Here is a 115,343-nt window from a genome sequence, read left to right as displayed (position 1 = left end):
TCCGAAGCTCCAGTGGAGTGTGGATGATGAGGAAGAAGAGTTTGAGGAAATGGCTACGCCGTACGATGATCTATGGAATTTAGATGGAAAGAAACCGAGAAAACAACTGAAAAAATCAAAAAAACCTTTCCCGCCGCGGCCCGAGAAAGATATTCTGCTTTTTATTGAAGAGCATTCAAGGGAACTTGAGCCGTGGCAGCGTGATATTTTGACGATGATGAGAGAAGAAATGCTTTATTTCTGGCCTCAGCTGGAAACGAAAATTATGAATGAAGGATGGGCTTCATACTGGCATCAAAGAATTATCCGGGAGCTTGATTTAACCTCTGATGAAGCGATAGAGTTCGCCAAGCTGAATGCCGGGGTTGTCCAGCCGTCAAAAACAGGAATCAATCCTTATTATTTGGGACTGAAGATTTTTGAAGATATTGAGGAACGGTATAACAATCCGACTGAGGAAATGAAGAAAATAGGCGTCAAGCCGAACTCAGGCCGGGAGAAAATGTTTGAGGTCAGAGAGATTGAATCAGATATCTCATTCATCCGCAATTATTTAACAAAAGATTTAGTGATGCGCGAGGATCTTTACCTGTTCCAAAAGCAGGGCAGAGACTACAAAATCGTCGATAAAGAGTGGGAGGCTGTCCGCGACCAGCTTGTGAGCATGCGGGTAAACGGAGGATTTCCGTATTTGACAGTAAACGAAGGCGATTATCTGAAAAATAACGAGCTCTTAATTAAGCATTGGTATGAGGGCATAGAACTGGATTTGAAATACTTGGAGAAAGTGCTTCCTTATTTATACCAGCTGTGGGGAAGAAGCGTGCATATCGAATCTGTGCTGGAGGATAAGCAAGTGATGTTTTCGTATGACGGAAAAGGGGTTCACCGCAGGTATTTATAAGAAAAAAGGATGCAGTCTTCTGCATCCTTTTTATTTACCTGTTTTCAAAATGTTAAATATGATTTTTGCCTGGTCGGTATTGTTGATCAGTCCGCTGAATTTCTCTTTTCCGGGGCCGTACGCGTATACCGGCACTTCTTCACCGGTGTGATCGGTACTGGTCCAGCCGCTGTTAGAGCGGGTGTTGAAAATCTTGATGATGGCTTTGTAGGCGCCTTTGCTTTTGTCAGCCTGTGAAGCGGCTTCAATACTTTTCATTTCTTCACGTGTGAAATCCAGATCTGTATAGCGGGCGAGCACATCTTTGACCGGTTTGCCTTCGCTGATTTTTTTGGCCATAAACTCAGGTGTTTTTTTCGCGGCCAAAATCGGCTCCGCATGCCAATTTTTTTCGCCGTTTGCACCGATGGTAAATCCGCCTGTCGTATGATCAGCAGCTGCAATTACAAGCGTATGTTTATCTTTTTTCGCAAATTCAATAGCGGCTTTATAGGCCTGTTCAAAATCCTTAACCTCGCTCATGGCTCCGACAGTATCATTGTCATGAGCGGCCCAGTCAATTTGGCTGCCTTCGACCATCAAGAAAAATCCTTTTTTATTTTGATTCAGCCGGTCAATTGCTGAAACAGTCATATCTTTCAGGGATGGGGTTTTGCTGTCGCGGTCGAGCGCTTTAGCAAGCCCTCCGTCTGCAAAAAGCCCGAGCACCTGCTGATCTTTATTTTTCTTCAGCGCTTGTTTTGTTGTCACATAGCTGTAGCCCGCTTGTTTAAATTCTTTCGTTACATTTCTGTCCTTGCGGGTAAAGTAGGATTTTCCGCCGCCAAGCAAAACGTCAATTTTTTGTTTGCCTTTTATTTTATCATCCATATAGCTGTTGGCGATTTGGTCCATGTTTTTCCGCGATTCATTGTGGGCGCCGTATGCTGCGGGTGTGGCGTGGTTAATTTCAGACGTTGCGACAAGCCCAGTCGATTTGCCTTGCTGTTTGGCTTCTTCGAGCACAGATTTTACTTTTTTTCCGTTTTTATCGACACCAATTGCATTGTTATATGTCTTAACGCCTGTCGCTAATGCTGTTCCGGCGGCTGCTGAATCTGTAATATTATAGTCAGGATCATCCGGGTGCGTCATCATCATGCCTGTCAGGTTCCGGTCAAATTCAGTTAACTTTGGGTTGTTCGGTGTTTCACCGTTATTTTTCATGGAACGGTAGGCATTTATGTATGATGTTCCCATGCCGTCCCCAATCATCACAATGACATTTCTGATCTCATCTTTGTTTTGTTTTTTGGCGCTTGCTTTTTCGGTCTGCTGCAGCTCTGCACCGGCGAATATACCGGCTGTAAGCACGGAAACAGCTGCGACTGGCAGCAATTTTGATTTCATTTTTTGAAACAGACTCATTTTTTTGCAGGCCTCCTTTAATTTGTTCTGCTTATTACGATATGGAATGTTTGTTAAGTGCGGCTGTTGATCCTGTAAACATTAAGTAAAGGATTGTGATGAATATAAATTGTCTGTGTCCGTTATCTTGCCTTTCTTTCATCAAAGCATTCATTTTTTCTGAAAAATCTTTACCTCATGGTTTATGCGTGATATGGTTGTTTAAATAAAAAAACTGCGGATGCCCGCAGTTTTTATCGAAACCTATAAGTTCCACATTCTTTCGCTATGTCATAAATCCTCAAAATCTTCTTCAATTATTTCCTAAATGTTGATAAACCGCCCAAAAAACATGACAAAAGCACTCGTTTTTTGTCACCTTTGAAATGAAAATGAAATATTTAATACCCTTAAAAACTTTTTTTGAAAACGAATAATTAAGAAATTTGTCACGTGAAGTCAAGACTATTTCTGTTGGGAATCCATCCTTATAATAGAAAACAAGATGATTAATTAAAAAAAAGAGATAATAATAGATATACATATTTAGGGAGGAAAACATGAAAAAGCAAATCATTACAGCTACAACAGCAGTAGTTTTAGGATCGACCTTATTTGCAGGAGCGGCATCTGCACAAAGCGTCAAAGTGAAAAAAGGCGACACGTTATGGGATCTTTCAAAAAAATACGGCACCACAATAAGTAAAATTAAATCAGAAAACAAGCTTCATTCTGATATTATTTACGCAGGACAGACTTTATCTATTAACGGTAAATCGGCAGCATCAGGTTCAAAAGCAGTTCATCTTCTTCTACATACAAAGTAGTGAGCGGCGACAGTCTTTGGAAAATTTCGAAAAAATACGGCATGACGATCAATGAACTGAAAAAACTGAACGGCTTAAAATCAGATCTTCTGCGTATCGGACAAGTTCTGAAAGTGAAGGGCTCAAGCAGTTCAAGCAGCTCCGGCTCATCAAGCGTGTCTACGTCTGCAACTTCTACATACAAAGTAGTAAGCGGCGACAGTCTATCTAAAATCGCGAAAAAATACGGCACAACGGTTAGCAAAATAAAGAGTCTCAACGGCTTAAAATCAGATTTAATCTATGTCGGACAAGTATTGAAGGTGAAAGGAACAAGTTCTAAACCTGTCACTTCCTCTAAGCCTTCATCTAGTTCAAGCAGCAAAGTATCATCTACATCACTTAACGTAAGCAAACTGGTTTCTGATGCAAAAGCGCTAACTGGAACGCCGTACAAATGGGGCGGAACAACAACTTCCGGTTTTGACTGCAGCGGATTCATTTGGTACGTATTAAACAAACAAACAAGTGTGGCAAGAACGAGCACTGCGGGATACTGGAGTTCCATGAAGAGCATTGCCAGCCCGTCTGTCGGTGATTTCGTATTCTTTACAACATATAAATCCGGCCCTTCTCACATGGGGATTTACATTGGAAACAACAGTTTCGTTCATGCAGGATCTGACGGCGTACAAATCAGCAGCCTGAACAACAGCTACTGGAAGCCTCGCTACCTCGGTGCGAAAAGATTCTAATTTTGCGAAGTAACCCGTTCATAGAACGGGTTTTTTTCATTAGACGGAGCATCTTCGCTTTGGTTACATTTAAAAATGAAAATGTGATAAAAAGTCCAAAAACTTTTTTTCCTTCTTATTTTCATAAAGGGCGATCGCATAAGCACCGGCATAGGGCAGCTGCACAGAATGGTAAGGGATTCTGATCATCTGTTTTTCCTCTAATTCGCGCTTTACTGTAGATAAGGGGAGGAATGAAACGCCAAGTCCTTCTTTTATAAACCGTTTCGTTATATGGGTTTGTGTGACTTTCATTGTTCTCACAAATGGAAATGTCACTCTGACTTGACGGAGTAAGTCGTCCCAGTAGTCAGGGTGATTGTGGGTCAAAAGCAGGTATTGCTCAAGCACCTCTTTGGCATCAATTTCTTCGTCTGATGTGAAACGCTGATCAGGAGGCGCAACGAGGACGACAGGGTCCTTATATAAACAGTGGCATGTTAAAGAAGAAGACTGGACTTTTAAACAGCTCAGTCCGATATCCGCCTCGCCGGCTTTAATCAGAGACGAGATTTCTGCCGATTCAAAAATTTTCACTGCAATTTCTGTCTCGGTATTCATTGAAGTGTATCGTTTCATAACAGATGGAAGCACGGTATCGGCGATAAGCGGCGAAACCGCGAGCTGTAAGGTTTGAGAGTAGCCTTGTCTCACTCTGTGGAGCTCTGCCATGCTGTTTTCATAGTCATCAAGCAGCCTCAGTGCGAATGGCAAATAAGCCCTGCCTTCATCGGTTAACTGAATCTGCCTGCCTTTTCGCTCGAACAGCTTGCAGCTGATTTCTTTTTCTAATTGCTTGATATGAACGGTTACAGTGGGCTGAGATAAAAAAAGCGTTTCTGCTGTTTTTCTGAAGTTTTCATATTTCGCTGCGGTCACAAAGGTGTGAAGCCATTTGAAATCCATTTCCATTCTCCCTCTGATTAAGATTTTTAATTAATTCCCTTTAAAATATTCAATATTTTTTAAATATTATATTTACTATAATAACAGAAAAGGATAGGGGGAATACAAATGGTACATTACGGATTAAAGGGAATTACATGTGTGGACACATCAATCAGCCATATTGACGGCGAAAAAGGCCGGCTTATCTACAGAGGGCATCATGCAAAAGACATCGCGCTGCATCACAGCTTTGAAGAAGCCGCTTACTTAATTTTATTTGGAAAACTGCCGGCATCAGATGAATTACAGACATTTGAAAAAAAGCTGATTGCGGAGCGAAACCTGCCTGACCGTATCGGGCGTTTGATTCAGTCGCTGCCAAACAACATGGACGACATGTCGGTACTGAGAACGGTTGTTTCAGCATTAGGGGAAAATACGTACACGTTTTATCCAAAGATAGAAGAAGCGATTCGGCTGATTGCCATCACGCCGTCCATTATCGCTTACAGAAAACGCTGGGTGCGCGGCGAGCAAGCCATTGAGCCATCTTCCCAGTACGGACATGTCGAAAACTATTATTATATGCTCACCGGTGAACAGCCTTCAGAAGCAAAAAAGAAAGCGCTTGAAACATATATGATTCTGGCCATGGAGCACGGCATGAACGCATCAACTTTCTCGGCACGGGTCACTTTGTCTACAGAGAGTGATTTGGTATCGGCCATTACCGCGGCGCTTGGCACGATGAAAGGCCCGCTTCATGGAGGGGCTCCATCTGCTGTGACGAAAATGCTTGAAGACATTGGAGAAAAAGCGAATGCTGCAGCGTATTTGACAGCAACGCTTGAAAAAGGAGAACGCCTGATGGGATTTGGACACCGCGTGTATAAGACGAAAGATCCGCGGGCAGAAGCTTTGAGACAGAAAGCTGAAGAGGTTGCAGGCGATGACCGTGATTTGGATCTGGCGCTGCATGTAGAGGCAGAAGCGATTCGTTTGCTGGACATCTACAAACCGGGCCGCAAGCTGTACACAAACGTTGAATTTTATGCAGCTGCTGTCATGAAGGCGATTGATTTTGATGATGAATTGTTTACACCGACGTTTTCCGCAAGCCGAATGGTAGGCTGGTGCGCACATGTGCTGGAACAAGCAGAAAACAACATGATTTTCCGCCCGTCAGCTAAATATACAGGGGCTATTCCTGAAGAAGTACTTTTATAAACATATTTTGCAGTTTATTCGCTTCTGTGATGTGGTAAACGATCAGTATTATCATGTCTAGGAGTGATCAATATGAACCCAAAGGACAGACAAACAGAAGGACAAGAACCGCAGCGGCAGGACCGGCAGCCGGGTATTGAGTCCGAAATGAATCCTCTTCCTTTATCAGAGGACCGTGATTATAAAGGAAGCGGAAAACTGAAAGGAAAAGTCGCGATCATTACAGGAGGCGACAGCGGAATCGGGAGAGCGGCAGCAATCGCGTACGCAAAAGAAGGGGCGGACGTCTCCATTCTTTATCTGGACGAACATTCTGACGCGGAGGAAACGCGAAAACAGATTGAACAGGAAAACGTCCGCTGCCTGCTGATTCCGGGTGACGTCGGAGATGAGAAGCATTGTGAACAGGCTGTACAGCAAACCGTAGACCATTTTGGGAAGCTGGATATTTTGGTTAACAACGCAGCTGAACAGCACCCGCAGGACAGTATTCTTGATATTTCAACAGAGCAGCTTGAAAAAACCTTCCGCACGAACATTTTTTCAATGTTTCATATGACAAAGAAAGCTTTGCCTCATTTGAAAGAAGGTAGCGCAATCATTAATACGACCTCGATTACCGCTTATGAAGGGGATACCGCATTAATTGATTATTCCAGTACAAAGGGGGCAATTGTCTCCTTTACACGATCAATGAGCAAATCTCTTGCGGATAAAGGCATCAGAGTGAATGCGGTGGCGCCCGGTCCGATTTGGACACCGCTGATTCCGGCGACATTCCCGGAAGAAAAAGTGAAACAGCATGGACTTGATACACCGATGGGCAGACCGGGACAGCCGGTTGAGCATGCGGGGGCATACGTCTTGCTCGCATCTGACGAATCTTCCTATATGACGGGACAGACGATTCATGTAAATGGCGGCCGTTTTATTTCAACATAATGTACAAAAAACCAGCGAATCTGCTGGTTTTTTTGTGCATGAAAATAGGTTACTGCAAAAATTTGTCGAATTTTTAAAAATTTAGTTTTCATTTTCGGATTTTTATATATAATATTGAGTAGGAGAAAGGAATGATTTTTCACCGGTACAAATATAGTAGAAAAAAAGAAAAACGGCCATTACCGCTCATGAATTCAGAAAATTCAAATAAAATATAAAGAAAACATCAGCTAGGAGTTGAAGGGGAATGAAAGGAAGCGTATTTAGGAAGAAAAGCATACAAGATTTAATCGCTGCAACGAATGGGGAAAAATCCTTACAAAGAGAATTAGGGGCATTTGACTTAACACTGCTTGGGATTGGGGCCATTATTGGTACTGGGATTTTTGTACTGACGGGAACAGGGGCAGTAACTGCCGGACCCGGACTGACCGTTTCATTTGTTGTCGCAGCGCTGGCTTGTTTATTCGCTGCATTGTCTTATGCTGAATTTGCTTCAAGTGTGCCTGTCTCAGGTTCCGTGTACACATTTACTTATGCTACAATGGGAGAACTTTTGGCCTTCATTATCGGGTGGGATTTAATTTTAGAGTATATGCTGGCGGTAAGTGCCGTTTCAGTCGGGTGGTCCGGGTATTTTCAATCATTTTTGTCCGGGCTGGGCATTCATCTTCCGGTTGCCTTAACGGCTGCTCCGGGGGCTGTAAAAGGAACATTTACCATTTTTAATCTGCCTGCGTTTGTCATCGTTCTTGCGATTACGTATTTGCTTTATTTAGGTATCAGAGAATCTAAAAGAGTCAACAACATAATGGTAATTTTAAAAGTGCTGGTCGTTCTCTTATTTATTGCGGTGGCAGCTGTTTACGTGAAGCCGGATAACTGGCAGCCGTTTATGCCAATGGGCTTTGGCGGCGTATTCAGCGCAGCGGCGCTCGTTTTCTTTGCTTTTATCGGATTTGACGCTGTATCCTCTGCTGCGGAAGAGACGAAAAACCCTGGGAAGGATCTGCCGAAAGGAATTATTTTCTCATTATTGGCTTGTACGATTTTATATGTGACTGTATCAGCCATCATGACAGGGGTTGTTCCGTTTGCCCAGTTTGCAGGCGTCGATCATCCGGTTTCTCTCGTTCTTCAAAGCGCGGGGCAAAACTGGGTGGCAGGCATTATCGATATCGGCGCGGTTTTGGGAATGACAACGGTTATGCTTGTGATGCTTTATGGACAGACACGCGTTATGTTTGCTATGTCTCGTGACGGTCTGGTTCCGGGCTCGCTTTCTAAGGTTCATCCGAAGCATAAAACACCTTATGTTGCGACTTGGTTTTTCGGCATTATGTCGGCGCTTCTCGGTTCACTTGTTCCGCTTGATGAGCTTGCCAAGCTGGTAAACATCGGTACGCTGTCAGCGTTTGTGCTGATTTCTGTGGCGGTTATCGTATTGAGAAAGAAACAGCCTGATCTCCCGAGAGCTTTTAAATGTCCGGGGGTTCCGGTTATCCCGGGCTTAGCAATTCTTTTCTGCCTGTTCTTAATTTTTAATCTTGGATGGGTGACGATTGTCCGCTTCCTTGTGTGGCTGTTAATTGGCTTGGCGATCTATTTCTTATATTCAAGAAAGCATTCAAAATTAAATCAATAACTCTCAAAGAAGAGAGCGGCTTACACTGGCCCGCTCTCTTTTCTATTCTCATCAAATGAATATATAGAAATAAGCATGAAAATAAGAGATAATATAGGCTGGAAAGGAAGTGACATCATTGTCTGAGCAAAAACCAGTCCAATGGGCTTCAAAAATCGGTTTCGTCATGGCTGCCGCTGGATCAGCCATCGGCTTAGGCGCGATTTGGAAGTTCCCTTATGTAGCGGGGACGAATGGAGGAGGCGCCTTTTTCCTTATTTTTGTGCTATTTACCATTCTCTTGGGCTATCCGCTTTTAGTGGGAGAATTTATCTTTGGAAGACGGAACCAAACGAATGCCATTGATGCATATAAAAAAGAAGCGCCGCGAACAGCTTGGTTTCTCACAGGATGGGTCGGCGTAGCGGCTTGTTTCTTAGTTTTATCGTTTTACAGTGTTATCGGAGGATGGATTTTACTATATATAGTGAAAACAGCATCAGGTTCACTGTCCGGACTCACCCAGGAACAGTACGGTGCACTTTTTGGTTCTGTTATTCAAAATCCCGTGCAGACGCTCGCGGCTCAGCTTATCTTTATGGTGCTGACTGTGCTGGTTGTCGCCAGAGGGGTTCAAAAAGGGATTGAACGGGTAAGCGCGGTGATGATGCCGATTTTGTTTATATTGTTTGTCCTGCTTGTTCTTCGGTCGCTCACGCTGGATCATGCGATTGAAGGCGTGAAATTTTTGCTTGTGCCTCATTTCGGCGATTTGACGCCGGAGTCTGTTTTATTTGCGCTGGGACAGGCTTTCTTTACGTTAACACTGGGGGTTTCGGTCATGGTGACTTACAGCTCCTATCTGCCGAAAACGCAAAATATCCCGCGTTCTGCAGCCTCCATTGTCGTCATGAATATCATTGTGACACTTTTGGCAGGCCTGGCTATTTTTCCCGCGGTATTCTCCTTCGGATTGGAGCCGAATGAAGGTCCGACTTTGCTGTTTACAGTGCTTCCGGCCGTTTTTGAACAGCTACCGTTCGGCATCCTGTTTTTCATCGGCTTTCTTGTCGCATTTTTATTTGCCGCACTGACCTCTGCCTTTTCAATGGTGGAAATGATTGTAGCCATTATCGGCAAAGGCGATGAAACAAAGAGGAAAAAACTGTCATGGACAAGCGGTTTTTTAATCTTCTTAGTCGGTATCCCATCTTGCTTATCTTATGGCATAATGAGCGATGTGCGCATATTTGATAAGACGTTTTTTGACGTTGTCGATTTTACTGTCAGCAATGTTCTGCTGCCATTAGGCGCCCTGTTAATTTCTATTTTCATTCCGCTGAAAATATCCAAACAGGAGCTGTGGGCAGAAATGAGACAAGGATCGCATCCCGGAAAAACATTCTTTTATATATGGTTTTATTTGCTCCGTTTCGTTGTGCCGCTGGCTATTATTATTGTGTTCTTAAATTTAATCGGCATTATATCCTTTTAGAAAAACAGGCTCCGCTGGGGGCCTGTTTTTTTGTTTTTTATGATTTCATCAGCGGCTCCCATGCGGTTTTCAGCTTTTTGATACCGAGCCGGATGTCCTCTTCAGAAAGCCCTCCATAACCGATTAAGACAGAAACAAACGGCGGCTGGCTTTTGCACGATGGAGATACCGGATAGACATTCACTCTGTTTTTGGCAGCGGCTTTTATCGCCTCATCCTCACTGGCTGAAAACATGAGCCGGAGCAGGATGTGAAGCCCCGAGTCTTTTCCGAGAACCTCCACACTGTCTCCCAGTTCAGTTCGTATCGCTTCCAGCAGAACAGCATGTTTTTTTCGATACAAGGATCTCATCCTGTTCAAGTGCTTTTGCCATTCGCCGTTTTCAATGAAATCTGCCAATGCCAATTGATTATGGGAAGAGACCGTCTGTTTCATCAAAAGCGCATTTTTTCTTACGGGTTCAATAAGTGCAGCAGGAAGAATCATATAGCTGATCCGCAAGGAAGGGAGCAATGATTTTGAAAAAGTGCCGAGATAAATGACCCTGCCATTCGGGTCAAGACCTTGCAGAGATGGAATGGGCTGCCCGCTGTAGCGGAATTCTCCATCATAATCATCCTCAATAATAAATGAGTTTGCCTCTTTTGCCCAAGATAACAGTTCCTGTCTTCGGGCGATCGTCATTATGCTCCCGAGCGGGAATTGATGCGAGGGAGTCGTATAGACAAGATGCGGGCTCTCGTGTGTAAGGCTAGCCGGCAGGACTCCTTCTTCATCAGTGCAAATGGGAATCGCGTTCATGTGATTGGCCTCAAACATTCGTCTTGAACGGTGAAATCCCGGTTCTTCAAAACCGATTTTTGTTCCCGGCTGTAGCGTAAGGCAAAGAATTTGCAGAAGGGCGGTAGTGCCTGCTCCGATAATAATCTGGCTGGGGTCACAATTGACACCCCGTGACAGTCTGACAAATCGGGCTATCATTTCTCTGAGTGCAGGTTCTCCTTGAGGATCGCCTGAGGTGTGAAATTGTTCAGAATACAGATCGAGACTTTTCACTATGCTTTTTCGCCAAGCGTTAAAGGGAAAGTGGACCGGATCGACATTTCCTTGGTGAAAGTTAATAACAGGTTCTATTTCTTTATGAGTGACCAATTGAGGAGGCGGTTGATATGATACTGGAGCAGCCGGAAACTCAGGTTCAATTTCTGCCGCAAACCAGCCGATTTTAGGCTGGCTTTTGACATATCCTTCAGCGGTTAATTGCTCGTAGGCGCGTTCTACCGTTGCTGTGCTGACACCGAGCAAGCCGGAGAGCCTTCGTTTTGACGGAAGCCTCATTCCCTTGGTGATTCTGGCATGTATCATTTCATGTTTGAAATAGGTGTAAAGCTGTTCATACAGCGGTGTTTTGCTTGTTTTGTCCAGAAACGGCGTGATATCCATTTTATCTCTCCTTTGCATCTGGCGTGGTCATTTTTTCAGGTTTTGGCTATTTGGTGAATGCCATAAATCGGATATCATCATTGTAACGAATGGAGAGGGGATTGATAAGATGCTTCATATCAAACAATTAACGAAGAGAGAAGAGTGGATGGAAGCTTATCCGGTGATGCACGAATTAAGAACAGAGCTGGATGAAGAGACGTATTTACATAGGCTGGAACGCTGTGTCCAAAAAGAGTCGTACATGCTGTTTGCCTTATATGAGGATAAAGCGATCAGGGCGCTGTGCGGCGCGCTGCCAAGGGTTTCGCTTCATAAAGGAGAGTACGTATGGATAGCGGATCTTGTCACAAGCGGGCTTTACAGATCTAAAGGGTACGGCAAACTTCTTTTGGATTATACGGCAAACTGGGCGAGAGATGCGGGCTATCCTCTTGTCAGTCTTTCATCAGGCCTTCAGCGCAAAGACGCCCACAGATTTTATACGGATAAAATGGGATTTACGATTGAAAGCTATTTATTCAGAAAACAACTGTAATAAAAAAAGACGCCGTTTCAGGCGTCTTTTCTGCTAAAAGCCAAACTGTAAGTTGGTATCCACAGATACGATCGTATACACACAGATAATCACAAAGAGATTAAGTACAACGCCGAGCAGACCGGGACCCGTGCGTCCTCTTTTGATGAAAAGCTCGATAACGCCAAACGGAACGGCGGCCATGGCAAACGGCAGCATTTGATAAGAATAAGAGGTCACATTGCTGATAATCGCCAAATTAAGCAAGAGCAAAGACAGAATTGCTGTCCCGACAGATATCCAGCCAAATACATTATGTTCTTTAAAAATTCTTACCAATTCCATAATTCCACCTCGCCGACATTTGCTGATTTTACTGATTTGTTTTTCAGCATGCGCTGGATTTCCTTGGTCGGTCCTGTAACGACTGAGCCGTATACATTAACACCATTTTTCTCTACATAATCCAAGCGGGAGTCCACTTTTAAATCTTTTCGTTTTGAGATGACCTGCGCCCATTTCTCGTGCTTCGATATGTAAGTTAAAGCATCGATAAATTGGTCGCCGTTTGACTTGCCTTTTGTATTAAGCGCAGTCAGGAACTTTGAATCTTTCCCTGGGTAGCCAAGCGGCTCTGCGTAAGGGGTATCCTTTGTATTGTTCTCTGTTTCAACCGCGTTCCACAAAAAGCTTACATCATAGCCGCTGAATTTTTTATACACTTCTTTTGTCGGATATGCCCGGTCATAAGAAAGGTAGACCTCGGAAACAGTCCCTTCAGGCAAAGTTTTTAATGTTTTTTCCGCTTTTGCGGTTGTTTGTTCAGATCCGCTTGATGGGTGTGTAAAGTAATGGCCGGCTTTATGGATTTCTAAGTCATAGTAGTTGACGACCGGCGCTTTCACTCTGTCATAAAACATTTCCACCCGTTCATTCCCCACGGCGGCTGTTTTCGTGCCAATCTGTTTTTGCAGCGGGAATTCTGTATTCATGCCAAACAGCTTCACCTGGCTCTTCAGTCCAGAAGTATCGACAAGAACATTTGGCATAGTCAGGGCTACAGTGACTGCGGCAGTTTCCATAAATTCATTGCCGGTGCTGTGTTTTCCTCCCATTCCGTAATAGAGGTAGCTTCCCAGCGTACATAGCGGCAAAATCATTAATGTCGAAATGACGGCAAGCGCGGAAATACGCAAATATGACTTCCGTTTGCCGTAGGCCAGAATGGCTTTTTGTTTTTCAGGACTGATGTCGACATCCCAATCATGATCGTCTGGCAGCTCACTATCAATCAGTTCCTGATACACTTCGAGCTTCTCAAGTTCCTCTTCAAACGCGGTCATTTCCTGATCGCTCATTTCACCGTTTTTATATTGATCAAAACGCTTTTTAAATTCTTCATTCATCATTAACACCTCTATTATAAAGTGCTTTCAGCCGCTGTCTGGCACGAAACAAAACACTTTTAAAATTCGCCTCTGAAATATTCATAATATGGGATGCTTCTTTGTAATTTAATTCTTTTAAATAATATAGTGTTAACGCCTCCCGATAGTTATCGGGGAGCTCGGACATATAACCAGTCAGCACTTCCTTTATCTCTACCTGATGGGCAGGGCTCTGAACAGCAGTCTGAAAGAGACTTCCAATCAAATCATCAGAAATGGTTACTTCTTTCTTATGCTTTCTGACGTAATCAATGAAGGCGTTCCGCGCCACTTGAAAAAGCCAGGGCTTTACTTTGCTGTGATCATAGGAGTGAATGTGTATGTATGCCCGCATAAAGGTTTCCTGCAGCAAGTCTTCGGCAAGATGCTTGTCTTTTGTCATGGAGAGCAGGAACCTGTAAACATCATTCATGTACATTTGGTAAATTTCATCGATCGTCACTGCCTTTTCTCCCCTCTATGTTATACACGCATAAGAAAGGTATAAAGTTGCACATTACATGCAAACGGCTTTTTAATACGTAATCAAACACCATTACTCTATAGTACCGAAAATTTGCCCTGAAAGATAGTGGTGAGAAATGTTTAACATTTTTTCCATCAGGGAAACCATAGTGAAAAAGTGAAGGAGTGGCACAATGGAATATACCAGTATCTCAGACACAGGAATAAAAGCCTCCCGAATTGGACTCGGCACATGGGCGATCGGCGGAACCATGTGGGGAGGCACTGATGAAAAAACATCGATCGAAACCATCCGCGCCGCTCTTGATAAGGGGATCACACTGATTGACACCGCGCCGGCATATGGCTTCGGACAGTCCGAAGAAATTGTCGGGAAGGCGATCAAGCAGCATGGGGCAAGAGATCAGGTTGTTCTTGCCACTAAAACGGCGCTGGATTGGAAAAACAATCAGCTGTTCCGCCATGCTAACAGAGCGAGAATCATTCAGGAGGTCGAGGATTCCCTGCAACGGCTTCAGACGGATTATATCGATCTATATCAGGTGCACTGGCCTGATCCGCTTGTCCCGATAGAGGAAACCGCAGAAGTGATGAAGGAATTATATGATGCCGGGAAAATCCGTGCAATCGGCGTGAGTAATTTTTCGGTTGAACAAATGGATACATTTCGGGCTGTTGCCCCGCTTCATACAATCCAGCCTCCTTACAATCTGTTTGAAAGGGAAATTGAAGAGAATGTGCTCCCGTATGCGAAAGACAAGCAGATGACAACACTATTGTACGGCAGTTTATGCAGAGGGCTGTTAACAGGAAAAATGACAGAAGATCAACCGTTCGAAGGAGACGATCTCCGAAATCACGATCCGAAATTCCAGAAGCCAAGATTTAGTGAGTATCTTTCTGCTGTCAATCAATTAGATGAGCTGGCGAAGACACGGTATGGAAAATCAGTGATTCATCTGGCCGTCAGATGGATTTTAGACCAGTCGGGAGCGGGAATCGCTCTTTGGGGGGCTAGAAAACCTGAGCAAATAGAAGCGGTATCCGAAATTACCGGCTGGACGCTGAGCAGTGAAGATAAAAAAGACATCAATACCATATTGGAACATACGATATCAAACCCGGTCGGACCGGAATTTATGGCGCCTCCGACAAGAGAGAGCATATAACAAAAAGCTGAGGATGATTCCTCAGCTTTTTGACGTTAAGAAAAGAGAAATCTTAAAAATTAGTACCAGGTAATAAAAAATGTTGTTATAATAAGTAACAGAAAGAATCATTGATTACGACAAAGGAAGTGCGATATGTATAAGTTTTGTGCAAATGCTTTAAAAGTTATTCTTTCTCTTCGCGGAGGAGTGAAGGTGTATAACAAAGAAAACCTTCCGGCCGATTCAGGTTTTGTCATCGCGTGTACACACTCTGGCTGGGTTGATGTGATCACACTCGGAGTCGGGATTCTTCCTTATCAAATACACTACATGGCGAAAAAAGAGCTTTTTCAAAATAAATGGATCGGTTCGTTTCTGCAGAAAATTCATGCCTTTCCGGTAGACCGGGAAAATCCCGGGCCAAGCAGCATTAAAACGCCGATTAAGCTGCTGAAAGAAGGAGAAATTGTCGGAATCTTCCCAAGCGGAACAAGAACCTCCGAGGATGTGCCTTTAAAAAGAGGCGCAGTGACAATTGCGCAAATGGGGAAAGCGCCCCTTGTTCCGGCCGCTTATAAAGGACCTTCAAGCGGAAAGGCGTTGTTCAAAAAAGGAAAAATGAAGCTTATTATCGGTAAACCTTTGCAGCAGGCCGATTTTGCCCATCTTCCGTCTAAGGAAAGGCTGGCGGCTATGACAGAGGCTTTGAATAACAGCATTAAAGAGCTTGAAAAGAAGCTGGAACAACTTTAATTCATCAGTCATTGCATTCATCCATTTCCCGATTGTTTATAATTTCCTGGTCCATTAGCTATACTAAATGAGGTATTGATCATTGGGAAAGGTTACGGATCATGAAAAAAATTATAATAGTCGGGGCTGGAATTTTGGGAGCATCAACAGCATATCAGCTAGCCAAAATGGGTGCAGAGGTTCTGGTTATAGATCGGAAAGATAAGGGTCAGGCCACCCATGCAGCGAAAGGCATTATCTGTCCATGGCTGTCTCCTCGCCGTGATCAGGCTTGGTACCGGCTGGCAAAGGACGGAGCGCGCTTTTATCCTCGGTTCATAGAAGAACTTAGAAAAGAAGGCGAGACGGACATTGGTTATGCTCAAGTCGGTGCTCTCAGTATTCATCACGATAAAGAAAAGATAGAAAAGATCGAAAAACGTGTGCGGGAGCGTAAACAAGCTGCCGCGGAAATGGGTGAGATTACCTCTCTTCATGAAAACCAAACCGCTAATTTGTTTCCTCTGCTGGCTGAACGGTACCATTCTGTTCATATAAGCGGAGCCGCCCGCGTGGATGGAGAAGTGCTGCGAGATACATTATTGAGATCTGCTCAAAGAAACGGCGCAGTCATTTTAAAAGGTGATGCTGCGCTTCGACATCATTCGAATCATGTCACAGGCGTAACTGTCGGTAATGAAATCTATTCTTCTGACGAGGTTATTGTTTGTGCCGGTGTTTGGGCAGACCAATTGTTAGCGCCTTTGGGAATTCGCTTCAAAGTAAGTGTGCAAAAAGCGCAAATTGTGTATGTGCAGGTGCCGAATGTAAATCATATCGACAGCTGGCCTGCAGTGATGCCGCCTTCCAAAGAATATCTTTTAGCTTATCATGACAATAGAATAGCGATCGGTGCGACACGTGAAGATGAGATAGGCGGACGTGATGTACGGATAACGGCTGGCGGGCTGCAGGAACTTCTGAGCAAAGGATTAGAAATGGCTCCCGGCTTAGCGAACAGCACCTTTCAAGAGGCAAGAGTCGGCTTACGCCCCTTTACACCAGGCGATGTGCCGGTGATCGGATCTCTTCCCGGCTGGAATGGGATCATAGTGGCAAACGGTCTTGGATCGTCTGGTTTAACAATGGGCCCCTATATGGGGGAGCAGTTGGCGAAGATGGCCCTCAAAATGGATTTGGATATCAATTTAGATGATTATGATATAAAAAAAGCAGCAGGAGTCCGGTGATCGCCTGCTGCTTTTTTGTGATGTTATACTTTTGATAATGATAGCTGATCCTCTGGCAGTGCTTTAAGAGAGCCGTCATTATTTAATACAGAACGCCATGTATAACGCGGTTCATAGCCAAGGACCTTTTTGGCTTTATCGATTGCCATCAGCGTTTCATATCCTTTTATATCTCTCTTTAAAGATACATCGGGGAAAAATCGTTTTACTAAGTCTTCACTCGGCTCTTTCATGATGGTATCGGGTGCAGTAATATGGAAGACGTCATTTCCGAGATTGTTTTTTTCGAGTGCTAGAAGGCAAGCATGTGCAGCATCCCTGACATCACAATACGCCCATGCATTTTTCTTTTGAATATCCTTTTGCTGCTCGTTCCAGTGCATGCCTGGGATTTTTTCGTACTCATCAGGCTCATATATATTCGCAAAGCGGAGAGTGACAATTTGTGTATTGATCAGCTTTGAATACATATCTGAGAGGATTTCGGTCAGCCGTTTTGCCATCGCATAAGATGACTTTACGATCGTTGGATGCTCCTCGTCTACGGGAAGGTAACTGAGCTCGTCCGGCACAAATGGATATCCCAGCACCGTTTCACTTGAAGCCCACACAAGCTTACGGATTTTAAAATCTTTACAGGCTTCCAGGATATTGAAATTAACAAGCATATTATTTTCAAATATCGCCTGTGATGTATTCCTGACATCTGTAGGGATATTCCCAAGGTGAATCACAGCGTCACTGCCCATAATTAGCTGACATACCTGACCGTAATCCCGTAAATCAGCTTGAATAAATTTTTTCGATGCGGATTCTTCTTTTAATACTCTGTCTGATGCTGTCACATCATGGCCGGCCTCTAATATTGTTCTGACAGCCCAGCGTCCGATTTTACCTGCTGCTCCAGTTACGACAACTTTCATGTTTTCGCTCCTTTTCGATAATCATGCAGAGATGTTCGTTTTTTCTCGCAGTTGCACCTTTTTAGAGTTCCCGCGGATGACCGATTTATTAGCAGCAGTTTTTCAGAAAAGAGGTATGATCACGTCAAAAACGAACCAGAATAAAAAAAGACACCTCAATAAAGGGTGTCTTTTTCGAATTATGCTTCTTTCGACTCGCCAACTTCTATCAGCTCTTCTGCTGCGAGCTTTTTCACTTCAATATAAGCGACGTGGTGGCCGTCAATTTCATTAATAATAAATTCACAGCCTTCTTCGATAATTGAATCGTTCTTTTCAACATCGTATTTCTGAGTAAGGAACCAGCCGCCGATCGTATCGACTTCTTCATTCTCTAAATGAATGCCGAGCAGGTCGTTCACTTGGTCGATCAAGACTTTACCGTCCAGCATGTAATGGCCTTCGCCGATTTTGCGGATTTCGCTGATTTCATCAATATCAAACTCATCGCGGATTTCGCCAACGATTTCTTCAATAATGTCCTCTACGGTCACCAGTCCGGCAGTTCCGCCGTATTCATCTGACAGGATTGCCATGTGGACTCTTTCTTTTTGCATTTTGACAAGCAAATCATGGATCGGCGCAGATTCAATCACATGAATGATCGGATTCACGAATTGAGAGATGGTGGAATCAACAGAAACCTCGCCGCTGATGCAGGCGGTCAGCACTTCTTTAATATTAATAACCCCGATAATATTATCTTTATCGCCCTCTTCTACAGGGTATCGGGTATATTTTTCAATTTGAATGATTTCCATCATGTCAGCGATCGTAATATCGTGCGGCAGGCTGACAATTTCGGTTCTAGGAATCATAATTTCTTTCGCGAGCCTGTCGTCAAATTCAAATATCTTATTCACGTATTTAAATTCTGATTGGTTGATTTCTCCGCTTTTATAGCTTTCGGATAAGATAATCCGCAATTCTTCTTCGGAGTGAGCCAGTTCATTTTCAGAAACGGTCTCCAAGCCGAAAGCTTTCGTCAATAATCGTGCTGAGTTGTTTAGCACCCAAATAAATGGGAACATAATGCGGTAGAACCAAATCAGCGGTTTGGCAAACAGCATGGACACTGCTTCAGCTTTCTGAATTGCGACCGTCTTAGGCGCCAATTCTCCCACAACGACGTGCAGAAAAGTAATGATGGCGTAGGCAAGGATGAATGAGATGACGTGAGACAGTGAACCTGGCATGTTCATCTGTACGAAAAGCGGGTGAAGAAGCCTTTCAATCGTCGATTCGCCTAAAACCCCTAATCCAATCGAAGTCAATGTAATTCCCAGCTGACACGCTGATAAATATTCATCAAGGTGCGTGGTCACTTTTTTTGCGGCAATGGCTGATTTATTTCCTTCCGCGATCAACTGATCAATCCGTGAGCCTCTGATCCTGATAATGGCAAACTCAGATGCTACGAAAAATGCCGTCAGCGCGATTAAAACGGCGACTAAAATCAAATTAACAATATCCAATTAGAACCTTCACTCTACAATGAGAATGAAGGTAACACCTCCTGTTAGTAAAATGGTTTTAACTTAACAGCAGCATAAATGATTGGAACACGGCGAGCTTTTCGGGTGTAAGTTTGCTTTTCAGCTTGTCACGATCCTCAGGCTCCAGCCGTTCAAACCGATGCAAGATTCCGGAGATGTTTTGATTCATATAATCAATTTCAGATGCCAGATTTCCAATTTCATCACGATCTATGGCTGAAGAGGGAAACTGGTTCTCCAGTCGATCTTTAATATCGGACAGGGCCAATCGCTGCTGCTTGCAATCTACAATAAATATGAGTTGTTTAAGTGCGTTTTCATCGTAATAACGATAATTTGAACAGGATCTGGCCGGCGTCAGCAGACCAAGATTCGTATAATAATCAACTGTTCGTTTCGTTACCCCGGCAAGTGCCGCTAGTTCACTGATACGATAAGTCTCAGCCCCATCTAAATCCCTCCCAACCATCACGTTATAGTTATGAGAATAGTTTAATATATGAAGGGTGCCTTACACAAGTTTATTGTTTTTTTGAGATGCCGGATATGGAAATTGTGGCATCCGAATTCTGTTTGAAGTAACATAGATAGATAGAATTTTCAATTTATATGTGCAGAAGGGACAGATGAGATTGGCTGGTTTATCGCGGCAAATTGAAGAGAACCTAAATAAAGGATCGTGGATTCGAAAGCTGTTCGATGAAGGAGCGAGACTGAAGAAAGAGTTCGGGAATGACCAGGTGTTTGATTTTTCAATCGGCAACCCGGTCGTTGAACCGCCTGAAGCCTTTACGAGAGCATTAATAGAAGAAGCTGAAAAAGGAAACCACGGATACATACAAAATCAGGGCCTTCCTGAAGCTAGAGAAAAAGTCGCGCAATTTCTGGCAGGCCGCTTTGCTGCCGAGTTTTCAGCTGAGCGCGTTGTCATGACAGTAGGTGCGGGCGGCGCATTGAATGTGGCATTAAAAAGTATATTAAATCCGGGAGAAGAGGTCATCATTCTCGCTCCTTATTTTGCAGAATATAAATTGTATATTGAGAACTATGGCGGGAAGGCTGTCAGCTGCCCGCTGACAGCCCGGTTCGAGATTGACATTGAAGCGGTCAGGCAGGCGATCACCCCGCAGACGAAAGGTCTCATCCTGAATACACCGCATAACCCGACGGGAACCGTACTCAGCCAGAAAAATATAGATGATCTAGGCGCTCTGTTAAAAGAGATCGAAGAGACAAACGGCCAAACCATCTATGTGCTGTTTGATGAACCGTACAGTCAGCTGATTTATGATGAAGAACTGGCAAATCCGTTTCAATCGTATCACCGTGTCATTTTGGCGAGCTCATTCAGTAAAGACCTCGGCATAGCAGGGGAGCGGCTCGGTTATATCGGCTTGGACAGCAGCATGCCGGATGCTGGCCTTTTGATAAACGCTTTTGTGTACTGCAATCGAACGCTTGGATTTGTAAATGCACCTGTCATGATGCAGCGGGCTGTGGCGAGAATGGATGATTTAAGAATAGACGCAAGCGCTTATAAAGAGCGCAGGGATCTCATGGTTGATATTTTAAAGGAAGCCGGTTTTGAATTTGAAATGCCAAAAGGCGGTTTCTTCGTTTTTCCGAAGTCGCCAATTGAAGATGAAGTCGCATTTTGTGTGCATGCAGCGCAAAAGTATAAATTGTTAATTGTACCGAGCAGCGGTTTTGGGATGAAAGGGCACTTCCGTTTATCCTTCAGTGTGCCGCTGGAGCAGATCAAAAAATCACGCGATATCTTTATTGCCTTATATAAAGATTTTTCATAGGCCATCTCAGACAAAAAGATAACAGCTATTTGAGGCTGTTATCTTTTTTTTGTCGTATGCCCCAAGCTTTGCCCCGTTTTTCAATTCCTGATTTTATCTCTCCCTTAGATAAACCGCCAAATTCAATCATAACAGCAGAGCCGGCAAAATATAACGCAAACTGGTTAAGCTAATTACTGGCCCTTGCCTGCGCTGCGTGACAGACGCATCTTTTAAGCATTCAAATGATCTAACGGTCACCAATTGTTCCATTTTAAGCGAGCTTTCCTATGCACGCCTCTGAATCAGTAAACGAGCTTCAGCTTGAAAAACAGATCAATGTCTGATATTTCAGTAAACAGCGTCTTGCCAATAGTTTTAGCATCTTTACAGGTGCAGAGCCAGAGGTTGAAAGGCTATATCGGATATTGAGTACCTGCTGGTCAGATAAATCAATAGTCTGTCCTATGATAAAAGTCTAAAAATTAAAAATCATTTTTGGAATGAGTTGTGTTACAATAAAATATACAATTTATAATCAAACTTTGACTTGGAGGTGGTATGATGGGGCCCTCTGCTTAGGCAACAATACACCGCGTACCTCAATGTTAAGGAAAAATGATTATATCAGGAGGTGACTCCTTATCCTTTAATGAGGGGATAAGGTTAAATGGACGATATTGACAGTCTGATTTTAATTGGTGTGCTCATTGCTTTAACTGCATTTTTCGTCGCAAGTGAGTTTGCGATTGTTAGAGTAAGGAGATCCAAAATTGATCAGCTTATAACAGAAGGAAACAAACGGGCGATACTCGCAAAGCGTGTCATTACAGATTTGGATGAATATTTATCTGCATCCCAGCTGGGCATTACAGTGACATCAATTGGACTCGGCGTGCTGGGGGAGCCGGCATTTGAACGGCTGCTGCACCCATTGTTTGAACAGCTCGGCCTGCCGGAATCGGTTTCTCATGCAGTCTCTTTTGCGGTCGCGTACGGCTTGATTACATTTCTGCATGTTGTTGTAGGTGAACTGGCCCCGAAAACGGTCGCGATTCAAAAGGCTGAACAGCTAACCTTGCTGATAGCGGGTCCGTTGCGACTATTCTATTTGCTTCTGTTTCCGTTTATTTGGATCCTGAATGGATCGGCGCGGCTTTTATGCGGCATGTTTGGTTTAAAGCCGGCGTCAGAACATGAGGGTTCTCATTCTGAAGAAGAACTCAGAATGCTGTTGTCTGAGAGTTTAAAAAACGGAGAGATTAATCCGTCTGAATATAAATATGTGAATAAGATTTTTGAATTTGATAACCGCATTGCCAAAGAAATTATGATACCGCGGAAGGAAATGGCCGCTGTATCAACAGATATGACAATGGCCGAGATGCTGGAGGTTATGCTGAAAGAAAAATATACCCGCTGGCCTGTCACAGATGGGGACAAAGACAGTGTAATCGGCTTGGTCAATACGAAGCATTTGTTTTCTGATTTGCTGTTTATGACAGAAGAGGAAAGAATGAAAATGACGATCCATCCGTATGTGCGGCCAGTGATCGAAGTCATTGAAACAATTCCGGTTCATGATCTGCTGATTAAAATGCAGCGTGAACGCATTCATATGGCGATTTTGTCGGATGAATACGGCGGAACCTCGGGACTTGTCACGACAGAGGACATTCTTGAAGAAATTGTGGGCGAGATCAGAGATGAATTTGATGAAGACGAACAGCCGTTGATCCAAAAGCTTGGCGACCGCCATTATGTTATGGATGGAAAGGTTCGCATGGATCAGGTGAACAGCCTTCTTGGCACATCGATTCAAGAAGACGTGGACACCATCGGCGGCCTGATATTGAAAGAAAACATTGATATTGAGGCTGGCGAATCCATTCGCATCGGATCATATACAATAAAGGTGCTGAAGATGGATGGCCGTCTGATTAAGCAAATAGATATAAAAGAAGAAATCAGCAAAACAACCGGGGTTACGGCCCACCATACGCTGCCGATGCCCGAGCCGGTCATGCTGAACAGTGCAACCTTGAGCGAGAAATAAGCTCAAGGTTTTTTTATGTCAGCAGCGTCCAGCCGCACCAAAACGCCAAGAGGGACCCGCAAAGCGTGAAGCCGATGTATAGGATGCCTTCCTTTACACGCTTGGCCAGCAAGAGCTGAACACTTTCAACGCTGAAAGTGGAAAAAGTGGTAAAGGCGCCAAAAAAGCCGGTGCCGATGATGAGTGCTGCAGATGAATTTGTCACGTGAAGCCCTGTAAAAAGACCAAGACCGAGGGCACCCAGTATATTAACGGTCAAAATGCCGACTGGAAAACGAAGGCTTTCGGTTTTAGATGTTATGACATTGCCGAGCCAAAAACGCAGCACAGCACCGAGTCCTCCCGCTGCGAAAATACCAGCTAGTGTCATCATTGCTTCCGCCCCCTTCCTATTTGAAATCGGGTTATTTGCCGTCCTGCCAAAACGCCAAAGAGGGCAAGCGCGATTCCGGATATGAATGAGGACGCCATATACAAAACAGCTAATGACGAATGGGATTGCAACAGCATGACCGTCTCTTTAGAAAATGTTGACATGGTTGTAAAGCCTCCGCAAAAACCGGTGCCTAAAAAAGCCGATAGCAAAGGCCGTTTCGCCCTAATCATAAAAAAGCCGGTCAGAACGCCTAGTAGAAGGCTACCTGCCGCGTTCTCCAGCCAAGTTGCAGCCGGAAATATGTCATTGTTTATGCCGATGTTTAATCCGTATCGGAGACAAGCGCCAAGGGCGCCTCCGATAAAAACTGCACTATATCTATTCATGTTTTCCATCCTTTAATACGTAGTCCGGGTAGTCTGTGACAATACCGTCCACGCCCATGGCCTGCAATTTGGCTGCTGTTTTCTGATGCCTTACTGTCCATGCAAACACTTTTAATCCGTTTTTATGGGCGGAAGCGATCATGAGACGATTGAGACGTGTGTATTTGATGTTGACATAATTTGCGAAAGACTTGCAGGCTTTCAGCTGATTTCTGGACAGCATGCCAAAATTCGGCCTTGTAATAACGGCTGTCGGAATCGATGGATAAAGCTCGCGGAACCTTTGGATGGAGCGGAATCCAAAGGATTGAACAATATTGTTAATAGAAAAAGAAAATTGTCCTAACAGCTGTCCCACTTCTTCTTCAATTCCGATTTGCGAAGGATGGCCCTTTAGTTCAATTAAAAGCCCGATTTTTTTATGGTAGCGCTTGAGCACGTCCTCCAGAGTTGGGATTTTTTCTCCTTGAAAAGCGGGGCCGTACCAGCTTCCTGCATCGAGTGCCTGCAGCTCCTTCAGCGAAAAATCCTTAACAAAGCCTGAACCGTTTGTTGTCCGGTCCACTCTGTCATCGTGTATAACGACAATCTGCCTGTCTTTTGTTAGCTGGACATCCAGCTCAATCATATCTGCATTCATTTCTGCCGCGAGATCAAATGCAGCAATTGTATTTTCGGGAGCGTAGCCGGATGCTCCGCGGTGGGCAATGGTGTACAAGCTTGTCAGCTCCTCATATGGGCATTTCTGTTATTGTATCAAATCCATATATGCACCGCGATACCAACTTGTGAATTTTTTTCTGTCATGTTTGAATAGTCCAAGCTGAAAACAACGTATAACTGAAACAAGAACACTCACCGTATCCGAGCATATTTCGGCAGAAAAATAGTGCTTTCGACATGTTCACAAAATATTCTGTTACTTTATAATAGCAAAAAAGGAGGCGAGATCATGGGAAAAGGGAGAATCAGAGTGGAGGAAAGAATTAAAGCCGAAACAGATGTTGAAATGCAAAAAGCAACTCTCCTTGATCAGACACAAACGAAAAAAAGTAAGTGACTGTCCCTATTGAATCTGGCTGAATGGTTAAAATGAGAAATTGCCCCGGCGCTCTGCCGGGGTTTTGTGTTTTATAAAGACATTTAGAGAAGCATTCTGCCGAATGTTTTAGTATAATAACATTCGATTGGGATAGAGGGGAGACTGCCATGCTAGATCATCTGCAGCAATATTTCACGCTAGATAAAATTATACAAACCGGCATCAGTTTGGCAATTTTGCTGTTGTTTCTTATACTAAGAAAACTGTTTACAAGATATTTCTTTAATTTGCTTTTTAATATAACAAACAAACCGAAAACCGAAATTTTTAAACAGGTGGTTGTGGCATTCGATAAGCCTGCCAGATGGTTTTTTGTTGCCTTAGGGCTGTTTTTAGCGATTCGCTATTCACCGTTTTTAGATGCACAGATGCCGCTGATCAGTAAAATATACCGCTCGCTGATTGTAGCGCTGTTGTGCTGGGGGCTTTGTAATTTGACCGCTACATCATCTTTTATTTTTCATAAAGTGAATCAGCGCTTCGAACTGGATATGGATGATATTCTGGCGCCGTTTTTGTCTAAGCTGCTCCGTTTTGTCATTATAGCGCTCAGTGTGAGCGTGATCGCACAAGAATTCAATTATGACGTCAATGGGTTTGTGGCGGGCCTTGGGCTTGGCGGATTGGCTTTTGCGCTAGCAGCGAAAGACACGATCAGCAACTTCTTTGGCGGAATCATCATTATCACTGAAAAGCCGTTTACGATCGGTGATTGGGTGGAAACGGCGACAGTAACCGGATCAGTGGAGGATATTACCTTCAGAAGCACAAGATTCAGAACAGCGCAGGGTGCGCTTGTAACGGTGCCGAATTCCACGCTGTCTATGGAAGCCATCACGAACTGGACGAGAATGACCAAGCGTCAGATTACATTTTCCATTCATGTATCCTACGCAACGCCGATTGAGAATTTGGAACGCTGCATTCGTTCACTCAGAAAGATGCTGCTTGAACATGAAGGCGTCGATAATGATACAATCATGGTCAATTTCGATACGTTTGCTGACAGCTATTACAATTTATTTTTCAACTTCTATACAAAAACAACGGTTTGGGCAGAGAACCTTCATGTCAGAGAGGATATCAACTACAAAATTATTGAAATCCTCGGCGCTGAAGGGGTTGAATTTGCTTATCCCGGACAAATGGTGTATGTCAACCAGAAGCACCAGCACGATCCGTTTCAAGTAAATCTCAATAAAGGGGAAAAGGAACGGGCTTAAAAAAGAAAGACTTCGTCTGTAAAGAGGCGAAGTCTTTTTCATGGTAAAATAAGAGAAAAATGACTGTAAGGCGGTGTTGAATTGGAAGCATTCAGAAACATGCTGAATGAAGCGCAGCGAATTGTCGTGCTGACCGGAGCGGGAATGAGCACAGAATCAGGCATTCCCGATTTTCGCTCAGCCGGCGGCATCTGGACTGAGGATGCCTCAAGGATGGAGGCGATGAGCCTTGATTATTTTTTAAGCTATCCGCGTCTGTTTTGGCCTAAGTTCAAAGAATTGTTTCAAATGAAAATGAGCGGGAGCTATGAACCGAATGAAGGGCATTTGCTTTTGGCAGAACTGGAGAAACAAGGGAAGCAGGTGGATATATTCACACAAAACATTGACGGCCTTCATAGAAAAGCCGGAAGCAGACATGTATACGAGTTGCATGGCTCTATCCAAACAGCGAGCTGTCTCTCATGCGGCGCCCGATATGATCTCCCTCATTTGCTGAAGCATGATGTGCCGGAGTGTACAGCGGTCGGAAATGACGGTGAGGTGTGCGGAACGGTATTAAAAACCGATGTCGTTCTGTTTGGCGATGCCGTTTTGCATTTTGACACGCTTTATGAAAAGCTGGATAAAGCCGACCTATTATTGGTGATCGGCACGTCTCTTGAGGTTGCTCCCGCCAGATTTGTGCCTGAGGATGCAAGCCGGATTCCAGGCATTAAAAAAGCCATGATTAACCTGGAGCCGACATACTGCGACAGTTTGTTTGATTTCGTCATCCATCAAAAAATCGGAGAGTTTGCCCGGAGCTTGGGCATAAAAAAGTGAGGCCGCAGATAAGCGCCTCACTTTTTTATTCATGAACCGGAACCATTGTATCCTTTAACACACCGAAGGAATAGCCCTTTTCTTTCAGTTTATGGATTAGCACCGGCAGTGCGTTTACTGTAGCAGGAAGATCGTGCATGAGAATCACATACGGCCGATTTGAGTGGCTGTGTTCCATATTGTCAAGCTGCTGCAGTACTTCTGCTACGTATTTTGAGTTGCGGTATTTCCAGTCCATGCTGTCAATCGTCCAATCCCAGTACACAAAACCGTCTTTTTCTAGATTGCGAATTTGTGAATCTGTAAGAGACGGCTTGCTGCCGTAGGGCGTTCTGACGAGATCAGTGCGATAGTCTGTAATGCTTTCCAGCGTGTCACGCGCCTGCTGCATTTCTTTTAGCGGTGATGTCGGCGTTTGATAAAACAATTTGTTATTATGCGTGACCCCGTGTAAACCGAGTGCATGCCCTTCATTTCCGGCCCTTTTAACCGCGTGTTTGAATTCGTTCATTCGCGGTGACAGCATAAAAAATGTCGCCTTTACATCAGCGCTTTTCAGTACGTCCAGCAAGCGGTTTGTAGAGGCTGACGGACCATCATCGAAGGTTAAATAAACCGTTTTGTCCCCCATATTCTGCTCGGTCTGCAAATGCTTTATCAGCAGGCCTGGGGAGTCGTCTTTCAGCTTCAGGCTTTCCTTCTCATCACGAAGCTGGCTGTTTGTTGTGACAGTGATCTCCTTTGCTTTCGAGGAGCTGTTGGAATAACCTAAAATTACCATAAGCAAAAGCAGCACACATAAAACTGCTAAACTTGCAAATTTAAAAGCAAGCGAAACTGCAGAAGGAGAAGCGTCTCCTCTCGTTTGTCGCATATCAATCTCTCCAGTGGCATAAAATCTCTACATACCGCTGTATTGGCAGCTCTGAAGGTGCCATTGTTTACAACCTATGTATTACGAATCAAGTATACAGGAATAAAACTGGAAAGAACATAGAAAAAATGTCGAAATGTCAGATTTTAAGGAAAAAATAATCTCCTTCCCAGCTATTGAGTTCTTGATCTTTCTGTTTTTCAGCTGGTTTGATATGGTAGAATGAGTGACAATGACAGCTTGATTAGACATCAGGATAAATACGAAAAAGGGAGGGCTTATATGAAGATTTTAGTCAATGGCCAACTGGTGGAGCGGAACGAGGCATCCGTTGATGTGGAAGATCGCGGTTATCAGTTTGGAGACGGAATCTATGAGGTTATCAGGGTGTATAAAGGGGTATTATTCGGCTTGCGCGAGCATGCGGAGCGTTTATTCAGAAGCGCGGGTGAGATCGGAATTTCACTGCCGTTCAGTTTAGAAGATTTAGAGTGGGACCTGCAAAAGCTTGTGCAGGAAAATGCGGTCAGCGACGGAGCGGTTTACATTCAAACCACAAGAGGGGTTGCTCCGCGAAAACACCAATATGAAGCGGGCCTTGAGCCGCAGACGACGGCCTATACATTTTCTGTTAAAAAGCCGGAACAGGAGCAGACATACGGCGTTTCAGCCATCACGGATGAGGATCTTCGCTGGCTGAGATGCGATATTAAAAGTCTGAATTTACTGTATAATGTGATGGCAAAGCAGAAAGCCTACGAAGCGGGAGCATTTGAAGGCATTTTAATAAGAGACGGAATTGTTACAGAAGGTACATCTTCTAATGTTTATGCTGTTTTAAACGGTACGGTGCGGACGCATCCGGCTAACCGAATGATTCTCAATGGGATTACACGAATGAAGATTTTGGATCTCATCGTAAAGAACGGCATAGAGCTTGATGAAAAGCCCGTTACTGAAGAAGAGCTGAGACAGGCGGAGGAAATCTTTATTTCTTCTACGACGGCAGAGATTGTTCCGGTTGTGACGCTTGATGGAAAATCAGTCGGAAGCGGAGTGCCCGGACCGGTGACAAAACAGCTGCAGGCGGCTTTTCAAGAAAGCATTCAACAGGCAGCCCGCGTATCATTTTAATGTTAAAAAAGAGCCCGCTTTGCAAGCGGCGCTCTTTTTATTTTTTTACAAATCCAACTAAAATCGAGATGATCGGCGATATATAGAGGAAGAACGTAAATGGGATATAGTCAATGACGGGAACACCAAGCGCGGTTGCCATAAAAGCCCCGCTGACTCCCCAAGGGATCAATGGATTAATCAATGTTCCGCCGTCCTCTAATGATCTTGATAAAAACTTCCGCTGAATGTTTTGTTTGTCATATAAGGATTTATATGACTGTCCCGGTATTAATATAGATAAATACTGTTCGCCTGTTGCAAGATTGACACCGATACTGGAGCAGACAGTTGCTGTAATGAGACTGCCTTTTGAACGGATTCCTTTCATCACACCCTCCAATAGTGCGGAGATCAGGCCGATTTTCTCCATTAAACCGCCGAGTGCAAAAGCGATCATAATAAGAGAAACTGAGCCCATCATGGATTGCAGTCCGCCTCTGTTGATGATTTTAGCGGCTGCCTCATTGTCAGTTTCGAACATGGTGCCATTTTGCAGGGCTGACATAAAAGCCTGAATGCTGCTGTCGGGAACGAAAATGGCAGTCAAAATTCCCGAGGAAATAATACCGGCAGTCAGAACGGGAATAACGGACACGCGCTTAATCGCCAGCAAAACAACTAAGAGCGGAGAAAGAAGCGCCCATGGTGTGACGTTTGCTGCATCTTTTATTCCGGCAATAACATGTGCAATATCATCTGTTGAAGCAGTGTCTGCTGAGACTGATAAACCAAGAAAGTAAAAAAGGACAACGGTGATCAGCAAGGCGGGAATAGTTGTGCCCATCATGTGGCGAATGTGTTCAAAGATAGATATTTCGCCTATACCCGCAGCGAAATTTGTTGTATCCGACATCGGTGACATTTTATCACCAAAGCAGGCTCCGCAAATGACTGCCCCCGCCGTCCATTCGAGCGGAACGCCCGCCGCGCTCGCCACGCCGATCAGTGCCACGCCAATTGTGCTTACAGTTGTCAGGCTTGAGCCGACTAGCGTGCTGATGATCATGCAGGAAAACAAAGCAGTCAACAGAAGATGGCTCGGTTCAATAAAGGACAAAGCATAAACTGTAACGGACGGTATGGCGCCGCTGTACATCCAAGCGCCGATTAAGATACCGATCAGTGCCAGAACAATGATCGGCTGCACACCGTTTTTAATCCCGTTAACAATTCCTTTTTCAAGGCTGTTCCAGGAAAAACCGTACCATAAACCGGCTGCTGAAAGCAGGACAACACATAGGAACAGCGGGATATGCGGTTCTGTATGAAGAAAAAATAAGCAGGAGATAATGACTCCTAACATGAATATAAATAAACCGACGGCTAACGGAAACGTCAGCTTTTTTTGAGAATCCAAAACAACACCCCATCATTTTCTTTAATGCTTTTGTGCTTTTGGGCACGAAAGCATTATATCAGAAAAAAACGAAAATCCGTGTTTTTTCACAATTATGAATATAAAAAAGCGAGCACGTGGCGTGCTCACTTTACGATCAGAACCGGTATATCTGATTTCGCCGAAAGCTTTTCACTTACACTTCCAAACAAAAGTTTCTTCAGTCTGTTTTGGTCTCTGCTTCCGGTTACAATCAGATCGGCTGAAACCCGGTTGGCATGCTCGATAATTGATTCAGCCGGGTCACCTTCCAATATATCGATATCTCCCTCTGTCTGCTGATCATTCAGCATCATTCTGGCTTCGGCGATGACTTCTTCCGTACGGTCTTCATAAATCATTGGCTCCGGTGGCGCAACATCTGATATCAGCGGGTCAGGAACACTTGTCATGCCTCCGCCAATATAGCTTGCCCCTGCTGCGGGCCTCGGCGGGTCGATGATGGTCTGGTTGTCTTTCATATCATGTGAATGGGCGACTGTAATGGCTGCATTTACCGTTTTCGCAAGATCAATGGCAGTCTGAAGCGCTTTCTTACTGTTTTCACTTCCGTCAAACGCAACAATAATACGGTCAGCATGAAACATCATTCTCACCCTTTCAAAAAACGTCGTACAATACAATACCCGACATCATATCTATTTAATCTTTTCTCTGTTCAAGTAATGATTGACAAAAAAAGGTTTTGTTTATATTATGAAAAAAGAGTGAAAAATCAGAATGAATGGAGGGTTTGCTATGCCAAGGAATGATATGTCTTACAGAACAGTTTCATATTGGCGCGGCAAACCCTTATTCTGTTTTTTTGATTTGGGTTAATCCGCGCGCCGAAAAGCGCTCTGTACATCATAATCGATAACAAAAGGCATGGAGCTGACGCTTCGTGCCTTTTTTATATACAAAATCTTAAGAAAGACAGGTGTATCGGATGTGAAGACAAATACAGAGGCAAGGATTGGTTATGACAACCTGAACGAAAAGAGCTGCAAGGAAAAAATAGAAGGCGGCTGACGAGATAAAGGAGATGGGGATGGATGTTTTCAGTATTGAAAAAGCTGGGCTGGTTTTTTAAAGCCTACTGGCTGCGCTATACCATTGCGATTGTGCTTTTATTATGTGTAAATGTACTTGAGATGTTTCCGCCTAAACTGTTGGGGAACGCCATTGATGATATGAAATCGGGGGAGTTTACCTCAGGCGGGCTGCTGTTTTATGTCAGCGTATTTTTAGGTTTGACGGCGGTGGTGTATATCATGTCTTATTTTTGGATGCACCAGCTGTTCGGCGGGGCGAATGTGATGGAAAAAATTCTCCGCTCAAAGCTGATGGGCCATTTGCTGAAAATGGCGCCGCCGTTTTATGAAAAATACAGAACAGGAGATTTAATGGCGCGGGGGACAAATGATCTCCAGGCTGTCAGTTTAACGACAGGTTTTGGCATTTTGACATTAGTCGATTCCACAATGTTTATGATGACGATCTTTTTGACGATGGGGTTTTTGATCAGCTGGAAGCTGACGCTTGCAGCCATAATACCGCTTCCCATTATGGCTGTTGCGATCAGCATATACGGAAGTAAAATTCATGAAAGGTTTACAGAGGCACAAAATTCTTTCGGAGCGCTGAATGACAGGGTGCTCGAATCGGTTTCGGGTGTGAGAGTGATTCGAGCTTATGTGCAGGAAACGAATGATGAACGCCGTTTTAATGAAATGACGGCCGATGTGTACCGGAAGAATATGAAGGTAGCCTTTATCGATTCTCTGTTTGAGCCGACTGTTAAGCTGCTTGTCGGCGCCAGCTATCTGATTGGGCTGGGGTATGGAGCGTTTCTTGTTTTCCGTAATGAGCTGACGCTTGGCGAGCTTGTTTCCTTTAATGTCTATTTGGGCATGATGATTTGGCCGATGTTTGCGATCGGCGAATTAATTAATGTGATGCAGCGCGGCAACGCGTCCTTAGATCGGGTAAATGAAACCCTTTCTTATGAACCGAACGTGAGAGATCCAAAGCGGCCGTCTGATTTAAAAGAGCCTGGAGATATCGTTTTCAGCCATGTCAGCTTTACATATCCAAGCTCAACAAATGTGAATATTCAAGATATTTCTTTTGCCGTGCGAAAAGGGCAGACTGTCGGGATTGCCGGTAAAACAGGGAGCGGTAAAACGACGATCATTAAGCAGCTTTTGCGCCAGTATCCAGCCGGTGAAGGGAGCATCACATGTTCAGGTGTGCCGATTGAGCAGATTCCTCTTGACCGGCTCCGCGGATGGATTGGATATGTGCCGCAGGATCATTTGCTGTTTTCGCGGTCTGTAAAAGAAAACATCTTGTACGGAAAGCTTGACGCAAGTGATGCTGAGGTAAAGAAGGCTGTTTCAGAAGCTCATTTTGATAAAGACTTGCAAATGCTTCCGGCCGGTCTGGAGACAATGGTGGGTGAAAAAGGCGTCGCACTCTCTGGAGGGCAAAAACAAAGAATTTCAATCGCGAGGGCACTGATAGCGAATCCGGAGATTTTAATCCTGGATGATTCTCTTTCCGCTGTAGATGCGAAAACGGAGGCGGCTATTATCAGCAATATCAGGAAAAACCGCCAAGAGAAAACGACATTTATTCTGACGCATCGTTTATCAGCTGTGGAGCATGCCGATCTCATCCTTGTGATGGACGGCGGCCTGATTTCTGAGAGAGGCACACATCAAGAGCTGATGGCCAATAACGGATGGTATCGGGAACAATACGAAAGGCAGCAGCTGTTCACTGCAGAAGAAGGGGGAGCAGGGGCATGAACACGGGAAAAACATTATGGAGATACGCACTCCTATATAAAAAATTGCTGATCACTGCCGTCCTGTTGCTTGCGATTGCAGTCGGGGCAGAGCTGACCGGACCGTTTATCGGCAAAAAAATGATTGACGACCACATCCTCGGCATTGAAAAAACATGGTATGAGGTCTCGAAAAAAGATAAAAATGCAGTTGAATTTGACGGCACCTCCTATGTCAGGGAGGACCGGATGCAGGGAGCGGCTGCTAAAGAGAAAGAAGCGCATATTTATCAAGTGGGAATGGCGTTTTATTTCATTGATCAGGCTGTCAGCTTTGACGGGAACAGAACGGTTTCTGACGGAAAGCTAACGATCACTGATGGGAACGAAAGCCGGACGTATCCTGCTGAAAAGCTGACAAAACAGGAGATTTTTCAGTTCTATAAGCCGGAAATGAAGGGGATGACGTTTCTTATTTTTCTGTATGCCGGTTTGCTTGTCTTCTCGGTATTTTTCCAATATGGGCAGCATTATTTATTGCAGATGAGTGCCAACCGCATTATTCAAAAGATGAGACAGGATGTGTTTTCACGCATTCAGAGACTGCCGATCCGCTATTTTGATAATCTTCCCGCGGGCAAAGTAGTCGCAAGAATTACAAATGATACCGAGGCAATCAGAGATTTATATGTGACAGTGCTGTCGACGTTTGTGACAAGCGGCATATATATGATCGGGATATTTACGGCGTTGTTCCTGCTGGATGTAAAGCTCGCGTTTTTATGCTTGGCGATTGTGCCGATCATCTGGCTGTGGTCGATTATCTACCGGAAATACGCTTCCTATTACAATCATCAAATCCGTTCGATCAATAGTGACATTAATGCAAAAATGAATGAGTCCATTCAAGGCATGCCGATCATCCAAGCTTTTCGCCATCAAAAAGAAACAATGAGAGAGTTTGAGGAATTAAATGAATCTCATTATTACTATCAGAACAGGATGCTGAATTTAAACTCCTTAATGTCACACAACCTTGTGAATGTGATCCGCAACCTTGCGTTTGTCTGTCTGATCTGGCATTTTGGCGGCGCAAGCCTAAACGCGGCAGGAATTGTTTCCATCGGTGTGCTGTACGCGTTTGTGGATTACTTAAACCGCTTATTCCAGCCGATTACAGGTATCGTCAATCAGTTTTCTAAACTGGAACTGGCGCGGGTGTCCGCCGGGCGTGTTTTTGAACTGCTTGAAGAAAAGGAAACGGAAGAAACGGGTGAACCGGCGAAGGAGCGCGCGCTGGGGCGGGTTGAATTTAGAGACGTATCATTTGCTTATCAAGAAGGAGAAAATGTTTTGAAACACATTTCCTTTACAGCACAAAAAGGCGAAACTGTAGCGCTTGTCGGCCATACCGGATCAGGCAAGAGCTCGATTTTGAATATCCTCTTCCGCTTTTATGATACGCAAAAAGGGGATGTGCTCATCGATGGGAGAAGCATTTACAGCATGTCAAGGCAGGAACTTAGATCTCATATGGGGATTGTGCTGCAGGACCCGTACTTATTTTCAGGAACAATCGGTTCTAATGTCAGTCTGGAGGATGAAAGAATTTCAGAAGAAGACATCATAGAAGCACTGCGGCAAGTCGGGGCTGAGTCGCTTCTTGAAAAGCTTCCGAAAGGCATCAGCGAACCTGTCATAGAAAAAGGCAGCACGCTATCCTCAGGAGAGCGGCAGCTCATTTCCTTTGCGAGAGCTCTGGCGTACGATCCCGCCATTTTGATTTTGGATGAAGCAACGGCGCATATTGATACGGAGACAGAGGCTTTGATCCAGAAGGCACTGGATGTAGTGAAACAAGGGCGCACGACATTTGTCATTGCCCATCGGCTTTCAACCATCAGAAACGCGGATCAAATTTTAGTGCTTGAAAAAGGAGAAATTGTTGAGAAAGGGAATCATGAGGAACTAATGGCGTTAAAAGGGCAATATTATCAAATGTATGAGCTGCAAAAAGGACAGAAGCACTCTATTGCATAGCTTTCAAAAACCCAAGACATTCAATGTTTTGGGTTTTTGTACGCATTAATAAGCCAGTCCTACCCGGCAGCCGATATAGTCTCCTGTAAGAAGCTCGTGATACAGAAAAGCCGCAGTGTCGCCGACAGTGATCTTTTTGCCTTCCGCCGGCAAGACGTTGCGCTCTGCACGGTATTCACCTGCTGCTTCTCCGTCGGGGAGATATGTGGGGCAGATCATGGTCCAGTCTAAGGACGAATCTCTAAGCATTTCATATACCTTTGCATGCTCCTTGGCAGCGCGGGTCAGCTTTCGTTTTGATTCATTTGTTTCAAATCGGTATTTTCCTGGTTCACATCGTGAATTAAGAATGCCCGCGGTGCCGATCGTGATGAGCCGTTTGATATGCTGTTCCTGCATAATGGCAAGAATATGTGTCATGGCAGCTGACATCGTATCGTCGCCATCTGTACCGAGACAGCTGATGACGATCTCAGCATCCTTCATGACTTCTTTCACATCTTCCCGGCAGCGGGCATTCCCGATAACGATTCGTTCTTTCGGCAGGCCAAGTTTATCATTCGATGACCTGATCAGAGCGTAAATATCAAGTTGTTCATTGGTGCCTGCCAATCTTAAAAAGGCTTGTCCGACACGGCCGGTTGCGCCAAATAAGGCAATTTTCATGAAAAAACCTCCTCGCCCCTCATTATAAAAGGAGGTACTCAGTTTGAACAGCGCGGGAAAGAATACCTGTACAAAAAGACAGAACGATGGGAAACATATTCATTAATCATGGATATACTTACGAACTGCACCAGCTCCCAATTCACAATAGCGATGAATGGCACCTTGATTCCCTCCCTTTTCTCCTAGGATATGTGGTGTAGGAAAAAAGGGTGACAAATATAAAGAAGGCGCGGAAACCACGCCTTCTGTCAGCCATTTATTGAATTGTTATTGTACGCGGCCGCCCATGTTCTGCTGAGCGAAAGATACTAAACGTTTTGTGATTTCTCCTCCGACAGAACCGTTAGCGCGGGAAGTCGTATCCGCTCCAAGGTTAACGCCGAATTCAGAAGCGATTTCAAGTTTCATTTGGTCGATAGCCTGAGCTGCGCCAGGTACTAGTAATTGATTTGAAGAGTTTTGGTTTGCCATGTGTAAAATCTCCTTTTTTATTTGATATGGTTGGGTTAACTGGAGTTGCACCAGTCTGTGGACCCGCCTCGGGTGTCACTGCCGTCTCGGCGTAACCCAATGCTTTGCCGGCTTGTTACTACGTATTATGTTAGATTAGACTGAAACTCATGCGGGGATTTTAGTGGTAAATCTTGAGAAGGCATAAAAAAAAGCTTAGCCGCTCAGGCTAAGCTAATCGTAAATATGAAAAAGCATCAATTCATGTATCTCGTTTTTGAGTGCCGGCTCATCAGCACGGGCGGGAAACAAATCTCCCCATTCAATCTCGCCGCTTTTATGATAGATGCCCTCGTAATGCATGCCTTTATAGTAAAACGAAATTGTCCATCCGGGCAGTTTTTGTTTTTGAAACAAAGGTTTCCAGCTGAAATGAGAAATCATCAGGGGCCACGCTCCTTGAAATTAATATCAATTGACATGGATACGGACGAATTACATTCATTGTATCATTGCTGCAAAACATCATTGAAGGGGCTTTATGATGAACTTGTCCTTGCGTTGAATAAACTTCAAGCCCGCTTTTACATAAAGCGGGCAAATTAGGATGGCCACAGCGATTCATGGGAGGTAATGGCCATCTTCGAAAGATATGAAGCATATTCAAAGCTTCTTCGTTTTGTCAAAGAATCGACAGATTGCAGACTCGGATGAGAAAAAATACTGCGGCCCGGACGTGAATTCGCTTCAAACATCCATACCTTACCATTTTGGTCAATGCCAAAATCAAACCCGATCTCGCCGATGAACCCTTCGATATGGTCATGGAGCACTTGGCTGGCGGTCAATGCCGCCGCAGAAAGCTTTTTAATGACATGTATTCGTTCCGCCGGATCATCGTATACTTCGGCCAGCGTTTTCACTTTTCCGCCATTGGATAGGTGTGTTGTAATGCTGTTTTCTCCTGAAATTTTTACTGCGATGGCGGTCACAGTCCATTTGCCTTTACTGTTTTTATTCGTATGAACGCGGAAATCGGCTGGTTTTCCCTGAAATTCAATCAAATTTACCCCTTGCTGAACGAGAAAGACAGCGGGATCATGCTGTTTTTGAAATACATCCAGAAATGCGGAAGCATCGGGATAGTCGATTGAAGAAAAAGATTTGGCATCATTTGTATGTTTCACAGTCAAACCGGATTCCGTTTTGGCGAGCTGATAAATCCCGGTGCCGAGTGCTCCGTCCGCCGGTTTTATATAAACCTTGCCAAATGAATCACTCAGCTCTTCAATCCGCTCAACAGTAGGATGAAGGATTGATTTCGGTAAGTAAGGAGCCGTTCTCGGGTCTTTTTCCAGCAATTGATGAACATCCCATTTGTTGAAAAATGTTTTATTGAACCATGGGATTTGATATTCATTGATCAGCCGGTTTTTTGTATTCTGCAAGACAATTGAGTTCTCGATTTTTCTGTTCGGCAAACGGTCATACACGACGTTCGGCAGCGGGACAATGTGTTTCTCCCAGCCATTTTCCCTGTATAGAAGCGCTTCAATCGTCCCTTCCTGCCAATTGATTTGGTGCGCGCCGAACACGAAGCAATAGCTTCCTGTTTGTTCATGCAAAGTGAGCAGTTTAGAAAAAAAGAGAGAACGGTCCTTAAAAGGTCGCTCAAGTGATGCGGTAAATCCCGCCGTGAAGATGCCGATTAACGGACCAATGTGCACCGAATGATCATGAATGAGAATATCAGCCCGGCTGCGATGCGGTATCAGCAGTTCGTGAAACAGATTTTCAGAGAGGAGCACTGTCTGTTCGAGATTTCGTCTGAAAGTAACATGGCATCTGACAACCTTCGTTCCGAATGAGGCAGACAAAAGGCCGTCTTGCTTCATTGCGGAGGGCAGAAACAGAGTGTTTTCACTGTTTTTGTCTATGCCGATTAAAAACCGTTTACGATTCACGCGGAAGGACTCCTTTCTGATTTTGCAGCGAAAATAGATATTTGCATCGCTTAAGAGGACAAGTATATAGATGTTCTTTTTTCTCAGGAGAAACATGAAGTATTGATTTTCTGCCTGGTTTAGAATTGATATCCAGGATCCAGATCCTCCCGTCCTTCGCAAGGCATATATCCAGACCGAGTTCAAATAATGGACCGTATCGCTCATCAAGATAATACGGAACCGATTGGGTAATCGAGAATACGTCATCCAGTAAGACTACCTGCTGTTTTTTCGGGATATTTTCAAACCATGTATCAAATGTAAGCGTATCCGATCCGCCTGATAAATTGGCCAGCAGCCCGTTTTTGTATCCGCGTCTCACTGCCTTTCCGACGGTATGCCATTCACCGTCCTCATTTTTTTGCATAAACAGCCGGATATCACAAGGGTATTGCTCCTTATCTTGGATATTTAAATAAGGCTGCATCAAATATTGGTGCTGAAGCACTTTTTTGCACCAAGTTTTAAATGAAGCTTGGTTGGAAAAGGATTTTGTCTGTTTATCCTTTCCGATATGGTAGGTGGCGGTTATGTTTTTCTTGCCAAGCTCCAGAAGTATCACACCTCTGCCGCCAGCACCGAACGCTGGCTTTAAAATACAGGCTTTTTCTTTCGATAAATACGAATGGATTTGTTCAAATCGGCTCACTTTCATGGTTTCCGGAATGTAAGGATTGATCACAGAATGCTCCTGCAAATCTTGAAACACAGTCCATTTATCAGGAAGACCCCGCCCGATAAATTCGGTTTTCGGATATTTTTTGAGCCATTCAACGATCGGCTTTGCTTTTTGTGATTGTGAATCCTTCCCATAAAAACAGCGGTCATAAATATAATCGGGAATCGCAAGTTCTGTTTCGTTCCAATTGCTGCTCGCTGGATGATATACCAGCGCTTTGACACGCAGGGTGTCGGGCAAAATGTCAAACGGTGTAAAGCGGATCAAACGTATGCCGAATTCGGGCGCTCTTGTGGCCAATTCTGCGGAATAATCCTGCTCGTGCTGGCGGGTTAAGGACATAAAACCGAGTGTTATCATGGTGAGACTCCCCCTTTTATTAAAAAGCTGCCGGCGGGTGTCAGCAGCTTTACGCTTCAAAAAACATCAGGAACACAGCTGTCGGTAGTCTACTTTACAGATTACGATTCAGCATCTTGCCCTATTCCTGTTAAACAAGCTGATTTTATGGCCATATGTTTTGTCTCCTTGTTTGCTAAGTGATCACGCCAACCTCTATAATACAAATAGGTCATTCTATTTATGAAAAAGTAAAAGCACAGATGGAGGCAGATGAGCAGGAATGGGTATTGCAGGAACCTTTATATTTATGATCGTGATCGGCGCAGTGATCGGCGCGGTGACCAATCATTTAGCAATTCAAATGCTATTTAGGCCGTATAAGGCATATTATTTGTTTGGAAAACGAGTCCCTTTTACTCCGGGATTGATTCCAAGAAGACGTGATGAGCTTGCGAAACAAATGGGGCTGATGGTGGTAAATCATTTATTAACGCCTGAGGGTATTAAAAAGCGGCTTGTTTCAGATTCAGCCAAAAAGCAGGCGCTTCAAGTCGGAGAACAGCTGATTCAAAACCTGTCGCTATCTGAAATGACAGTAAAAGAAGCGCTTGAAAAAGCCGGAGTAAAGCATCCGGGTGAAGCGGCAGACGCCTGGATCAGCCGCTGGACGGATGATAAATTGAATGAACTTTTCCGCCGATATGAGCATCAAACGTTAAAAGAAGCACTGCCATTGGAAGTGCAGGAAAAGCTTGAAGAGAAGATACCGATGATTTCAGGCTATATTTTGTCGCGAAGCATTCATTATTTTGAAAGTGAAGAAGGAAAAATCCGTCTCGGCAATATGATTGATGATTTCTTAAAAGAACGCGGTATGCTTGGAAGCATGGTGCAAATGTTTCTCGGCAATTCAAGCCTTGCTGATCGCGTGCTGCCGGAGCTTCTGAAGTTTTTGCGGAATGAGGAAACGAATAAGCTGCTTTCTGATCTTCTGAAAAACGAATGGGGCAAGCTGAAGGAGTATACATTTAATGAAGCGGACGAAAAATGGAACGCAAAAGTACTAATCTTTAGCCTGAAACAAAGAGTGCTGCAAGCATTTTCAACTGCTCCGTTTTTTGAAAATACGATTGGCTCGCTTACAGCCCGCTATGAAAATGATCTGAACCATCGTATCCTGCCGGCGCTTTTAGACAAATTGCTTGAGGGGATTTCAACCAATCTTGAAAGTGTATTAAAACGAATGCGCCTTGAGGAAATTGTAAAGGAGCAGGTGGATCAGTTCCCGGTACAGCGTCTTGAAGAAATGGTGCTGTCGATTTCGAAAAAAGAATTTAAAATGATAACCTATTTGGGCGGCCTTCTCGGCGGAATCATAGGTGCAATTCAAGCGTTGTTTGTCATCCTTTTTTAAGAAGAAACGGGTTTCGATTAATGAAAGGAGCTCCATAGTCTGTTATAGTGGAGTGGTATGTCAATCGGCAATAATGAAAGGAGCTATTTACAATGGCTGTTAATTTTTACGATGTAGCGTATGATCTGGAAAATGCATTGCGCGGGAGCGAAGAGTTTACCCGTTTAAAAAACCTGTACGATGAAGTAAACGCAGACGAGTCTGCGAAACGGATGTTCGAAAACTTCCGTGATGTGCAGCTGAGACTTCAGCAAAAACAAATGGCTGGAGAAGAAATTACAGAAGACGAAGTGCAGCAGGCTCAAAAAAACCGTTGCGCTTGTGCAGCAGCACGAAAAAATCTCTCAGCTGATGGAAGCGGAGCAGCGTATGAGTATGCTGATCGGCGAATTAAACAAAATCATCATGAAGCCTTTAGAAGAGCTTTACGGCAGTGTCGAAGGCTAATCATTCAAAATCCCTTCTGGATAAGAAGGGATTTTTTTATTCGTTCAGCAAACTAGAAAATCCAGCGATTTCTTTACCTCTCCATTGATGATCACTGATAATGTATGAATTCCGTTGTAATGTTTTCTTGTAGATAAATCCTTAAAGGTTTGTGTTTTGGTATATGATTTTGTTTCGTTTTTTCGTATATTCGTTTCTGTTATTTTAAATACCTTACGATGATGCTGGCCGCTGGCTTTTACGTAATCAATGGCGTACTCAATTCTTACTTTCTGATCCCTGTCTGAATGAATGTGAAAAGTAAACTTGAGGGTTTCGCCAATAGAAATACGGTTGGACTCGCACGTTAATTCTTGCAGTTGAATCGAGTCAGCATCGTGATAGCCAAAAAGCGATAAAGCCTGTTTATCGCCTTTTTTTAACAAGGTCCGGTAAGCGTGTTTGATGATCCAGTCTGTATGAGGGTGTGTTCCATACCATTGTTCTGCGACTTCTCTCAGCAAGTGAGGATGCGTTTTTGATATATCATTAAGGTTGTTGGCCACACTTTTTCTCACATACAAAGACTCGTCCTGCATCAGCTGCTCAAGGATCGGCAGCACGGGGGAGGGGTCCGATTTCAAAGCGGGTATCGATTTTCCCCATGGGAGGCGGGGCCTGCTTCCTTCACTCGCAAGTCTTCTTACGTGCTCATTTTCATGCTTAGACCATATCAGGAATTGTGCAATCATTTTTTCCTGATTTAAAAGCAAAAAAGGTCTCACAGCAAATTCTGAAGTGGAATATGCCGTAAAGTATTCTAATGCCTTTATTGAATCATCCCAATGCTCTAACCCATACTGCTCCACATAATCAGGAAATATGATTCCGCTGAGTCCCTTAAAATGAGGAGCTGCATCCCATAATACTGCAAGCGCTTCGCCATAATGTTTCGGCAGTGTTTCGTATAAAGCAACGGTAATGCGGCGCATGCGTTCTTTTAATGCGAGCCCAGGCCATTCTCCCGTCATTAAGAGTTCCTCGAATTTGTCTTTGTTGAATGCTGGATAGGTTTCTTTTACAGTATCTGTCAATCGAGAGATCAGTTCTTGATTATAAATTTCTTTTAATACAGTCATTGGACCACCGCTTTTTTCATTTAATGTTTATATTGTATACGAATGTACGTTCTTATTCAAGTAGTGAAATCCAATAATTAACATTAAACGCTACCTTAGTTACACAGATATTGGTTGCTTTTTTTAGTTAAAAAAACCCTTGTCATCTGCAGAGAAAACTGGGATAATAACATTGAAAGCGCCTACACTTACCTATTTCAAATGGATACGGTCGCATATCATGCCGTTATATAGAGGGGATAAGCAACAGAGAGTAAGTGTTCGGAGCGCATCATTGGTCAAATAAGGGGTTCCTGATACATGATTTTTCGTAAATCGAAATAACGATATTAGGGAGAATGGCTGCTTCGATCGTATCCTATTATGATTGCATATATAAAGTCTGCTGAGTCAGGCTTTTTTTGCTGTACAGAAAAGGTTGTTCTAAACACAGAGACAGGGTCATATCCTATACACAAGTACAGTCATCAAGGAGGGGGACATCTCTGTGTCTAAACAATTGCTTGCCTTAAACATAGATGGAGCGCTGCTTCGGTCGAACGGGAAAATTCATCAGGCAACGAAAGACGCGATTGAATATGTTAAGAAAAAAGGGATTTACGTCACACTTGTCACCAACCGCCATTTTCGCTCAGCTCAGAAAATAGCAAAATCGCTGAAGCTTGATGCAAAGCTGATCACCCACAGCGGCGCCTATATCGCTGAGAAAATAGACGCGCCCTTTTTTGAAAAAAGAATTTCTGACGATCATACTTTTAATATCGTTCAAGTGCTTGAGAGCTATCAATGCAACATCAGGCTTCTTCACGAGAAATATTCGATAGGAAACAAGAAAAAGGTCAATTCAAATTTGCTTGGGAAAGCGCTGATCCACCCGTCAGATCCCATCTTTTACCCGGTTCAGTTTGTTGAATCGTTAAGCGATCTTCTGATGGATGAACCGGTGAGTGCGCCCGTCATCGAAGTATATACAGAACACGATATTCAGCAAGACATTACAGAAACGATTACAAAAGCCTTCCCGGCGGTTGACGTGATTCGCGTCAACGATGAGAAGATGAACATTGTTCCAAAGGGAGTTTCGAAGGAAGCGGGCCTTGCACTTGTTGCTTCGGAACTGGGGCTGGGGATGGAGGATGTAGTCGCTATCGGCCATCAGCAAGACGATCTTCCGATGATTGAGCTTGCCGGACTTGGGGTTGCAATGGGGAACGCTGCACCGGAAATTAAGAGAAAAGCCGATTGGGTCACAAGGTCAAATGACGAGCAAGGCGTCGCATATATGATGAAGGAATATTTCCGTATGCAGCAGCGAAAAGGGTTCCTCGATAAGTTCCACATGAAACGCGTATAAAAAAAGCCGCTCGCGCCCAAACAGGTGCGGCGGCTTTTTTGCCGGATTGATTTTAGCTGTTTATTTCTGTACACTAAAGAAAGTTTTGAATCTGATAAATTAGGTGATGAAGTTGCAAATGAAAATAGAAGGCATACACGATGACCGCCTTCATCGGCCACTGCAAAATATCGCAAATTTGTTTTATGAGGAATGCGATCTTGTCTACGGCGGAGAGGAGCCGGCGGATTTTGTCATCTCTTTAGCGTGCACGCAAACGGATGAGCATGTGACGGTTTCAGGAGAAGTGAAAGGAACCGGAATTAAGGAACACCATACTAAATCTTTTTCTCCTGATATGAATGAAAAAGAAGCTTTCAAACAAGTAAAAAACACAATTTCTTATGTTTACTTAAATCTACTTCAAGCGCATACGGGCATGACGCAAAAGTGGGGAATCCTCACGGGAATCCGCCCGACGAAGCTGCTTCATAAAAAGCTGCAAAGCGGGATGCCGAAGGAACAGGCGCATGCAGAATTGAAAAAAGACTATTTAATTCATGATGAGAAAATCGAATTGATGCAGCAAATTGTCGACAGACAGCTGGCGGCAGTTCCTGATTTGTATCAAGTAAAGGACGAAGTCAGTATTTATATCGGCATTCCTTTCTGCCCGACCAAATGTGCGTATTGCACATTCCCTGCATACGCCATCCAAGGACAAGCAGGCAGAGTCGGCTCATTTTTATGGGGGCTGCATTACGAAATGCAGAAAATCGGCGAATGGCTGAAGGAGCATGACGTCAAGGTCACAACCATATATTTTGGCGGCGGGACGCCTACAAGCATTACAGTGGAAGAGATGGATCTTCTGTATGAAGAAATGGTCCGCTCCTTCCCGGATGTGAAAAACATTCGGGAAATTACTGTGGAAGCCGGCCGCCCCGACACGATTACTGAAGCAAAACTTGCCGTGTTGAACAAATATGATATTGACCGGATCAGCATTAACCCGCAATCCTATGAAAACGAAACGCTCAAGGCAATCGGCCGTCATCATACGGTGGAAGAGACCATTGAAAAATATCATCTGTCACGCCAGCACGGCATGAATAATATCAATATGGATTTAATTATCGGTTTGCCTGGCGAAAGCGTGAAGGAGTTCAGACACAGCCTTTCAGAAACCGAGAAATTGATGCCGGAATCGCTGACTGTTCACACCCTTTCCTTTAAGCGGGCGTCAGAAATGACAAGAAACAAACATAAATACAAAGTTGCCGGGAGAGAAGAAGTTTCTCAAATGATGGATGATGCGGTAGCTTGGACGAAAGAGCATGGATACGTGCCTTATTATTTATACCGCCAGAAAAATATTCTTGGAAATCTGGAAAACGTCGGGTACTCGATTCCGGGCCAGGAAAGCATCTACAACATTATGATTATGGAAGAGGTGCAGACGATTATCGGCATCGGCTGCGGTGCGGCAAGTAAATTTATTGATCCGGATACAGGGAACATCACACACTTTGCCAATCCGAAAGACCCGAAATCATACAATGACCGATTTGAGCACTACACGGACGAAAAGATCAAATATTTAGAGCGGATTTTTGAGAGAACGTCAAAGCAGCACTGATCACAGTGCTGCTTTTTTTTATCCCCGCTGTTTTTTCACAGGCTGAACGTCCGGCTTCCATTTAAACACCTTGTTCAGCTGGCGGTAAATCCATTTTGACTCTTTTGTTAATAATGGCCCCAAAATCGCCAGAATGAGGACATATAATGCGGCGAACGGCTTTAATGTAACTGACAGGCCGCCGGCTATGCCGAGGTTGGCAACGATAATCGAAAACTCTCCCCGTGATACGATCGTAAGACCGATATTGGATGAGGCTTTATGAGAAAGCCCTGCGCGGCGTCCAGCCACCATTCCGGCGATAAAGTTTCCGAATATGGTCAGGATCACAGCTCCCAATGCCAGCCAAACCGCTTCACCAAGTGAAAAAGGGTCTATGCTGAGGCCGAAGCTGAAAAAGAACATCGCGCCGAAAAAGTCGCGAAACGGAACGACAAGGTGCTCAATCCGATCGGAATGCTCTGTTTCTGAAAAGACCAAACCGAGCAGCAGCGCGCCGATGGCTTCTGCCACATGAATTGTCTCTGAAAATCCGGCGATGAAAAAGAGCGCTGCAAAAATGACGATAATAAACACTTCGTTTGAGCGTATGTCCAACAGCTTATTCAAAAGCGGCGGGAGCTTTCTGGCCGCGATAAAAAACAGCAGCATATAGCCAAATGCGATCAGAATGGACAAAAGCGCACCCCCGACTGATGTCGCGTCTCCAAGCACAAGGCCGGAAACAACAGAAAGATACACGGCAAGGAAAATATCCTCAAACATAATAATGCCGAGAATCAGCTCGGTTTCCGGGTTGGCCGTTCTTTTTAAATCGACCAGCACTTTTGCGACGATCGCGCTTGAAGAAATGGTGATGACGCCTGCCAGCACGAGGACTTCCAGAAAAGAAAACCCGGTGATAAAGCCATAAAGCAGGCCGAGGCTGAAGTTAATCAAAATATAAATTGATCCGCCAATTGCGATGGATTTTCCAGACTTGATCAGCTTTCCGACAGAGAATTCAAGTCCGAGATAGAAAAGGAGGAAAAGCACGCCCATCCGCCCGAAAAACTCAATGATTTCACTGCTTTCTATAAACGTGAGGTCAATGATCCCGACTTTAGGGGCATGAGGGCCAAGCAGCATCCCTAAAATAATGAGAAACGGGATAATTGAAAACTTAATTTTATTTGCGATGACACTGGCAATTGCCACAAGCACAAGCGCGGTTCCGACTTCAAACACAAGATGATCCATCCGCTGATCACACGCCCTCTCTAGAAAGAAAATCATGAGTCAGTTTCTTCAGATGCTTTCTTTCACCTGAGAGGACAAGGGTATCATCTTCTTCAATCACCGAGTCCGCACCCGGATTTAAAAACTTTTGCTGGTTATGTTTAATGATGGCGATGACAGTGACATCATAGTTTTGACGGACATCAAGTTCGCCGAGGGTGCGCCCGATTGACTTCGCGCCTTTTTCCACCTTAAACCATTCAATAATGAGGTCGCTAAACGCCATCTCGATGGATTCCAGCGCCTGCGGCTTATAGACCATGCCGCCCAAAATGGCGGCAATTTGCCTTGCTTCAGAATCATCCAATGAAATATTGGAAAGAAGCTCATCGGGATCCCGGTCATCAAACCGATAGATTTCCCTTCTTCCGTCATCATGAATGATAATCGTCATTTTTTCGCGGTTTCTTGTTTCAATTTCAAATTTTTTGCCGATTCCCGGCAAATCGTTTTCTTTTATATTCAATGAAAATCCCTCCGAATGTAGTGTTGGCATAAAAGATAGGGTACAAACAAAACGGTATACATTCATATTCGGAGGTAATTAGACTGGTATTTGACAGGGACGGCACAAACCCTTTCCAGCCTGTTGATGTGAGGATCATCAAGCGGCTTGACAGATAACGTTCTGATCGACTGCGCCAATGGATTGTACTCTTTAATAAACTCCGCCAGATGCAGACTGCCCGGTGAAGGCGTTTTGGCTGATTGTGATTCTTTCGGATATGAGGCCATTGGCACATAGCTGTCAGTGCTTGCATCAAACTGGGAGGGCAGGACCACGTCAGAAGGGGGAAAGCACACCATAAATAAGCTTAATAGAAAGCTGATTATTAATTTATCCAAGTTACCTTCCCCCTTTCTCATTCTATATCCCTTCCATTTCACTATATAAAACTTTATGTTCCCATTCAAATGATATGCATTTTTCAGTATCTATTGACCTTGAAAAATAAAAAAGGTTTCTTTAAGGACGGCGGGGAATGTATATGAGAAAGAAAAAAAGAAAGCGTATACATGGAGGTGTTTCATATGGATTATATTCAATATGAACTGAAGGGGCCTGTGGCAGAAATTGTGCTGAATCGCCCTGATGCTCATCACGCCTTGAATGAGCAAATGCTTTTCGAGCTGAAGGAGGCGTGTGAAAAGGTTTCTGAAAGCGAGGCGCTCATCGTCCTCCTGAGAGGTACCGGAAAAGGTTTTTCGGCAGGCGGCGATATACGGATGATGACCTCTGAGCATGATCCTGATCAATTTAGGCAGCTGATGGATACGATCGAAGCCATTACTTTAACGTTATACGAAATGAAAAAAGTGACAATTGCCGCTGTCCATGGTGCTGCCGCGGGGCTGGGCTTGAGTTTAGCATTATGTGCTGACATTGTGCTTGCGGAGAAAAATGCCGTTCTTGCAATGAACTTTATCGGCATCGGCCTTGTTCCTGATGGCGGGGGACATTATTTGCTGAAAAAAAGGATTGGGGAAGCGAAAGCGAAAAAGCTGATTTGGAGCGGGAAAAAGCTATCCGCTGAAGAAGCGGCTGGTATGGGTCTCTTGGATGGAACATTTAACGGAGATCCTATGGAAGGTGCAAGATCTTATGTTGAAACGCTTTTAGCCTCGCCCCTATTGGCAATGATTGAGACGAAAGCCATTTTTCAAAGCCTCCATATTGATGAATTGAAGAAGGTGCTGGCTCTTGAACGAAGAGCCCAGGAGAGAATGAGGAGGACCAAAGATCACCAGGAAGGAATCCGTGCATTTTTAGAGAAACGGGAGCCGAAGTTTCAAGCATAACAGATCAGCCGGGAAGCTGATCATCTCTGAAACAAAATCAGCTTTCCGGCTGCATTCACTAAACGATGGGTATGACTATGAAGCTCTTTTTCCTTTAACAGGGCTTCACCCTGCTGTTTTGCCGCATCTTCGTTTTCCGCCTCAAATCGCTCGTTTATCAGCGTTTCTCCAGAAGGATCAAAAGCCGTAAGAAAATACTCCGCCATCATATTTCGCCTCCAACTTCATCATTTATCGTTCTTTCTTCATTTATATTCTAAATAGCAAACCAAAATCCTTTATTATGTTTTAACCAAATATAGTATATAATGGGTCAGGGAAGGAGGAGATTCGGTGCTGACGATTGATCACGTAACGAAGACATTTGGAGGTTATAAAGCGGTTGACGGTTTGAATTTGGAAATTCCGGAACAGCAAATGTTTGGCCTCTTAGGCGCAAACGGAGCGGGAAAAACGACGACCTTTCGCATGATTCTCGGCTTATTAAGCATTACGGAGGGTACGATCAGCTGGAAAGGCCGTCCCGTCAACTACAGTATGAGCAACAAAATCGGATATTTGCCGGAAGAGCGCGGACTATATCCGAAAATGAAGGTAAAGGACCAGCTTGTCTATCTGGCAAGATTAAAAGGCATGGAGAAACGCGAAGCCGTAAAAGAGCTCGGAACATGGCTTGAACGCTTCAATATAACAGAATACGAGAATAAAAAAGTAGAAGAGCTTTCAAAAGGAAACCAGCAGAAAATCCAGTTTATTTCGTCGGTTTTACATAAGCCTGAGCTGCTGATTCTCGATGAGCCATTCAGCGGGCTGGACCCTGTCAATGTCGAGCTGTTGAAGGAGGCTGTTATCTCTTTGAAAAACAGCGGTGTCTCGATTTTATTTTCCAGCCATCGGATGGAGCATGTCGAGGAGTTGTGTGAGCACCTTTGTATTTTGCAAAAAGGGAAACCTGTTGTGCAAGGCAGACTGAAGGAAATTAAACGTTCATTCGGCAAAAAGAATGTGACCATTCATTCCGATGACGATCTGCATTTTTTACAGGGGCATGAAGGAATTACGCAATGGAAAGAAACGGCAGGCGGCGTAAAGCTGCAAATTGCCAATGAAGACATCTCTCAAGAGATCTTCGCCATGCTCCAAGGAAAAGGATTTATTCGAAAGTTTGAGCTTGAAGAGCCGTCACTCCATGATATTTTTATAGAAAAGGTGGGGGCCGTCTATGAATAAATTTTTGATCATGCTTTCTCATACATACAAAAATAAGATTATGGCAAAGTCTTTTATTATTTCTACTGTCATTACGGTTCTGCTTGTATTGGCTGTCACCAATTTAGAATCGATCATTTCCATGTTTCAAGGAGAAGATACAAAAGAGAAAATTGCTGTTATTGATGAAACAAACGAATTATATCCGATTTTCTCTAAGCAGCTGAAAGCAGTCGATACAGACAGCGATCTTGATGTAAAGCAGTCTAAGCAATCAGAGGAAAAGGTTATAAAGCAAGTCAAAGAGGAAACGCTTGATGGGATGCTCATTATCAAAAGAGATGAAAAAGGGACGATCTCAGGGACGTACAAAGCGTTAACGATTTCAGATGAAAGTACGTATCAAACACTGCAGCAGGCGTTAACACAAACAAAAACCGCTGTTGGAACAGAGGAGCTCGGCGTTTCGCAGGAAACCATCAGCAGCCTCTATGCGCCTGTCACTGTCGGGCAGGAGGCGCTGAAAGAGGGGGCAAAGTCTGAGGAAGAGCTGGGGCAGGCGATGGGGCTTGTTTACATTATGCTGTTTGTCATATATTTCTCCGTTATTATGTATGCCAGCATGATTGCGATGGAGGTTGCGACCGAAAAATCTTCGCGTGTCATGGAAATCCTCATCTCAAGCATGCCGCCGATCCAGCAAATGTTTGCAAAGCTGTTAGGCATCGGGCTCGTCGGAATAACACAGCTTGCTGTCATTATTTCTGCCGGATATCTATCGCTGAAGCTGAACAAAACGAGCGAAACGGCTTCATCTGTCGGCGGTTTTCTTAATCTGACCGACGTTCCCGTTTCTACCGTGATATATGCTGTTATTTTCTTTTTGCTCGGTTACTTTTTATATGCGACACTGGCCGCGTTTCTTGGCAGCGTCGTCAGCAGAATAGAGGACGTGCAGCAAACGATCACACCGATGACGCTGTTGGTGGTTGCCGGTTTTATGATTGCCATGTTCGGACTAAACGCTCCGGACGCAGGATTTATTACGGTCACATCGTTTATCCCGTTCTTTACGCCGATGATTATGTTCTTACGCGTCGGCATGCTTGATATTCCGTTTTGGCAGGCAGCAGCCGGCATCGGGATAACACTGCTCACCATTATCATACTTGCTGTCATCGGCGCCAGAATTTATAAAGGCGGCGTCTTGATTTACGGCAACTCAAGCGCGTTTAAAGCAATCAAACAAGCGCTGCGTTTGTCAAAAAGCTGATTGGAAAACAGCCTGGGGATGCTCAGGCTGTTTTTGATTGTATTCGTTTTGACAGAACGTGCATTCGTAAGAAATCGGTGCTAAAATAAGGGTACTTCATCCTGGAAAGGAGCAGAATGTTGACTGATCTAACCTTTATTCATGCGGCAGATCTTCATCTCGACAGCCCGTTTTACGGGATATCGCATCTGCCGGAACCCATTTTTGTCCGGATCAAAGAAAGCACGTTTTCAAGCGTGAGACATATCATAGACGCTGCAATCACAGAGAACGTTGATTTCGTTTTGCTGGCGGGGGATTTGTTTGATGAGGCCAATCGAAGTTTAAAGGCGCAGCTCTTTTTAAAAAAACAGTTCGATAGACTTAGAGAGTACGGGATTTCAGTCTATGTGATTTTTGGGAACCATGATCATCTCGGCGGAGAATGGACGCCGATTGAATGGCCGGAGAATGTTCACATGTTTACATCCCCAGTCCCTGAAGAAAAATCGTTTTATAAGGATGGCAGGCGCGCAGCAAGCATTTACGGTTTCAGCTATCAGACCAGAGCTGTGACGGAAAACCAAGCCGCCCGCTACCGGAGATCAACTGACGCGCCCTTTCATATCGGGATGCTCCACGGCACGTTATCAGGATCTGAAGGACACGATCCATATTGCCCGTTTACTCAGGATGATCTTGTGAAAAGCGGGATGGATTATTGGGCGCTTGGCCATATTCACAAACGCCAGGTTCTTTCTGCCGGGAAGCCGGCCGTGATATATCCGGGAAATCCTCAAGCGCGCCATATGAAGGAGACAGGAGATAAAGGCTTTTATCTTGTCCGTGTGGAGCGCGGAGATATTTCCTATGAATTTAAGAAAGCGCATGACGTTCTGTGGGAGAAAGCAGAAGTTGATGTGTCAGCGATAGAGAATATAACCGCGCTCTTTCAAATTGTCGAGGACACGTTTTCAAAGCTGCGGAAAAAAGGGACTCCTGCTTGTGTGAAGCTCGTATTACAGGGGACCGCGCCAGAATGGTTATCGGATGCGCCGAGAGGTTCACTGGACGAGCTCCTTGAAGCCTTTCAGGAGCAAGAGGTGGACGAGGAGAATTTTATATGGCCACTCTCATTGGAAGATGAGACGGAAAATGAAGCAGAGCTTAAGAGCCTTGATCCTTTTTTCGGCGGTTTATTGGAAGACATTGAACAGACTGATCTTGCAGGTGTGCTTGAAGGACTTGAGCGGCATCCTGTATATAGGAGACACGCAGACCGGTTTAGTCAAGAGGAGATAAAGGAAATAAAAGAGCAGGCACAGGTTTTATTGAAAAGACAGCTTAAGGTGCTTGAGTCATGAGGCGGTGAAAGTTATGCGAATCATATCAATACATATCTACCAATACGGAAAATTTTCAAATCGAACCTTTCACTTTTCCGCCTCGCCTGTCCAATTAATCTACGGATTAAATGAGGCAGGAAAAACGACGATGATGTCATTTATCGAAAGCATGCTGTTTGGTTTTCCGAAATCGAAAAAATATGAACCGAAATCAGGCGGTGTGTATGGCGGTGTTATTGAGGCTGAGCACCCTGAATACGGCGTGATGAAGATTGAACGGACGAAAGGAACCGCTGAGAAGGTAAGGGTGTACACAGAAACCGGAGAAGTAAAGCAGGAAGATTTTCTGAAGCAGCTGTTCCAGGGTACGGACAGGGCGCTGTACAAAGCCATTTATTCGTTTGACGTATTCGGATTGCAGGAAATTCACGCCTTTAATCGGGACAAGATTGGAGAATTCCTGCTGTTTTCCAGTCTGTTTGGCGCTGAAGCCGTATCAAAGCTTGATTCAAGACTGATGAAGGAAAGCGAAAGGCTCTTTAAACCAAACGGCCGAAACCCTCATTTGAATCAGGAGCTGGAAACGCTGAAGCAGCTGGCAGCAAAGCTGAAGCAGGCTGAAGCGGAGGAGGCGGGCTATCATCAGCTACTTGAGGAGAAAAGAACGCTCGAATCCCGTCTTGCTGCTGCTGAAACAGAGCTGAAAGAGACTGCGGAACATATTCGAAACATCGACAGAGCCATTGAACTGAAGCCGGTGCTAATCGAAAAAACTGTGCTGGAACAGGCGCTTGGACAATATCCGGAGCATGCGGGGCAATTCCCTGCTGACGGATTACATCGATTAGAAAAGTATGAATCCCATCTTCATCCGAAATCCGCACAGCTGGAGGCGCTTCGGGTAAAGCTTGCAGAGTTGGACAAACAGCTGCAAAAGCTTAACCCGAATGAGGATATATTGGCGAATGAAGCGCTTATTCTAGAGCTATCATCAGCATATCATATGTACCAATCCTACGGGGAACAGCTTGCCGCCATCCAGGCTCAGCTGCGCCAGTCCTCTTCACAGGCAGCGGCCGGGCTGGAGCAGCTGAATAAAACAGATGAAAATGAACTGCTGAATATGAACACGTCCTATGACTATGAATGGCAGCTCCAGCAGGCGGTGCGGCATTACGTGCAGGCAAGAGACAGAAAAAGACAGCTCGACGAAGCGTTTGAAGCGGCGCGGCGCGAGCTGGAAGACGCTGAAAGGGCAGTTCGTGACGTATCTTCCGCTATACTTGAAAACAGCCAAAGAAAAGAAAAAGAAGCCGCTCTTACAGCATATGATAAAGCACAGGGACAGCATCAAGAGCAGATGAAACTGAGGGAACAGCTGAAGTTCTTCGAAAGGCAGCAGGCGAAACACAAGAAGATCATGATTGCAGCAGGCATTCTCTTCATGGTTCTCTTTCTGCTGCTGGGGCAATGGATTCCAGCCATATGTGTCGGCGCTGCACTCATGCTGTATGCCTTTACAACTGGCAGAAAGCCGCTGTCTTCTGAAGAAGTAAGGGAGAGGAAAGAGCCAGAGACGGATATTTCTCCGCGAGAAGCCGAAGCGATTAGAGAAGCGTTATGGGAGGATGACCGCAATAAACAGCACCTCACATCGTTGCGGGCAGAGCTCCAGCAGAAAGAGGCAGCTTACGAAAGGATCATCCAGCAATTCGAACAATGGGAGGCCGATATGGCTCCCTCCTTCAGCCAAGCTGAGCAATTCATGAATGAACTCGGATTTAAGGAAGACCCTTCCTTCTTGCTGGATGCTTACAATGTAATGAAGGATGTAAAAAAAGAAGTGAAGAAAAAACATGAGCTAACGATCGAAACCGGGAGACTTCAAAAGCATCGGCGGACATTTGAGGAACGCGTCAGAATGCTGCATCCTGACAAAAACGATTCTCAAACCCCCGTGGCTGATGTCCTTCACGCACTGCGGAAAAATGCAGAACGCGAAAAAGAGATCGAGAAGCAAAAAAGAGAAATTGAAACAGATATCCAATATCACGAAGAGCAGGTGCTGGAGCTGGAGCAAGAGATACGGTATTTCCAAGCGCAGATCGAACAATTATTCACTGAGGCGGGTGCAAAAGACAGAAATGAGTTTTTCGCCATAGCCGACATCAGCAAGAAATTGAAGGATACTGACACAAAGCTGTATAACGTAAATGCGCAGCTTCAAGGTGTCAGCTCAGCAGAACTTCATCTGGCGGACTCCGGCACTCTTTCTGAATTGGAACAAAAACGACTGCAGGAACATGAAAAAAAGAACGGCTCGATGAGGAGCTGAAACAGCTGCGCGCTCAAATCGCAATGGTTTTGGTCAAACAGGAACAGCTAGAGGCTTCGGGATTGGTCTCGGATCTCAAATTGCAAACCGAAATGCAAAAAGAGCGTGTGAAAGAATCTGCAAAAAAATGGGCATCGATTCAAATGGTCAGACATGTGATCAGAAACAAAATGGAGCGGCATAAAAAAGTCGGCCTGCCGCGTCTTTTGGAGACGGCTGGAGAATTCTTCCGCCCGCTGACTGACGGCAGCTATCAATCGATTTATTTTTCCGAAACAGATGATTCCATCATGGTCATGAACAGCGCTGGAACGGTATTTCAGGCGGAAGAGCTGTCTCAGGGCACGTGTGAACAGCTGTATACAGCAATTCGTTTCGCTCTGGCCGTTACTCGTCAGGATGGGGCAATGCTGCCATTCCAGCTCGACGACAGCTTTGTACATTTCGATCAGAAACGTCTGAACCGTGTGCTGGAAATGCTTGCTGTTTTATCAGGAGGAGAACGGCAGATTTTCTATTTTACATGCCATGAACATGTAAAAAATGCGTTTCAAAGTGATCAAATCATCCATTTAGTATCATAAATGAGGTTATATAGCTGAAAATCGGTATGTGATATACTGATATTATGTAAGATACGGAGGGAGCTTTAATAGTATGGCTAAAGGGATTATGCTACATGAGGTTGGCGAACAGGTTGACCAATATCTATTGATAAAATCCTTAACAAAAGGGATTGCAAGCAATGGAAAACCGTTTTTAACTCTGATGCTTCAAGACCAGTCAGGTGATATTGAAGCCAAGCTGTGGGATGCCAAGCAAAGTGATGAAGTAACCTATGCGCCGCAGACGATCGTTAAGGTTGTGGGGGATGTCCACCATTACCGCGGACGCACCCAGCTGAAGCTGAGAAATATCAGACCGGTGAGCGAGAATGAAAACGTCAATATTGATGATTTTTTGGAAACTGCGCCGATTCCGAAAAATGAAATGCTGGATACCATCACTCAATATATATTTGAAATGAAAAATCCAAATATCCAGCGGATAACAAGATATTTGGTCAAAAAGCACGAAGCAGAATTTATGGATTACCCGGCGGCTACGAAAAATCATCACGAGTTTGTCTCAGGTTTAGCGTATCACGTCGTCTCTATGCTGAATCTGGCAAAAGCAATTGCTGATTTATATCCGTCTCTTGACCGTGATCTTCTTTATGCAGGAGTTATCCTTCACGATCTCGGAAAAGTGAAAGAGCTGTCCGGGCCCGTTTCCACTTCCTATACAGTAGAAGGCAATCTGCTTGGCCATATTTCCATTATGGTCACAGAGCTGTCCAAAGCGGCTGAGGAGCTTCAAATCGATTCTGAAGAGGTGTTGATTCTTCAGCACTTGATTCTGAGCCATCACGGCAAAGCAGAGTGGGGCAGCCCAAAACCGCCGATGGTAAAAGAAGCGGAAATTTTGCACTATATTGATAATCTGGATGCGAAAATGAATATGATGGACAGAGCGCTGGAGCGCGTGAAGCCGGGTGAGTACACTGAACGTGTATTCGCACTTGAAAACCGTTCCTTTTATAAACCGACTTTTCATCAATAATCAAAAAGGACTGATGCTGACATGTTCAGCTCAGTCCTTTTTTACATGCTTTTCCCGCTCATAACCTGTCTCATTCCTGCATAAGGTTAAAAATAAAGAATCTATGCAAAAGGGGGAGAAGCCCGTGTTGTTTTTTCCATGGTGGGTATATCTTTGTATTGTGGGTATCATTTTCAGTGCATATAAGCTGGTTTCAGCAGCCAAAGAGGAAGATAAGTTAGACCAGTCTTTTATTGAAAAAGAAGGTCAGGTTTATATTGAAAGGATGGAAAAAGAAAAAGAACGCCGCACGTCCCAGCAGCGTGAGGAAGAAAACCAAAATCATTCCATCGCATAAAAAAAGCTGCGCAGCTCAGTGAGCCTGCACAGCTTTTTTTATTATTTAGAACTGTTTGAAGAACCGCTAGTAGAAGCAGAAGTTTTAAATGTATCCTTCAAATCTTTATCTTTCACATCGATGTCAGCTTTTTTCATTACTTTTTGAACGGCTGCCTGCACAGCTGTGTTGTCATTAAGTTTTTGGTCGAGAACATCAGATTTCAGCTCTTTTTTCATATCTTCATATTTTCCGCGTTCTTCAGTCTTTTTGATGATATGGTAGCCAAATTGTGTTTTCACAGGGTCGCTGACTTCGTTTGTTTTCAACTTGAATGCAGCTTTTCTGAATGTGGAATCCAGTTGTTCGTTATCTTTTGAAATCCAGCCAAGTTCGCCACCGTTTTTAGCTGAGCCTGTGTCTGTAGAGTATTCCTTCGCAAGGGCATCAAATTTCTCACCTTTTTTCAGCTTTTTCTCTACTTCCTCAGCTGTCTTTTTGTCAGCGACAAGGATGTGGCTTGCGCGAATTTGGCCTTTTAAGTTTTCCCAGTATTCTTTAATTTCGTCATCTGTAACCTTGATGTTATCTTTAGCTGCTTTTTGTGTAAGCAATTCATATTTAACTTGTTCTTTGAGGTAATCTTTTCCATATTGATCTTCTAACGCAGTATATTGATCGCCGAGCTGTGTTTTGTATTCTTTCATCTTGTTGTCAATTTCTTTATCTGATACTTTGTATTTCTTGTCCAAAACTTTTTCTTGCACCAGCTGAGTGAGGACGCTCGCTCCAGCTTGTTTTTTCATGTTTGTGTAAAGTTCGCCTTTTGTCACATCGCCTGCGTCTGTTTTTGCGATGACTTCTTTGTCGCCGCTGCTGCAAGCACTGAGAGCGAGGATGCTTGTAGCAGTGATAGCTGCTATTGCGATTTTCTTCATTGTTTTCAAACACTCCTAATCATTCCAAATTGAATTGCCTATGCGTATCATAACATATTGTGGCTTTCTGTAAAAAGATTTTAAATAAAGGGCATTCGTCTAGTCAAACTTTCGCTGATGACATACAAATATATTGATCAAGAAAAGGAGGTATGTAACATGAGCGGAGGATATTCAAACGGTTTCGCTTTGCTTGTTGTACTGTTCATTTTGCTTATCATTGTAGGTGCAGCTTACATCTACTAAGCAGCAAAAGGGATCGCTTGTTGAATAAGCGATCCTTTGCTTTCACAAGCGCCTAATCGTTTCATCAATTAACTGCATAAGATGTAATTGGAAAATAAAGCTTTTTACAGGAGGTGCTTTTTAAGATGGGTGAAGTATTTGCAGGCGGTTTCGCTTTATTGGTCGTCTTATTTATCTTGTTGATTATCATCGGCGCTTCTTGGCTTTACTAATCAATGCAAAAAAGCATAGCTGCCGGTTCTAGCGAGACCGGCAGCTATGCTTTCTTTACTTCCTTCATATTTAAACAGTAAAGGATATCTCCACAAATGAAGAGATCAGTAAAATTAATATACATACATTGATAAATCGAAATACCTTATCCTGGCGCTCTTCAGGAATCTCTCTGACAAGGCATAATGTATTGGTGAGCCTGTTTATAAAGTAAACAATAAACAAGGCAGTCACGATAAAATAGAATAAAATGATGGGAGATTCCCCCTCTCTCTGAACTGCTCCCATATTACATTACCAAATATTTATCAAAAAAGATAGAATGTAAACTGAAAAATCGGCACAGCGCCAAGCGTCAGCTACTTTTCGACCAAAATATCAAAGCCGTCTGCTTCCTGATCGATAAAGCATGCTTTCGGTGCTTGCATCAGCTTCAGAGCCAGCAAAAAGTCCGGCAGACAGTAGCCTGCATGAATGCCTGAAATCATGCAGAAGTAATGGGCGTGATTCGGAAACGCCAGCGCGGCGTAAAATAATACAGGTGTTATCAGCATAAAAGGGCTTAACAGTGAAATCAGCATCGTCGTTTTCGGTATTCGTTTCCACGTTCGCATACGCCATATATAAATCTTTTTTTCTATTTTTCTTTTTTTGCAGATGATCGGCAGGACATGGATGACTTTATGTACAAATAAAATAACGACGAGCAAAACGCCGAACAGCGGTACATATTCATCGCTCAAGCTTGTTTTAGGCCGCAACAGCTCAAATGCTAAGAAGTTAGATATAAAAACCATAATCATGAAACACACAGCAATCAATATTATGCGAACGGCACCATAATCTTTCATCAGATTTATGGTTTTCCAGCAATTCATCAAAGTCATCCTTCCGTACATCTTGAATAGAATCTCAAAATAATTTACTCCTCCCAAGAAAAAAATCAATGCTTTTTTAAGAAAAAATATCTTTCAATAGGTATTTTTTTGAAAGGGGCAAACAATCTATGAAATATGGGGTTAGAACTTTCTTCTCAGTGAATTATCAGCTAAAATAAGATTAAAGATAGAAAGAAGTGGTGTGGATGGATTCGATGGATCATCGCATTGAGCGATTGGAATATTACATACAATTATTAGTGAAAACAGTGGATATGGACAGGTACCCTTTCTATGCGCTGCTGATTGATAAAGGGCTGAGCAGAGAAGAAGGGGAAGAGGTTGTGCGCATATGCGGTGAATTGTCGGAGGAGCTGGCAGCACAAAAAGCGCAAGGATTTGTAACCTTTGATAAGCTCCTTGCGCTTTTTGCCGGACAGCTGAACGAAAAATTAGATGTTCATGAAACGATTTTTGCCCTGTATGAGCAGGGGCTTTATAAAGAACTGATGGAAGTTTTTATAGACATTATCAGACACTTTGATTAACTGTTTACAGGTTCAAGTTCTTCGGCTGATTCATCCGCAGCAGTGTCCGTTGCTTTTTTCTTCAGTTTTCCGTTTACGCTTTCAAAGTCGTTGTCGATATTTGTGAGTGATGTTTCAAAGATTTCCATAAAATCATCGCCGTATATATGGCGGATCATACACATCATTTCTGCCACTTCAGGGAACTTTCCGAATAAATGATACAGAGGCTGTGACCCTTTAAAAACCGCGTTGCGCGTCGGATCAAATTCTTCAAGCAAGCTCCAGAATACCTCAGTTCCTTCCTCAGTCAGCTGAACATATGTGTTTCGTTTATCGTTCAGCCGTTTTGAAAACCTTAAATACCCGCGTTCTTCAAGCTTTTTTGAAAAGTTAAGTGCCGTTGAAACGTGCATGACTCCGAACTTTGCAATTTCAGAAATGGAAGCTCCATTCAGCTGATAAGCAATCCATAAAATATGGTGCTCATTAATATTCAGGTCATACGGTTTGAGCCATTGCTGCCAATCCTTCTCAATCGATTTCCAAAGAGCTTTGCTAAGCTGAGCCATTTTCTGGGTGAAGACCAGAGCCTCTTTCACATCATAAGGCGGTTCCACTTGATTCATTACGTCACCTGCTTCTCTTTATCTTTTTCTCTATTATGCCAATAAAATAAAGATTAATAAAGATGAAAATGTAAGAATTTTTTAATAAATTCTTGAGCCATTGCTAGGAAAGGCTTTTGCGAATAAAAAAAGTGCAGGTCATGTTTTGACCCGCACTTTTTTCCTTTGAATAGGATATTAGTTTTGTAAGGTTTTCTCCAGCTGTTTGATTTTTTCTTCAATATCGGCGATTTCTTTTTGAAGATCCTGCTGATGAGGTTTGATCTCTTCCTGCCATTTTTTAATTGAGGTTTGCAGTTCACCGCTCACGTCTTTAATGACATCTGCACTTTCTTTTGCCGCTTTCACTAGCTGGTCCTTTAAAGTTAAGCCGTCTGATTTTAAGCGCTTGATCGTTTCTTCAAAAGAATCGCAATTGGTTTTGATTTTTTCACGCAGCTGTTTACCTGAAGAAGGTGCTGATAGAAGAACTGCAGCACCTCCGATGATGCCGCCCACGAATAGTCCTGTTAATAGAGAACGTCCGTCCGCCATTAAAATCACCCCGTTTTTTTCTTGAAATATGATACGTGCAACTTTTTCAATTTTGTTCGAAGAATGAACTTCTATACATAGCTTGCTTTATTTTAGCATATTTTTTAAGTGAAAAGGAGGGAGAAGGTTGTCTGTCTTTATGATTGTGTTATCCTGCATCACCCTTGCCTTTGCAACAGGCGCCATTTACTATATCAGACTTCTCAGCCAGGCTGCTTCTTATCCGCCTAAGAAAGTCATCCGGCAGAAAGCGCTTGTTTGTTCAACCGGAACCGCCTTTACACTATGTCTTATCTTTTTCACAAAACTCCTCGCTTAAAACATGCTGACATGCTGCGGGCTCTTTTTTTAAAAAAACCTCTCCCGGAAGCGGAAGAGGTTTTGTGTCACATTTATTTTGCAGCTTCCATAAAACTTGAGCGTCTTAAAATGGTTTGCACAATCGGATACATCATGATCATGGCAATTGTATTCAATACAGCTGCCGGAAGAACGACTGCGGCGAATAATGCGGCGAAACCGCCAGGCAAACCGACGATAAATAAAGCTGACGTTAAAAATACAGTTCCTGATAAGATGGTGCCGATGAATGTCAGCACTGCGGCTGAAGCTGTTTTCTGGCTCTTTCTGACCAGAAGGAACAGGAAGAAAAACAGAAACGCTGATACAGGTTTGTCAATGATATTCGGAATCTGTCCGGCCGGAAACGCGGTTGTAAGAGCTGAAATGATTCCGGTCACAATCCCGATAACGAGTACATTTTGCACCCGCGGGAACAGAAGGATGCCCATAAACATCATGATCAGCATCATATCTGGTTTCATCCCGCCTAAAAAGGGCGGAATAATGGAATGGAGCGCTGCGCCGATTGCGGCAAACAGAGCCATAATGACTAACTCTTTTGTTTTCATAACTATGCTCTCCTCTGCTAAGCTTTTTGCCCTCCAATAATATGCTCATCATTTATTGCGAAGGCTTAAAGAATTTGTTATGCAAACAGTATACCAAACGAATGGTTTGCACAGCCAGACTTTTTACTCATTTTCCTGCTGGAATTTCTTCATGAACGCAGCTAATTTTTCACAGTCTTCCAGTGACACCGCATTATAAATGGAAGCACGGCAGCCTCCTACTGAACGATGTCCGCCAAGGCCTACCATTTTTCTTTCTTTTGCCTCCTGAATGAACTTTTTCGTTAATTCGTCATCACGGAGCGTAAAGGTAACGTTCATGCGTGAACGGCTGTCCTTTCTGGCATGGCCTTTATAGAAGCCATTGCTTTCGTCAATGCAGCTGTAAAGAACCTGTGCTTTTTGTTCGTTGCGCTGTTCAGCCGCTTCAACTCCGCCGTTTTTCTTCAGCCATTCAAGGACGAGGCTCAGCATATAAATGGCAAATGTAGGCGGAGTGTTGTAAAGAGAATCCGCTTTGACATGTGTTGAATATTTAAGGATTTTCGGAACGTTGTCATTTTCATTTTGCAGCCATGATTTTTTCATTACGACAACGGTAACACCTGAAGGGCCAAGGTTTTTTTGGGCACCGCCGTAAATGACGTCAAATTTGGATACATCGATTTTTCGGCTTAAAATATCGCTGGACATGTCAGCGACGAGCGGAATTGGAGAATTCGGGAATTCCTGCCACTGTGTGCCGAAAATCGTATTGTTAGATGTAATATGTAAATATGCGCCGTCTTTTACATCTGTAAGGTCAACCTCGGGAATGTAGCTGTAATTGTCTGATTCGCTTGTCGCCGTCACAGATGTGTTTCCGAACAGTTTCGCTTCAGCGAGCGCTTTTTCAGACCAAGCGCCTGTCATCACAAAATGAGCGGTTTTTTCAGGTGTTAAAAAGTTCATCGGAAGCATTGAGAATTGAAGGCTTGCCCCGCCTTGAAGAAACAGAATGTCATAGTCTTCCGGGATGCCCATCAGTTCAATCAGCAAGCTTTTCGCTTTTTGATGCACCGCTTCATATTCTTTACTGCGGTGGGAAAGCTCCATAACGGACATGCCGGATTCATTAAAATCAATAAACTCTTTCTGTGCTGTTTGCAGAACTTCTAATGGCAGCGCTGCAGGACCTGCGTTAAAATTCGTTGTACGTTCCATCATGATCTCTCCCTGTTTTCCACGTTAATGTAATAAATAATACAATTATCCTATCACAAAAATTCAGTTTTTTTGATAAAAAATTAGAATTATCAAAAGAAAATGACGAATATTTGCGAATTGTTCACAAATAAAAAAACCTCATCTTTATGATGAGGCCAAGCGTTTGGCAATGGATGAAGAAATGTCTTGGAGATCTTCCGGTTTGTAATCATCCGCATGTGTTTTCCACGCTGCTCCGAATCCGTCTCCTTTTCCGTAGCGCGGGATAATATGCATATGGTAATGGAAAACAGATTGTCCTGCTTTTTCGCCGTTGTTGTTTAACGTATTTAAGCCGATCGGTTCAAATTCATCCCTTATGGCGCGGGCAATTTTCGGAACGGCGTGAAAATATTGTTTCGCTAATTCGTCTGTAAATTCGTAAACATTTTCAATATGGGTTTTCGGGATAACGAGGGTGTGGCCTTTCGTCACTTGGCTGATATCGAGAAATGCCAGCACATGTTCATCTTCATAAACCTTTGCTGACGGGATTTCGCCGGCGATAATTTTACAAAAGATACAATTCTCTGCACTATGCATGAGGGTTCCTCCTTATGAAATTGTTTTTTTATGTATAAACTCATCGTACCACAGAAATGAAGAAAATAGAAAACAGGATGAACGGCGGAGCGTTCACCCTGAATGCAGAGGAATCAGCTTTATAAAGAAAATGTGATATGCCTTTGGTAAGCACCTCATTTGTCAATAAAATGAAGACTTGTTTAATGCTTAACGATTCCTGCGATAAACACCTCATTTGATAGTCAGCTTCAGAAATGAAGATTCATCAATTCAGTGAATGCAAAAAGGTTTGAGCATAGGACATGTTTATTTTCTGTCCAACTGTGCCTAAGACGTCTTTGACAAACACCTCATTTTTCAGTTGATATGCTTTTTCCTCTACAACGATTATATTGTCCAGAAACCTGTCTCTTTATGACAGCAAATTCATCATTTGTTAAAAGGGAATTGTTTCAAATCAGGCTTTGTTTTTGGTACTATGAAGAAAAACAATATAAGGGGAGAAACTATGTCTCTGCTATCGGTAAAAGACTTAACCGGCGGTTATACGAGAAATCCGGTTTTGAAAAACGTGTCATTCACCCTTGAACCGAACCAAATTGTCGGTTTAATCGGTTTAAATGGTGCAGGTAAAAGTACAACAATCAGACATATCATCGGGCTGATGGACCCGCATAAAGGATCTATTGAGTTAAACGGGAAAACCTTTGCTGAGGATCGGGAAGGCTATCGGTCCCAATTCACTTATATTCCTGAGACACCCGTTTTATATGAAGAACTGACGCTGATGGAACACCTTGAATTGACGGCGATGGCATACGGCCTATCAAAAGAAACGATGGAAAAAAGATTGCCGCCGCTGTTAAAGGAATTCCGAATGGAAAAGAGGCTGAAGTGGTTCCCGGCGCATTTTTCTAAAGGGATGAAGCAGAAGGTTATGATCATGTGTGCGTTTTTAGCAGAGCCTGCGCTCTACATCATTGATGAGCCGTTTCTGGGACTTGATCCGCTGGCAATCAATGCTTTGCTTGAGCGGATGAATGAAGCGAAGAAAAGCGGGGCGAGCGTGCTGATGTCAACGCACATCCTGGCAACGGCGGAGCGCTATTGTGATTCGTTTATCATTTTACATAACGGCGAAGTGCGGGCGCGCGGCACGCTGTCCGAGCTCAGAGAGCAGTTTGGAATGAAGGACGCGGCGCTGGATGATTTATATCTAGAGCTCACAAAGGAAGACGCTGGCCATGAATAACATGCTGGATATTTGGCAGTCACGGCTGCAGGAGCATATTAAAGAAACAAGAATGTACATGAAATATATGCTCAACGATCACCTCGTTATCGTTTTGATCTTTTTTATCGCAGGTGCGGCGAGCTGGTACAGCAAATGGATACGGGACATTCCCGCTCACTTTCCGTCCTTTTGGGTGATGGCCGTTCTGTTTTCACTCGTTCTGACTGGATCTTATGTGCGGACGCTTTTAAAGGAGGCTGACCTTGTCTTCTTATTGCCGCTTGAGGCTAAGATGGAGCCGTATTTGAGACAGGCGTTTGTTTACAGCTATGTGTCCCAGCTGTTTCCGCTGATTGCATTGAGCCTCGTAGCGATGCCGCTTTATTTCGCTGTCACGCCGGGAGCATCGCTCGTGTCGTACGCGGCGGTATTTGTACAGCTTCTGCTGCTGAAAGCGTGGAATCAGGCCTTGGAATGGCGTATGACGTTTCAAAATGACAGAAGCATGAAACAGATGGATCTTGTCATTCGTTTTGCCGCTAATACACTCGTTCTGTATTTTGTTTTTCAGTCGGTTTATGTGTATGCGCTTGTGATCTATATCATTATGGCGGCTCTTTATCTTTATGTGTCTTCCGCTGCAAAAGGAAAAACATTTAAATGGGAAAGCCATATTGAATACGAATTGAGACGCAAGCAGCGTTTTTACCGGATTGCCAACCTGTTTACAGATGTGCCGCATTTAAAGAAACAAGCGAAACGGAGAGCGTATCTCGACTTTTTGCTGCGGTTTGTGCCGTTTGAACAGCGTAAAACGTTTGCTTATATGTTTGCCCGCGCGTTTTTGCGTTCAAGTGATTATCTAGGCATTCAAGTCAGATTAACCGTTATTTTCGCGCTGATTATGATGTATGCGTCTGCAAGCCCGATGATCGCAGGGATTTTGACTGTGTTTACCGTCTTTATCACAGGCATTCAGCTTCTGCCGCTGTTTGGCCACTTTGACCATCTGGCGCTTCAAGAGCTATATCCTGTCAAAAAGGAAGCGAAGCTGAAAAGCTATTTCTCTCTATTAAAAACTGCGCTTAGCGTGCAGGCTCTGCTCATGGCAGCGGCCTCTGCGTATGCTGCGGGCGCTGCAGGTTTTCTGTACGCGCTGATCGGCTCTGCCGTCTTGATCTTTGTCATTCTGCCGTCTTACATGACCGCCAGATTAAAAAAACATGGAAAGCTGTGATCTGAAAAAAGGGGTAGGTCAAATGAGCGAGAATCTGCTGATGCAGGAAGCTCTTCAATGGAAAATGCATTTATTGCGAAAGGATTCCATGTTTGAACGCTTCTCAAAGCGTGTGCAAACAAAGGTGAATGAACGGATACCTGAAAAAATTCATGCAGCGGTAACTGAAAGCGTGAAAAAAATGGTGGAAGCCACGATGGCAGGATCTAATATCATCACTTATAAGAAGGATACAAGCACGCTTTCACTCAATGAAAAAAACGAGCTTGCGAAAAAAACGATTGCTTCTTATCAGAAAGTGGCGGCTGCTGAAGGAGTCGGCACAGGGGCGGGCGGCATTTTTTTAGGTATTGCCGATTTCCCGCTGCTGCTTTCCATTAAGATGAAATGTTTATTCACTTTGTCCTCGATATACGGTTTTGATGTGAAGAATGCAGATGAAAGAATGTTTTTGCTTCTTGTATTTCAGCTTGCTTTTTCAAGTGATGACTGCCGCAAAGCGCTTTTTTCTGTCATTGAAAACTGGGAGACGGAGAAAAAGGATATTGACTGGAGAGTGTTTCAGCAGGAGTATCGCGATTATATTGATGTCGTCAAGCTTTTTCAGCTTTTACCAGGGGTAGGGGCCGCAGTCGGCGGAATTGCCAATTATAAACTGCTTGCTCAGCTTGGAGATACAGCAAGACACGTTTTTCATCTGAGAATATTAAAGGAAACAGCCGGAGAGTAAAACTCCGGCTGTTTTTTTAAGATAAATGGTAAGTAATTGCAGCGCCCGCAAGCACTTTGGCAGCAGTCAGCATCGCTTTTTCATTGATATCAAATTTCGGGTGGTGGTGGGAAAAGATATCTTCAGGCTGTTCAGGAGCGGCGCCGGTAAAGAAAAAGGTTCCTTTGACATGCTGTAAGTAATAAGAAAAATCTTCGCCGCCCATTTGCGGTTCACCCTGAAGAACCTGTTGAACGCCGTCTGTGGTTTTTGCGACGTTTACCAGATGGTCGGTCTCCGCAGGGTGATTGACTACCGCCGGGTAGCCGCGTTCATAGTTGTAGTCATAGGAAGCGCCGTGCATACTGCACACACCTTTTACAACAGCTTCGATTTCTTTTTCCAGAATGTCGCGGACATTTTCATTAAACGAACGAGCTGTGCCGATGAGAGTTGCATGGTCTGCAATCACATTAAACGGGTTATCAGCCATGAAAGAGCCTGTCGATATGACAGCGGAGTGAATCGGATTGACTTTGCGGCTGACAATATGCTGCAGCGAGGAAACGATTTGCGAGCCGATCAGGACGGCGTCTTTTGTATCATGGGGGTGAGCGCCATGGCCGCCCTTTCCGTGAATGCTGATTGTAAATCTGTCAGCTGCGGCCATTACGGCGCCGGAGCGGCAGAGAATGGTTCCGATCGGCTCAGTCGCCCAAAGATGGGTGCCGAATATGACGTCTGCGTTTTCAAGACAGCCGTCCTCAATCATCGGTTTTGCGCCCCCTGGCGCGTACTCCTCAGCGTGCTGATGGATCATAATAAACGTTCCTTTCAGATCATGCCTGTTCTGATAAAGCACCTTTCCGACGGCAAGCAGAGCCGCTGTATGGCCGTCATGGCCGCATGCATGCATGACACCGGGCACTTTGGAGGCGTAAGGAACATCTTTTTCATCCTGGATGGGAAGGGCGTCAAAATCGGCCCGCAATGCGACAGCAGGACCGGGTTCGCTGCCTTCAATATAAGCCAGAACCCCATTGCCGCCGACTTTGGTGCGGATCGGGACTCCTAACGATTCGTAATAGGAAGCAATAAAAGCAGCAGTTTTTTCTTCCTGATTGGACAGTTCAGGGTACATATGGAAATGGCGCCTGATTTCCACCATTTCATCGAAACAGCTGTCGAGCTGTTTGTTTATCTCTTTTTGCAGCGTCTTTATGGACAAAGCCCCTTCCCCCTTTTCTAAGCTTTTCCATGATTGTATAGAAAAAGTCTGAATATTTCAACTGGTCGGGTTTCAAAGCATGATCATCGCTGCAATGGTTGTCACCGAAAGTCCGATCACAACGGGGAGGAAGTTCTTTCTGGCAAGCTCAAATGGATCGACCTTGCAAATGGCTGCAGCGGGAATGAGCGCCCATGGAATAAGCGTACCGCCGCCCACCCAGATGGCTGATATTTGCCCGAGTGCGGTCAGGACGGCTGGATCAGCATGGAGAGCGGATGAAAAGAGCTTGGCGATGGAGCCGGCGAGGGAAATGCCTGAAAAACCTGAACCGTCGAGTCCGGTTACGGCTCCAGCGGCAGTCAAGGCTGCGGCGGCAAGCTCCTTAGACATAGGCATGGCGTGGGATAAGGCGATGCCGAGATCATTGACAATGCCGTGTGAATGTTTAGGGAGTTCGGTACCCAAGATGCTCTCATAGCCGGAATCACCAAGATAAAAGAAAGCGGCAATTGGAATGACGGGACCGAAAACCTTAAAGCCGAATTGAAACCCCTCGATAAAATATCCAGTAATTTTTTCAAGCCCTTTCTGTTTATACACAAGGAAATGGACGATCAGCAGGATGCAAATGGCCGATCCGCCAATTAACGCGGTTGCATCATTTCCTTGAAGGTTGAATATGACCATACACGCGATATCAGCTGCAAATACAAGAGGAATCAAAAGAGCCAGCAATGACCGAAGACGTTTCGGCAAATACATTGAAGTGTCTTGTTCTTCTGACATCGGGGAAAAAGAAGCGGGCCGCAATTGTTTTTTGCGTTCACGCTGAATCATAAAGAAAGCGGCAGTTGTTGTGGTCACGCCCATAATCAGAACGAGCGGAATGCTAGCTGAGATGACATCACCGACAGGGATGCCTGCTGCATCAGCTGTCAGTTTTGGCGCTGCCTGAATGACAAAGTCTCCTGAAAGGGCAAAGCCGTGCCCGAATAAATTCATTGCCATGGCGGCAGCGATAGGCGGCAGGCCGGCACGGGAGGCTGCCGGAAGCAGAACGGCGCCGATTAAAGCGACACCCGGCGAAGGCCAGAAGAATAGAGAAATGGCAAACATCAGTCCGCCAATCAGCCAGTATGCAATTACAGGACCTTTAACAAGACGGACAAAGGGATAAATCATAGCTTCATTTATCCCTGTTTTCGTTAACACATCACTCATAGACACGATAAAACAGATGATGAAAATCGTAGGAAGCAGCTCAGATGCCGCATAGATGAAACTGTGGAATAAACTGCTGACCGAAGCTGAAAGCGAATGGCTGGCCCATAACGAAATGATGAAAATCCCAAATAACGAAATAAAGGTTGTATCTTTTCGCAGCAGCATAAAAAGAATGATCGCTCCAATAAAAAACACATAAAGAACATGAACAGACATAATCCCGATTTCCATCATTGATCACTCCTTCCGCTTCCTACAGATTATTCATAGGCGGGCGGAAGGTGCCGGGACAGATAGCATCTGACCGCAGATATTACTTCAGATAGACATGAATATGTGTTAACTGCTCGATCAACTCGTGCTTCAATACTTTTTTAGCCTGCTGCTATGCTGCGGGTACAGCAAGCCAGTTTTTTCGGTAGGCGATTATGCTTTCCGAAGGTTCTAAATATGAACCGTCCTCACGCGTCATTTCAAAATCGTCGTATCCGAATTGGAGGCCGCAGCACGAACAGATTTCATAGGAGTGATTCCCTTGGTCATCATATGCCGGTCTGTTAGCCCTTTAAACCCGCAGACTGGGCAAATATACTTCATCTAGCTTCTTGCCATAAGAAAAGCTGCCGGACATTCCGGCAGCTATTCGACAGCAACATATGTGGTGACATACGAAGGCCGGGAGAAAATGGACGTTGTGTCAACTCCGGCAGACGTGCCGCGTTTTTTGTGGGCTTCTTTGTATGAGCCTGACTGCTGCCAGTCTTGGAAGGCTCTTTCTGTTTCCCACAAGGTGAGAATGACGTACGTGTCGCTGTCAAGCGGACGCAGGACACGAATGGCTTCAAAACCGGGCTCGTTTTCGACTTTTCCCGCTCTGTTTTTAAATCTGTTTTCAAACAGCGGCCGTCCTTCCTGTGTGACGGCTATATTGTTCAATACTGCGAAACCGGGATGCTTCATGTCCCCGACTTGGTCAATGACTTCATAGGAATGGGGAGCCTGAAAAACTGTTTCTCCGTTTGTTTCATGAATTAAAATCGCATTTTCCTGTCCCTGCATCAAAAGCATATTTTCCGAGGAATGTTTTTGCACGATGTTTTTCAAAAAATCGGCTGTCCCATATGTAATATAAACCTTCATATCAGCCACCTCCTGCTTGCTAGTATATCAAAACAATGGTATAAGTTTCTATTGGCGACTGCTTCAAACATAAATCCAAACAATTTTTCCCATACTACCTTTAGAAAGGCGAGGTGAGTTCATGTTTAAGATAAAGAAAAAGAAACTTTTCATTCCCATCATTATTTTAGTGTTAACTGCTTTTCTCGCTTTAATAGGATATATTTCAATCATTTTTCTCGGTCATTATGTCATAGATGAAAAGAAGCTGATCCTTCACGCATCTTCAAAAATTGTTGACCAAAACGGGGATGAGGTCGCAAGTCTGTATACAGAAAATCGTGAACCGGTCTCTATCAATGAAATTCCGAAAGAGGTCAGAGAAGCGTTTATCTCAGTGGAAGATAAGAGATTTTATGAACACCACGGGATCGATGTGAAATCTGTCGGAAGAGCGGTGTACCGCGATATATTAGCAGGAGGAAAAGTAGAAGGCGCGAGCGCGATCACCCAGCAGCTTGCCAAAAATATTTTTCTGACACATGACAAAACGTTTTTAAGAAAAACGAAAGAAGTGATCATAGCGATCAACCTTGAACGGGATTACAGCAAGGACAAGCTGCTGGAAATGTATCTGAACCAGCTATACTTCGGACACGGGGTTTATGGCATTCAAGCTGCATCCCACTATTATTTTAATAAGGAAGTTAAAGATTTAACCGTGTCAGAAGGCGCGGTCTTGGCTGCTATTCCGAAGGCGCCTTCTACGTATTCTCCTGTTTTGCATCCTGATAAAAGCAAGGAGCGGCGTGATACGATTCTCGGCATGATGAATGACCAAGGCTATATCAGTGCGAAAGAGGCTGTCAGCGCGCAGGGGAGGACGCTCGGGCTGAACGTGAAAAAACAGTCGGAAACACCTTGGTTTGACAGCTATATTGACCTTGTGATCCAAGAAGCGGAGGACAAGTATTCCATTTCCGGAGAGCAGCTGCTTCAAGGCGGGTACACGATTAAGGTGCCGCTTGATTCAAAACTGCAAAAAACGGCTTATCAAGTCATGAAGGAAGGCAGCTATTATCCCGGAACAGATCAAGATGCTGAAGGAAGCGCAGTCTTTATCAACAATAAAACGGGCGGTGTGGAAGCGGCGATCGGCGGAAGAGATTACACGGCTAAAGGATATAATCGTGTGACAGCTGGGCGCCAGCCGGGGTCAACGTTTAAGCCGCTGGCCGTATACGGACCGGCGATGCAGGAAAAGAAATTTAAGCCGTACTCTCTGTTAAAGGATGAATTACAATCCTACGGAGATTACACACCGAAAAACTATGACGGCCGATATGAAGGGGAAGTCACGATGTCTGATGCCATCACTTACAGCAAAAACGCGCCGGCAGTGTGGACGCTGAATGAGATCGGTGTGGAAACGGGGAAATCTTATTTGAAGGCAAACGGCATTGATATACCGGATGAAGGGCTTGCTCTGGCTCTCGGCGGTTTGGAAAAAGGCGTATCACCCCTCCAGCTTGCCGGCGCTTTTCATACGTTTGCCGCTAATGGAACATACACCGAGCCGTACTTTATTTCAAACATAACAGATGAAGACGGGGAAACAATAGCCGATCATAAAGAAGAAGGGAAACGAGTATTCAGCAAACAGACGTCTTGGAACATGACGAGAATGCTTCAGCAGGTGGTTAAGAACGGAACAGCAACGTCCGGCACCTATCACGGCGATCTTGCCGGTAAAACCGGTTCTACTTCATATACAGGCGTTTCCGGCGCAACAAAGGATGCCTGGTTTGCAGGCTATACGCCGAACATAACGGGAGCTGTCTGGATGGGCTATGACAAAACAGATCAGAACCATTACTTAAAAGGCGGAAGCGCATATCCGACCAGAATGTTTAAGGATATTTTGACACAGGCTGGCGAAACGGGTTCTGCGTTTGCGAAGCCTAAAAAAGTAAAAGAACTTGAAAGCCCTATTGAGCTTGAGCCTGTCAAAACGCTGACGGCTGACTATACATTTAGGGCAGCGGGACTGTTTACGATTGAATTAAAATGGGGTGCACAAGAGGATGATCGGGCAGTGTACAGAATTTATGTAAATAAGGACGGCAAGGAAACGCTTCTTGATTCTGTTGAAGGAAAGGGAAGCTATGAGATCCCATACGCTAATTTGTTTTCGGGCGCTTCCTATAAAGTGGTGCCTTATAATACACAGACAAAAAAAGAAGGAGAAGGAACCGATTACGTTCAGCCGAAACTGTTTTCCTCTTAATGGAATTCGGCGATTTTTTGAACTTTGAGCCGCATTTCTATACCATTTGCCCAAAACGAGGTATAGTGTAATGGTCAAGGAACACGAACGTATGGTTGCAGTATGAAAGGTGGAAATCAGATGAGGAAACGAGAAACGTTTAACGAGACGTTTTTAAAAGCTGCGCGGGGAGAAAAAGCGGATCACACGCCTGTTTGGTACATGAGACAAGCCGGGCGCTCACAGCCGGAATACCGTAAGCTGAAGGAAAAATACGGATTGTTCGAAATTACACATCAGCCCGAATTGTGTGCGTACGTCACAAGACTTCCGGTCGAGCAATACGGAGTCGATGCTGCAATCCTTTATAAAGATATTATGACGCCGCTTCCGTCGATCGGTGTGGATGTTGAAATTAAAAATGGAATCGGGCCGGTGATTGATCAGCCGATTCGTTCACTGCAGGACATTGAAAAGCTCGGCAAGCTTGAGCCGGAACAGGACGTGCCGTACGTGCTCGAAACGATCAAACTGCTTGTCAATGAACAGCTTGACGTCCCGCTAATCGGTTTCTCTGGTGCGCCTTTTACGCTTGCCAGCTATATGATCGAAGGCGGGCCTTCGAAAAACTACAATAAAACAAAAGCCTTTATGTACAGCATGCCGGATGCCTGGAACCTGCTGATGACAAAGCTTGCCGACATGATTATCGTGTACGCGAAAGCGCAAATGAAGGCGGGCGCAAAAGCCATTCAAATCTTTGATTCATGGGTTGGCGCGCTGAATCAAGCGGATTACAGAACGTACATCAAACCGGTGATGAACCGGATTTTTTCTGAGCTGGCAACGGAAAATGTGCCGCTTATCATGTTTGGTGTAGGTGCCAGCCATTTAGCAACGGATTGGCATGACCTGCCTCTCGATGTTGTGGGGCTCGATTGGAGACTTGGCATTGATGAAGCCAGATCAAAAGGCATCACCAAAACGGTGCAAGGCAACCTGGACCCGTCCATTTTGCTTGCTCCGTGGGAAGTGATCGAGAAGAGAACAAAAGAGATTCTCGATCAAGGCTTAAAATCGGACGGCTTCATTTTTAACCTCGGACACGGCGTATTTCCTGATGTCAGTCCGGAAGTGCTGAAAAAGCTGACTGCATTTGTACATGAATATTCTCAATCAAAGAAAATAGGCCAATATTCCTGAGCATATTTTTTGGTATCAGGATCAAAGCCTGTCAAAATTGTTTTGTGAGAGATCATCTAAAGAGGGTGTAAACAGTGGGTAAAAAGAAAATGGGGCTTCTCATTATGGCGTACGGCACGCCTTACAAAGAAGAAGATATAGAGCGTTATTATACACATATCAGAAGAGGCAGAAAGCCTGAGCCTGAAATGCTTCAGGATCTGAAAGACAGATATGAAGCAATCGGGGGCATTTCGCCGCTTGCCAAAATCACAGAGGAACAGGCTTATAAGCTTGAACAGCACCTAAACGAGATTCAGGATGAGATTACGTTTAAAGCGTATATCGGGCTGAAGCATATCGAGCCGTTTATTGAAGAAGCTGTGGCAGAGATGCATAAGGACGGCATTACAGAGGCGGTCAGCCTTGTATTGGCACCGCACTTCTCCACATTCAGCGTGCAGTCTTACAACAAACGTGCGAAAGAAGAGGCTGAAAAACTCGGAGGCTTAACAATTACGTCTGTCGAAAGCTGGTACGATGAACCGAAGTTTGTGAAATATTGGGTTGACCAAGTGAAGGACACGTACGCGTCAATGCCGAAGGAAGAAAGAGAAAACGCGATGCTCATCGTTTCCGCGCACAGCCTTCCGGAAAAAATTAAAGAGTACGGAGATCCGTACCCGGATCAGCTTCATGAATCCGCGAAGCTGATCGCTGAAGGCGCAGGCGTATCTGAATACGCTGTCGGCTGGCAAAGTGAAGGAAATACGCCTGATCCGTGGCTCGGACCTGACGTGCAAGATCTGACACGTGATTTATTTGAACAAAAAGGCTATCAAGCATTTGTATATGTGCCTGTCGGATTTGTCGCGGACCATCTAGAAGTGCTTTATGACAATGACTATGAATGCAAAGTGGTGACTGACGATATCGGCGCCAGCTATTACCGGCCGGAAATGCCAAACGCTAAGCCGGCATTTATTGATGCTTTAGCAACAGTCGTTTTGAAAAAATTAGGACGTTAAAGAAGGCGATGAACATGAGTGACGGCAAAAAACATGTAGTCATCATCGGCGGCGGCATTACCGGTTTAGCCGCCGCCTTCTACATGGAAAAAGAAATCAGAGACAAAGATTTGCCGCTTGAGCTGACGCTTATTGAGGCAAGTCCGAGAGTAGGCGGAAAAATCCAGACAGTCAAGAAGGACGGCTATATCATCGAAAGAGGGCCTGATTCATTCCTAGAACGGAAAAAAAGCGCTCCGCAGCTTGTCAAAGACTTAGGTCTTGACCATCTGCTTGTGAACAATGCGACCGGACAATCTTACGTGCTTGTCAACCGCACTTTGCATCCGATGCCGAAGGGGGCTGTAATGGGAATACCGACAAAAATCGCGCCGTTCGTGTCAACGGGGCTGTTTTCTCTGTCAGGGAAGGCGAGAGCTGCAATGGATTTCATCCTGCCCGCAAGTAAATCAAAAGAGGATCAGTCACTGGGAGAATTTTTCCGCAGACGTGTCGGGGATGAAGTTGTCGAGAATTTAATCGAGCCGCTTTTATCAGGCATCTATGCAGGTGATATCGACAAACTCAGCCTGATGTCAACATTCCCGCAATTCTATCAGACGGAACAAAAGCACAGAAGCCTGATCCTGGGAATGAAAAAAACAAGACCTCAAGGCTCCGGCCAGCAGCTGACAGCCAAAAAACAAGGGCAGTTTCAGACGTTGACAACAGGCCTGCAGACGCTTGTCGAAGAGATCGAAAATCAACTAAAGCTGACAAAGGTATACAAAGGCACAAAGGTTACCAAAATTAGCCGAGAGGGCACGGGCTACTCGCTTGACCTTGATAACGGCGTATCACTTGATGCCGAATCAGTGATTGTAACAGCACCGCATAAAGCTGCCGCGGGAATGCTTTCAGATTTACCGGCTGTTGCAAATCTGAAAAACATGCATTCCACATCTGTGGCGAATGTCGCCTTGGGTTTCCCGGAAGGCGCCGTCCAAATGGAACATGAGGGCACGGGCTTTGTCATCTCAAGAAACAGTGATTTCGCGATCACAGCTTGTACGTGGACGAACAAAAAATGGCCGCACGCAGCGCCGGAAGGCAAAACACTGCTTCGGGCATATGTCGGAAAAGCCGGAGACGAATCCATCGTCGACCTCTCAGATAACGACATTATCAACATTGTACTGGAAGACCTAAAGAAAGTAATGAAAATCAACGGTGAGCCGGAAATGACATGTGTTACGCGCTGGCATGAAAGCATGCCGCAGTACCATGTCGGCCATAAACGCCGTATCAATGAGCTCCGTGAAGCGCTGTCTTCTTCATATCCTGGTGTGTACATGACTGGCGCATCCTTCGAGGGTGTTGGAATCCCGGACTGTATCGATCAAGGAAAAGCAGCTGTGTCAGACGCGCTGAAATATTTATTCGACTAAAAAACCTCCGTACCCGGTACGGAGGTTTTTTGTGTCAAGATGATGGCAATATTGTGTAAAAAATGTTTGAATTGTTCAGCATGGTATGATACATTTGCATATGTACTTAATGACTAAAATGTTCAAACGGTCAGTTTCGAGGTGAATACAATGTCAATAGATCGAAAAAAGCTCATTTTGGAGGCGGCTACAAAGTCTTTCACGCAGTTCGGGTATAAAGCGACGACAATGGATCTTGTCGCAAAACTTGCGAACGTGGGGAAGGGAACCATTTATACTTTTTTCAAAAACAAAGAAGAGCTGTTTGACGAGATTTTCACTACTTTATTAAAGGAAATGAAGCAAAAAGCGGATGAAGCGATGGAGCCGAACCTTCCGTTCCATGAAAATGTGCACAGAGCGCTGTTTGCCATTCTAGAGTTCAGGAAAACACATCAGCTGACGATTAAAATTTTCCAAGAGAATGCCGAGATTGGTACAATGGCTGTTCAGGAAGTGATCCAGAAAATGGAGCGAGCCATACTGTCTTATATCAAAAGTAAGATTGAAGACGGGATCAAAAGCGGCGCAATCAAGCCGTGCGACCCTGAGCTGACAGCCTTTGTGATGCTGAAGCTTTATATCGCGCTCATTTTTGACTGGGAAAAACAACACCCCCCGCTTGATAAAGAGACAATTGCGGGACTGCTTGAATTGTATGTTGTCAAAGGATTGTCAGCCAACTAGATAATCCTTTCTCTTTGCAAGAAAATGACCATCTTTCATGATGAGTCAGTTTTAGAATGGAGGCATCAGGATGAACACAATACGAAGTCAGTGGAAAGACATCGTAACAAGTAAAAAATTATTGATTCCCATTATCGCCATTTTGTTTGTCCCGCTTATTTACAGCGGCGTATTCTTAAAGGCTTATTGGGACCCGTACGGCACAGTTGACCAGCTGCCTGTCGTTGTCGTCAACCAGGATAAAGGAACGACATATGAGGGAGAAAAGCTTCAAATCGGTGATGATCTGGTAAAAGAATTAAAGGATAATAAAAACTTTGACTGGCATTTTTCCAATGATCTCGACCAATCGTTAAAGGACTTATTAAATCAAAAATACTATTTAGTAGTCGAGATTCCAGAAGACTTTTCTAAAAACGCCAGCACTGTAATGGATAAAAATCCAAAAAAACTGGATTTGAAATACCATACAAATGCAGGTTCCAACTATGTAGGGGCAACGATCGGCGAAAAAGCGATTGATAAACTGAAAGCCTCTGTTTCTAAAGAAGTGACCAAGCAATATACGAAAGTGATTTTTGATAACTTTAAAGATATCGCAAAAGGTTTGAGCGACGCGAGCAGCGGCGCGAAAAAAATTGATGACGGCACAAAGGATGCGAAAAACGGAAGCGCCCAGCTGAAAGAAAATCTGGCGAAGCTGAAGGAAAGCACCGCTACCATCAGTGACAAAACAGCGCAGCTTGCAGATGGAGCGGCTCAGGTGACGAGCGGCATCCAATCACTTGACAGCTCGCTTGGAAAATTCCAGGACAGCAGCAACCAGATTTATGATAAATCTGGTCAGCTTGCAGCAGGATCAGGCAAGATAACGGGCAAGCTGAATGAACTGAATGCCGGCCTTCAAAAGGTGCAGCAGGGCTTGCCTAATCTGACAAACGGGCTGGATCAGCTCAACAGTAAAGCGCAAGAAGAGTCGGAAAAAGCAGCAAAAGCGGAAAAACTCATAAATGCGCTCGATTTAACACAGCTTGAAACAGCTGTGAACAACCTGGAAAAGTCAGAAACTGCGATTAAGGAATTTAAAAAACAGCTGTCTGACTTTGAAAACAGCTTAAAAAACCGTGATCAGGCATTCAAAAATCTCATCAATTCGAGTGATTTCTTAACAGCAGAGCAAAAAAGCCAGCTGATCAGCTCTGTTGAAAAGCAGCTTCCGAAAGTTGATGCGCCTGATTTTGATGAAATTTTAAGTGGGCTTCCTGCAGCTGATCAGCTGCCTGACATCGCAACGATAAAAAGCTCATTGGAAGATGTGAAAGCGGAGGTTGCCCAGGTGAAGGCATTGCCGGAAGCTACCTCTAAGCTTTATAACGGCGCAAAAGCCACTCAAGACGCGATTGACAAATTAACTGCTGGATCTGAGAAAATATACAATGCGTCACAGCAGGTGACAGATGGCCAAACTAAACTGACAGCCGGCATCGGTGAATATAATAAGCAGTTCGCAAAGGCAAAATCGGGCTCAGAGCAATTGGTGACAGGAAGCAGCCAAGTATCCGGCGGATTGTTTAAGCTGTTAGACGGGTCTAAACAGGTCCAAAGCGGATCATCAAAACTTGCAGACGGATCTGCATCACTTGATACAGGTTTAGGCAAGCTACTGGACGGCACAGGACAGCTGTCTAATAAGCTGAATGACGCGGCTGATCAAACAGGAGATATCAGCGCTGATGATAAAACATACGGTATGTTTGCGGATCCGGTCAAAACTAATGACGACGCGATTCATTCCGTCCCTAACTACGGAACAGGGCTGACGCCTTATATCCTATCAATGGGCTTGTATGTCGGCGGCATTATGCTGACGGTCGTATTCCCGCTGAAGGAAGCATCAGGCCGTCCGAGAAACGGATTTGAGTGGTTCTTCAGTAAATTTAATGTCATGATGCTGGTGGGAATCATTCAATCACTTATTGTGGCGACAGTTCTTCTTCTGGGAATCGGGCTCGAGGTGGAGAGCACATGGAGATTTTACGTGTTTACGATCATTACGAGTCTCGCTTTCCTTGCAATGATTCAATTTTTGGCCACGACGATGGGCAATCCGGGCCGTTTTATTGCAGTCATTATTTTAGTGCTGCAGCTCGGGGCCAGCGGAGGAACCTTCCCGTTAGAATTGCTTCCGAATTTCTATCAGGTGATCCATGGCGCGCTGCCGATGACCTACAGCATAAACGGGTTCAGAGCGGTGATTTCAAACGGAGATTTCGGCTACATGTGGCAGATGGCCGGTGTCTTAATCGGCATTGCTCTAGTCATGATCGCGCTGAGCATTACCTACTTTACGATCTTAAGCCGGAAGGAAGACACTTCAGAAGAACAGCCGGCTTCCTAATGAAAAAGACCTTGTTTCTCAGGAAACAAGGTCTTTTTTGATTTAACATCCCCATTTGATCAGAAGTCCGGTATACGTTAATCCTCCGCCGAAGCCGAAAAGCACCAGGGTTTGGTCTTTTTTCAGCTTCCCGGCTTTCACTGCCAGATCAAGGGCCAAAACAATAGAGACTGAGGATGTATTTCCGTAGTATTCCACACTGGTGAGTGTTTGTTCAATCGGAAACGGTGTTTTTTCACAAATCGATTCGATCATGCGCAAGTTGGCGCTGTGGGGAACAAACCAATCAAGATCATCACGGCTGAGCCCTGCTTTGTGTAAAAGATGTTCAAATTCACGGGGAATGGTTCTTGCGGCCCACTTATACACTTCGCGTCCGTTTTGAACCATTTTCCCGGAATCCGCAAGCGGCATGCCGTTGAGTTCGTTCCGCAGTCCTGCCCGGTACAAAATATCCGCGCCTTTTCCATATGTTCCTTGGACGGAGGCGAGGAATCCCGGTGCCTCTTCAGTTCGTTCAATCAATAGTGCGCCCGCAGCATCGCCGAACAGAACGCATGTCGTTCGATCTGTATAATCAGTCACTTTTGACAATGTTTCTCCGGCGATGACGAGAATTTTTTGATGAAGCCCGGATGTAATCAATCCGTTTGCCAAATGGAGACCGTATGTCAGTCCTGCGCATGTCGCATTGATATCTAACGCGCCGGTGTTCTCCCAGCCGAAATATTCCTGCACCCGGCAAGCCGTACTCGGAAAGGCATAATCTGCTGTTGTTGTGGCGACGAGAATCATATCCACATCTTCAAGTGTTCCTTCGTAACGGCTCTTGAGATCTTTGACTGCTTCAATGCATAGGTCTGAAGTGAACTGCTGCTCATCGGCAATCCGCCGTTCTCTCATTCCTGTGCGCTGAACAATCCATTCATCAGACGTATCTACGATTTTTTCCAGATCCGCATTGGTTAAACGCCGGCTCGGCGCATAGGTGCCGATTGCTGTAATGTTTGCTTTTGACATAATAACACAACTCCTTTTATTATCAGATTATAACACTAGATATTAGTATCTGGTACTAAAAAGAGGATTTTTGATAAAAAAAGAGAAACTGTCAGTAGAAAACCAGAAAAGGAGGAAAAAAATGGTCAGTCAAGGAGCGATAGCCTCTATGATTATTTCCGGGGTTATTGCGTTTTTGTTGCCGATCGGACTGATGATATGGTTTAGGCGAAAGTATCATGCTCCGATTAAGGTGTTTTTTATTGGCGCTCTTACGTTTTTTGTCTTTGCTCAGCTGTTGGAGGGCGGCGTTCATGTTTATGTTCTGCAAATGAATGAAACGACGAAAGAAGTGATGAAGCATCCAGTCTGGTATGCCATTTACGGATGCTTGATGGCAGGGATTTTTGAGGAGTGCGGAAGGTATATCATGATGCGTTTCTTTATGAAGCGCCGTCTTTCTTGGGCGGACGGTCTGGCCTTCGGAGCGGGCCACGGCGGTCTGGAGGCGATATTAATAACCGGCTTGTCCAGCATTACGCTTATCGTGTACGCTTTTGCGATCAATAGCGGCACTTTTGAACAGCTTTTGATGAATCATGATGTGAAGCAGGCACTTATGCCGATTCAGGCGCAGCTGCTGAATACACCTTCGTATGAATGGCTGCTCGGCGGAATTGAAAGAATCAGCGCCCTCTCTGTTCAAATCGGTCTGTCCCTGCTTGTGCTGTATGCGGTTAAAAGCCGCCGGCCGCTGTTTTTGCTGTATTCGATTCTCTTACACGGGCTGTTTAATGTACCGGCGGTTTTATACCAAAAAGGAGTGATAGAACATGCGGCGGCTGTTGAACTCATCGTTGCTGGGATAGCCGCGGCATCAGTGGTTTGGATTGTAAAGGCAAAAAGGCTGTTTCAATAAAAAATCCAAGCAGCAGTAACAGCCTGCTTGGAAAAATATGAATGAAATATTCGTGTAGGCATGGGTATCAGAATATTTCTGATTCAGTCCTTAGCAATGACAGCAAGAGTGGCAGCGTTTTTTGCAAGAGCAATGTCTTTTCTTTTTCTTCTTTTTCTCGCAAGGGTCATGGCATTCTTTCTCTTTCTTGCAATGGTCGTGGAAATCCTTATCGAACCACTCGTCAAAGAACCAAAAATCATCAAACCAAAAATTACAATGATGTTTCCGTTCATGTGAATGACGACAGCACATAGATATCCCTCCTCTTCCCATGCTCTCTACAGCATATGCTAGATTGATAGGAAAAGATTGGACGGGTCTATCAGGAAAAGAGTATATTTTAAATAGAAAATAAAAGGAGGAATGTCCTATGACGTCCGTTCGTAAAACGATGGAGCTGATTAAAGAACTCGTTTCTATTCCAAGTCCGACAGGGAATACATATGAGGTGATCAAATACGTTGAAAACCTTTTAAAAGAATGGAAGGTCGAAACGGTTCTGAACCATAAGGGCGGTTTGATCGCCACGCTTCCAGGCCGCGATACATCCCGTCATCGAATGCTGACAGCGCACGTTGACACCTTGGGCGCGATGGTGAAAGAAATTAAAGCTGACGGCCGGCTGAAAATCGATTTGATCGGCGGTTTCCGCTACAATTCGATCGAAGGGGAGTATTGCCAAATTGAAACGGCTTCGGGGAAAACGTATACGGGCACCATTTTAATGCATCAAACGTCTGTGCACGTGTACAAAGACGCGGGAAAAGCGGAGCGCAATCAAGAGAATATGGAAATCCGCCTGGATGAGCCTGTGCACAGCCGTAAGGATACGGAAGAGCTTGGCATTGGCGTCGGGGATTTTGTTTCGTTTGATCCCCGTGTTGAGATCACATCCAGCGGATTCATTAAATCACGTCATTTAGATGACAAAGCAAGTGTGGCCTTGTTGCTTCGCTTAATCCATCAAATTCAAACAGAAGAAATTGAACTGCCGTATACGATTCATTTTCTGATTTCTAATAATGAAGAAATCGGATACGGCGGGAACTCTAATATTCCTGCTGAAACTGTTGAATACTTGGCGGTGGATATGGGGGCTATCGGTGACGGCCAGTCGACAGACGAATATTCGGTTTCGATTTGTGTGAAGGATTCGAGCGGTCCGTATCATTATCAGCTTAGAAAGCATTTGGTCGATTTAGCTGAAAAGCACCATATTGACTATAAGCTTGATATTTACCCGTATTACGGGTCGGACGCCTCAGCAGCGATCAAATCCGGGCATGATATTGTGCACGGCCTAATCGGGCCGGGAATTGACGCTTCGCACGCTTTTGAACGCACGCATAAGTCTTCTCTCCGCCATACAGCGAAGCTCCTGTATTATTATGTGCAATCACCGATGGTATAAGAGGGAGAAAATAAATGAAAATCTATGAACTGAAAAGCACTTTCGGCTGGGAAGGCGATGAAGGTCTTGGAGAACAGCTGATCCAGCAAATCCTTGCTGGAGAAAAAACGGCCACCTGCGCGCCGAAATCATTATATTCAAAAGATGAACTGAGTGATGTATATCAAACAGCGGGACAGCTTGTAACCGTTTATGATAAACATGATCATCCGAGATGCAATATAAAAGTGACAGATGTATTTGAAACGACCTTTGGAGCGCCTGATACGAGGTTAGTCAAAGGAGAGGGCAACGGAGACCGAATTGATGAATTTCAAGAGGACCATCGGAGAGCGTGGGCGGAGCTGATCAAAAATGGCGAAATGGAACTGAATGAGGACACTGTTTTGATTACAGAGCTGTTTGAGCTTGTCCAAGATTAAAAAAAGCCTGCGGGGCGTTGAGAACCCCGCAGGCTTTTTGATTAACCGGAAATGGTTGCGTTTTGATCTGCTTTAGATTGGGTCATGACAGCTTCTGCTTTTGCAGGATTAAACATGCCTTCCCATTTAGACATGACAACGGCAGCAAGTGCGTTACCAGTCAGGTTTACAACTGTACGTGCCATGTCCATAATGCGGTCTACCCCAGCAATAAAGGCAAGTCCTTCTGCCGGAACACCAATCGTGCTCAGCGTCGCAAGCAAGACAACAAATGAAGTTCCCGGAACGGCAGCCATTCCTTTAGACGTCACCATTAACACAAGTACTAGCGTTATTTGTTGCCAAATCGACAAATCGATGTGGTACACCTGTGCCAGAAACAGCGCTGCAATAGATTGATAGAGAACGGAGCCGTCTAAGTTAAACGTATATCCAATCGGGATAACGAAAGATACAATACCTTTCGGACAGCCGATTTTCTCCATTTTTTCCATGATGCGCGGAAGAACGGTTTCAGAGCTAGACGTACTGAACGCCAATAAAATTTCGTCCTTCATGTAAGCCAGGAATTTGAAGATGCTGATACCGGCAATTTTTCCGACAATCCCAAAAATGACGATTAAGAAGAAAGCAAGTGCAACATATACCAATCCGACAAGCTTTCCGAGAGATAGAAGAGAACCGAGTCCGAATTTAGAGACAGTAACTCCGATTAGAGCAAAAACCCCGAATGGCGCTACTTTCATCACAAGGTTTACCACATGGAACATCGAATGGGAAACGCCTTCAAAAAAGGCTAATACTGGCTTGCCTCTTTCACCGATCGCAGAAATTCCCAATGCAAATAGTACGGTAAAGAAGATGATGGCAAGAAGATCCCCTTCGACCAAGGATTGGAAGAAGTTTGTCGGCACAATGTGCAGGAATGTCTCTGCCACTGATTTATTGCTTTGTTCTTTTTCTGTTTCAACATATTGACTGATGTCTGTTTTTTGAGCTTCGTGTATATTAACTCCTGTACCCGGGTGGAAGATGTTTGCAAGGGCTAGTCCGAGAATGATGGCAAAGGTCGTAATAATCTCAAAGTACAGAATTGTTCTGAAGCCTAATTTACCAACTTGCTTTCCATTTCCGGCTCCGGCTACACCGATGATTAAACTGGAGACAACAATAGGAATCACTATCATTTTGATTAAGCGTAAAAAGAGATCCCCGATTGGCTGCAGATAAGTAGGCAGTGCTGGGTTGCCGTACCAAATAACGCCAGCAATAACACCTAGAATAAGTCCAACGAATATTTGCGTGGCTAATCCAAACCTAATTCTTTTCATAGATTACCTCCCAAAAAACAAAGTATCAACATATATCATGAATAGACATATATTTAATCTCACTATTAGATCAAATTATAATAGATAAGAAATAGGTTCGTCTATAGTAAATTATATTTTGAAAATATGGAATATTCAATAATATAAAATGAATCACCAGAATTATCTAAAAACAGGTGAGCTTTGACCCAACCTGACTATTATTTCAATATAAAGAGAAGTTAGAAGAATGAAGAAAATCTCACACTGTATGCGTGAGATTTTCGCCTCTTTACATATCGCTTACTTTTATACAGTCATTGCAAATATTACCATAACACTCATGCTGCTCATCAATCTTTTTTCCGCATTCCGCACACTTTTTCGAAGGCAGGTTTCTAAAAAATTCAGTTATTTTCCCTAGCATAACCAATCCCTCTTTCCCCTTTGTAATGTCTTCATTGTAATATAACAGAAAGTAAAATTCAACATCTGTTTTGATACAATGTTTAAAACATGCTTTTTTTTAGAAAAATGGGTATATTGAAGGAGGATCAATTTTCTTTGAAAAGAAGGAGGACATTATGAAAGTTACAGTTATCGGATGCTACGGCGGTTTTCCGGCCGCAAATGAAGCGACGTCGGGATACTTGTTTCAATCGGGGGATTTTTCATTGTTAGTGGACTGCGGAAGTGCCGTGATATCTAAGCTGTTTGGATATGTCCCGGCGGAAAAGCTGGACGCGGTGGTTCTGTCTCATTATCACCATGACCATATTGCCGACATCGGGCCGCTGCAATTTGCGAAGCAAGTCGGATCATTCCTCGGCAAAGGAGAGCACTCGCTTCCAATTTACGGACATGATGCTGATATAGAACAGTTTCAAAAGCTTACATATAAAACGCATACGAAAGGGATTGCCTATCAGCCTGATCAGCAGCTGACTGTCGGTCCGTTTACGATTTCCTTTTTAAAAACGGTTCACCCGGTGACTTGTTATGCGATGCGGATTACTGACGGCAGCCATACTGTTGTGTATACTGCTGATTCCAGCTATCAGGATTCATTTATTCCGTTTTCGAAAAACGCTGATTTATTGATCTCTGAATGTAATTTTTATGCTGATCAAGACGGGACAAGCGCAGGCCATATGAACAGCTTGGAAGCAGGGCGAATTGCAGAAGAAGCGGGAGCGGGCGAGCTGCTGCTGACCCATTTGCCTCATTTCGGCGTGCATGACAATCTTCGCAAAGAAGCCAAGACCGTTTTTAACGGGAAAGTGAACATTGCGAAATCTGGTTTTGTGTGGGAAGGATAAAGGAGGAGCGCCATGTTATTTATTGACAATCAAAATATCAATGATCCGCGGATCAATCTTGCTATCGAGGAGTATTGCCTTAAATATTTAGACCCTGAACAGCCGTATTTGCTTTTTTACGTGAATCAGCCGTCTATCATCATCGGAAAAAACCAAAATACAATAGAAGAAATCAATACAAAGTATGTAGAGGAAAACGGAATTATTGTCGTCCGCCGTTTATCAGGCGGCGGGGCTGTGTATCATGATTTAGGGAATTTAAATTTCAGCTTTATCACGAAAGATGACGGTGACAGCTTTCATAACTTCAAAAAATTCACTGAGCCGGTGATTCAAGCGCTACATCAGCTCGGAGTTGAAGCGGAATTAAGCGGCCGGAATGATATTGTGGTAAATGGCCGCAAAATATCAGGTAACGCCCAATTTGCCACAAGAGGCCGCATCTTCAGCCACGGCACCCTCATGTTTGATTCAGCCATTGATCATGTTGTGTCCGCTTTAAAAGTCAAAAAGGATAAAATTGAATCAAAGGGCATCAAATCAATCAGAAGCCGTGTGGCAAACATCAGTGAGTTTCTTGATGATAAAATGACAACCGAAGATTTCCGCAGTCATTTGCTCAAACATATTTTCAATACAAATCACATTCAAGATGTGCCGGAGTATAAGCTGACTGAAAAAGATTGGGAAGTCATTCGCAAAATCTCGGAAGAACGCTATCAAAATTGGGACTGGAACTACGGCCGCTCACCTAAATTTAACCTGAACCACTCAAAGCGTTATCCGGTCGGGTCCATTGATCTGCGTTTGGAAGTAAAAAAAGGGAAAATTGAAGACTGCAAAATTTTCGGCGATTTCTTCGGTGTGGGCGATGTATCGGAAATCGAGAACCTGCTGATTGGAAAACAATATGAGCGCAGTGTGATCGCTGATGCGCTGGCTGATGTGAATCTGAAGCATTATTTTGGGAACATTACGAAAGAAGATTTTCTTGATCTGATTTATTAATGTGAAACACATTGTTTGAAAGGAAATTTGTGTTTTGAAATAATGGAGGCAGGAGGGATTCACATGAAAGTGTTTTTAATCGGAGCGAACGGACAAATCGGACAAAGACTTGTTTCTTTATTCAAAGAGAATGCTGATCATTCCGTCAGGGCGATGGTCAGAAAAGAAGAACAGAAAGCATCTTTGGAAGCGGCCGGCGCGGAAGCTGTGCTAGCAAATCTAGAAGGAAGCCCGGAAGAAATCGCAGCCGCGGCAAAAGGCTGTGACGCGATTATTTTTACAGCGGGCTCCGGGGGCAGCACAGGCTATGATAAAACGCTGCTGGTGGATCTTGACGGAGCGGCAAAAGCAATAGAGGCTGCGGAAATCGCAGGAATCAAACGTTTTATTATGGTCAGCGCACTGCAGGCCCACCGCCGGGAAAATTGGAATAAGGCACTTAAACCTTATTACGTGGCCAAGCATTATGCTGATAAAATTCTGGAATCCAGCGGCTTAGCCTATACGATTATACGTCCGGGAGGCCTTCGCAATGAACCGGGAACTGGAACGGTTTCCGCAGCCGCAGATCTAGAGCGGGGTGATATATCACGTGATGACGTTGCGGCAGCAGTCATTGCCTCTTTAGATGAAACCAACACGGAAAATCGGGCTTTTGATCTCACTGAAGGAGATACACCGATTGCCGAAGCTTTGAAGAATCTATAACAGTACTGACACTCGGGGCTTTTTGCTCTTGAGTGTTTTTTTGTGTTTCTCTATAATGAAAAGGAAAGCTTATCTTCAATAATGAATGACTACTCATTCACTTTAAGGGGTGGGAGAATGAATCTGGTTTCAAAATTAGAAGAGACAGCATCTGAGAAGCCGGACAGCATCGCATGCAGGTTTAGGGATCAAGTGATTACTTACAAGGATCTGAATGACTATATTCAGCGTTTTGCGGACGGCCTTCAGGAAGCGGGTATGGAAAAAGGGGATCACCTTGCTTTGCTGCTTGGCAATTCGCCTGATTTTGTCATCGCATTTTTCGGCGCATTAAAGGCCGGTATTGTGGTGGTGCCGATCAATCCGACGTACACGCCGACAGAAATCGGCTATATGCTGACAAACGGCGATGTCAAAGCAATCGTAGGAGTAGATCAGCTTTTGCCGATTTATGAAAGCATGCACGAATCTTTGCCAAAGGTCGAACTCGTCATGTTATGCCGGACGGGAGAAACTGAGCCGGAAGCTTCAGATCCCGAGGTCAGAATGAAAATGACAACGTTTACAAAAATGTTGCATCCGACACCCGGTGCTGCACGCCATCCAGAGCTTGTGCCTGATGATACTGCGGTCATTTTATATACGTCAGGAACAACGGGAAAACCGAAAGGCGCGATGCTGACCCACCAGAATTTGTTCAGCAATGCAAACGATGTCGCCGGGTATTTGGGAATGGATGAGAAAGACAATGTGGTTTGCGCTCTTCCGATGTTTCATGTTTTTTGCTTAACTGTCTGCATGAATGCTCCGCTGATGAGCGGCGCATGTGTGCTGATTGAACCGCAGTTCAGTCCCGCCTCTGTTTTTAAGCTTGTAAAGCAGCGGCAGGCAACCATTTTTGCAGGTGTGCCTACGATGTATAACTATTTATTCCAGCATGAAGAAGGCAAGGCAGATGATTTTTCTTCTATTCGCCTGTGCATCTCGGGTGGTGCGGCCATGCCGGTCGCGCTGCTTACGGCATTTGAAGAGAAATTCGGCGTTACCATTTTGGAGGGCTACGGGCTTTCGGAAGCATCGCCTGTCACATGCTTTAACCCGTTTGACAGAGGGAGAAAACCAGGTTCCATCGGGACAAGTATTTTGCATGTCGAAAACAAGGTCGTTGATCCGCTCGGACGTGAGGTCCCTGATCACCAGGTGGGCGAATTGATCGTAAAAGGGCCCAATGTGATGAAGGGCTATTATAATATGCCGATGGAAACGAAGCACGCTTTAAAGGACGGGTGGCTTTATACGGGGGACCTGGCAAGGCGGGATGAGGACGGTTATTTTTACATTGTTGACCGGAAAAAAGACATGATTATTGTAGGCGGCTACAATGTGTATCCGCGTGAAGTGGAAGAGGTGCTGTACAGCCACCCGGACGTAAAGGAGGCTGTTGTCATCGGCGTGCCTGATGCTGAAAGCGGCGAAGCGGTAAAGGGATATGTCGTACCGAAACGGTCTGGTGTCACAGAAGAAGGAATGATGGCGCATTGCGAAAAACATCTGGCAAAATACAAACGGCCTGCCGCGATCATCTTTCTTGATGAGATTCCGAAAAATGCGACAGGCAAAATGCTCAGACGGGCGCTGAAAGATATGCTGCCTCATTAATGTAAAAAAGCGAAGCCAGTGAGCTTCGCTTTTTTCATTGTTAATCCTTTGCTTCTTTTTTAATGATCGTTTGCAGCGCTTTGGTATCGTTTCGCGTTAATTTGTAATACGTGCCGTCTTTCAAAAAAATGGCCTGCTGGCTGTCGTCAATCCATAATCTGAATGAGTCAAATCTGTCTTTATGAAATTTAATCGTGCCTTCGTAATCAGGAGCTGATGTTTTTTCCATTTTCAGCTGTTTTCCCTGATTCATAATGTCCAGCATATCTTTGACGTACTGTCTTTTTTCGATTTCAATCTTTTCCCGCCCGTCTGAAGACAGGGTGATCAATTCCGCATCAACCGATTGATATACATCGCCTGACCGGCTGTAAAGGTAGAAAAATGCAATAAACACAAGACCGATAACCACGATGGCTGCTACTATTTTTTTCATCTGCATCACTCCAAACATTTGCTAGTTTCTCCAGCAAAGGGCGATTCCATGCGAAAAAGTCCGAACTCACAGCTTGGTTCTAAGAAATTGAATTTATGATTACAATAGAAGTAATGGGTCTAGATGTGAGGAGTGAGGCGAATATGCGCAAGTGGATTGCGGGTGCAGGGCTTGCATATGTGCTGTATGGGCTTTTTTTCTATTGGTATTTCTTTATGTCCGGCGATTCCGCTGTGCCGGAGGCCGTGAAAGGAACACAGGCTGACCCGGCTTCTTTCATGAAGCCGTCTCAATTGGCTGTCGCCGAACAGTATTCTGACGTGAAGAACTTTTTATTTTTTATCAGTATTCCTCTTGATTGGTTTCTGTTTTTTGTATTGCTGATCAGCGGTGTTTCAAAGAAAATCAAGCAATGGATGGAAGCGGCTGTGCGTTTTCGTTTTTTGCAGATCATCGGTTTTGTGTTTGTGCTTTCGCTGATCACTGCTCTGGTGACACTGCCTTTGGATTGGATAGGCTATCAGGTATCGCTTGATTACAATATTTCGACGCAGACAGCCTCCAGCTGGGCTAAAGATCAAGTCATTGATTTTTGGATCAGTTTTCCGATCTTTACACTTTGCGTGCTGGTGTTTTATTGGCTGATCAAAAAGCATGAAAAAAAATGGTGGTTTTACGCCTGGCTGTTAACAGTGCCGTTTTCGCTGTTTCTGTTTTTTATTCAGCCGGTGATTATTGATCCTTTATACAATGACTTTTATCCGCTGAAAAACAAAGAGCTGGAAAGCAAAATTTTAGCTCTGGCCGAAGAAGCCGATATTCCGGCTGATCATGTGTATGAAGTGAATATGTCAGAGAAAACAAACGCGCTTAATGCCTATGTGACAGGAATTGGGGCTGATAAGCGGATTGTTCTATGGGATACGACACTGAATAAACTCGATGATTCGGAAATTCTCTTTATTATGGGGCACGAAATGGGCCATTATGTCATGAAGCACGTGTATATCGGATTGGCTGGCTATTTAATTGTGTCGCTAGCGGGATTTTATGTGGTTGATAAGCTTTACAAGAGGGGGGTACACTTTGCACGCAATCTGTTTCATGTAGAGGGCCGGCGTGATCTTGCGGCATTGCCGCTGTTATTGCTTATCGTGTCTGTTTTGAGCTTTGCTGTTACGCCTTTTTCTAATGCCGTTTCCCGTTATCAGGAAAATAAGGCTGACCAATATGGAATTGAGCTGACAGGGGACAGCGAAGCCGCAGTCAGAACGTTTCAAGATTTGGCTGTTACGGGGCTGAACCAGGTTGATCCGCCTTTTCTCGTGAAACTTTTCAGAGGGAGCCATCCTTCGATCATGGAACGGATTCAACATGCGGAAACCGAAGAGAATACCTCAGAACACCCGGCCTCAGAACAGGAGGACGACCAATAAAAAAAGAAGCAGGTATGGAGTGACCTGCTTCTCTTTAATCTTATTGTGCAGCTGCTTGTACGTTGATTAACCCTTTTCCATAGTAGAAAGAGCTGCCAAGGTTTGTCGCAGTGCTTTCTAAACGATCACGGACTTGTGCATTTGACCAAGTCGGATGTTTAGAAAGGATTAAAGCTGCTGCTCCGGCAACGTGAGGCGTCGCCATTGAGGTTCCGTTATAAGAGCCGTATGTGCCGCCAGGAAGTGTGCTTTGGATCGACACGCCTGGAGCCATAACGTCAAGCTCAGAACCTGCGCTTGAGAAAGAAGCTCTTTGGTTGCTGCTGTTTACTGCGCCTACTGCAATAGTAGAAGGATATTTTGCAGGGTAGCCGACTGTGCTTGTGCTGCCTGAACTTCCTTCGTTTCCGGCTGCGGCAACAACGACGATACCGCTTGCAACCGCTTTATCGACTACTGTTTTTAACGCTGTAGAACCAGTAGGTCCGCCAAGACTCATGTTGATGACATCCATGTTGTTAGAAATCGCCCATTCAATACCGTTAATAATCCAGCTGTATTGGCCGCTTCCTGTAGAATCAAGCACTTTGACTGCATATAATGATGCGCTAGGGGCTACGCCCAGAACACCAATTGTGTTATTAAGAGCGGCAACAGTACCGGCTACATGCGTGCCGTGAGAACTGCCGTCTTGGTATGGGTTTGTTTCAGAAGGTACGAAGCTTGCTCCGCCTCGAACGTTTAAGTCAGGATGAGAAGAGTCAATTCCGCTGTCGATGACAGCTACTTTTACATTAGAGCCTGTGTAGCCTTGAGAGTGAAGAGCCGGCGCTTTAATTTGAGAAATGCCGTAAGGAACAGATTGCGCATATTCATGTGCAACATGGTCTTCTTCCACATAAGCAACACTCGGATCTTTTTTCAGTTCTTTTACAGCTTTGTCATCCAATGTTGCTGCGGCTGCATTTACATACTTAAATTGCTTTTGAACTTTACCGCCTTTTTCAGAAATAACATCTTTTTTCTTGGCGGTGCTCATAGCTCCCATTGTCTGTTTAAATCCGACAATGTACTTCTTTTCTTCACTGTTTTTTCCGGCAGCCTGTGCAGACATGTTGCTGAATGCCATCGTGAAGATTAACGTGAACGCAAACAACAAGCTGATCCACAATTTTTTGCTTCTCACTCTTTACCCTCTCCTTTACAATTTCAGAGCAGCCTATTAATAGACTATTCTGTGAATTTATTGTAATAGATTGGATACTATTTTAGTAGACCCATTTTTTTGAGATTGTTTTATTTCTATTTAGGTATATCATCTCTCGTTATTTCTATAGAGACTCGAAATAACTGCATTCATACAGAAAAGAACGAAAATAGACATGAGTAAATAATCATTATGTTGAAATTTCATGTTTTTTCAGGTTAAATCCTCCCGCGACCAGAAAAAAACCTGTCGAATAAATCAGTTCCATTGACCTGCATGTTTTTCTATGAGATCAATGGATATTATCGTGATATTTTTTCCAAGCATGCTGAAAAAAGTATTCTGATCAATATGGTTTACAGAAAATTCTATTAAATATAAAATATAATTCTTAACAGCATATAGAGAGAAGGAAACGAGATGAACATTCGTCAAGCTTTACCAGCAGATGCGGCAGCTATAGCACCGCTGTTTCATCAGTATCGGGAATTTTATAAGCAGGCGTCGGATCTGGAAGGAGCGGAGGCTTTTTTGAAAGCACGCCTGGAAAATGAAGAGTCTGTTATTTTTATCGCAGAAGAAAATGGGGAATTCATTGGTTTTACACAGCTTTATCCAGCCTTTTCTTCCGTGGCTATGAAAAGAATCTACATATTAAATGATTTATTCGTCGCTTCTTCTGTACGAAAAAAGGGAGTTGGCCGGCGGCTGCTTTCCGCTGCAAAGGATTATGCCGCGGAAAACGGAGCGAAATATTTAAAGCTGCAGACGGAACATCACAACCGGACGGCAAGAAGTTTATATGAGCAAAACGGCTATGAAGAGGAAACCGCATTTGTGCATTATAGCCTTAATGTGCCGGAGAAGTGCAGATAGAGGCCTCATGATTTGGTTTTTTGGCCGATGTTCGGTTACGATAAAGATGAAAAGGAGTGTGCCGAATGTCAACGTTATTTCAAGCATTGCTGGCAGAAAAAAATGCAGATGATGTTTCAGTCAATATCAAAACCATATCAACAGAGGATTTGCCGAAAGACGGCGTGCTGATTAAAACAGCATATTCAGGCATCAACTACAAAGACGGCTTGGCCGGAAAAGCGGGCGGCAATATTGTCAGAGAATATCCGCTTATTTTAGGCATTGATGCTGCAGGTACGGTTGTTTCTTCAAATGATCCGCGTTTTGCCGAAGGGGATGAAGTCATTGCGACAAGCTATGAGCTTGGTGTCTCACGTCATGGCGGATTAAGCGAATATGTTTCAGTGCCTGGCGACTGGCTGGTGCCTTTGCCAAAGAACCTTTCGCTGCAGGAAGCGATGGCGTACGGAACGGCGGGGTTTACAGCGGCGTTATCTGTGCATCGTCTTGAACAGAACGGACTCTCTCCTGAGAAAGGGAGCGTGCTTGTCACCGGAGCAACCGGCGGTGTCGGCGGAATTGCAATAACGATGCTCAGCAAACGCGGCTATAACGTGGTCGCAAGCACAGGAAACCGGGAGGCGACTGACTATTTGAAGCAGCTTGGTGCTAATGAAGTAATCAGCAGGGAAGATGTCTATGACGGTAAACGTAAGGCGTTGTCCAAGCAGCAATGGCAAGGAGCCGTTGATCCTGTCGGCGGGAAGCAGCTTGCCTCGCTTTTAAGCAAAATCCAATACGGCGGATCTGTCGCGGTGAGCGGTTTAACGGGCGGGGGAGAGGTTCCTGCAACGGTGTATCCGTTTATTCTTCGCGGAGTCAGCCTGCTGGGCATAGACTCAGTCTATTGTCCAATGGATCTTAGAGCGGCGGTTTGGGAGCGCATGGCATCCGATCTTAAGCCTGAACAGCTTCTGACAATCATAGACAAGGAAGTCTCGTTAACAGAAGCACCTGATGCGCTAAAAGATATTTTGCAAAATTACATTCAAGGAAGAGTCCTTGTAAAACTGTAAAATTGAAGTTTCAGCTTGCAGAAAACACGATGCTTTTTCTGCAAGCTTTTTTGTTTGATTCTAGAAAATGCAAGTGCATCCAATGCTTCCGTATTTTAAACGTTCCTTCGATGTGAAACTTTCTATACTGATTTTCAATAATAATAGTGATAATGATTATCATTCCGTGTTATACTATCTTTTGGACATCTTAATTGAGAAACTACATACAGGAGAGACTGGAATATTATGAAAAAAACACTGATTATTCTTACAGTTTTACTTCTTTCTGTTTTGACTGCGGCTTGTTCTTCTTCAGCCGGCCATCAAAACAGTGAAGAAAATAAAGCAGCGGTAACACATGATTTAGGGAAAACGAACGTGCCTGAGCATCCGAAGCGGGTCGTTGTGCTTGAGCTTGGCTTTATCGACACTTTGCTTGATCTCGGCATTACGCCTGCTGGAGTGGCGGATGACAATAAAGCAAAGCAGCTGATCAACAAGGATGTACTGAAAAAAATTGACGGCTACACCTCTGTCGGCACACGGTCACAGCCAAGCATGGAAAAAATCGCTTCGCTAAAACCGGATTTGATTATTGCAGACACGACCCGTCATAAGAAGATATATGATCAGCTGAAAAAAATCGCGCCGACGGTCGCGCTTCATAATTTAAATGCTGATTATCAGGATACAATAGACGCTTCTCTTACCATTGCCAAAGCAGTCGGCAAAGAGAAGGAAATGGAGAAAAAGCTGACAGCGCATGAAGAAAAAGTGAATGAAACAAAGAGAAAGATCAGTGCGAACAGCCAATCTGTGCTTCTGATTGGAAATACAAATGATACGATTATGGCCAGAGGTGAAAATTTCTTCACATCGAGACTTTTAACACAAGTCGGCTATCAATATGCGATCAGCACGTCCGATAACAAAAAAACCGGTAATGGCGGCGACTCTGTGAACATGAAAATGACACTTGAGCAGCTGCTGAAAACAGACCCGGATGTAATCATACTGATGACAGGAAAAACAGACGACATTGACGCGGACGGCAAACGCCCGATCGAAAAAAATGTTCTGTGGAAGAAGCTGAAGGCAGTGAAAAACGGACATGTGTACCATGTTGACCGTCAGGTATGGTCTCTGCGCCGCAGTGTGGACGGAGCGAATGCGATTTTAGATGAGCTTCAAAATGATATGACAGCAGAAAATAAATAAGAAAAGACAGGCAAACGCCTGTCTTTTCTTATTGAATAAAACCGGATAAGTGGCTATTGATGTTATAATCTTTAATTTTCCATTTTTCTTCTGCAAATTCAATGTTGCTGAGGCAGGCATTGACAAGGCGCGTATTTTGAAGCTCGGCATCACCGCCGGAAATCTCTGTCAGCAGTGCGTGAATCGCTGCGCCGTGCGCGACAATCAGTACCTTTTGATTTGGATATGCGCGGTTTACTTTCACCAATCCGCCCATCAGCCTGTCCGTGAGCTCTTTTAGCGTTTCCATGTTTGGATAGTTCTTGTCCGGATAGCGCTTTGTCCGTTCTTCAAGCGGCATGCCCTCCGCGTCCCCGTAATCACGCTCCTTAAAGTCATCCATCTCGACGATAGGAAGATTGAGGTATTCATTAATAATGTCCGCGGTTCTTCTGGCTCTTTTCAGCGGGCTGGTGACAATGATATCCCAAGAAAAATCTTTTAAGTATTCTCCGGTTTCTTTTGCTTGGCGTTCGCCTGTCGCGTTCAGCGGGATATCTGTTTTTCCTTGGCATTTTTGCTGCAGGTTCCAATCGGTTTCTCCGTGTCTTACTAAGCAAACGGCTGTCATAAAATCCCCTTCCTGACTTTGATCTTATCGCTATTATACTAAATCAGAGGCATGCATCCTATGAAAAAGCCTATGTCAAAACCTCAAATAATAAAGCCATGCCGATTCCGCCGCCGCTTCCGATGGCAGCAACAGCATATTGACAGCCTGTCCGTCTCTGCGCCTCATAAAACAATCTGGTGACCAGTGCCGCCCCGGAAGCGCCGTAAGGATGGCCGAGAGCTAATGCGCCGCCCCGCACATTGATCCTCGTATAGGGAATGCCAAGTTCTTGTGAGCAGACACATATTTTAACGGCAAAGGCTTCGTTGATTTCGTATAAGCCGATATCATCAGTCGTCAACGCGTTTGCAGCTAAAAGCTTTTTGATCGCTTCAACCGGCGCGGCGGACGGATAGTTGGGATGAATGCCGCTAACGGCGCTTCCGATAAATCGCAGCACAGGTTTATAGCCGAGGGATGCAGCTTTTTTCTCTTCCATGACAAGGAGTGCAGCCGCTCCATCTGAAATGCCGCTGCTATTGGCGGCTGTAACCGTTCCGGAGCTGGTGTCAAACACCGGCTTTGCACGAGAAATGATCGCTTCCATCGGCCGTCTTTTCAGAAAAGCTTCGTCTGTTTCCAACTCCCCGAGAGGAACAATCTCTTCACGGTACAATCCTTCGGTATGAGCACTCCAGCTGCGTTGATAGCTGAGAAGCGCGTATTCGTCCTGCATGCTTCTTGGGATGGCATAGCGTGCTGCTGTATATTCGGCCGCCATGCCCATATCGGGATCACCAACAGTGTCCGGCGAAAAGCGGGCTCTTTCTGAAAAAGGTGATCGGCTGCTGCTTTCTGCGCCGCCTGCGATATAAATGTTTCCGGCACCCGCTTTGATAAGATTGCATGCGGAACGCACTGCTTCAAGCCCGGAGCCGCATTGTCTGTCAATCGTCATGCCGGGAACAGATAAAGGGAGTCCAGCTTGAAGTGCTGACAGCCGGGCGAGGTTGCCGCCTCTGCCAGTGGCGTTTCCCAAAATCACCTCGTCAATTGGATCCTCTAGCTTTCGGCTGAGACAGCTGATGAGAGGAGCGGCCAAATCCTCCGGCAGAAACTGCTTCAGCAGACCGTTTTCTTTTCCGAAAATCGTTCGTTTGGCATCTGCAATAACCGCGTTCAATCCACCATACCCCGCAGCCATTTTTTTACGCTGGAACGGGCAATTTTGCCGCTGCTTGTTTCCGGCATACTGTCTGTAAATACCCATTTTTTCGGGATTTTGTAGGATGCCAGTTTCTGCTTGCACCAGGCTTTCAGCTTTTTGGCATCTGTATTCCCGCAAATGACGGCCGCGGGGATTTCTCCCCAATACTCGTCCGGAATGCCCGCCACAGCTGCTTTTTCAACCTCTGGGCAGGAGAGCAGCACGCGCTCAACTTCTTCAGGGAAAATATTTAATCCGCCATATACGACCATCCCGTTTTCCCGTCCTGCTATGTACAGAAATCCCTCTCCATCAACATAGCCCATGTCATCTACTGTCATCCATTCCGGTTGATCTGGTGTGCGGCTGTTTACATAGCCTGAGAACTTCATCGGGCTTTTGACGAATATTTTCCCGATTTCCCCCGGCTGACAGAGGGCCCCGGCGGCGCTGCGGATCTCTATGCGGACATTATGAAAAGGGCGGCCCGCTGAATGAGGTTTTCGTTTGCTGTCTTCTGGTGAGAGATACGCAACAAAGCTAAGCTCAGATGTGCCGTAAAAATCATACAGCTTCAAATGAGGCCATTTGGATGCAAGCTTGTCCTTAGATGCTGCCGGCCAGTCCGCTCCCGAAGAAATGATTTTAACGGAGCTGTCAGGGAAAGCGAGAATGTTGGCGAGGGCATCTGTCATTGTCGGTACGGTATAGAGTACGCTGATGGATTTCTGTGTTAACCACTCCTTCGTTTGAGCGGGAATGAATTTTTTAAGCAAACAAACGGTTCCCCCGAGATACAGAGTGCTGACAGCACCGTATAAAAAGTGAGAGGACAGTAATGTCCCCGGAATCAGAACTTTGTCATTTGAAGAGACCAAAAAATCAGTTTTTGTACAATGAAAGCTTTCAACCCAAGAGCGATGAGAGCGCGTAAATGCTTTCGGCTTGCCTGTTGAGCCTGACGTAAAGCCCATATAAAAGGGAAGCTCCGGATCAACGGCTGGGGCCGGGGCAGCGGACGCCTCTGAGATATGCGCCATACAGTCTTCCAGCCAAACAACGGGTGTCAGACAATCTGTCAGTTTGTTTTTAAAAAGAGATGAAGCCACCACAAAATCAGCACCGCTTAATGCCAGCCGCTCACCGCATTCAGCGGCACTCCAGCGTGTATCAATGGGAACCGCCGTACATCCGGCCGCGGCAGCTCCGGCAAACAGCTGTAAAAATGCAAGGCTGTTTGGGAGCAGGATGGCTACACGTTTTGGAACGTTTGGCTGCGTCCGCAGCCAATTGGCAGTTTGGGTGACGAGCCGGTTCCAATCCCGATATGTAATATGTTCAGATTCAGTCTGGATCGCAATCCGGCTTGGATTTTTATTGGCAAAGGATAGGTATGTATGTGTAATGGTCACAGAATGTCAGCCTCCTTTTGTATACATCGTATCAGAAAGAGACAAGGCTTGGGTGATCTTAATGGCAAGCAGCGCAGATGTTGCCGCTTTTAATAAATCGCCGGGCACAAATGAAAGACTTATAAAACCGGCCTGTAACAGATCAATATGCATGATAAAAGCCTGTACAGGAATGCCAAGCAGGTATATAAAGATGATGCCGAACACAATATGAATGAAAAAGAGACGGAACACTGTCACCTTACGCAGTCTGTGAACGGTTAGGCTGATCAGCCACGAGGCGAACGGATAAGCAATCAGAAAACCCGCGCTCGGTCCGAAAAAAACGCCAAACCCGCCGCGGCCGCCGGGCAATAGCGGCGCTCCAAAGGCGACGAGCAGCAAAAAGACAAGCTGGCTTAAAAAAGCGGCTTTGGGTCTGAGAATGCTGCCGGCCAGCATGACACCGAGCGTCTGCAGTGTAATGGGAACAGGTGTAAAGGATAAGAAAAGAGGGGGGATAAAACCAAGAACTGCCATCAGTGCAGTAAAGATTGCAATGTGCATCATGTCTAGTAATTTCATATGAAATCCTCCAACTAACGAATAAAATATGGTTATACAATAAATGCAGACAGCTTTTATGTCAACTTAATTTTAATTATGGTTTACAAATGCATGCAAAAAAACCGGCCTGCGGTCGGCCGGTTTTTGATGATTATTCTTCTGTAAGAATGACAAGCGAATCAACAGAAGCAGCCACATGAGAAACGGCGCGGCTGACCTCCTGGAGCCCTCCGAGAAAGGCCTGCAGATCGACGTCAATTTTTCCTGATTGTTCTTTGCTGACTTTCATGCTGTGAACGATTTCATCGAATAAACGGTTAATTTGTGTCATTTTTTCTTTGCTTTCGCTGACAAGCCCGTTCACGTCTTTGATATGCTTCGACACGATGTTGATTTGTGTATTGGTGTTGTTCACAAGCTCGGACACTGTAGAAACGGTTTTTTTCGTATCTTCAGACAGCTTTCGCACCTCATTGGCCACAACGGCAAAGCCTTTGCCGTGTTCGCCTGCACGGGCTGATTCAATAGATGCGTTTAGCGACAGAAGATTCGTTTGTTCGGCGATGCCTGTGACGATGCCGAAGATTTTTTCAATTTGCTGTGCGATTTCATCCAGCTTGACCATTTCTTTTTCGATTTGGACGAGGCTTGTATCGATCTGGTTCATCTGTTTTTGCTGGATTTCAAGCTCTTTTTTCCCGCCGATCGACTTTTCTTCAACGGTGCTGGATGTCACTGTGCCGGCTTTGGATGCTTCGGAAATGCCTTCCGATTTGTCAACAAGCTCTTGAACGGATCGGCTCGTTTCTGAAAACAGATTTGCGATCGACCCGGAGGTTTCTTGGATTCTCTGATGCAGAAGATTTTTCCTTTCTTCTTGTTCATCGCGGGTTTGGTTGTATTCAGCTTGAAATGCTTCAAGGACAAGCTGCTGTTCTAAGTTCAAGATTTTAGTTGTCGCTTTGATTGCTTTCAGCAGTTCCTGGTGATCTGTAATTGACTTTTCATAAATGTCAATCATTGATAGAAGCAATTCCTGAAACGCTCCCATGTACCATTTTGGCAGAAGGCCGATTCGTAAATGGATAGAAGCAATTTTATTTCGTTTTTCAATAAATTCATCATCAATGACACCGGCAAACATTTCCTGAATATGCCGTTTTAACGTTTGTTTTAAGCGGTCAACTGAGCTGTGGTCGTTAATGATATCCATTAATGAGCTTTCATGATCAAGATTTTTATAGAAAGCGTCAACAATGTAAACAATGTGTTCTTGGATTAAGGGCTGCAGCTCTTGCAGCACGTGCAGCTCTGGATCTCCCAGCCTGACCATTTTGAGCTGTTTTTTCACATCTGAGAACTTGTTTGTGAGCTGAATGCGGTTTTTTTGCTGGCCGTTTGAATCTGAAAAATAAGCCGTTTCTTTTTTTCTATCTTTTTTAAATAACAATACAGTGATCCCCCTTGGGAAAATATAATTTTATCTTTTGGCTTTTTAAGCCTTTTTCTTTTTTATCGGTCAAGGGAAGCACGAATGAAGACGGCAGATAGAAATTATTTATAAAAAAACCGTTCAGTTATATGAACGGTTTAATCAAGATCAATTTGTTTTAGTGGTTTGATGGCCGGCCCTTCGACTACCTCGCCAGTTGGTTTAAAGCGTGATCCGTGGCACGGACAATCCCATGTGTGCTCTCCGTCGTTCCATTCCACTTCACAGCCTAAATGGGTGCAGGTTGTATCAACAAGATGCAGGCAGCCCGTTTCATCTCTGAATGCCCCCGCGCGTCTGCCGTTAATGGTGACGGCTTTTCCTTCACCTGGCGCGATCTCTTCAAACTCGACGTCCGGTTTTTCAAGCTTCCCTTTAATGAAATGCTTAGCCACATCTGCATTGTAAGAAATCACCTTTTGCAAGCCGGGATTCAGATGGAAACGAGACGGTGTAAAAATGCTCTCATATGGATTGTCTTTTTTCTCCACAAGGTCTGACAAAAGCTGAGCTGCGACAGCTGATGATGTCATGCCCCATTTTTTGAAGCCGGTCGCAACGAGAATATTGTCTTCGTTTTCAGACATAGGCCCGATGAATGGGATTTTATCGATGGTCACGAGATCCTGTGTGGACCAGTAATAGGGAATGCTTTCGATTCCAATTGTGCTTTCTGCCAATTGTCTCAGCGTTTCGTAATGGGTCGACATGTCTTTGCCTTGGCCTGTTTTATGGCTTACTCCGCTGAAGAGAATCAGCTTTTCTCCGTTTACAATGGTGTAGCGAAGCGCAACTGACGGCTGGTCTATACTTAAATACATGCCCTCAGGATAGTCGATCTTCGGCTTGACGGCGAGGACATAGGATCTGTCAGAATACATTCTTGCTGCATATAATCCGCCCCCGTCATAAAAAGGGAAATGGGAGCAGCATACGATAAATCGGCTTTTAATGGCGTGCCGGCTTTTTGTAACAACTTCAGGCATTTCTCCTTTTTTAATATCAAGCGCAACAGTCTCTTCATAAATCCGTCCGCCCTTTTGCACGATCTGATCAAGGAGCGCGGTTAAAAAGTGAAGCGGGTGAAATTGGGCCTGATTCTTCATCACAAGCGCCAGCTTAGAGCCGACGGGAAGCGGAAGATCTTTTATGAGATCCCTTTCAATCCCGAGTTTTGTGTATGCCTCATACTCAGTGCGGATTTTTTGTACAGCATCTTCACTTGCTGTGTAAAGGTAAGCGTCTTGTTCGGTCCATTCGCAATCGATCTGAAGTTCATCAACAATTCCTTTTATATAATCAATTGCATTCTGGTTCGCTTCATAATAAAGCCTTGCGTGGTTCAGTCCGAAATTGCGGATAAATTCATCATAAATCATGTCGTGCTGCGCTGTAATTTTTGCCGTTGTGTGGGCCGTTGTGCCATTGAGAACCTGATTCGCTTCAATCAGAACGACTCGGAAGCCTCTTTTGGACAGCTCGTAGGCCGTCGTGATTCCTGTAATGCCTCCTCCAATAATGGTGACATCACATTCCGTATCCTCTTGCAGCGCCGGAAAAGAAGGCAAGTCCGCCGATGTTCTCCAATATGTTTCGGGAGCTTCTTTTGAAAAAGGTTGATTAGTCAAACCATTGTACCTCCAATATCATTTATTCTTAATTTTTCCATTTTCTATCTTTTCATACATAGGAAGCAGGCTTTGGTCATACCATAATAGGGTTGAAAAGGAGTGATTGCATTGGCGAATGAGAAAAAGAAAACATTGCCGCCGCAGCATCAGGACCAGCAGCCGGGATTCGAATATCTGATGGATCCCCGTCCGGTATTTGATAAGCCGAAGAAGGCAAAAAAACTAGCGGGCAAAACGGCCATTATTACAGGCGGAGACAGCGGGATCGGACGTGCTGTATCGGTGTTATTCGCAAAAGAAGGGGCGAATGTGGTCATTGTATATTTTAATGAACATCAGGACGCCGAAGAAACAAAGGAGTATGTAGAGAAAGAAGGGGTGAAGTGCCTGCTGATTGCAGGAGATGTCGGAGATGAAGCTTTTTGTAATGAAGTGGTAAGACAGGCCAGCCAGGCTTTTCCAACCATAGATATTTTGGTTAATAATGCCGCTGAGCAGCATGTGCAGCCGAGCATTGAAAAAATTACTAGCCACCAGCTGATCAGAACCTTTCAGACGAACATTTTTTCTATGTTTTATTTAACGAAGGCTGTGCTGCCTCATTTGAAAAAAGGAAGCAGTATTATCAATACAGCATCGATCACCGCGTACAAAGGCAATAAAACATTGATCGATTATTCAGCGACGAAAGGAGCCATTGTCACTTTTACAAGATCCCTTTCCCAATCGCTTGTTCAGCAAGGCATTCGAGTCAATGCGGTTGCGCCGGGGCCAATCTGGACACCGCTCATTCCGGCCAGCTTTGCTGCAAAAGATGTGGAAGTGTTTGGTTCGGATGTGCCGATGGAACGGCCGGGCCAGCCGGTGGAAGTGGCGCCGAGCTATTTATATCTTGCCAGCGATGATTCCACTTACGTCACCGGCCAGACCATTCATGTCAACGGGGGAACGATTGTAAATGGGTAATTAAAAAAGCCAATCCTTAAGGATTGGCTTATTCGCTCTGTTTGAGCGCTGCATATTCTTTAGAGAGCGTAAGAAACGCATCTTTATCTTTTTCGTCCAAGGCTTTGTTGATTTGGTCAGTCAGCATGGTCAACCGACGCTTAAACAAGGATTCATCGAGCACCATTTGAATGTAAATATCCATCATTGTTCCATCAAATTCTTTTGTTTTTTGCGTGTTGCGGGACTTCATGAGCTCAGTGTACGACTTTTTCTCTTTCATAAAGAATCCCCCCAATGCCTTTTTTATAGTATATGGATAACGGTCGAAAAAATCAATAAATTTTTATAATCTTTAGACAACTAATACTTGGCAATCTATCGACATATCCTGCGAAATGCTGTGATCTGAGATCATGCAGTAAAGTAAAATCGCTTTATTAATAGTAAAATAGAACTAAAAAATATAAATAAAAGATGATTTTAGTTCATTTGTTAAAAAATCCTGTCGTTTTATAAACACAGATGATAGATTATTAGTATAAATTTTGCAGAAAAAGGATGGAGGCCATAACATGAGTCAGAAAACTGACACACCATTAGAATCGTATGAAGTAAACAGCGCAACAATTGCCGTTTTGCCAGAAGAAATCGACGGCAAAATCTGTTCAAAAATCATTGAAAAAGACTGTATGTTTTACGTCAGCATGAAGCCGCTGCAAATTGTCGACCGAAGCTGCCGATTTTTCGGATCAAGCTACGCGGGAAGAAAAGCGGGAACTTATGAAGTGACAAAAATTTCTCACAAACCGCCAATCATGGTGGACCCTTCGAACCAAATCTTTTTATTCCCTACACTTTCTTCGACTAGACCCCAATGCGGCTGGATTTCCCATGTGCATGTAAAAGAATTCAAACCGACTGAATTCGACGATACGGAAGTGACGTTTTCAAACGGAAAAACGATGGAACTGCCGGTCTCCTGCAATTCGTTCGAGAATCAGGTATATCGGACAGCCTGGCTCAGAACCAAATTTCAGGACAGAATCGAACACCGTGTCCCGAAACGGCAGGAATTTATGCTGTATCCGAAGGAAGAGCGGACGAAGATAATTTATGATTTTATTTTGCGTGAGCTTGGGGAGCGGTATTAGAAAATAGAAAGGAGCTGACCAAACAGGGCAGCTCCTTCTAACGATCAGGCCGTCGGAATTCCGCCGGTGATGCCGTATATTTGAGATGTCACATAGCTTGAATTCTCTGAGGCTAAGAATACATAAACATCTGCCAGTTCCGCCGGCTGTCCCGCGCGGTTTAATGGTGACGGCGGCGTCCCTTTGCCGAATTTCGGAATGTTTTCAGTTGGCTGTCCGCCGGAAATTTGCAGCGGAGTCCAGATTGGTCCTGGCGCAACAGAGTTCACTCTGATGCCTTTGGGCGCCAGCTGTTTTCCGAGCGCAACGGTAAAGCCGATAATGGCGTTTTTCGTCGCCGCGTAATCTAACAGCATCGGGCTTGGGTTGTAGCCTTCAACTGAAGTTGTGGTAATAATAGACCCGCCCTCCGGCAAATACGGAAGCGCCGCTTTAACAACCCAATATAGCGAGAAGACGTTCACTTCAAACGTCTTATAGATTTGTTCAGTAGGAAGATCTTCGATGTTTTGCACTGCTTGCTGTTTACCGGCAACGAGCGCTAACACATCCAGCCCGCCGAGTTCGTTATGCGCTTGTTTGACTAAATCGTGACAAAACGATTCGTCACTCAGATCACCTGAAATCAGGACTGCCTTGCGTCCTTCTGCTTCAATCAGTTCTTTTACTTCTTCTGCATCAGGCTGTTCCGCGGGCAAATAGTTAATTGCCACATCGGCGCCTTCCCGGGCATAAGCGATGGCGGCAGCGCGGCCAATACCGGAATCACCGCCGGTGACAAGAGCTTTTCGGCCATTTAGTTTGCCAGCTCCTTTATAGCTTTTTTCTCCGCAGTCCGGAATCGGCTTCATTTTTTGCTGCAAGCCGGGCGGTTCTTGGTATTGTTCAGGAAATTCATCGTGAAAAAATGCTGTTAAAGGATTGTTTCGTTTTGTATCAGACATCATTAACGCTCCTTTTTGTGTGGTGTACATTCGTATGTGTACCCTTGAGCAAAGTGAGAAAAACATGTTTTGGCAGTTTGCATCTCTGCAAGACAAAGAAAGCAAAAAAAACTGCCGCTCCTTCCATATTTATCTTGTAAAATATGACGAATTGAATTATGATAAAATCGCTTTAAAACAACTAAATATTGGGTATGGGGGAGTATATTGTCATGAAAAAAGCCGCGGCGCTTTTGCTTTCACTCGGTCTCGTTTTCGGTTTTTCATACGGAGCTGACCATGTGGCGGAAGCCAAAACGAAGGTAAAGACGTATAAGAACTGCAAGGAATTAAACAAAGTGTACAAAGGCGGGGTAGCCCGTACGTCCAAGGTGAAAAATAAAGGCGGAAAAACGAAGTACAAGCCTTACGTATCTAAGGCGCTTTATGATGCCAATAAAAAGAGCGACCGTGATAAAGATTTTATCGCCTGCGAACGCTAATCAAAAAAGCAATCTGTTGCCCAGATTGCTTTTTTTTGTTTAAGCGGCTTGATCAGCAGCTGCGCTTTTTGTTTTTCTTGTCATAAGACTGACCGCCATCATGACCGTAACATTCAGCAGCAAAGCGACAATGCCGACGTTTAAGTCTTTCGCCGCTTGCGGCAGCGCCGGAAATAAAGTGCCGATTGTTGTTTCTGTAACGGTAATATAAGAAACCGCTCCGACTCCCGTTATAATGCCGGCAAAGGCTCCTTGTTTGGTCACGATCTTATGCTTGAACAGGCTGAACAGCAGGGCCGGAAATAGCTGTGTGACGAGGCTGTATCCCATAAGGAGAAGCGTAACGATTGTGTTCCCGCCTTTGAATGTAAAGTACACAGCAATCAGCGCAATCACAGGCACTAAACATTTAGCCAATAATGACACTTGCTGTTCCGTCGTGCGGGGAGCAAACACTTGATAAACATTTTTGGCAAACAAAGTGGAGGCCGACATTAAAATCATGGAACCCGGCACAAGCGCTGTCAGCAGTCCGGCTGCCCCAATGACTCCGACAAACCAAGGATCAAAGGTTTGAAGAGACAGTCTCAAAAGTGATAAATCCGCGTCTGCGCCTTTCAGACCGGGAACTTGCAGGATAGCCGCAAAGCCGACGAAAAGGACAAATAGAAGGACCAGCTGGTATAAAGGCATAATAATGGCGTTTTTTCGAAAGACTTTTGGGTTTTCTGCTGAATAGGAAGCGGAAAACGTATGGGGCCACATGTAAAAGCCCAGCGCCGTCAGCAGCACGGTTGAACTGAACCATGCAGCACTTTGCCCTGTTTCGGGCAGGGTAATAAAACCGGGATTTGCGTTTTCAATCTGCTGAAACATGTCTTGAAATCCGCCGTAGTAATGAATTGGCAGATATACGCCTAAGAATAAAACGACGGCCAAAATCATGATGTCTTTGACAACGGATATCCAGGCGGACCCGTGGATGCCGGATACCATAACGTAAACTGTGATTGAAATGACGCCGATCCAAATGGCAGCAGTAGGAGAAATTTTTCCGTAAGACGTTTCCGATACAATCAATCCAAGCCCTTTCAGCTGCAGCACAAGATAAGGAATAAGCGCGGCGATGCCGACAAGTGAGACGAGCACGCCAAGCAGCGGGCTGTTGTACTTTTTGATGAAAAAATCGGACTGCGACATCAGCTTATGCTGTTTCGCATAGGACCATACCGCCGGCAGGAGCCAATAAGAAAGAATATAGGCCAGGCAGCCGTAGGCGATGATGTAAAAAGCCGGCCCGCCTTTTCCGTAAGCCCAGCCGCTTCCGCCGAGAAACGTAAACGTCGTATAAATCTCTCCTGCCATCAATAGGAAAACAAAGACAGTACCGAAGCCGCGGCCTCCAACCGTCCACTGCTCAAGGTCCATGTCTTTTCCTTTTTGGGCGCGTACGCCGAGAAACATGCTGAATAGCAGGACACCGAAAATGATGATGAGAGCTGCGTTCATTCTGCTTCCTCCCTTTTATTTTCTTTGTCGAGGACATACACGATCGCCATCAGGACAGAGGTCAGCAAAGCCCACATGACAACATAGGCGAGAATGAATGGCATGCCAAACAGATAGGGTGTCACTTTGTTTGCAAAAGGGATGCCAAGCAAAAGTCCGATGAAGGGTAAAGCGGCAAGAATGTGAATCAGTTTCATAGAATCCTCCTTTGATCAAAAATGGGCGGTGCGTGTCATGCGCGGGCTGCAAATCATGTCGCTAATCTGGCGGCACATGTCATTTTTTGGGGAGTGAAAGGCTGTGGTACGAATTATAAATAAATTTATTTTGTTTGTATAGTGCGAATTGTCAGAAATTTATTCTTGGGGAGCTAGAAGGGGGGACGGGCGCAAGGAGGGGAATACAGAATGATTCGAAAGACTTATGGCGAGTCCGGCGCAAATAAATAGAATGTTAACAAACTGCTTACTTGCTCTCGAATTCGCGGGTTAAAATAGCGGTGTTTTTCTTCGTAGCCATCAATGACAAATAAATAAAGCGTAAAGGCTTCATCACGCTCAGCCTCGTAGATGGCGATTTTTCTTTTCCTCAGCTCTTTTCTGATCTCAATCAGATCCTTTTGTGCTATTTTTAATGATTCGTTGATAAGTTGTATATAAGGGTGTTTCAATTTTAATGAGCTTTTCTCAATTCCGCCGAGATCGCGGTTTAAAATCGTAATGACCATAGGCAAAAAGAGAGCCCGTTCTATCAATTCATATCCTTCCGGCTGCAAATGCGGCATGGTAACTCCTTCTTTCTTGAGGGAACGTTTGTTCTTGTTATATTCTATATCGGCTGGTGAAATGTTTCAAGACAGAAAAAATCACCAAAACTTTTTAGTTTTTCGCCGAGAATGTGTAGAATAAGGATAGACAAACCCGGTGAGGAGTATAAACGTTGGAGCAATTTTTATCCTATTTGACAGAGGATCGTTTAACTGAATTATTTCAAAGCTATAGGGCTTTCGGTCCGCTTATTGCTGTGCTGCTGCCTTTAATTGAAGCATTTCTTCCGTTTTTGCCGCTTATCGTTTTTGTGGTGGCGAATACAAATTCGTTTGGACTGTGGGAAGGCTTCATCCTGTCATGGGCCGGATCAACAGCGGGGTCCATTCTCGTGTTTTTCATTGTCCGTCATTATGGACAAAGAAGAGCTCTTGGATTCATCCGCAGGCATCCGTCTGTCAGAAAGCTTATGTTATGGGTGGAAAGGCACGGTTTTGGCCCGATGTTTCTTCTGCTTTGTTTTCCATTTACACCGTCTGCCGCGGTGAATGTTGTCGCTGGTTTGTCAAGGATCGGGACGCGGCCGTTTGTTTTGGCGGCAGCCTCGGGAAAGCTCGTCATGATTTTTATGATCAGCTTCATCGGATATGATCTTCACGCGCTGATCACACAGCCGATTCGCACGGTTATTGCTGTTCTGGTGATTGCTGTCTTATGGTATGTCGGCAAAAGGGTGGAACGGCATCTGCATGTGAGAGCCAGCCAGCGTGAGCATGATGGAGGGAGACAGTAACATGAAAAAACGGTTTTGGTTTCTTGCCGGTGTCGTGTCCGTAGTTCTCGCCATTCAAGTCAAAAATGCCGTCTTTATTGATTACAAAGTAGAAGGCATCAGCATGAACCCGACTTTTCAGGAAGGGAACGAACTGTTGGTCAATAAATTTTCACATCGATTCAAAACCATCCATCGTTTTGATATTGTTTTGTTTAAAGGCCCTGATCAAAAAGTGCTGATTAAGCGGGTAATCGGCTTGCCCGGTGAATCGATCAAATATAAAGATGATCAGCTGTATGTGAACGGAAAGCAGGTGGCTGAACCATTTTTGAAGCATTTGAAATCAGTTTCTGCCGGAAGCCATGTAACAGGTGACTTTACGTTGAAAGATGTGACAGGAACAAGCAAGGTGCCGAAAGGTCAATATTTTGTCGTTGGAGATAATCGCATATACAGCTTCGACAGCCGGCACTTTGGTCCGGTTAGAGAAAAAAATATCGTCGGTTTGATTTCCGATGCTGAACAAAAAGACGCCAATTGAAGCGGCGTCTTTTTTGTGCTGGTTTGGAAAAATGTGTTGAAGAAAAAATTGTAAGGAGTTATAATCAAAAATGTTACGAGTGTAACAAAAATATATTTGATTTTTGGTTTTTCTTTTATTTTTAGTGGTTTTTATTAGTTTTATATGAAACAAAAGGAGTGATTTAGATGAATGTTGAAGCAGTGATTATAGGAGGAGGACCGGTCGGATTTATGCTGGCTTCCGAGCTTGCGATGGCTGGGGTGAAAACATGTGTGATTGAGCGGCTTGAAAAGCCTGTTCCGCATTCTAAGGCACTGACGCTGCATCCCCGCACGCTGGAGCTTCTTGAGATGAGAGGGCTGCTGGAACGTTTCGTATCCATGGGAACCAAGATACCTTCCGGACACTTTTCGATGCTGGATACCCGTCTTGATTTTTCAGACTTGGATACGGGCTGTCCTTACACGCTTTTGCTTCCGCAGGCCAAAACAGAGCAGCTGCTGGAGGAACATGCGCGGAGCCTGGGAGCAGCGGTGTTACGAGGGGCAGAGGTGCTGGCGGTTACGCAAAACGAAGCAGAGGCGCAAATCATTTTCAAGGATCGGGACGGCAGTCTGAGGACAATCACAAGTATGTTTGCCATTGGTGCCGATGGAGCAGGAAGTACTGTCCGGAAACAGGCTCGAATTGAGTTTCCGGGAACAGACAGCACCATTACAGCAGCGCTTGGAGATGTGGCGCTCCTTTCTCCGCCGCCGTCAGGAGTGCTGTCCCTTTGCACAAAAGAGGGGGGTGTCATGATCGTTCCGCTTTCTCCGGGCCGATACCGTGTAGTCGTGATCAGCCCTTATCGCACGCAGACGCCGAAAGATGTGCCTGTCACTGAGGAGGAGCTAAAAACTGATCTCATACGAATTTGCGGGACTGACTTCGGTTTAACCGAGCCTTCCTGGATGTCACGGTTCGGGAACGCCGCACGCCAAGCGAAACGGTACCGCGACGGCAGAATCTTCCTTGCAGGGGATGCGGCGCATATTCATTTTCCAGCGGGCGGCCAAGGGCTGAATGTCGGCCTTCAGGATGCGATGAATCTTGGATGGAAGCTGGCGGCGGCCGTCAAGGGCGCTGCGCCTTCATGGCTTTTAGACAGCTATCATGAGGAGCGGCACCCGGCTGCAGAAGGGCTCCTGAGGAACACGGAGGCGCAGACGAAACTGATTGATTTCACTCAAGCAGGCCTCCATTTGCGGAGTATGATGTCGGAGCTGCTCGCCTTCCCTGAAGTGAATCGATATGTAGCGGGGCAAATTTCTGCGCTTGATGTCAGGTATGAAGCCGATCCCAATATGCCGCCGCATCGTTTGAACGGGTCAAGGCTCCCTGATATGGAGCTGATTCGTTCCGGCGGCAGTTCGGAACGGCTGTACAGCTGTCTCCAAAACGGGACATTCGTTTTGCTGTCATTGATGCAAGAAGCCGATGATCATAGCCGAATGAGAGGCTTACGCACGGTAAACGCCTCGCTTGCAGAACCGAATGAAAAGTTGCGGGACGTGCATACAATATTGATTCGCCCTGACGGACATGTTGCCTGGGCCGTGGATGCATCGGCGCCTGATTGTGCCGAGGTGATTCAAACAGGGATCAGCCGCTGGTTTTCCGTTACCAGCCGGGTGTAACGCAATTCGATTGTTTCATCTGTAACAAAACGGTATGATAGAAGAAACAATCGAATGAAAAAGGATGGAAAACCAGATGAATACAGATCATACGAAACGCAATCTTTTTGAATTATATGCGGAGCTCATTCATCAGCAGGAGAAATGGGAGGGGCTTATTAAAGCCTTTTTGGCTGATGAATTGAAGAAGCTTGATGCCGAGCACGGGAGTAAATCTCAATTGACGATGACAGAAATTCATGTTCTATCCTGTGTCGGGGACAATGAACCAATCAATGTCACGTCTATAGCAGAAAAAATGAATACGACAAAAGCGACTGTATCGCGCATCAGCACAAAATTGCTCGGCGCCGGCTTCCTTCATAGAACACAGCTCAGCGATAATAAGAAGGAGGTCTACTTCCGTTTGACGCCGGCTGGGAAAAAACTTCACAATTTGCATAAATATTATCATCAGAAGGTCGAACAGCGTTTTCTGTCATTTTTTGATCGGTATACAGAGGAAGAGATTCTTTTTGCGGAACGGCTGTTTCGGGATCTGGTGACAAAATGGTATCCGTCGTCAGAAGAGATGGAAGATGGTCTTCACAACGTTTTTAAATAAAAAACACGCACTGAGGTGGGTGTTTTTTACGTTTCTTCTTTCTTTTTCAAGATTGTAAGGTAAATCAGATTTCCTCCGGCTAAAATGATAAGCGGCAGTCCAGGGGAGCTGGATGTCACCAAATTATAAATCAGCCAGATTCCTAAACATATTCCATAATATAAGTGCATTGCTTTCTCGGGGTTGTCGCGCAGCAAACTCACTTTAAAAATCTTTTTCATTATAACGCCCCTATTCATTTTATGATTTCTCCTTTAGTTTACATGCATCTTCGGTTCATCTCAAAATTCGATCTTTGGCTTTTGATGCTTCCTCAGAATATGCTGAGGAAATTTTAGGTTTAGGTTTATTTTTGATGGGGAGCAACAGGCTAGTATACCTTGATTTATGGATGTATCATAAAACAATTCTGTAAATACCTTTGCTAGTCACCTGAACGCATCTCGGACAGGTACGGAATCATAATCACTTCTATCATCTACCATCTCCCATCTCCCTTGCTAAAACACTGTTTTCTCATGACAAAGAAGAGGACATTAAGTCCTCTTCTTACTTACGATATGTCTATTCGTATCTTTCATTTACACGTTTTTTACTGTGTTTTTGAAGCTTTGCTTTCAAGTGAAATAGGGTCTTCTGCTTTAGTTCTCCTAATCTTTACAGAAATACCTACTAGAATGACCGCCATCGTTGTAAAGATTCCCATGGTTAATAAGATCGTATCCTGATTTAAGCTCCATCCAATTAAGAAAGAGATGATCGCTCCTCCGAAACTTGCCGAAGCAATAAATAAACTTGTAACTTCGTCAACGTACTTCTGAATAATGATTGATGCTAGTGTTAAAGCAATGGGAAATATGCCCGCTATACTTAGACCAATCAAAAATGTGCCGCCCAATTGAAGTAAGGGGTTACTTATATAAGAGAAGGCGATCAACAAAACAATTAAACAACTGCAACTAAATAGGAGGTACTTAGAAAAATTAAGCCTTCTGCTTACGAAACCAATCAGTATTCTTCCTATGATGATCCCTACCCAGAAAAAGGAGACACTGATAAGACTGATTTGTTCATTGTCTTGGTTTATCATAATTGAAGGTAAAAAGTTGGCGAAATTTGTTTCAATACCAGCATATAGGAAAGCAAAAAATACAAAAAAGCCTAATTGCTTTGATTTTTTTCTGTCTCCTATAAAGTATTGAAATGCTCCTGCATCTGGCAAGGCCACTTGCTGGTTAGCATTCTTAGCATACTTTCGGTTCTTGGATAAGAAAATTAACCACCCTGCTAATAGGACGAACAAAAAGGTGAATATGCAGTAATACGGTAAAAACCAGTTATTGATATTGATGAAGGAATTAATTAATAATGGGAAAGTTAAAGCGCCTAATCCAAAGAGGACTTCCAGCTTACTCATTTTTTCTGCATTACTTTCGAAATTAGCAATAACAAAGGAACCAACTGTCGTTTCTAATGTACCTGCTCCATATCCTAAGAGAAAAGCCATTACAACAATATAATACCAATCCTTAGTGAGAAAAAAGATACTTAACGCTGCAAGCATTATGATCAAAGCTAAAGTAAGTGTCCTAAAGTGACTGTATTTCTTAATCATTAACGGTGCGATTAATACCCCGCTTAGGAATCCGGTAAACTGAAAGAAAATGATGACCGAAATATCATCTGTTGTCTTGTTAAAAGACTCTAAAAGAAATGGTGTCAAACTTCCTGTTGATATATGGATAATACCCACTGTGAAAAAGAAAGCATATCCAAATAAATATGTGCCTCTTAACATTCATTACACCCCTATATGAAAAAGCAGGAAAATAAATTCCTGCTTTTTCAGTAACTTATCTCTTCGAAATACTAGTTGACTGCTAAAACAGACATTGTTTGAGAGTTGCTATCTTTCTCAAAGAACATTTCTAATACTTCCTGAGATCTAAAACCATCGTGAAAAGAAGGGATCTCAACCCAATCTTTCTGAGTTGATGAAATCCAATTGATTAACTCGCTTCTAAAAGAATCAGCCCAACCATAAAATTCGTTTGGCGGATCATTTAATAGACTTTGCGGCACTGGGCAGTCTACCACGTTCAAGCCATCTATGAGCTTGTAAACGTGAGGGTTGCCTGTGTGGTATTTAAACTCTTTTTTGTGTCCAACTACCTCAATGCTAAAACCGCAGTCTTCAGGTACAGAACATTTTGATGTGATGATATTTACAAATACCTTGTTCTTCAGTTGACCGTATATTTCTGCATAGTCATCTACAAGTACCTGTTTATCCTCTTTTGTTTTTACATTTGTGTTCATCTTTGCCCTTACTGATTCTGTGATGAAATCACTCTCGAACAAATACCATACCATGTCGATAAGGTGAATACCCAGATCCCCCAATGACCCGCTGGTCTTCTTACTATTCGCGTCATCTCTCCAAGTAAACTTCTTACGTCTAAGGGCGCTGTTTTTCTTGAAGTGTACTTTTATGGACAGGATGTTACCTAGTTCATTATTGATAATTAAGCTTTTTAAGATATTTACGTAAGACAAATATCTATAATTAAATCCCATACTAGCTCTTACGTCTAACCTTTCAGCAGTATCTTTCATAATGCTTGCTTCCTCAAGAGAAATAGCCATAGGCTTTTCACACAATACATGCTTATGCTTTTCTAATGCTTGCAAAGCATGTTCTTTATGGCAAAAGTTTGGAGATGCTACAATTAAACCTTCTGAGACATCAATTAGTTCATCTACATTTTCATATGTCTTCCCGCCGAAAGTTTTCACAAAGCTTTCCGCATTTTGTTGATTTATGTCATACACCCCTACTAACTCTGCATTTTTAATTGTAGATAAAGCAGTTGCGTGCGCTCTTGCAATACCGCCTGCACCTATGATACCAATCTTCTTCATACTCTATTTCCTCCTCATTATCCAATTAATTTTTTTAAGGTATTGGTAATTCCTTTTGAGTACTCACTATCGGTTATCAGTTGGTGCAGATTTTTGGCTTCTTGTGTTGCATTTTTTAGTAGATATCCATTTCCTACTGCCTGTAACATACGAACATCATTTCCGCTATCTCCAAATGCGATAGCTTTTTCGGTATCTAGGTTGTATTTCTCTAGCATAAACTTTACAATTTCATTCTTTCCTGTTCCCATGGGTATAAAATCTACATCATAGCTGTCTTCTGGATCACCTGCTAAGGGATTGCAACGATTTATATTAACTGAAACTCCGTATTCCTCGCAGATCTTTTCGATTGCTAATAAATTTTTCTTGTCGTTTATTTCATCTTGTTCCTGATAATAAAAATTATGCTTATACCGTGACTTTCCTAATTGAGTTTGGGGATTCAAAAGAATGTTATGATTTTCATGTAACTGTTTCACAAGTATCTCAATCTTTTCTTTACTAAACTCTTCATTTATACGACTGTTCCACTCATTATCTTGCTGCCCGAAATTATGCTCTGAAAAGTACGTAATTTCAGTTCCAAGATCACTAGCTATAAAATGCGGGAAATATCTAAATTTTCCTCGTCCCATTTTATCGAGAATAGATTCTATACTACTCCCGGTAACCCATCCGATGAGCAGTTCCCCGGCTTTACTTTTTTGTTCTAGATAGTCTTCGAGTTCATATATCTCTTGTTGTTTTTGTTCATCGATTGTATGCGGAAAATACGTTTCATCAAAATCACAAAAAACAATATACTTAGGATGTTCAACCTTAGATAAGGTTTTATACTCTGACTTCTTGCTTAATAACATGAAACAGTCCCTCCACTACTCTGTCTTGTTCTTCTAAAGTAAATGACGGATATAATGGCAAATGCAGTACCTGGCTATGAGC

At 44.3% G+C, this 115,343-nt stretch carries 116 protein-coding genes and 4 pseudogenes (2 of these 120 running past the window's edge); 61 read left to right on the top strand and 59 right to left on the bottom strand.

Annotated features, from left to right (window positions below; translation table 11 throughout):
- On the top strand, positions 1–904 hold the 3' portion of the coding sequence (spoVR, locus tag AU387_RS17585; RefSeq protein ID WP_059293151.1) for a stage V sporulation protein SpoVR. 503 nt of this gene lie to the left of the window's left edge; only the last 904 of its 1,407 coding nucleotides appear in the window; its start codon lies beyond the left edge, outside the window; the stop codon is at positions 902–904.
- 30 nt (positions 905–934) lie between these two features.
- Here the strand turns inward: spoVR and phoA are convergent, their stop codons facing one another.
- Positions 935–2,311, bottom strand: a complete 1,377-nt coding sequence (gene phoA / locus AU387_RS17580) for an alkaline phosphatase PhoA (RefSeq protein WP_059336445.1) — start codon at positions 2,309–2,311, stop codon at positions 935–937.
- A gap of 539 nt (positions 2,312–2,850) precedes the next feature.
- Here phoA and lytE point away from each other — a divergent pair.
- Positions 2,851–3,851: pseudogene (gene lytE / locus AU387_RS17570) on the top strand (peptidoglycan endopeptidase LytE).
- Between the two features lie 69 nt (positions 3,852–3,920).
- Here lytE and citR read toward each other — a convergent pair.
- Positions 3,921–4,796, bottom strand: a complete 876-nt coding sequence (citR, locus tag AU387_RS17565; RefSeq protein WP_024120726.1) for a transcriptional regulator CitR — start codon at positions 4,794–4,796, stop codon at positions 3,921–3,923.
- Between the two features lie 108 nt (positions 4,797–4,904).
- Between citR and citA the strand changes: the two genes are divergently transcribed.
- From citA to AU387_RS17545, 4 genes are all read left to right on the top strand, one after another.
- The gene (gene citA / locus AU387_RS17560) at positions 4,905–6,005 is read left to right on the top strand and encodes a citrate synthase CitA (RefSeq protein WP_059336439.1); all 1,101 of its coding nucleotides are present in this window, start codon (positions 4,905–4,907) and stop codon (positions 6,003–6,005) included.
- 72 nt (positions 6,006–6,077) lie between these two features.
- Positions 6,078–6,947, top strand: coding sequence for an SDR family oxidoreductase (locus tag AU387_RS17555; protein WP_059336438.1), 870 nt, complete (start codon positions 6,078–6,080; stop codon positions 6,945–6,947).
- A 247-nt stretch (positions 6,948–7,194) separates the two neighbouring features.
- On the top strand, positions 7,195–8,592 hold the full coding sequence (bcaP, locus tag AU387_RS17550; RefSeq protein ID WP_059336435.1) for a branched-chain amino acid transporter BcaP: 1,398 nt from the start codon (positions 7,195–7,197) through the stop codon (positions 8,590–8,592).
- A gap of 118 nt (positions 8,593–8,710) precedes the next feature.
- Positions 8,711–10,066, top strand: a complete 1,356-nt coding sequence (locus tag AU387_RS17545; protein WP_059336433.1) for a sodium-dependent transporter — start codon at positions 8,711–8,713, stop codon at positions 10,064–10,066.
- A 37-nt stretch (positions 10,067–10,103) separates the two neighbouring features.
- Here AU387_RS17545 and pdxR read toward each other — a convergent pair whose 3' ends face one another.
- Positions 10,104–11,510 carry a MocR-like pyridoxine biosynthesis transcription factor PdxR gene (gene pdxR, locus AU387_RS17540; protein WP_059336431.1) on the bottom strand — a complete coding sequence of 469 codons (1,407 nt, stop codon included), beginning with the start codon at positions 11,508–11,510 and terminating at the stop codon, positions 10,104–10,106.
- A 109-nt stretch (positions 11,511–11,619) separates the two neighbouring features.
- Here pdxR and AU387_RS17535 point away from each other — a divergent pair, with 109 nt between their 5' ends.
- Complete coding sequence (locus tag AU387_RS17535) at positions 11,620–12,048, top strand: GNAT family N-acetyltransferase (RefSeq protein WP_059336429.1); 429 nt, start codon at positions 11,620–11,622, stop codon at positions 12,046–12,048.
- Positions 12,049–12,081: 33 nt separating this feature from the next.
- Here AU387_RS17535 and AU387_RS17530 read toward each other — a convergent pair whose 3' ends face one another.
- From AU387_RS17530 to sigM, 3 genes are read right to left on the bottom strand one after another with little or no spacing between them, the layout of a single operon-like run.
- Entirely contained in the window at positions 12,082–12,372 is a 291-nt protein-coding gene (locus AU387_RS17530; protein WP_024120733.1) for a hypothetical protein, read from the bottom strand.
- Positions 12,360–13,436 carry an anti-sigma factor gene (locus tag AU387_RS17525; protein WP_082687947.1) on the bottom strand — a complete coding sequence of 359 codons (1,077 nt, stop codon included), beginning with the start codon at positions 13,434–13,436 and terminating at the stop codon, positions 12,360–12,362. Before AU387_RS17525 ends, AU387_RS17530 begins: the two co-directional genes overlap by 13 nt.
- Positions 13,426–13,917 carry an RNA polymerase sigma factor SigM gene (gene sigM / locus AU387_RS17520; protein ID WP_024120735.1) on the bottom strand — a complete coding sequence of 164 codons (492 nt, stop codon included), beginning with the start codon at positions 13,915–13,917 and terminating at the stop codon, positions 13,426–13,428. Before sigM ends, AU387_RS17525 begins: the two co-directional genes overlap by 11 nt.
- Before the next feature lie 196 nt (positions 13,918–14,113).
- Between sigM and AU387_RS17515 the strand changes: the two genes are divergently transcribed.
- From AU387_RS17515 to AU387_RS17505, 3 genes are all read left to right on the top strand, one after another.
- Positions 14,114–15,109: an aldo/keto reductase gene (locus tag AU387_RS17515; protein ID WP_059336426.1), complete on the top strand. Its 996-nt coding sequence runs from the start codon at positions 14,114–14,116 to the stop codon at positions 15,107–15,109.
- A 135-nt stretch (positions 15,110–15,244) separates the two neighbouring features.
- Positions 15,245–15,844 carry a 1-acylglycerol-3-phosphate O-acyltransferase gene (locus tag AU387_RS17510; protein WP_044156599.1) on the top strand — a complete coding sequence of 200 codons (600 nt, stop codon included), beginning with the start codon at positions 15,245–15,247 and terminating at the stop codon, positions 15,842–15,844.
- A gap of 101 nt (positions 15,845–15,945) precedes the next feature.
- Positions 15,946–17,073 (top strand): NAD(P)/FAD-dependent oxidoreductase, encoded by a 1,128-nt coding sequence (locus AU387_RS17505; protein ID WP_059336424.1) that lies wholly within the window; start codon positions 15,946–15,948, stop codon positions 17,071–17,073.
- Between the two features lie 23 nt (positions 17,074–17,096).
- Here AU387_RS17505 and AU387_RS17500 read toward each other — a convergent pair whose 3' ends face one another.
- From AU387_RS17500 to cueR, 3 genes are all read right to left on the bottom strand, one after another.
- Entirely contained in the window at positions 17,097–17,996 is a 900-nt protein-coding gene (locus AU387_RS17500; protein WP_059336422.1) for an NAD-dependent epimerase/dehydratase family protein, read from the bottom strand.
- A 179-nt stretch (positions 17,997–18,175) separates the two neighbouring features.
- A complete protein-coding gene (locus AU387_RS17495; RefSeq protein ID WP_044156594.1) occupies positions 18,176–19,510 on the bottom strand; it encodes a hemolysin family protein in 1,335 nt (444 codons plus the stop codon).
- Positions 19,511–19,568: 58 nt separating this feature from the next.
- Complete coding sequence (gene cueR / locus AU387_RS17490) at positions 19,569–20,000, bottom strand: Cu(I)-responsive transcriptional regulator (protein ID WP_059336507.1); 432 nt, start codon at positions 19,998–20,000, stop codon at positions 19,569–19,571.
- A gap of 157 nt (positions 20,001–20,157) precedes the next feature.
- On the opposite strand from cueR, the gene AU387_RS17485 reads away from it, so the two are divergent.
- On the top strand, positions 20,158–21,339 hold the full coding sequence (locus tag AU387_RS17485; RefSeq protein WP_059293139.1) for a pyridoxal phosphate-dependent aminotransferase: 1,182 nt from the start codon (positions 20,158–20,160) through the stop codon (positions 21,337–21,339).
- Between the two features lie 649 nt (positions 21,340–21,988).
- Positions 21,989–23,374, top strand: a complete 1,386-nt coding sequence (locus AU387_RS17480) for a hemolysin family protein (protein WP_059336420.1) — start codon at positions 21,989–21,991, stop codon at positions 23,372–23,374.
- Between the two features lie 13 nt (positions 23,375–23,387).
- Here AU387_RS17480 and crcB read toward each other — a convergent pair whose 3' ends face one another.
- Genes crcB through AU387_RS17465 form a run of 3 tightly spaced genes read right to left on the bottom strand, consistent with a single transcriptional unit; the run spans position 23,388 to position 24,854 of the window.
- Complete coding sequence (gene crcB, locus AU387_RS17475; RefSeq protein ID WP_044156777.1) at positions 23,388–23,744, bottom strand: fluoride efflux transporter CrcB; 357 nt, start codon at positions 23,742–23,744, stop codon at positions 23,388–23,390.
- Entirely contained in the window at positions 23,744–24,136 is a 393-nt protein-coding gene (locus AU387_RS17470) for a fluoride efflux transporter FluC (protein ID WP_044156591.1), read from the bottom strand. The genes crcB and AU387_RS17470 overlap by 1 nt, the downstream gene beginning before the upstream one ends.
- A complete protein-coding gene (locus tag AU387_RS17465) occupies positions 24,129–24,854 on the bottom strand; it encodes a glycerophosphodiester phosphodiesterase (RefSeq protein ID WP_059336418.1) in 726 nt (241 codons plus the stop codon). The genes AU387_RS17470 and AU387_RS17465 overlap by 8 nt, the downstream gene beginning before the upstream one ends.
- A gap of 234 nt (positions 24,855–25,088) precedes the next feature.
- Here AU387_RS17465 and AU387_RS20820 point away from each other — a divergent pair, with 234 nt between their 5' ends.
- The 3 genes from AU387_RS20820 (at position 25,089) to AU387_RS17455 (ending at position 27,286) form a co-directional block, all read left to right on the top strand.
- The gene (locus AU387_RS20820; protein WP_024120747.1) at positions 25,089–25,196 is read left to right on the top strand and encodes a YhdX family protein; all 108 of its coding nucleotides are present in this window, start codon (positions 25,089–25,091) and stop codon (positions 25,194–25,196) included.
- 149 nt (positions 25,197–25,345) lie between these two features.
- Entirely contained in the window at positions 25,346–26,461 is a 1,116-nt protein-coding gene (locus AU387_RS17460) for a mechanosensitive ion channel family protein (protein WP_044156590.1), read from the top strand.
- Positions 26,462–26,542: 81 nt separating this feature from the next.
- On the top strand, positions 26,543–27,286 hold the full coding sequence (locus AU387_RS17455) for an NAD-dependent protein deacylase (RefSeq protein ID WP_059336417.1): 744 nt from the start codon (positions 26,543–26,545) through the stop codon (positions 27,284–27,286).
- A gap of 25 nt (positions 27,287–27,311) precedes the next feature.
- Here AU387_RS17455 and AU387_RS17450 read toward each other — a convergent pair whose 3' ends face one another.
- Positions 27,312–28,160 carry a polysaccharide deacetylase family protein gene (locus AU387_RS17450; protein WP_059336415.1) on the bottom strand — a complete coding sequence of 283 codons (849 nt, stop codon included), beginning with the start codon at positions 28,158–28,160 and terminating at the stop codon, positions 27,312–27,314.
- Between the two features lie 282 nt (positions 28,161–28,442).
- Between AU387_RS17450 and dat the strand changes: the two genes are divergently transcribed.
- A complete protein-coding gene (gene dat / locus AU387_RS17445) occupies positions 28,443–29,294 on the top strand; it encodes a D-amino-acid transaminase (protein WP_024120751.1) in 852 nt (283 codons plus the stop codon).
- 37 nt (positions 29,295–29,331) lie between these two features.
- Here the strand turns inward: dat and nhaC are convergent, their stop codons facing one another.
- A complete protein-coding gene (nhaC, locus tag AU387_RS17440; protein WP_044156585.1) occupies positions 29,332–30,693 on the bottom strand; it encodes a Na+/H+ antiporter NhaC in 1,362 nt (453 codons plus the stop codon).
- Positions 30,694–30,818: 125 nt separating this feature from the next.
- Entirely contained in the window at positions 30,819–31,319 is a 501-nt protein-coding gene (locus AU387_RS17435) for a universal stress protein (RefSeq protein ID WP_059293132.1), read from the bottom strand.
- Positions 31,320–31,766: 447 nt separating this feature from the next.
- Between AU387_RS17435 and bmrC the strand changes: the two genes are divergently transcribed.
- Complete coding sequence (gene bmrC, locus AU387_RS17430) at positions 31,767–33,524, top strand: multidrug ABC transporter ATP-binding protein BmrC (protein WP_059336413.1); 1,758 nt, start codon at positions 31,767–31,769, stop codon at positions 33,522–33,524.
- Positions 33,521–35,542, top strand: a complete 2,022-nt coding sequence (bmrD, locus tag AU387_RS17425) for a multidrug resistance ABC transporter ATP-binding protein/permease BmrD (RefSeq protein WP_059336412.1) — start codon at positions 33,521–33,523, stop codon at positions 35,540–35,542. Before bmrC ends, bmrD begins: the two co-directional genes overlap by 4 nt.
- 45 nt (positions 35,543–35,587) lie before the next feature.
- Here the strand turns inward: bmrD and AU387_RS17420 are convergent, their stop codons facing one another.
- The 6 genes from AU387_RS17420 to AU387_RS17400 all read right to left on the bottom strand — a co-directional run bounded on the left by AU387_RS17420 (position 35,588) and on the right by AU387_RS17400 (position 39,706).
- Positions 35,588–36,208, bottom strand: a complete 621-nt coding sequence (locus tag AU387_RS17420; RefSeq protein ID WP_059336410.1) for an NAD(P)-dependent oxidoreductase — start codon at positions 36,206–36,208, stop codon at positions 35,588–35,590.
- A gap of 38 nt (positions 36,209–36,246) precedes the next feature.
- Positions 36,247–36,372, bottom strand: a complete 126-nt coding sequence (locus AU387_RS21360; RefSeq protein ID WP_081638264.1) for a hypothetical protein — start codon at positions 36,370–36,372, stop codon at positions 36,247–36,249.
- A 106-nt stretch (positions 36,373–36,478) separates the two neighbouring features.
- Positions 36,479–36,682 (bottom strand): beta type acid-soluble spore protein SspB, encoded by a 204-nt coding sequence (sspB, locus tag AU387_RS17415; protein ID WP_010333571.1) that lies wholly within the window; start codon positions 36,680–36,682, stop codon positions 36,479–36,481.
- A 213-nt stretch (positions 36,683–36,895) separates the two neighbouring features.
- Entirely contained in the window at positions 36,896–37,105 is a 210-nt protein-coding gene (locus AU387_RS17410) for a YheE family protein (RefSeq protein WP_024120758.1), read from the bottom strand.
- A gap of 158 nt (positions 37,106–37,263) precedes the next feature.
- A complete protein-coding gene (locus tag AU387_RS17405; protein WP_059336408.1) occupies positions 37,264–38,625 on the bottom strand; it encodes a YheC/YheD family endospore coat-associated protein in 1,362 nt (453 codons plus the stop codon).
- Positions 38,615–39,706, bottom strand: a complete 1,092-nt coding sequence (locus tag AU387_RS17400; protein WP_059336406.1) for a YheC/YheD family endospore coat-associated protein — start codon at positions 39,704–39,706, stop codon at positions 38,615–38,617. Before AU387_RS17400 ends, AU387_RS17405 begins: the two co-directional genes overlap by 11 nt.
- A gap of 262 nt (positions 39,707–39,968) precedes the next feature.
- Here AU387_RS17400 and AU387_RS17395 point away from each other — a divergent pair, with 262 nt between their 5' ends.
- Together AU387_RS17395 and AU387_RS17390 are read left to right on the top strand one after the other, a co-directional pair.
- On the top strand, positions 39,969–41,102 hold the full coding sequence (locus tag AU387_RS17395; RefSeq protein WP_044156575.1) for a DUF445 domain-containing protein: 1,134 nt from the start codon (positions 39,969–39,971) through the stop codon (positions 41,100–41,102).
- 92 nt (positions 41,103–41,194) lie between these two features.
- Positions 41,195–41,549 (top strand): annotated as a pseudogene (locus AU387_RS17390) (YlbF/YmcA family competence regulator).
- Positions 41,550–41,593: 44 nt separating this feature from the next.
- Here AU387_RS17390 and AU387_RS17385 read toward each other — a convergent pair.
- Entirely contained in the window at positions 41,594–42,667 is a 1,074-nt protein-coding gene (locus tag AU387_RS17385) for a DNA alkylation repair protein (protein WP_059336403.1), read from the bottom strand.
- Between the two features lie 487 nt (positions 42,668–43,154).
- On the opposite strand from AU387_RS17385, the gene AU387_RS17380 reads away from it, so the two are divergent.
- Both AU387_RS17380 and AU387_RS17375 read left to right on the top strand, forming a co-directional pair.
- Positions 43,155–44,021, top strand: coding sequence for a Cof-type HAD-IIB family hydrolase (locus tag AU387_RS17380; RefSeq protein ID WP_059336402.1), 867 nt, complete (start codon positions 43,155–43,157; stop codon positions 44,019–44,021).
- Between the two features lie 112 nt (positions 44,022–44,133).
- Positions 44,134–45,639, top strand: a complete 1,506-nt coding sequence (locus AU387_RS17375; RefSeq protein WP_059336400.1) for a coproporphyrinogen III oxidase — start codon at positions 44,134–44,136, stop codon at positions 45,637–45,639.
- Positions 45,640–45,657: 18 nt separating this feature from the next.
- Here the strand turns inward: AU387_RS17375 and khtU are convergent, their stop codons facing one another.
- The 3 genes from khtU to AU387_RS17360 form a co-directional block, all read right to left on the bottom strand.
- Positions 45,658–46,878, bottom strand: coding sequence for a K(+)/H(+) antiporter subunit KhtU (gene khtU / locus AU387_RS17370; protein ID WP_059336398.1), 1,221 nt, complete (start codon positions 46,876–46,878; stop codon positions 45,658–45,660).
- 7 nt (positions 46,879–46,885) lie between these two features.
- A complete protein-coding gene (gene khtT / locus AU387_RS17365; protein WP_010333581.1) occupies positions 46,886–47,383 on the bottom strand; it encodes a K(+)/H(+) antiporter subunit KhtT in 498 nt (165 codons plus the stop codon).
- Between the two features lie 62 nt (positions 47,384–47,445).
- Entirely contained in the window at positions 47,446–47,784 is a 339-nt protein-coding gene (locus AU387_RS17360; RefSeq protein WP_082687946.1) for a hypothetical protein, read from the bottom strand.
- Between the two features lie 165 nt (positions 47,785–47,949).
- On the opposite strand from AU387_RS17360, the gene AU387_RS17355 reads away from it, so the two are divergent.
- On the top strand, positions 47,950–48,717 hold the full coding sequence (locus AU387_RS17355) for an enoyl-CoA hydratase (protein WP_059336394.1): 768 nt from the start codon (positions 47,950–47,952) through the stop codon (positions 48,715–48,717).
- Positions 48,718–48,737: 20 nt separating this feature from the next.
- On the opposite strand, the gene AU387_RS17350 is transcribed toward AU387_RS17355, so the two are convergent.
- The gene (locus tag AU387_RS17350; RefSeq protein WP_059336506.1) at positions 48,738–48,923 is read right to left on the bottom strand and encodes a YhzD family protein; all 186 of its coding nucleotides are present in this window, start codon (positions 48,921–48,923) and stop codon (positions 48,738–48,740) included.
- A gap of 127 nt (positions 48,924–49,050) precedes the next feature.
- On the opposite strand from AU387_RS17350, the gene AU387_RS17345 reads away from it, so the two are divergent.
- The 6 genes and pseudogenes from AU387_RS17345 to AU387_RS17320 all read left to right on the top strand — a co-directional run bounded on the left by AU387_RS17345 (position 49,051) and on the right by AU387_RS17320 (position 56,798).
- Positions 49,051–49,947 (top strand): ABC transporter ATP-binding protein, encoded by an 897-nt coding sequence (locus AU387_RS17345; protein WP_059336393.1) that lies wholly within the window; start codon positions 49,051–49,053, stop codon positions 49,945–49,947.
- Positions 49,940–51,199, top strand: coding sequence for an ABC transporter permease (locus tag AU387_RS17340; protein ID WP_024120770.1), 1,260 nt, complete (start codon positions 49,940–49,942; stop codon positions 51,197–51,199). Before AU387_RS17345 ends, AU387_RS17340 begins: the two co-directional genes overlap by 8 nt.
- 116 nt (positions 51,200–51,315) lie before the next feature.
- On the top strand, positions 51,316–52,542 hold the full coding sequence (locus AU387_RS17335; protein WP_059336391.1) for a metallophosphoesterase family protein: 1,227 nt from the start codon (positions 51,316–51,318) through the stop codon (positions 52,540–52,542).
- A gap of 4 nt (positions 52,543–52,546) precedes the next feature.
- Positions 52,547–55,443 (top strand): annotated as a pseudogene (locus AU387_RS17330) (ATP-binding protein).
- Between the two features lie 73 nt (positions 55,444–55,516).
- Positions 55,517–56,461 (top strand): 3'-5' exoribonuclease YhaM, encoded by a 945-nt coding sequence (yhaM, locus tag AU387_RS17325; protein ID WP_024120773.1) that lies wholly within the window; start codon positions 55,517–55,519, stop codon positions 56,459–56,461.
- Between the two features lie 124 nt (positions 56,462–56,585).
- Positions 56,586–56,798, top strand: coding sequence for a sporulation YhaL family protein (locus tag AU387_RS17320; RefSeq protein ID WP_044156559.1), 213 nt, complete (start codon positions 56,586–56,588; stop codon positions 56,796–56,798).
- Positions 56,799–56,839: 41 nt separating this feature from the next.
- Here the strand turns inward: AU387_RS17320 and AU387_RS17315 are convergent, their stop codons facing one another.
- Positions 56,840–57,715 carry a peptidylprolyl isomerase gene (locus AU387_RS17315; protein WP_059336389.1) on the bottom strand — a complete coding sequence of 292 codons (876 nt, stop codon included), beginning with the start codon at positions 57,713–57,715 and terminating at the stop codon, positions 56,840–56,842.
- Between the two features lie 159 nt (positions 57,716–57,874).
- Between AU387_RS17315 and yhzE1 the strand changes: the two genes are divergently transcribed.
- Positions 57,875–57,961 carry a sporulation protein YhzE1 gene (gene yhzE1 / locus AU387_RS21355; protein ID WP_003327753.1) on the top strand — a complete coding sequence of 29 codons (87 nt, stop codon included), beginning with the start codon at positions 57,875–57,877 and terminating at the stop codon, positions 57,959–57,961.
- A gap of 125 nt (positions 57,962–58,086) precedes the next feature.
- A complete protein-coding gene (gene yhzE2 / locus AU387_RS17310; protein ID WP_003155248.1) occupies positions 58,087–58,173 on the top strand; it encodes a sporulation protein YhzE2 in 87 nt (28 codons plus the stop codon).
- Between the two features lie 70 nt (positions 58,174–58,243).
- Here yhzE2 and AU387_RS21350 read toward each other — a convergent pair whose 3' ends face one another.
- Both AU387_RS21350 and AU387_RS17305 read right to left on the bottom strand, forming a co-directional pair.
- Positions 58,244–58,462: a hypothetical protein gene (locus AU387_RS21350; protein ID WP_081638266.1), complete on the bottom strand. Its 219-nt coding sequence runs from the start codon at positions 58,460–58,462 to the stop codon at positions 58,244–58,246.
- Between the two features lie 71 nt (positions 58,463–58,533).
- A complete protein-coding gene (locus AU387_RS17305) occupies positions 58,534–59,052 on the bottom strand; it encodes a DUF3267 domain-containing protein (RefSeq protein WP_044156556.1) in 519 nt (172 codons plus the stop codon).
- Positions 59,053–59,258: 206 nt separating this feature from the next.
- Here AU387_RS17305 and AU387_RS17300 point away from each other — a divergent pair, with 206 nt between their 5' ends.
- Positions 59,259–59,600: a YhaI family protein gene (locus tag AU387_RS17300; RefSeq protein WP_024120776.1), complete on the top strand. Its 342-nt coding sequence runs from the start codon at positions 59,259–59,261 to the stop codon at positions 59,598–59,600.
- On the opposite strand, the gene AU387_RS17295 is transcribed toward AU387_RS17300, so the two are convergent.
- Both AU387_RS17295 and AU387_RS17290 read right to left on the bottom strand, forming a co-directional pair.
- Complete coding sequence (locus AU387_RS17295; protein WP_059336387.1) at positions 59,597–60,208, bottom strand: HTH-type transcriptional regulator Hpr; 612 nt, start codon at positions 60,206–60,208, stop codon at positions 59,597–59,599. The two genes, AU387_RS17300 and AU387_RS17295, sit on opposite strands and share 4 nt — an antisense overlap.
- Before the next feature lie 177 nt (positions 60,209–60,385).
- Complete coding sequence (locus tag AU387_RS17290; RefSeq protein WP_024120778.1) at positions 60,386–60,742, bottom strand: YtxH domain-containing protein; 357 nt, start codon at positions 60,740–60,742, stop codon at positions 60,386–60,388.
- A gap of 127 nt (positions 60,743–60,869) precedes the next feature.
- Between AU387_RS17290 and yhzF the strand changes: the two genes are divergently transcribed.
- On the top strand, positions 60,870–61,061 hold the full coding sequence (gene yhzF, locus AU387_RS17285; protein WP_024120779.1) for a membrane protein YhzF: 192 nt from the start codon (positions 60,870–60,872) through the stop codon (positions 61,059–61,061).
- A gap of 73 nt (positions 61,062–61,134) precedes the next feature.
- Here yhzF and AU387_RS17280 read toward each other — a convergent pair whose 3' ends face one another.
- The 3 genes from AU387_RS17280 to AU387_RS17270 form a co-directional block, all read right to left on the bottom strand.
- The gene (locus AU387_RS17280) at positions 61,135–61,653 is read right to left on the bottom strand and encodes a tryptophan transporter (protein ID WP_059336385.1); all 519 of its coding nucleotides are present in this window, start codon (positions 61,651–61,653) and stop codon (positions 61,135–61,137) included.
- 123 nt (positions 61,654–61,776) lie between these two features.
- Complete coding sequence (gene serC, locus AU387_RS17275) at positions 61,777–62,856, bottom strand: 3-phosphoserine/phosphohydroxythreonine transaminase (RefSeq protein WP_059336383.1); 1,080 nt, start codon at positions 62,854–62,856, stop codon at positions 61,777–61,779.
- 147 nt (positions 62,857–63,003) lie between these two features.
- Positions 63,004–63,441, bottom strand: a complete 438-nt coding sequence (locus tag AU387_RS17270) for an HIT family protein (RefSeq protein WP_059336381.1) — start codon at positions 63,439–63,441, stop codon at positions 63,004–63,006.
- Positions 63,442–63,931: 490 nt separating this feature from the next.
- Between AU387_RS17270 and ecsA the strand changes: the two genes are divergently transcribed.
- The 3 genes from ecsA to AU387_RS17255 are packed head-to-tail and all read left to right on the top strand — an operon-like array spanning position 63,932 to position 66,624.
- Positions 63,932–64,675: an ABC transporter ATP-binding protein EcsA gene (gene ecsA / locus AU387_RS17265; RefSeq protein ID WP_024120782.1), complete on the top strand. Its 744-nt coding sequence runs from the start codon at positions 63,932–63,934 to the stop codon at positions 64,673–64,675.
- Positions 64,668–65,894 carry an ABC transporter permease gene (locus AU387_RS17260; protein ID WP_044156551.1) on the top strand — a complete coding sequence of 409 codons (1,227 nt, stop codon included), beginning with the start codon at positions 64,668–64,670 and terminating at the stop codon, positions 65,892–65,894. The genes ecsA and AU387_RS17260 overlap by 8 nt, the downstream gene beginning before the upstream one ends.
- Positions 65,895–65,916: 22 nt before the next feature.
- Complete coding sequence (locus AU387_RS17255; protein ID WP_044156550.1) at positions 65,917–66,624, top strand: EcsC family protein; 708 nt, start codon at positions 65,917–65,919, stop codon at positions 66,622–66,624.
- A 16-nt stretch (positions 66,625–66,640) separates the two neighbouring features.
- On the opposite strand, the gene AU387_RS17250 is transcribed toward AU387_RS17255, so the two are convergent.
- The 3 genes from AU387_RS17250 to hmoB all read right to left on the bottom strand — a co-directional run bounded on the left by AU387_RS17250 (position 66,641) and on the right by hmoB (position 70,198).
- A complete protein-coding gene (locus tag AU387_RS17250) occupies positions 66,641–67,831 on the bottom strand; it encodes a M20 family metallopeptidase (protein ID WP_059293117.1) in 1,191 nt (396 codons plus the stop codon).
- Between the two features lie 72 nt (positions 67,832–67,903).
- Positions 67,904–69,292: a hypothetical protein gene (locus tag AU387_RS17245; RefSeq protein WP_082687945.1), complete on the bottom strand. Its 1,389-nt coding sequence runs from the start codon at positions 69,290–69,292 to the stop codon at positions 67,904–67,906.
- A 405-nt stretch (positions 69,293–69,697) separates the two neighbouring features.
- On the bottom strand, positions 69,698–70,198 hold the full coding sequence (hmoB, locus tag AU387_RS17240; protein WP_044156545.1) for a heme-degrading oxygenase HmoB: 501 nt from the start codon (positions 70,196–70,198) through the stop codon (positions 69,698–69,700).
- A 121-nt stretch (positions 70,199–70,319) separates the two neighbouring features.
- Between hmoB and AU387_RS17235 the strand changes: the two genes are divergently transcribed.
- The 6 genes from AU387_RS17235 (at position 70,320) to AU387_RS17210 (ending at position 79,204) form a co-directional block, all read left to right on the top strand.
- Positions 70,320–72,464 carry a transglycosylase domain-containing protein gene (locus AU387_RS17235; RefSeq protein ID WP_059336377.1) on the top strand — a complete coding sequence of 715 codons (2,145 nt, stop codon included), beginning with the start codon at positions 70,320–70,322 and terminating at the stop codon, positions 72,462–72,464.
- Positions 72,465–72,584: 120 nt separating this feature from the next.
- On the top strand, positions 72,585–73,646 hold the full coding sequence (gene hemE, locus AU387_RS17230) for a uroporphyrinogen decarboxylase (RefSeq protein WP_059293115.1): 1,062 nt from the start codon (positions 72,585–72,587) through the stop codon (positions 73,644–73,646).
- A gap of 74 nt (positions 73,647–73,720) precedes the next feature.
- Positions 73,721–74,653 (top strand): ferrochelatase, encoded by a 933-nt coding sequence (hemH, locus tag AU387_RS17225; protein ID WP_059336376.1) that lies wholly within the window; start codon positions 73,721–73,723, stop codon positions 74,651–74,653.
- A gap of 14 nt (positions 74,654–74,667) precedes the next feature.
- The gene (gene hemY / locus AU387_RS17220) at positions 74,668–76,080 is read left to right on the top strand and encodes a protoporphyrinogen oxidase (RefSeq protein WP_044156540.1); all 1,413 of its coding nucleotides are present in this window, start codon (positions 74,668–74,670) and stop codon (positions 76,078–76,080) included.
- Positions 76,081–76,230: 150 nt separating this feature from the next.
- Positions 76,231–76,806: a TetR/AcrR family transcriptional regulator gene (locus tag AU387_RS17215; protein ID WP_014479348.1), complete on the top strand. Its 576-nt coding sequence runs from the start codon at positions 76,231–76,233 to the stop codon at positions 76,804–76,806.
- Positions 76,807–76,876: 70 nt separating this feature from the next.
- Complete coding sequence (locus tag AU387_RS17210) at positions 76,877–79,204, top strand: YhgE/Pip domain-containing protein (RefSeq protein ID WP_059336374.1); 2,328 nt, start codon at positions 76,877–76,879, stop codon at positions 79,202–79,204.
- Positions 79,205–79,246: 42 nt separating this feature from the next.
- On the opposite strand, the gene fabHB is transcribed toward AU387_RS17210, so the two are convergent.
- Positions 79,247–80,224: a beta-ketoacyl-ACP synthase III FabHB gene (gene fabHB, locus AU387_RS17205; protein WP_044156538.1), complete on the bottom strand. Its 978-nt coding sequence runs from the start codon at positions 80,222–80,224 to the stop codon at positions 79,247–79,249.
- A gap of 121 nt (positions 80,225–80,345) precedes the next feature.
- Between fabHB and AU387_RS17200 the strand changes: the two genes are divergently transcribed.
- From AU387_RS17200 to AU387_RS17185, 4 genes are all read left to right on the top strand, one after another.
- On the top strand, positions 80,346–81,122 hold the full coding sequence (locus tag AU387_RS17200; RefSeq protein WP_059336373.1) for a YhfC family intramembrane metalloprotease: 777 nt from the start codon (positions 80,346–80,348) through the stop codon (positions 81,120–81,122).
- A 96-nt stretch (positions 81,123–81,218) separates the two neighbouring features.
- The gene (locus tag AU387_RS22135) at positions 81,219–81,401 is read left to right on the top strand and encodes a hypothetical protein (RefSeq protein WP_081638270.1); all 183 of its coding nucleotides are present in this window, start codon (positions 81,219–81,221) and stop codon (positions 81,399–81,401) included.
- Positions 81,402–81,534: 133 nt separating this feature from the next.
- Positions 81,535–82,575, top strand: coding sequence for a M42 family metallopeptidase (locus AU387_RS17190; protein WP_059336371.1), 1,041 nt, complete (start codon positions 81,535–81,537; stop codon positions 82,573–82,575).
- Between the two features lie 14 nt (positions 82,576–82,589).
- A complete protein-coding gene (locus AU387_RS17185) occupies positions 82,590–82,997 on the top strand; it encodes an ASCH domain-containing protein (RefSeq protein WP_059336369.1) in 408 nt (135 codons plus the stop codon).
- Positions 82,998–83,038: 41 nt separating this feature from the next.
- Here AU387_RS17185 and gltT read toward each other — a convergent pair whose 3' ends face one another.
- Both gltT and yhfH read right to left on the bottom strand, forming a co-directional pair.
- The gene (gene gltT / locus AU387_RS17180) at positions 83,039–84,328 is read right to left on the bottom strand and encodes a glutamate/proton symporter GltT (protein WP_044156533.1); all 1,290 of its coding nucleotides are present in this window, start codon (positions 84,326–84,328) and stop codon (positions 83,039–83,041) included.
- 271 nt (positions 84,329–84,599) lie between these two features.
- Positions 84,600–84,734, bottom strand: coding sequence for a protein YhfH (gene yhfH, locus AU387_RS20810; RefSeq protein WP_024120799.1), 135 nt, complete (start codon positions 84,732–84,734; stop codon positions 84,600–84,602).
- Between the two features lie 157 nt (positions 84,735–84,891).
- Here yhfH and AU387_RS17175 point away from each other — a divergent pair, with 157 nt between their 5' ends.
- From AU387_RS17175 to AU387_RS17160, 4 genes are all read left to right on the top strand, one after another.
- Entirely contained in the window at positions 84,892–85,626 is a 735-nt protein-coding gene (locus AU387_RS17175) for an MBL fold metallo-hydrolase (RefSeq protein ID WP_059336367.1), read from the top strand.
- A gap of 12 nt (positions 85,627–85,638) precedes the next feature.
- Positions 85,639–86,634 (top strand): lipoate--protein ligase, encoded by a 996-nt coding sequence (gene lplA, locus AU387_RS17170; protein WP_044156530.1) that lies wholly within the window; start codon positions 85,639–85,641, stop codon positions 86,632–86,634.
- Positions 86,635–86,697: 63 nt separating this feature from the next.
- A complete protein-coding gene (locus tag AU387_RS17165; protein ID WP_059336365.1) occupies positions 86,698–87,342 on the top strand; it encodes an SDR family oxidoreductase in 645 nt (214 codons plus the stop codon).
- A 117-nt stretch (positions 87,343–87,459) separates the two neighbouring features.
- On the top strand, positions 87,460–89,001 hold the full coding sequence (locus tag AU387_RS17160; protein ID WP_059336363.1) for a fatty acid--CoA ligase family protein: 1,542 nt from the start codon (positions 87,460–87,462) through the stop codon (positions 88,999–89,001).
- A 40-nt stretch (positions 89,002–89,041) separates the two neighbouring features.
- On the opposite strand, the gene AU387_RS17155 is transcribed toward AU387_RS17160, so the two are convergent.
- On the bottom strand, positions 89,042–89,437 hold the full coding sequence (locus tag AU387_RS17155) for a YhfM domain-containing protein (RefSeq protein WP_059336505.1): 396 nt from the start codon (positions 89,435–89,437) through the stop codon (positions 89,042–89,044).
- 143 nt (positions 89,438–89,580) lie between these two features.
- Here AU387_RS17155 and AU387_RS17150 point away from each other — a divergent pair, with 143 nt between their 5' ends.
- The gene (locus AU387_RS17150) at positions 89,581–90,873 is read left to right on the top strand and encodes a M48 family metallopeptidase (protein ID WP_059336361.1); all 1,293 of its coding nucleotides are present in this window, start codon (positions 89,581–89,583) and stop codon (positions 90,871–90,873) included.
- 40 nt (positions 90,874–90,913) lie between these two features.
- Here AU387_RS17150 and aprE read toward each other — a convergent pair whose 3' ends face one another.
- Positions 90,914–92,059, bottom strand: coding sequence for a subtilisin AprE (gene aprE, locus AU387_RS17145; protein WP_044156525.1), 1,146 nt, complete (start codon positions 92,057–92,059; stop codon positions 90,914–90,916).
- A 441-nt stretch (positions 92,060–92,500) separates the two neighbouring features.
- Between aprE and AU387_RS17140 the strand changes: the two genes are divergently transcribed.
- The 3 genes from AU387_RS17140 (at position 92,501) to AU387_RS17130 (ending at position 95,214) form a co-directional block, all read left to right on the top strand.
- Positions 92,501–92,956, top strand: a complete 456-nt coding sequence (locus AU387_RS17140) for a GNAT family N-acetyltransferase (RefSeq protein ID WP_059336360.1) — start codon at positions 92,501–92,503, stop codon at positions 92,954–92,956.
- 65 nt (positions 92,957–93,021) lie between these two features.
- Complete coding sequence (locus AU387_RS17135) at positions 93,022–94,014, top strand: NADPH:quinone oxidoreductase family protein (RefSeq protein WP_059336358.1); 993 nt, start codon at positions 93,022–93,024, stop codon at positions 94,012–94,014.
- Positions 94,015–94,242: 228 nt separating this feature from the next.
- The gene (locus tag AU387_RS17130) at positions 94,243–95,214 is read left to right on the top strand and encodes an ABC transporter substrate-binding protein (RefSeq protein WP_059336356.1); all 972 of its coding nucleotides are present in this window, start codon (positions 94,243–94,245) and stop codon (positions 95,212–95,214) included.
- Between the two features lie 28 nt (positions 95,215–95,242).
- Here the strand turns inward: AU387_RS17130 and AU387_RS17125 are convergent, their stop codons facing one another.
- The 7 genes and pseudogenes from AU387_RS17125 to AU387_RS17100 all read right to left on the bottom strand — a co-directional run bounded on the left by AU387_RS17125 (position 95,243) and on the right by AU387_RS17100 (position 102,091).
- Complete coding sequence (locus tag AU387_RS17125) at positions 95,243–95,824, bottom strand: histidine phosphatase family protein (RefSeq protein WP_044156517.1); 582 nt, start codon at positions 95,822–95,824, stop codon at positions 95,243–95,245.
- Between the two features lie 70 nt (positions 95,825–95,894).
- Positions 95,895–96,989, bottom strand: a complete 1,095-nt coding sequence (locus AU387_RS17120; RefSeq protein WP_059336354.1) for an acetyl-CoA C-acyltransferase — start codon at positions 96,987–96,989, stop codon at positions 95,895–95,897.
- Positions 96,986–98,425 (bottom strand): acyl-CoA synthetase, encoded by a 1,440-nt coding sequence (locus AU387_RS17115; protein ID WP_059336352.1) that lies wholly within the window; start codon positions 98,423–98,425, stop codon positions 96,986–96,988. Before AU387_RS17115 ends, AU387_RS17120 begins: the two co-directional genes overlap by 4 nt.
- A 6-nt stretch (positions 98,426–98,431) precedes the next feature.
- The gene (locus AU387_RS17110) at positions 98,432–98,989 is read right to left on the bottom strand and encodes a biotin transporter BioY (RefSeq protein ID WP_059336350.1); all 558 of its coding nucleotides are present in this window, start codon (positions 98,987–98,989) and stop codon (positions 98,432–98,434) included.
- A gap of 133 nt (positions 98,990–99,122) precedes the next feature.
- On the bottom strand, positions 99,123–99,917 hold the full coding sequence (locus AU387_RS22400; RefSeq protein WP_372588344.1) for a methyl-accepting chemotaxis protein: 795 nt from the start codon (positions 99,915–99,917) through the stop codon (positions 99,123–99,125).
- Positions 99,918–99,926: 9 nt separating this feature from the next.
- Positions 99,927–100,304: pseudogene (hemAT, locus tag AU387_RS22395) on the bottom strand (heme-based aerotactic transducer HemAT); the annotation flags it as partial.
- A 257-nt stretch (positions 100,305–100,561) separates the two neighbouring features.
- Positions 100,562–102,091, bottom strand: coding sequence for an FAD-dependent oxidoreductase (locus AU387_RS17100; RefSeq protein ID WP_059336348.1), 1,530 nt, complete (start codon positions 102,089–102,091; stop codon positions 100,562–100,564).
- 111 nt (positions 102,092–102,202) lie between these two features.
- Between AU387_RS17100 and AU387_RS17095 the strand changes: the two genes are divergently transcribed.
- Positions 102,203–103,060, top strand: a complete 858-nt coding sequence (locus AU387_RS17095; protein ID WP_059293097.1) for an SDR family oxidoreductase — start codon at positions 102,203–102,205, stop codon at positions 103,058–103,060.
- Positions 103,061–103,088: 28 nt separating this feature from the next.
- On the opposite strand, the gene AU387_RS17090 is transcribed toward AU387_RS17095, so the two are convergent.
- The gene (locus AU387_RS17090) at positions 103,089–103,322 is read right to left on the bottom strand and encodes an IDEAL domain-containing protein (RefSeq protein ID WP_044156508.1); all 234 of its coding nucleotides are present in this window, start codon (positions 103,320–103,322) and stop codon (positions 103,089–103,091) included.
- 292 nt (positions 103,323–103,614) lie between these two features.
- Between AU387_RS17090 and comK the strand changes: the two genes are divergently transcribed.
- Positions 103,615–104,193, top strand: coding sequence for a competence transcription factor ComK (gene comK / locus AU387_RS17085; RefSeq protein ID WP_059336347.1), 579 nt, complete (start codon positions 103,615–103,617; stop codon positions 104,191–104,193).
- Between the two features lie 44 nt (positions 104,194–104,237).
- Here comK and AU387_RS17080 read toward each other — a convergent pair whose 3' ends face one another.
- Positions 104,238–105,137: an SDR family oxidoreductase gene (locus AU387_RS17080; protein WP_059336345.1), complete on the bottom strand. Its 900-nt coding sequence runs from the start codon at positions 105,135–105,137 to the stop codon at positions 104,238–104,240.
- Positions 105,138–105,349: 212 nt separating this feature from the next.
- Here AU387_RS17080 and AU387_RS17075 point away from each other — a divergent pair, with 212 nt between their 5' ends.
- Entirely contained in the window at positions 105,350–105,619 is a 270-nt protein-coding gene (locus AU387_RS17075) for an excalibur calcium-binding domain-containing protein (RefSeq protein ID WP_010333640.1), read from the top strand.
- Positions 105,620–105,658: 39 nt separating this feature from the next.
- Here AU387_RS17075 and AU387_RS17070 read toward each other — a convergent pair whose 3' ends face one another.
- The 3 genes from AU387_RS17070 to AU387_RS17060 all read right to left on the bottom strand — a co-directional run bounded on the left by AU387_RS17070 (position 105,659) and on the right by AU387_RS17060 (position 107,912).
- Positions 105,659–107,128 carry a sodium:solute symporter family protein gene (locus tag AU387_RS17070; RefSeq protein ID WP_044156502.1) on the bottom strand — a complete coding sequence of 490 codons (1,470 nt, stop codon included), beginning with the start codon at positions 107,126–107,128 and terminating at the stop codon, positions 105,659–105,661.
- Entirely contained in the window at positions 107,125–107,325 is a 201-nt protein-coding gene (locus AU387_RS17065) for a DUF3311 domain-containing protein (RefSeq protein ID WP_010333642.1), read from the bottom strand. The genes AU387_RS17070 and AU387_RS17065 overlap by 4 nt, the downstream gene beginning before the upstream one ends.
- Before the next feature lie 224 nt (positions 107,326–107,549).
- A complete protein-coding gene (locus AU387_RS17060; protein WP_059336343.1) occupies positions 107,550–107,912 on the bottom strand; it encodes a YhjD family protein in 363 nt (120 codons plus the stop codon).
- Between the two features lie 155 nt (positions 107,913–108,067).
- Between AU387_RS17060 and AU387_RS17055 the strand changes: the two genes are divergently transcribed.
- From AU387_RS17055 to AU387_RS17040, 4 genes are all read left to right on the top strand, one after another.
- Positions 108,068–108,688 carry a TVP38/TMEM64 family protein gene (locus AU387_RS17055; RefSeq protein WP_044156499.1) on the top strand — a complete coding sequence of 207 codons (621 nt, stop codon included), beginning with the start codon at positions 108,068–108,070 and terminating at the stop codon, positions 108,686–108,688.
- Between the two features lies 1 nt (position 108,689).
- Entirely contained in the window at positions 108,690–109,211 is a 522-nt protein-coding gene (gene lepB / locus AU387_RS17050) for a signal peptidase I (RefSeq protein ID WP_044156498.1), read from the top strand.
- A gap of 167 nt (positions 109,212–109,378) precedes the next feature.
- Positions 109,379–110,872: a monooxygenase gene (locus tag AU387_RS17045; RefSeq protein WP_059336342.1), complete on the top strand. Its 1,494-nt coding sequence runs from the start codon at positions 109,379–109,381 to the stop codon at positions 110,870–110,872.
- Between the two features lie 76 nt (positions 110,873–110,948).
- Positions 110,949–111,476, top strand: coding sequence for a MarR family transcriptional regulator (locus AU387_RS17040; protein ID WP_044156494.1), 528 nt, complete (start codon positions 110,949–110,951; stop codon positions 111,474–111,476).
- 26 nt (positions 111,477–111,502) lie between these two features.
- Here the strand turns inward: AU387_RS17040 and AU387_RS17035 are convergent, their stop codons facing one another.
- From AU387_RS17035 to ntdA, 5 genes are all read right to left on the bottom strand, one after another.
- Complete coding sequence (locus tag AU387_RS17035; RefSeq protein WP_059293208.1) at positions 111,503–111,697, bottom strand: hypothetical protein; 195 nt, start codon at positions 111,695–111,697, stop codon at positions 111,503–111,505.
- A 371-nt stretch (positions 111,698–112,068) separates the two neighbouring features.
- On the bottom strand, positions 112,069–113,274 hold the full coding sequence (gene glcP, locus AU387_RS17030) for a glucose/mannose transporter GlcP (protein ID WP_059336340.1): 1,206 nt from the start codon (positions 113,272–113,274) through the stop codon (positions 112,069–112,071).
- A 71-nt stretch (positions 113,275–113,345) separates the two neighbouring features.
- Positions 113,346–114,398 (bottom strand): glucose-6-phosphate 3-dehydrogenase NdtC, encoded by a 1,053-nt coding sequence (gene ntdC, locus AU387_RS17025; protein ID WP_044156492.1) that lies wholly within the window; start codon positions 114,396–114,398, stop codon positions 113,346–113,348.
- A gap of 17 nt (positions 114,399–114,415) precedes the next feature.
- The gene (gene ntdB, locus AU387_RS17020) at positions 114,416–115,261 is read right to left on the bottom strand and encodes a kanosamine-6-phosphate phosphatase (protein WP_059336339.1); all 846 of its coding nucleotides are present in this window, start codon (positions 115,259–115,261) and stop codon (positions 114,416–114,418) included.
- Positions 115,233–115,343, bottom strand: the 3' portion of a protein-coding gene (ntdA, locus tag AU387_RS17015) for a 3-dehydro-glucose-6-phosphate--glutamate transaminase (protein WP_059336337.1). Its footprint extends 1,215 nt past the window's final position; 111 of the gene's 1,326 nt are visible here — the last part of the coding sequence; its start codon lies beyond the right edge, outside the window — the gene reads right to left on this strand; it ends in the stop codon at positions 115,233–115,235. Before ntdA ends, ntdB begins: the two co-directional genes overlap by 29 nt.

Origin of the sequence: Bacillus halotolerans, from assembly GCF_001517105.1 — a bacterium.
GTDB classification, from domain to species: Bacteria; Bacillota; Bacilli; order Bacillales; family Bacillaceae; genus Bacillus; species Bacillus halotolerans.
This window is presented reverse-complemented; position numbering and strand designations above follow the sequence as displayed.

Bases quoted from the DNA above. Each gene is read 5' to 3' on its own strand.
- ntdB (WP_059336339.1), bottom strand. From the start codon at position 115,261: ATGTTATTAAGCAAGAAGTCAGAGTATAAAACCTTATCTAAGGTTGAA.
- yhzE2 (WP_003155248.1), top strand. From the start codon at position 58,087: ATGGGTGAAGTATTTGCAGGCGGTTTCGCTTTATTGGTCGTCTTATTT.
- AU387_RS17400 (WP_059336406.1), bottom strand. From the start codon at position 39,706: ATGATAACACTCGGTTTTATGTCCTTAACCCGCCAGCACGAGCAGGAT.
- AU387_RS17215 (WP_014479348.1), top strand. From the start codon at position 76,231: ATGTCAATAGATCGAAAAAAGCTCATTTTGGAGGCGGCTACAAAGTCT.
- cueR (WP_059336507.1), bottom strand. From the start codon at position 20,000: ATGGTTGGGAGGGATTTAGATGGGGCTGAGACTTATCGTATCAGTGAA.
- hmoB (WP_044156545.1), bottom strand. From the start codon at position 70,198: ATGAAGGTTTATATTACATATGGGACAGCCGATTTTTTGAAAAACATC.
- AU387_RS17350 (WP_059336506.1), bottom strand. From the start codon at position 48,923: ATGGCGGAGTATTTTCTTACGGCTTTTGATCCTTCTGGAGAAACGCTG.
- AU387_RS17160 (WP_059336363.1), top strand. From the start codon at position 87,460: ATGAATCTGGTTTCAAAATTAGAAGAGACAGCATCTGAGAAGCCGGAC.
- AU387_RS17530 (WP_024120733.1), bottom strand. From the start codon at position 12,372: ATGGAATTGGTAAGAATTTTTAAAGAACATAATGTATTTGGCTGGATA.
- gltT (WP_044156533.1), bottom strand. From the start codon at position 84,328: ATGAAAAGAATTAGGTTTGGATTAGCCACGCAAATATTCGTTGGACTT.
- AU387_RS17355 (WP_059336394.1), top strand. From the start codon at position 47,950: ATGGATTATATTCAATATGAACTGAAGGGGCCTGTGGCAGAAATTGTG.
- AU387_RS17525 (WP_082687947.1), bottom strand. From the start codon at position 13,436: ATGATGAATGAAGAATTTAAAAAGCGTTTTGATCAATATAAAAACGGT.
- AU387_RS17510 (WP_044156599.1), top strand. From the start codon at position 15,245: ATGTATAAGTTTTGTGCAAATGCTTTAAAAGTTATTCTTTCTCTTCGC.
- dat (WP_024120751.1), top strand. From the start codon at position 28,443: ATGAAGATTTTAGTCAATGGCCAACTGGTGGAGCGGAACGAGGCATCC.
- ecsA (WP_024120782.1), top strand. From the start codon at position 63,932: ATGTCTCTGCTATCGGTAAAAGACTTAACCGGCGGTTATACGAGAAAT.
- AU387_RS17360 (WP_082687946.1), bottom strand. From the start codon at position 47,784: ATGAGAAAGGGGGAAGGTAACTTGGATAAATTAATAATCAGCTTTCTA.
- AU387_RS17135 (WP_059336358.1), top strand. From the start codon at position 93,022: ATGTCAACGTTATTTCAAGCATTGCTGGCAGAAAAAAATGCAGATGAT.
- AU387_RS17130 (WP_059336356.1), top strand. From the start codon at position 94,243: ATGAAAAAAACACTGATTATTCTTACAGTTTTACTTCTTTCTGTTTTG.
- AU387_RS17235 (WP_059336377.1), top strand. From the start codon at position 70,320: ATGTTTAAGATAAAGAAAAAGAAACTTTTCATTCCCATCATTATTTTA.
- AU387_RS17435 (WP_059293132.1), bottom strand. From the start codon at position 31,319: ATGTTTCATGCTGACCGTATTATTGTTGCGTTTGACGGAAGTGAAAAC.
- ntdC (WP_044156492.1), bottom strand. From the start codon at position 114,398: ATGAAGAAGATTGGTATCATAGGTGCAGGCGGTATTGCAAGAGCGCAC.
- AU387_RS17340 (WP_024120770.1), top strand. From the start codon at position 49,940: ATGAATAAATTTTTGATCATGCTTTCTCATACATACAAAAATAAGATT.
- glcP (WP_059336340.1), bottom strand. From the start codon at position 113,274: ATGTTAAGAGGCACATATTTATTTGGATATGCTTTCTTTTTCACAGTG.
- AU387_RS17060 (WP_059336343.1), bottom strand. From the start codon at position 107,912: ATGCCGCATTTGCAGCCGGAAGGATATGAATTGATAGAACGGGCTCTC.
- AU387_RS17295 (WP_059336387.1), bottom strand. From the start codon at position 60,208: ATGAATCAAGTGGAACCGCCTTATGATGTGAAAGAGGCTCTGGTCTTC.
- AU387_RS17505 (WP_059336424.1), top strand. From the start codon at position 15,946: ATGAAAAAAATTATAATAGTCGGGGCTGGAATTTTGGGAGCATCAACA.
- AU387_RS17210 (WP_059336374.1), top strand. From the start codon at position 76,877: ATGAACACAATACGAAGTCAGTGGAAAGACATCGTAACAAGTAAAAAA.
- AU387_RS17080 (WP_059336345.1), bottom strand. From the start codon at position 105,137: ATGTCTGATACAAAACGAAACAATCCTTTAACAGCATTTTTTCACGAT.
- AU387_RS22135 (WP_081638270.1), top strand. From the start codon at position 81,219: ATGACAGCAAGAGTGGCAGCGTTTTTTGCAAGAGCAATGTCTTTTCTT.
- AU387_RS17555 (WP_059336438.1), top strand. From the start codon at position 6,078: ATGAACCCAAAGGACAGACAAACAGAAGGACAAGAACCGCAGCGGCAG.
- AU387_RS17165 (WP_059336365.1), top strand. From the start codon at position 86,698: ATGAAAGTGTTTTTAATCGGAGCGAACGGACAAATCGGACAAAGACTT.
- AU387_RS17335 (WP_059336391.1), top strand. From the start codon at position 51,316: ATGTTGACTGATCTAACCTTTATTCATGCGGCAGATCTTCATCTCGAC.
- AU387_RS17140 (WP_059336360.1), top strand. From the start codon at position 92,501: ATGAACATTCGTCAAGCTTTACCAGCAGATGCGGCAGCTATAGCACCG.
- AU387_RS17500 (WP_059336422.1), bottom strand. From the start codon at position 17,996: ATGAAAGTTGTCGTAACTGGAGCAGCAGGTAAAATCGGACGCTGGGCT.
- AU387_RS17480 (WP_059336420.1), top strand. From the start codon at position 21,989: ATGGACGATATTGACAGTCTGATTTTAATTGGTGTGCTCATTGCTTTA.
- AU387_RS17185 (WP_059336369.1), top strand. From the start codon at position 82,590: ATGAAAATCTATGAACTGAAAAGCACTTTCGGCTGGGAAGGCGATGAA.
- khtU (WP_059336398.1), bottom strand. From the start codon at position 46,878: ATGGATCATCTTGTGTTTGAAGTCGGAACCGCGCTTGTGCTTGTGGCA.
- AU387_RS17150 (WP_059336361.1), top strand. From the start codon at position 89,581: ATGCGCAAGTGGATTGCGGGTGCAGGGCTTGCATATGTGCTGTATGGG.
- pdxR (WP_059336431.1), bottom strand. From the start codon at position 11,510: ATGGATATCACGCCGTTTCTGGACAAAACAAGCAAAACACCGCTGTAT.
- AU387_RS17485 (WP_059293139.1), top strand. From the start codon at position 20,158: ATGAGATTGGCTGGTTTATCGCGGCAAATTGAAGAGAACCTAAATAAA.
- AU387_RS17040 (WP_044156494.1), top strand. From the start codon at position 110,949: ATGAATACAGATCATACGAAACGCAATCTTTTTGAATTATATGCGGAG.
- bcaP (WP_059336435.1), top strand. From the start codon at position 7,195: ATGAAAGGAAGCGTATTTAGGAAGAAAAGCATACAAGATTTAATCGCT.
- AU387_RS17155 (WP_059336505.1), bottom strand. From the start codon at position 89,437: ATGAAAAAAATAGTAGCAGCCATCGTGGTTATCGGTCTTGTGTTTATT.
- fabHB (WP_044156538.1), bottom strand. From the start codon at position 80,224: ATGTCAAAAGCAAACATTACAGCAATCGGCACCTATGCGCCGAGCCGG.
- yhaM (WP_024120773.1), top strand. From the start codon at position 55,517: ATGGCTAAAGGGATTATGCTACATGAGGTTGGCGAACAGGTTGACCAA.
- phoA (WP_059336445.1), bottom strand. From the start codon at position 2,311: ATGAGTCTGTTTCAAAAAATGAAATCAAAATTGCTGCCAGTCGCAGCT.
- AU387_RS17410 (WP_024120758.1), bottom strand. From the start codon at position 37,105: ATGATTTCTCATTTCAGCTGGAAACCTTTGTTTCAAAAACAAAAACTG.
- AU387_RS21350 (WP_081638266.1), bottom strand. From the start codon at position 58,462: ATGGGAGCAGTTCAGAGAGAGGGGGAATCTCCCATCATTTTATTCTAT.
- bmrD (WP_059336412.1), top strand. From the start codon at position 33,521: ATGAACACGGGAAAAACATTATGGAGATACGCACTCCTATATAAAAAA.
- citA (WP_059336439.1), top strand. From the start codon at position 4,905: ATGGTACATTACGGATTAAAGGGAATTACATGTGTGGACACATCAATC.
- yhfH (WP_024120799.1), bottom strand. From the start codon at position 84,734: ATGCTAGGGAAAATAACTGAATTTTTTAGAAACCTGCCTTCGAAAAAG.
- AU387_RS17075 (WP_010333640.1), top strand. From the start codon at position 105,350: ATGAAAAAAGCCGCGGCGCTTTTGCTTTCACTCGGTCTCGTTTTCGGT.
- AU387_RS17125 (WP_044156517.1), bottom strand. From the start codon at position 95,824: ATGACAGCCGTTTGCTTAGTAAGACACGGAGAAACCGATTGGAACCTG.
- AU387_RS17200 (WP_059336373.1), top strand. From the start codon at position 80,346: ATGGTCAGTCAAGGAGCGATAGCCTCTATGATTATTTCCGGGGTTATT.
- AU387_RS17175 (WP_059336367.1), top strand. From the start codon at position 84,892: ATGAAAGTTACAGTTATCGGATGCTACGGCGGTTTTCCGGCCGCAAAT.
- AU387_RS17385 (WP_059336403.1), bottom strand. From the start codon at position 42,667: ATGACTGTATTAAAAGAAATTTATAATCAAGAACTGATCTCTCGATTG.
- AU387_RS17290 (WP_024120778.1), bottom strand. From the start codon at position 60,742: ATGGCGGACGGACGTTCTCTATTAACAGGACTATTCGTGGGCGGCATC.
- AU387_RS17255 (WP_044156550.1), top strand. From the start codon at position 65,917: ATGAGCGAGAATCTGCTGATGCAGGAAGCTCTTCAATGGAAAATGCAT.
- AU387_RS17070 (WP_044156502.1), bottom strand. From the start codon at position 107,128: ATGAACGCAGCTCTCATCATCATTTTCGGTGTCCTGCTATTCAGCATG.
- hemY (WP_044156540.1), top strand. From the start codon at position 74,668: ATGAGTGACGGCAAAAAACATGTAGTCATCATCGGCGGCGGCATTACC.
- crcB (WP_044156777.1), bottom strand. From the start codon at position 23,744: ATGACACTAGCTGGTATTTTCGCAGCGGGAGGACTCGGTGCTGTGCTG.
- AU387_RS17245 (WP_082687945.1), bottom strand. From the start codon at position 69,292: ATGATGGAAATCGGGATTATGTCTGTTCATGTTCTTTATGTGTTTTTT.
- hemE (WP_059293115.1), top strand. From the start codon at position 72,585: ATGAGGAAACGAGAAACGTTTAACGAGACGTTTTTAAAAGCTGCGCGG.
- AU387_RS20820 (WP_024120747.1), top strand. From the start codon at position 25,089: ATGGGAAAAGGGAGAATCAGAGTGGAGGAAAGAATTAAAGCCGAAACA.
- AU387_RS17515 (WP_059336426.1), top strand. From the start codon at position 14,114: ATGGAATATACCAGTATCTCAGACACAGGAATAAAAGCCTCCCGAATT.
- serC (WP_059336383.1), bottom strand. From the start codon at position 62,856: ATGGAACGTACAACGAATTTTAACGCAGGTCCTGCAGCGCTGCCATTA.
- citR (WP_024120726.1), bottom strand. From the start codon at position 4,796: ATGGATTTCAAATGGCTTCACACCTTTGTGACCGCAGCGAAATATGAA.
- AU387_RS17450 (WP_059336415.1), bottom strand. From the start codon at position 28,160: ATGCGACAAACGAGAGGAGACGCTTCTCCTTCTGCAGTTTCGCTTGCT.
- AU387_RS17305 (WP_044156556.1), bottom strand. From the start codon at position 59,052: ATGAATTGCTGGAAAACCATAAATCTGATGAAAGATTATGGTGCCGTT.
- AU387_RS17315 (WP_059336389.1), bottom strand. From the start codon at position 57,715: ATGAAGAAAATCGCAATAGCAGCTATCACTGCTACAAGCATCCTCGCT.
- lplA (WP_044156530.1), top strand. From the start codon at position 85,639: ATGTTATTTATTGACAATCAAAATATCAATGATCCGCGGATCAATCTT.
- AU387_RS17190 (WP_059336371.1), top strand. From the start codon at position 81,535: ATGACGTCCGTTCGTAAAACGATGGAGCTGATTAAAGAACTCGTTTCT.
- AU387_RS17035 (WP_059293208.1), bottom strand. From the start codon at position 111,697: ATGAAAAAGATTTTTAAAGTGAGTTTGCTGCGCGACAACCCCGAGAAA.
- AU387_RS17395 (WP_044156575.1), top strand. From the start codon at position 39,969: ATGGGTATTGCAGGAACCTTTATATTTATGATCGTGATCGGCGCAGTG.
- AU387_RS17470 (WP_044156591.1), bottom strand. From the start codon at position 24,136: ATGAATAGATATAGTGCAGTTTTTATCGGAGGCGCCCTTGGCGCTTGT.
- AU387_RS17535 (WP_059336429.1), top strand. From the start codon at position 11,620: ATGCTTCATATCAAACAATTAACGAAGAGAGAAGAGTGGATGGAAGCT.
- sspB (WP_010333571.1), bottom strand. From the start codon at position 36,682: ATGGCAAACCAAAACTCTTCAAATCAATTACTAGTACCTGGCGCAGCT.
- AU387_RS17110 (WP_059336350.1), bottom strand. From the start codon at position 98,989: ATGAAATTACTAGACATGATGCACATTGCAATCTTTACTGCACTGATG.
- AU387_RS17090 (WP_044156508.1), bottom strand. From the start codon at position 103,322: ATGAAAGAGAAAAAGTCGTACACTGAGCTCATGAAGTCCCGCAACACG.
- AU387_RS17460 (WP_044156590.1), top strand. From the start codon at position 25,346: ATGCTAGATCATCTGCAGCAATATTTCACGCTAGATAAAATTATACAA.
- AU387_RS17065 (WP_010333642.1), bottom strand. From the start codon at position 107,325: ATGAAACTGATTCACATTCTTGCCGCTTTACCCTTCATCGGACTTTTG.
- comK (WP_059336347.1), top strand. From the start codon at position 103,615: ATGAGTCAGAAAACTGACACACCATTAGAATCGTATGAAGTAAACAGC.
- AU387_RS17270 (WP_059336381.1), bottom strand. From the start codon at position 63,441: ATGCATAGTGCAGAGAATTGTATCTTTTGTAAAATTATCGCCGGCGAA.
- yhzE1 (WP_003327753.1), top strand. From the start codon at position 57,875: ATGAGCGGAGGATATTCAAACGGTTTCGCTTTGCTTGTTGTACTGTTC.
- AU387_RS17260 (WP_044156551.1), top strand. From the start codon at position 64,668: ATGAATAACATGCTGGATATTTGGCAGTCACGGCTGCAGGAGCATATT.
- AU387_RS17045 (WP_059336342.1), top strand. From the start codon at position 109,379: ATGAATGTTGAAGCAGTGATTATAGGAGGAGGACCGGTCGGATTTATG.
- lepB (WP_044156498.1), top strand. From the start codon at position 108,690: ATGAAAAAACGGTTTTGGTTTCTTGCCGGTGTCGTGTCCGTAGTTCTC.
- AU387_RS17420 (WP_059336410.1), bottom strand. From the start codon at position 36,208: ATGAAAATTGCCTTATTTGGCGCAACCGGCCGTGTCGGACAAGCCTTT.
- AU387_RS17300 (WP_024120776.1), top strand. From the start codon at position 59,259: ATGGATTCGATGGATCATCGCATTGAGCGATTGGAATATTACATACAA.
- AU387_RS17280 (WP_059336385.1), bottom strand. From the start codon at position 61,653: ATGAAAACAAAAGAGTTAGTCATTATGGCTCTGTTTGCCGCAATCGGC.
- bmrC (WP_059336413.1), top strand. From the start codon at position 31,767: ATGTTTTCAGTATTGAAAAAGCTGGGCTGGTTTTTTAAAGCCTACTGG.